This window comes from Virgibacillus carmonensis, from assembly GCF_057836705.1.
In genome coordinates, this window is record NZ_JBYQFJ010000016.1 from 1 (window position 1) to 100,120 (window position 100,120).

General features: G+C 38.0%; 93 protein-coding genes, 1 pseudogene, 2 riboswitches and 2 other annotated features. Of the genes and pseudogenes, 42 read left to right on the forward strand and 52 right to left on the reverse strand.

Annotation, left to right across the window (positions count from 1 at the left end; all coding sequences use genetic code 11):
- Positions 1-59: 59 nt before the first annotated feature.
- The 4 genes from rsgA to AC3G7N_RS13070 all read right to left on the reverse strand — a co-directional run bounded on the left by rsgA (position 60) and on the right by AC3G7N_RS13070 (position 4,421).
- The gene (gene rsgA / locus AC3G7N_RS13055) at positions 60-1,124 is read right to left on the reverse strand and encodes a ribosome small subunit-dependent GTPase A (RefSeq protein ID WP_489422603.1); all 1,065 of its coding nucleotides are present in this window, start codon (positions 1,122-1,124) and stop codon (positions 60-62) included.
- 317 nt (positions 1,125-1,441) lie between these two features.
- A complete protein-coding gene (locus AC3G7N_RS13060) occupies positions 1,442-2,266 on the reverse strand; it encodes an aldo/keto reductase (RefSeq protein ID WP_489422604.1) in 825 nt (274 codons plus the stop codon).
- Between the two features lie 279 nt (positions 2,267-2,545).
- Positions 2,546-4,189 (reverse strand): ribosomal protection-like ABC-F family protein, encoded by a 1,644-nt coding sequence (gene abc-f, locus AC3G7N_RS13065; protein WP_489422605.1) that lies wholly within the window; start codon positions 4,187-4,189, stop codon positions 2,546-2,548.
- Positions 4,190-4,313: 124 nt separating this feature from the next.
- A complete protein-coding gene (locus AC3G7N_RS13070) occupies positions 4,314-4,421 on the reverse strand; it encodes an RAxF-45 family protein (protein WP_489422606.1) in 108 nt (35 codons plus the stop codon).
- Positions 4,422-4,608: 187 nt separating this feature from the next.
- On the opposite strand from AC3G7N_RS13070, the gene AC3G7N_RS13075 reads away from it, so the two are divergent.
- Both AC3G7N_RS13075 and AC3G7N_RS13080 read left to right on the forward strand, forming a co-directional pair.
- Entirely contained in the window at positions 4,609-5,220 is a 612-nt protein-coding gene (locus AC3G7N_RS13075; RefSeq protein ID WP_489422607.1) for a sterol desaturase family protein, read from the forward strand.
- A 190-nt stretch (positions 5,221-5,410) separates the two neighbouring features.
- Positions 5,411-6,850 carry an amidase family protein gene (locus AC3G7N_RS13080; protein WP_489422608.1) on the forward strand — a complete coding sequence of 480 codons (1,440 nt, stop codon included), beginning with the start codon at positions 5,411-5,413 and terminating at the stop codon, positions 6,848-6,850.
- 46 nt (positions 6,851-6,896) lie between these two features.
- Here the strand turns inward: AC3G7N_RS13080 and AC3G7N_RS13085 are convergent, their stop codons facing one another.
- A complete protein-coding gene (locus tag AC3G7N_RS13085) occupies positions 6,897-7,403 on the reverse strand; it encodes a GNAT family protein (protein ID WP_489422609.1) in 507 nt (168 codons plus the stop codon).
- 174 nt (positions 7,404-7,577) lie between these two features.
- Between AC3G7N_RS13085 and AC3G7N_RS13090 the strand changes: the two genes are divergently transcribed.
- Positions 7,578-9,317, forward strand: coding sequence for a methyl-accepting chemotaxis protein (locus AC3G7N_RS13090; RefSeq protein WP_489422610.1), 1,740 nt, complete (start codon positions 7,578-7,580; stop codon positions 9,315-9,317).
- A gap of 119 nt (positions 9,318-9,436) precedes the next feature.
- On the opposite strand, the gene AC3G7N_RS13095 is transcribed toward AC3G7N_RS13090, so the two are convergent.
- Together AC3G7N_RS13095 and AC3G7N_RS13100 are read right to left on the reverse strand one after the other, a co-directional pair.
- Complete coding sequence (locus AC3G7N_RS13095; RefSeq protein WP_489422611.1) at positions 9,437-10,000, reverse strand: DNA-3-methyladenine glycosylase I; 564 nt, start codon at positions 9,998-10,000, stop codon at positions 9,437-9,439.
- 21 nt (positions 10,001-10,021) lie between these two features.
- A complete protein-coding gene (locus tag AC3G7N_RS13100; protein ID WP_489422612.1) occupies positions 10,022-10,864 on the reverse strand; it encodes a sulfurtransferase in 843 nt (280 codons plus the stop codon).
- Between the two features lie 155 nt (positions 10,865-11,019).
- Between AC3G7N_RS13100 and pepT the strand changes: the two genes are divergently transcribed.
- On the forward strand, positions 11,020-12,249 hold the full coding sequence (pepT, locus tag AC3G7N_RS13105; protein WP_489422613.1) for a peptidase T: 1,230 nt from the start codon (positions 11,020-11,022) through the stop codon (positions 12,247-12,249).
- Positions 12,250-12,288: 39 nt separating this feature from the next.
- On the opposite strand, the gene AC3G7N_RS13110 is transcribed toward pepT, so the two are convergent.
- From AC3G7N_RS13110 to AC3G7N_RS13120, 3 genes are all read right to left on the reverse strand, one after another.
- The gene (locus AC3G7N_RS13110; protein ID WP_489422614.1) at positions 12,289-13,479 is read right to left on the reverse strand and encodes an MFS transporter; all 1,191 of its coding nucleotides are present in this window, start codon (positions 13,477-13,479) and stop codon (positions 12,289-12,291) included.
- A 243-nt stretch (positions 13,480-13,722) separates the two neighbouring features.
- Positions 13,723-14,343, reverse strand: a complete 621-nt coding sequence (locus tag AC3G7N_RS13115) for an NAD(P)-dependent oxidoreductase (protein WP_489422615.1) — start codon at positions 14,341-14,343, stop codon at positions 13,723-13,725.
- Between the two features lie 27 nt (positions 14,344-14,370).
- Positions 14,371-14,991 carry an alpha/beta hydrolase gene (locus AC3G7N_RS13120; protein WP_489422616.1) on the reverse strand — a complete coding sequence of 207 codons (621 nt, stop codon included), beginning with the start codon at positions 14,989-14,991 and terminating at the stop codon, positions 14,371-14,373.
- Between the two features lie 169 nt (positions 14,992-15,160).
- On the opposite strand from AC3G7N_RS13120, the gene AC3G7N_RS13125 reads away from it, so the two are divergent.
- Positions 15,161-16,168 (forward strand): D-alanyl-D-alanine carboxypeptidase family protein, encoded by a 1,008-nt coding sequence (locus tag AC3G7N_RS13125; RefSeq protein ID WP_489422617.1) that lies wholly within the window; start codon positions 15,161-15,163, stop codon positions 16,166-16,168.
- Positions 16,169-16,339: 171 nt separating this feature from the next.
- Here AC3G7N_RS13125 and AC3G7N_RS13130 read toward each other — a convergent pair whose 3' ends face one another.
- Positions 16,340-16,876, reverse strand: coding sequence for an HD domain-containing protein (locus AC3G7N_RS13130; protein WP_489422618.1), 537 nt, complete (start codon positions 16,874-16,876; stop codon positions 16,340-16,342).
- A 231-nt stretch (positions 16,877-17,107) separates the two neighbouring features.
- Here AC3G7N_RS13130 and AC3G7N_RS13135 point away from each other — a divergent pair, with 231 nt between their 5' ends.
- From AC3G7N_RS13135 to AC3G7N_RS13145, 3 genes are read left to right on the forward strand one after another with little or no spacing between them, the layout of a single operon-like run.
- Positions 17,108-17,860: a DeoR/GlpR family DNA-binding transcription regulator gene (locus AC3G7N_RS13135; RefSeq protein ID WP_489422619.1), complete on the forward strand. Its 753-nt coding sequence runs from the start codon at positions 17,108-17,110 to the stop codon at positions 17,858-17,860.
- On the forward strand, positions 17,857-18,786 hold the full coding sequence (gene pfkB, locus AC3G7N_RS13140) for a 1-phosphofructokinase (RefSeq protein WP_489422620.1): 930 nt from the start codon (positions 17,857-17,859) through the stop codon (positions 18,784-18,786). The genes AC3G7N_RS13135 and pfkB overlap by 4 nt, the downstream gene beginning before the upstream one ends.
- On the forward strand, positions 18,787-20,688 hold the full coding sequence (locus AC3G7N_RS13145; protein ID WP_489422621.1) for a PTS fructose transporter subunit IIABC: 1,902 nt from the start codon (positions 18,787-18,789) through the stop codon (positions 20,686-20,688).
- Positions 20,689-20,903: 215 nt separating this feature from the next.
- On the opposite strand, the gene AC3G7N_RS13150 is transcribed toward AC3G7N_RS13145, so the two are convergent.
- Both AC3G7N_RS13150 and abc-f (AC3G7N_RS13155) read right to left on the reverse strand, forming a co-directional pair.
- Positions 20,904-21,356 (reverse strand): DUF2269 family protein, encoded by a 453-nt coding sequence (locus AC3G7N_RS13150; protein WP_489422622.1) that lies wholly within the window; start codon positions 21,354-21,356, stop codon positions 20,904-20,906.
- A gap of 101 nt (positions 21,357-21,457) precedes the next feature.
- A complete protein-coding gene (abc-f, locus tag AC3G7N_RS13155; protein ID WP_489422623.1) occupies positions 21,458-23,260 on the reverse strand; it encodes a ribosomal protection-like ABC-F family protein in 1,803 nt (600 codons plus the stop codon).
- Between the two features lie 418 nt (positions 23,261-23,678).
- On the opposite strand from abc-f (AC3G7N_RS13155), the gene AC3G7N_RS13160 reads away from it, so the two are divergent.
- Positions 23,679-25,340: a peptide ABC transporter substrate-binding protein gene (locus AC3G7N_RS13160; RefSeq protein WP_489422624.1), complete on the forward strand. Its 1,662-nt coding sequence runs from the start codon at positions 23,679-23,681 to the stop codon at positions 25,338-25,340.
- 174 nt (positions 25,341-25,514) lie between these two features.
- Here AC3G7N_RS13160 and AC3G7N_RS13165 read toward each other — a convergent pair whose 3' ends face one another.
- Positions 25,515-26,558, reverse strand: coding sequence for a PTS sugar transporter subunit IIC (locus AC3G7N_RS13165; protein ID WP_489422625.1), 1,044 nt, complete (start codon positions 26,556-26,558; stop codon positions 25,515-25,517).
- 304 nt (positions 26,559-26,862) lie between these two features.
- Between AC3G7N_RS13165 and AC3G7N_RS13170 the strand changes: the two genes are divergently transcribed.
- Positions 26,863-27,423 carry a nitroreductase family protein gene (locus AC3G7N_RS13170; protein ID WP_489422626.1) on the forward strand — a complete coding sequence of 187 codons (561 nt, stop codon included), beginning with the start codon at positions 26,863-26,865 and terminating at the stop codon, positions 27,421-27,423.
- A 159-nt stretch (positions 27,424-27,582) separates the two neighbouring features.
- Here AC3G7N_RS13170 and ddlA read toward each other — a convergent pair whose 3' ends face one another.
- Complete coding sequence (ddlA, locus tag AC3G7N_RS13175; RefSeq protein WP_489422627.1) at positions 27,583-28,689, reverse strand: D-alanine--D-alanine ligase; 1,107 nt, start codon at positions 28,687-28,689, stop codon at positions 27,583-27,585.
- A gap of 142 nt (positions 28,690-28,831) precedes the next feature.
- Positions 28,832-29,078, forward strand: a binding site (T-box leader).
- 45 nt (positions 29,079-29,123) lie between these two features.
- Positions 29,124-29,391 (forward strand) — a binding site (T-box leader).
- A 56-nt stretch (positions 29,392-29,447) separates the two neighbouring features.
- On the opposite strand from ddlA, the gene trpE reads away from it, so the two are divergent.
- From trpE to trpA, 7 genes are all read left to right on the forward strand, one after another.
- On the forward strand, positions 29,448-30,851 hold the full coding sequence (gene trpE / locus AC3G7N_RS13180; protein WP_489422628.1) for an anthranilate synthase component I: 1,404 nt from the start codon (positions 29,448-29,450) through the stop codon (positions 30,849-30,851).
- Positions 30,832-31,425: an anthranilate synthase component II gene (locus AC3G7N_RS13185; RefSeq protein ID WP_489422629.1), complete on the forward strand. Its 594-nt coding sequence runs from the start codon at positions 30,832-30,834 to the stop codon at positions 31,423-31,425. The genes trpE and AC3G7N_RS13185 overlap by 20 nt, the downstream gene beginning before the upstream one ends.
- A 233-nt stretch (positions 31,426-31,658) precedes the next feature.
- Positions 31,659-32,684, forward strand: a complete 1,026-nt coding sequence (gene trpD, locus AC3G7N_RS13190) for an anthranilate phosphoribosyltransferase (RefSeq protein WP_489422630.1) — start codon at positions 31,659-31,661, stop codon at positions 32,682-32,684.
- Positions 32,685-33,479: an indole-3-glycerol phosphate synthase TrpC gene (gene trpC / locus AC3G7N_RS13195; RefSeq protein WP_489422631.1), complete on the forward strand. Its 795-nt coding sequence runs from the start codon at positions 32,685-32,687 to the stop codon at positions 33,477-33,479.
- Entirely contained in the window at positions 33,469-34,068 is a 600-nt protein-coding gene (locus AC3G7N_RS13200) for a phosphoribosylanthranilate isomerase (RefSeq protein WP_489422632.1), read from the forward strand. The genes trpC and AC3G7N_RS13200 overlap by 11 nt, the downstream gene beginning before the upstream one ends.
- 6 nt (positions 34,069-34,074) lie before the next feature.
- Complete coding sequence (trpB, locus tag AC3G7N_RS13205) at positions 34,075-35,280, forward strand: tryptophan synthase subunit beta (protein WP_489422633.1); 1,206 nt, start codon at positions 34,075-34,077, stop codon at positions 35,278-35,280.
- Complete coding sequence (gene trpA / locus AC3G7N_RS13210) at positions 35,273-36,046, forward strand: tryptophan synthase subunit alpha (RefSeq protein WP_489422634.1); 774 nt, start codon at positions 35,273-35,275, stop codon at positions 36,044-36,046. Before trpB ends, trpA begins: the two co-directional genes overlap by 8 nt.
- A gap of 225 nt (positions 36,047-36,271) precedes the next feature.
- On the opposite strand, the gene AC3G7N_RS13215 is transcribed toward trpA, so the two are convergent.
- From AC3G7N_RS13215 to AC3G7N_RS13230, 4 genes are all read right to left on the reverse strand, one after another.
- Positions 36,272-37,135: an AraC family transcriptional regulator gene (locus AC3G7N_RS13215; RefSeq protein ID WP_489422635.1), complete on the reverse strand. Its 864-nt coding sequence runs from the start codon at positions 37,133-37,135 to the stop codon at positions 36,272-36,274.
- Between the two features lie 661 nt (positions 37,136-37,796).
- Positions 37,797-38,810 carry a S66 family peptidase gene (locus tag AC3G7N_RS13220; protein WP_489422636.1) on the reverse strand — a complete coding sequence of 338 codons (1,014 nt, stop codon included), beginning with the start codon at positions 38,808-38,810 and terminating at the stop codon, positions 37,797-37,799.
- A gap of 106 nt (positions 38,811-38,916) precedes the next feature.
- Entirely contained in the window at positions 38,917-39,411 is a 495-nt protein-coding gene (locus AC3G7N_RS13225) for a BsuPI-related putative proteinase inhibitor (protein ID WP_489422637.1), read from the reverse strand.
- A 78-nt stretch (positions 39,412-39,489) separates the two neighbouring features.
- Positions 39,490-41,154 (reverse strand): M4 family metallopeptidase, encoded by a 1,665-nt coding sequence (locus AC3G7N_RS13230; RefSeq protein WP_489422692.1) that lies wholly within the window; start codon positions 41,152-41,154, stop codon positions 39,490-39,492.
- Between the two features lie 294 nt (positions 41,155-41,448).
- Positions 41,449-41,554: riboswitch (TPP riboswitch) on the forward strand.
- Positions 41,555-41,706: 152 nt separating this feature from the next.
- On the opposite strand from AC3G7N_RS13230, the gene AC3G7N_RS13235 reads away from it, so the two are divergent.
- Positions 41,707-42,531, forward strand: a complete 825-nt coding sequence (locus AC3G7N_RS13235; protein ID WP_489422638.1) for a lipoate--protein ligase family protein — start codon at positions 41,707-41,709, stop codon at positions 42,529-42,531.
- 3 nt (positions 42,532-42,534) lie between these two features.
- Positions 42,535-43,479: a lipoyl synthase gene (lipA, locus tag AC3G7N_RS13240; RefSeq protein WP_489422639.1), complete on the forward strand. Its 945-nt coding sequence runs from the start codon at positions 42,535-42,537 to the stop codon at positions 43,477-43,479.
- A 175-nt stretch (positions 43,480-43,654) separates the two neighbouring features.
- On the opposite strand, the gene AC3G7N_RS13245 is transcribed toward lipA, so the two are convergent.
- Positions 43,655-44,005 carry a VOC family protein gene (locus tag AC3G7N_RS13245; RefSeq protein ID WP_489422640.1) on the reverse strand — a complete coding sequence of 117 codons (351 nt, stop codon included), beginning with the start codon at positions 44,003-44,005 and terminating at the stop codon, positions 43,655-43,657.
- A 139-nt stretch (positions 44,006-44,144) separates the two neighbouring features.
- Positions 44,145-44,330 (reverse strand): annotated as a pseudogene (locus AC3G7N_RS13250) (ATP-binding domain-containing protein); the annotation flags it as partial.
- A 132-nt stretch (positions 44,331-44,462) separates the two neighbouring features.
- On the opposite strand from AC3G7N_RS13250, the gene AC3G7N_RS13255 reads away from it, so the two are divergent.
- Entirely contained in the window at positions 44,463-45,332 is an 870-nt protein-coding gene (locus tag AC3G7N_RS13255) for a YitT family protein (RefSeq protein ID WP_489422641.1), read from the forward strand.
- 115 nt (positions 45,333-45,447) lie between these two features.
- On the opposite strand, the gene AC3G7N_RS13260 is transcribed toward AC3G7N_RS13255, so the two are convergent.
- Positions 45,448-45,912, reverse strand: coding sequence for an ASCH domain-containing protein (locus tag AC3G7N_RS13260; protein WP_489422693.1), 465 nt, complete (start codon positions 45,910-45,912; stop codon positions 45,448-45,450).
- 34 nt (positions 45,913-45,946) lie between these two features.
- Positions 45,947-46,441, reverse strand: a complete 495-nt coding sequence (locus tag AC3G7N_RS13265) for a GNAT family N-acetyltransferase (RefSeq protein WP_489422642.1) — start codon at positions 46,439-46,441, stop codon at positions 45,947-45,949.
- A 517-nt stretch (positions 46,442-46,958) separates the two neighbouring features.
- Between AC3G7N_RS13265 and AC3G7N_RS13270 the strand changes: the two genes are divergently transcribed.
- A complete protein-coding gene (locus AC3G7N_RS13270; RefSeq protein WP_489422643.1) occupies positions 46,959-47,558 on the forward strand; it encodes a short chain dehydrogenase in 600 nt (199 codons plus the stop codon).
- Positions 47,559-47,656: 98 nt separating this feature from the next.
- Here the strand turns inward: AC3G7N_RS13270 and AC3G7N_RS13275 are convergent, their stop codons facing one another.
- Genes AC3G7N_RS13275 through AC3G7N_RS13290 form a run of 4 tightly spaced genes read right to left on the reverse strand, consistent with a single transcriptional unit; the run spans position 47,657 to position 50,789 of the window.
- Positions 47,657-48,871 (reverse strand): hypothetical protein, encoded by a 1,215-nt coding sequence (locus AC3G7N_RS13275; protein ID WP_489422644.1) that lies wholly within the window; start codon positions 48,869-48,871, stop codon positions 47,657-47,659.
- 14 nt (positions 48,872-48,885) lie between these two features.
- Positions 48,886-49,719 (reverse strand): hypothetical protein, encoded by an 834-nt coding sequence (locus AC3G7N_RS13280; protein ID WP_489422645.1) that lies wholly within the window; start codon positions 49,717-49,719, stop codon positions 48,886-48,888.
- Positions 49,716-50,405 carry an ATP-binding cassette domain-containing protein gene (locus tag AC3G7N_RS13285; RefSeq protein WP_489422646.1) on the reverse strand — a complete coding sequence of 230 codons (690 nt, stop codon included), beginning with the start codon at positions 50,403-50,405 and terminating at the stop codon, positions 49,716-49,718. The genes AC3G7N_RS13280 and AC3G7N_RS13285 overlap by 4 nt, the downstream gene beginning before the upstream one ends.
- A gap of 15 nt (positions 50,406-50,420) precedes the next feature.
- On the reverse strand, positions 50,421-50,789 hold the full coding sequence (locus tag AC3G7N_RS13290; protein WP_489422647.1) for a GntR family transcriptional regulator: 369 nt from the start codon (positions 50,787-50,789) through the stop codon (positions 50,421-50,423).
- Between the two features lie 260 nt (positions 50,790-51,049).
- Here AC3G7N_RS13290 and AC3G7N_RS13295 point away from each other — a divergent pair, with 260 nt between their 5' ends.
- Positions 51,050-51,439, forward strand: a complete 390-nt coding sequence (locus tag AC3G7N_RS13295) for a hypothetical protein (protein WP_489422648.1) — start codon at positions 51,050-51,052, stop codon at positions 51,437-51,439.
- 190 nt (positions 51,440-51,629) lie between these two features.
- On the opposite strand, the gene AC3G7N_RS13300 is transcribed toward AC3G7N_RS13295, so the two are convergent.
- Positions 51,630-53,156, reverse strand: a complete 1,527-nt coding sequence (locus AC3G7N_RS13300; RefSeq protein ID WP_489422649.1) for a UDP-N-acetylmuramoyl-L-alanyl-D-glutamate--2,6-diaminopimelate ligase — start codon at positions 53,154-53,156, stop codon at positions 51,630-51,632.
- A 974-nt stretch (positions 53,157-54,130) separates the two neighbouring features.
- On the reverse strand, positions 54,131-55,621 hold the full coding sequence (locus AC3G7N_RS13305; protein ID WP_489422694.1) for a BCCT family transporter: 1,491 nt from the start codon (positions 55,619-55,621) through the stop codon (positions 54,131-54,133).
- A 151-nt stretch (positions 55,622-55,772) separates the two neighbouring features.
- Between AC3G7N_RS13305 and AC3G7N_RS13310 the strand changes: the two genes are divergently transcribed.
- Positions 55,773-56,168, forward strand: coding sequence for a VOC family protein (locus AC3G7N_RS13310; RefSeq protein ID WP_489422650.1), 396 nt, complete (start codon positions 55,773-55,775; stop codon positions 56,166-56,168).
- 63 nt (positions 56,169-56,231) lie between these two features.
- Here AC3G7N_RS13310 and AC3G7N_RS13315 read toward each other — a convergent pair whose 3' ends face one another.
- Entirely contained in the window at positions 56,232-57,179 is a 948-nt protein-coding gene (locus AC3G7N_RS13315) for an MBL fold metallo-hydrolase (RefSeq protein WP_489422651.1), read from the reverse strand.
- A 170-nt stretch (positions 57,180-57,349) separates the two neighbouring features.
- Here AC3G7N_RS13315 and AC3G7N_RS13320 point away from each other — a divergent pair, with 170 nt between their 5' ends.
- The gene (locus AC3G7N_RS13320; protein WP_489422652.1) at positions 57,350-57,805 is read left to right on the forward strand and encodes a hypothetical protein; all 456 of its coding nucleotides are present in this window, start codon (positions 57,350-57,352) and stop codon (positions 57,803-57,805) included.
- 111 nt (positions 57,806-57,916) lie between these two features.
- Positions 57,917-58,486 carry a spore coat protein gene (locus tag AC3G7N_RS13325; protein ID WP_489422695.1) on the forward strand — a complete coding sequence of 190 codons (570 nt, stop codon included), beginning with the start codon at positions 57,917-57,919 and terminating at the stop codon, positions 58,484-58,486.
- A gap of 117 nt (positions 58,487-58,603) precedes the next feature.
- Here AC3G7N_RS13325 and AC3G7N_RS13330 read toward each other — a convergent pair whose 3' ends face one another.
- On the reverse strand, positions 58,604-58,774 hold the full coding sequence (locus AC3G7N_RS13330) for a hypothetical protein (RefSeq protein ID WP_489422653.1): 171 nt from the start codon (positions 58,772-58,774) through the stop codon (positions 58,604-58,606).
- Between the two features lie 159 nt (positions 58,775-58,933).
- Entirely contained in the window at positions 58,934-60,427 is a 1,494-nt protein-coding gene (locus AC3G7N_RS13335; protein WP_489422654.1) for a peptide MFS transporter, read from the reverse strand.
- Positions 60,428-60,704: 277 nt separating this feature from the next.
- Between AC3G7N_RS13335 and ltaS the strand changes: the two genes are divergently transcribed.
- From ltaS to AC3G7N_RS13350, 3 genes are all read left to right on the forward strand, one after another.
- Complete coding sequence (gene ltaS, locus AC3G7N_RS13340; protein WP_489422655.1) at positions 60,705-62,642, forward strand: lipoteichoic acid synthase; 1,938 nt, start codon at positions 60,705-60,707, stop codon at positions 62,640-62,642.
- Positions 62,643-62,988: 346 nt separating this feature from the next.
- The gene (locus AC3G7N_RS13345; protein ID WP_489422656.1) at positions 62,989-63,165 is read left to right on the forward strand and encodes a YfhD family protein; all 177 of its coding nucleotides are present in this window, start codon (positions 62,989-62,991) and stop codon (positions 63,163-63,165) included.
- A 17-nt stretch (positions 63,166-63,182) separates the two neighbouring features.
- On the forward strand, positions 63,183-63,431 hold the full coding sequence (locus tag AC3G7N_RS13350; protein WP_489422657.1) for a DNA alkylation repair protein: 249 nt from the start codon (positions 63,183-63,185) through the stop codon (positions 63,429-63,431).
- 48 nt (positions 63,432-63,479) lie between these two features.
- On the opposite strand, the gene AC3G7N_RS13355 is transcribed toward AC3G7N_RS13350, so the two are convergent.
- Positions 63,480-64,706: a molybdopterin-dependent oxidoreductase gene (locus tag AC3G7N_RS13355; protein ID WP_489422658.1), complete on the reverse strand. Its 1,227-nt coding sequence runs from the start codon at positions 64,704-64,706 to the stop codon at positions 63,480-63,482.
- A gap of 417 nt (positions 64,707-65,123) precedes the next feature.
- A complete protein-coding gene (locus AC3G7N_RS13360; RefSeq protein WP_489422659.1) occupies positions 65,124-65,702 on the reverse strand; it encodes a cysteine dioxygenase family protein in 579 nt (192 codons plus the stop codon).
- A gap of 147 nt (positions 65,703-65,849) precedes the next feature.
- On the opposite strand from AC3G7N_RS13360, the gene AC3G7N_RS13365 reads away from it, so the two are divergent.
- Positions 65,850-67,838 (forward strand): acetoacetate--CoA ligase, encoded by a 1,989-nt coding sequence (locus tag AC3G7N_RS13365; protein WP_489422660.1) that lies wholly within the window; start codon positions 65,850-65,852, stop codon positions 67,836-67,838.
- Positions 67,839-67,886: 48 nt separating this feature from the next.
- Here the strand turns inward: AC3G7N_RS13365 and AC3G7N_RS13370 are convergent, their stop codons facing one another.
- Positions 67,887-68,789, reverse strand: a complete 903-nt coding sequence (locus AC3G7N_RS13370) for a LysR family transcriptional regulator (protein WP_489422661.1) — start codon at positions 68,787-68,789, stop codon at positions 67,887-67,889.
- A 118-nt stretch (positions 68,790-68,907) separates the two neighbouring features.
- On the opposite strand from AC3G7N_RS13370, the gene AC3G7N_RS13375 reads away from it, so the two are divergent.
- Positions 68,908-69,903 carry a YeiH family protein gene (locus AC3G7N_RS13375; RefSeq protein WP_489422662.1) on the forward strand — a complete coding sequence of 332 codons (996 nt, stop codon included), beginning with the start codon at positions 68,908-68,910 and terminating at the stop codon, positions 69,901-69,903.
- A gap of 126 nt (positions 69,904-70,029) precedes the next feature.
- On the opposite strand, the gene AC3G7N_RS13380 is transcribed toward AC3G7N_RS13375, so the two are convergent.
- The 5 genes from AC3G7N_RS13380 to AC3G7N_RS13400 all read right to left on the reverse strand — a co-directional run bounded on the left by AC3G7N_RS13380 (position 70,030) and on the right by AC3G7N_RS13400 (position 78,173).
- Entirely contained in the window at positions 70,030-70,695 is a 666-nt protein-coding gene (locus AC3G7N_RS13380; protein WP_489422663.1) for a reverse transcriptase-like protein, read from the reverse strand.
- A 61-nt stretch (positions 70,696-70,756) separates the two neighbouring features.
- Positions 70,757-71,986, reverse strand: a complete 1,230-nt coding sequence (locus AC3G7N_RS13385) for an MFS transporter (protein ID WP_489422664.1) — start codon at positions 71,984-71,986, stop codon at positions 70,757-70,759.
- Positions 71,976-73,022: an ArsR/SmtB family transcription factor gene (locus AC3G7N_RS13390; protein ID WP_489422665.1), complete on the reverse strand. Its 1,047-nt coding sequence runs from the start codon at positions 73,020-73,022 to the stop codon at positions 71,976-71,978. The genes AC3G7N_RS13385 and AC3G7N_RS13390 overlap by 11 nt, the downstream gene beginning before the upstream one ends.
- Before the next feature lie 214 nt (positions 73,023-73,236).
- Positions 73,237-76,926, reverse strand: coding sequence for a 5'-nucleotidase C-terminal domain-containing protein (locus AC3G7N_RS13395; RefSeq protein WP_489422666.1), 3,690 nt, complete (start codon positions 76,924-76,926; stop codon positions 73,237-73,239).
- 332 nt (positions 76,927-77,258) lie between these two features.
- Positions 77,259-78,173 carry a phosphotransferase family protein gene (locus AC3G7N_RS13400; protein ID WP_489422667.1) on the reverse strand — a complete coding sequence of 305 codons (915 nt, stop codon included), beginning with the start codon at positions 78,171-78,173 and terminating at the stop codon, positions 77,259-77,261.
- 89 nt (positions 78,174-78,262) lie between these two features.
- Between AC3G7N_RS13400 and AC3G7N_RS13405 the strand changes: the two genes are divergently transcribed.
- The 3 genes from AC3G7N_RS13405 (at position 78,263) to AC3G7N_RS13415 (ending at position 81,127) form a co-directional block, all read left to right on the forward strand.
- The gene (locus AC3G7N_RS13405; protein WP_489422668.1) at positions 78,263-78,616 is read left to right on the forward strand and encodes a DUF1801 domain-containing protein; all 354 of its coding nucleotides are present in this window, start codon (positions 78,263-78,265) and stop codon (positions 78,614-78,616) included.
- 304 nt (positions 78,617-78,920) lie between these two features.
- Positions 78,921-80,588, forward strand: a complete 1,668-nt coding sequence (locus AC3G7N_RS13410; RefSeq protein WP_489422669.1) for a copper resistance CopC/CopD family protein — start codon at positions 78,921-78,923, stop codon at positions 80,586-80,588.
- Between the two features lie 185 nt (positions 80,589-80,773).
- Entirely contained in the window at positions 80,774-81,127 is a 354-nt protein-coding gene (locus AC3G7N_RS13415) for a DUF4383 domain-containing protein (RefSeq protein WP_489422670.1), read from the forward strand.
- 199 nt (positions 81,128-81,326) lie between these two features.
- Here the strand turns inward: AC3G7N_RS13415 and AC3G7N_RS13420 are convergent, their stop codons facing one another.
- The gene (locus AC3G7N_RS13420) at positions 81,327-81,782 is read right to left on the reverse strand and encodes a GNAT family N-acetyltransferase (protein ID WP_489422671.1); all 456 of its coding nucleotides are present in this window, start codon (positions 81,780-81,782) and stop codon (positions 81,327-81,329) included.
- 78 nt (positions 81,783-81,860) lie between these two features.
- Between AC3G7N_RS13420 and AC3G7N_RS13425 the strand changes: the two genes are divergently transcribed.
- Positions 81,861-82,526 carry a haloacid dehalogenase type II gene (locus AC3G7N_RS13425; RefSeq protein ID WP_489422672.1) on the forward strand — a complete coding sequence of 222 codons (666 nt, stop codon included), beginning with the start codon at positions 81,861-81,863 and terminating at the stop codon, positions 82,524-82,526.
- Between the two features lie 37 nt (positions 82,527-82,563).
- Here the strand turns inward: AC3G7N_RS13425 and AC3G7N_RS13430 are convergent, their stop codons facing one another.
- The 3 genes from AC3G7N_RS13430 to AC3G7N_RS13440 form a co-directional block, all read right to left on the reverse strand.
- Positions 82,564-83,301, reverse strand: coding sequence for a MerR family transcriptional regulator (locus AC3G7N_RS13430; RefSeq protein WP_489422673.1), 738 nt, complete (start codon positions 83,299-83,301; stop codon positions 82,564-82,566).
- 99 nt (positions 83,302-83,400) lie between these two features.
- Positions 83,401-84,870: an MDR family MFS transporter gene (locus AC3G7N_RS13435; RefSeq protein ID WP_489422674.1), complete on the reverse strand. Its 1,470-nt coding sequence runs from the start codon at positions 84,868-84,870 to the stop codon at positions 83,401-83,403.
- A 62-nt stretch (positions 84,871-84,932) separates the two neighbouring features.
- The gene (locus AC3G7N_RS13440) at positions 84,933-85,148 is read right to left on the reverse strand and encodes a hypothetical protein (RefSeq protein ID WP_489422675.1); all 216 of its coding nucleotides are present in this window, start codon (positions 85,146-85,148) and stop codon (positions 84,933-84,935) included.
- A 141-nt stretch (positions 85,149-85,289) separates the two neighbouring features.
- On the opposite strand from AC3G7N_RS13440, the gene AC3G7N_RS13445 reads away from it, so the two are divergent.
- Both AC3G7N_RS13445 and AC3G7N_RS13450 read left to right on the forward strand, forming a co-directional pair.
- Positions 85,290-85,694 carry a hypothetical protein gene (locus AC3G7N_RS13445; protein WP_489422676.1) on the forward strand — a complete coding sequence of 135 codons (405 nt, stop codon included), beginning with the start codon at positions 85,290-85,292 and terminating at the stop codon, positions 85,692-85,694.
- Between the two features lie 23 nt (positions 85,695-85,717).
- A complete protein-coding gene (locus tag AC3G7N_RS13450) occupies positions 85,718-85,903 on the forward strand; it encodes a hypothetical protein (protein ID WP_489422677.1) in 186 nt (61 codons plus the stop codon).
- Positions 85,904-86,313: 410 nt separating this feature from the next.
- Here AC3G7N_RS13450 and AC3G7N_RS13455 read toward each other — a convergent pair whose 3' ends face one another.
- From AC3G7N_RS13455 to AC3G7N_RS13465, 3 genes are all read right to left on the reverse strand, one after another.
- Positions 86,314-87,132, reverse strand: coding sequence for a squalene/phytoene synthase family protein (locus tag AC3G7N_RS13455; RefSeq protein ID WP_489422678.1), 819 nt, complete (start codon positions 87,130-87,132; stop codon positions 86,314-86,316).
- An 84-nt stretch (positions 87,133-87,216) separates the two neighbouring features.
- Positions 87,217-88,764: a BCCT family transporter gene (locus tag AC3G7N_RS13460; protein WP_489422679.1), complete on the reverse strand. Its 1,548-nt coding sequence runs from the start codon at positions 88,762-88,764 to the stop codon at positions 87,217-87,219.
- A gap of 308 nt (positions 88,765-89,072) precedes the next feature.
- A complete protein-coding gene (locus tag AC3G7N_RS13465; protein ID WP_489422680.1) occupies positions 89,073-89,906 on the reverse strand; it encodes an STAS domain-containing protein in 834 nt (277 codons plus the stop codon).
- Positions 89,907-90,086: 180 nt separating this feature from the next.
- Here AC3G7N_RS13465 and AC3G7N_RS13470 point away from each other — a divergent pair, with 180 nt between their 5' ends.
- Entirely contained in the window at positions 90,087-90,446 is a 360-nt protein-coding gene (locus tag AC3G7N_RS13470) for an ASCH domain-containing protein (RefSeq protein WP_489422681.1), read from the forward strand.
- A 372-nt stretch (positions 90,447-90,818) separates the two neighbouring features.
- Here the strand turns inward: AC3G7N_RS13470 and AC3G7N_RS13475 are convergent, their stop codons facing one another.
- Genes AC3G7N_RS13475 through AC3G7N_RS13485 form a run of 3 tightly spaced genes read right to left on the reverse strand, consistent with a single transcriptional unit; the run spans position 90,819 to position 92,863 of the window.
- Positions 90,819-91,424, reverse strand: a complete 606-nt coding sequence (locus AC3G7N_RS13475) for a GNAT family N-acetyltransferase (protein WP_489422682.1) — start codon at positions 91,422-91,424, stop codon at positions 90,819-90,821.
- Positions 91,364-92,467: a DUF1648 domain-containing protein gene (locus AC3G7N_RS13480; RefSeq protein WP_489422683.1), complete on the reverse strand. Its 1,104-nt coding sequence runs from the start codon at positions 92,465-92,467 to the stop codon at positions 91,364-91,366. Before AC3G7N_RS13480 ends, AC3G7N_RS13475 begins: the two co-directional genes overlap by 61 nt.
- Complete coding sequence (locus AC3G7N_RS13485) at positions 92,468-92,863, reverse strand: GntR family transcriptional regulator (RefSeq protein ID WP_489422684.1); 396 nt, start codon at positions 92,861-92,863, stop codon at positions 92,468-92,470.
- 168 nt (positions 92,864-93,031) lie between these two features.
- Positions 93,032-93,139: riboswitch (SAM riboswitch) on the forward strand.
- 581 nt (positions 93,140-93,720) lie between these two features.
- Here AC3G7N_RS13485 and AC3G7N_RS13490 point away from each other — a divergent pair.
- The 5 genes from AC3G7N_RS13490 (at position 93,721) to AC3G7N_RS13510 (ending at position 98,133) form a co-directional block, all read left to right on the forward strand.
- Entirely contained in the window at positions 93,721-94,767 is a 1,047-nt protein-coding gene (locus AC3G7N_RS13490) for an LLM class flavin-dependent oxidoreductase (protein WP_489422685.1), read from the forward strand.
- Between the two features lie 11 nt (positions 94,768-94,778).
- Positions 94,779-95,723, forward strand: a complete 945-nt coding sequence (locus AC3G7N_RS13495; RefSeq protein WP_489422686.1) for an ATP-grasp domain-containing protein — start codon at positions 94,779-94,781, stop codon at positions 95,721-95,723.
- 192 nt (positions 95,724-95,915) lie between these two features.
- On the forward strand, positions 95,916-96,965 hold the full coding sequence (mnmH, locus tag AC3G7N_RS13500) for a tRNA 2-selenouridine(34) synthase MnmH (RefSeq protein WP_489422687.1): 1,050 nt from the start codon (positions 95,916-95,918) through the stop codon (positions 96,963-96,965).
- Positions 96,966-96,977: 12 nt separating this feature from the next.
- Positions 96,978-97,424 (forward strand): YaiI/YqxD family protein, encoded by a 447-nt coding sequence (locus tag AC3G7N_RS13505; protein ID WP_489422688.1) that lies wholly within the window; start codon positions 96,978-96,980, stop codon positions 97,422-97,424.
- A gap of 91 nt (positions 97,425-97,515) precedes the next feature.
- Positions 97,516-98,133: a hypothetical protein gene (locus tag AC3G7N_RS13510; protein ID WP_489422689.1), complete on the forward strand. Its 618-nt coding sequence runs from the start codon at positions 97,516-97,518 to the stop codon at positions 98,131-98,133.
- Positions 98,134-98,256: 123 nt separating this feature from the next.
- On the opposite strand, the gene AC3G7N_RS13515 is transcribed toward AC3G7N_RS13510, so the two are convergent.
- Together AC3G7N_RS13515 and AC3G7N_RS13520 are read right to left on the reverse strand one after the other, a co-directional pair.
- Complete coding sequence (locus tag AC3G7N_RS13515) at positions 98,257-98,676, reverse strand: GNAT family N-acetyltransferase (protein ID WP_489422690.1); 420 nt, start codon at positions 98,674-98,676, stop codon at positions 98,257-98,259.
- Between the two features lie 67 nt (positions 98,677-98,743).
- On the reverse strand, positions 98,744-99,790 hold the full coding sequence (locus tag AC3G7N_RS13520) for an ATP synthase beta subunit C-terminal domain-containing protein (protein WP_489422691.1): 1,047 nt from the start codon (positions 99,788-99,790) through the stop codon (positions 98,744-98,746).
- Between the last annotated feature and the right edge of the window lie 330 nt (positions 99,791-100,120).

Here is a 100,120-nt window from a genome sequence, read left to right on the forward strand (position 1 = left end):
ATGATCGGAACCATTTTTAAGTTATTTTTGGCTAGTTATGTCCCAGCCTCTTTTTATTTTCATCGTTTTTTCCTGAATTTTGACTGTGTATGTTGCATCTTTGAAACCTTTTTCCATCTATTCTTTTCCTCTAACTGTGCTTTTTGATCTTGCTTTCTTCTTTCATATGCCAGTTCTCGCTGCAATTTTAAATAGCTTTTGAAACGGTCATTCGATAATTCACCATTTGCTATAGCCTCTTGCACACGACATCCTGGTTCTGTATTATGCTGACAGTCCGTAAACTTGCATTCTTTTTCTAGAACTTCAACGTCCTGGAAGGTTGCATCGATTGCTGAATCTCCTTCCCACAGCTGCAGTTCCCGCATGCCAGGGGTATCAATCAACAATGATCCATTTGGTAATCGAAACATTTCACGGTGTGTTGTTGTGTGACGCCCTCTACTATCGGCCTCACGTATATCCTTCGTTTCCTGTACCTTATTCCCAATTAACGTGTTAACTAACGTTGATTTCCCCACACCAGATGATCCCAGTAATGCGGCAGTTTTTCCTACTGGCAGGTATGTCATCAATTCCTCTATACCTTCTTTAGTTATGTTACTTAAAGGAATGATTGGTACACCAATAGCAACTTCTTCCACTTGGGCAATAATTGCAGCAACCTCATCTTGTGAGCATTCGTCTCTTTTTGTCAAGACAACAACAGGCGTTGCCCCACTTTCATAGGCTGATACAATATACCGCTCCATACGGCGTAAATTCAAATCATGGTTAAGCGAGTTAACGATAAAAACAGTATCCATATTAGCAGCAACAATTTGCGCTTCCGTCCTAGTTCCAGCAGCCTGGCGCACAAATTGACTCTTCCTTGGTAAGATGCGATGAACTACCGCTTTTTGTTCATCTACTAACTTTTGAACTTCCACCCAGTCACCCACGGCAGGATAGTCCAATGAGGAAACTGCCTGATTCAAAAACTTTCCACTCAAGTGTGCAAAGTATTCCATTTCACCATCTAAAATCCGATAACTATTTTTTTGCACCGCAATAACACGCGCAATTTTTTCTGCATCAATATCTTGGATAGACTGATCCCATCCAATAGTTTCAAGTTTATTCAATTATTTTTCCTCCTAAAATGTTGGAGGAATGACCGTGCTTACGCTGACCGTTCCTCCACTTTGATATGTGTTTGTTGGTTGAGTAAAACATTTTTATAAATAGCCATTAACACCACTCCTTTCAAAATGGATGAACAAGATTTCTATTAGTATACTACAAAACCATTATCAGCGCTCTAGTTGTTTTCATTTAATTCCAAATTCATCTAAAAAATCCTCAAAAATGATAAAGTTCGATATTATTTCCCAGGAAATACAACAAAATAAATGAATGTAAAAAACAGACGGGAATCAACTCCACGCCTGTTTTTCTAATTCTATCGATTATTCATTTCACTTGGTTCAGGACCTTTACGCCCATTTCGATCAAGCTCAGCAATCTTTTCCAAGTCTTCTTTGCTTAATTCAAATCTGAACACATCAAAGTTTTCTTCAATACGTGATGGTGTCACAGATTTTGGAATGACGATTCTTCCACTCTGTAAATGCCAACGAATGATAACTTGTGCTGGGGTTTTGCCATATTGCCGAGCAATTTCCTTCATCACATCATTCTCCAACACTTCGCCACCTTGCATTAATGGGCTCCATGCCTCTAAATAAATGTCGTTCTTCTGGCAAAACTCCTGCAATTTAGTTTGTTGTAAATATGGATGGCACTCAACCTGATTAACTACAGGGGTTAAGTCACATTCATCTAATAAACGTTGTAAATGCTCAATATTAAAGTTACAAACCCCAATCGCTTTAACCCGACCATCTTTATATAATTTTTCCATTGCTTTATACGTTTCTACATAATCATCATATTCTGGTGTTGGCCAGTGGATTAAATACAAATCGACATAATCTAAGCCTAACTTTTCCAAACTTTCGTCAAATGCTTTTAACGTATTATCATAGCCTTGATCAGTATTCCAAACCTTTGTTGTAATAAAAAGATCCTCGCGGGGAACTTTACTAGTTGCGATTGCCTCGCCTACCCCTCGTTCATTTTTATATACTTTCGCTGTATCAATCGAACGAAATCCAATTTCAATTGCTGTAGATACTGCTGGTGTTACTTCATCTTCAGGAACCTGCCACACGCCATAACCAAGTTGTGGCATGCGAAGACCATTGTTTAATGTAATAAATTTCATCTTATTCGCATCCTTTCCTGCTTTATTCTAGTAGTTTATCATAATGAAGAATCCGTGGAAAAAAATTGGCTTATATGATTTCTTCTAATAAATTGTATACTAGGTATTGAGAAACCAATCAATAGAATTGCATAATGTAAACACTGTCCCGGTACAAGTGTTGGAAAGCCTTACAATCGACTTGTCTGTTATATTTTCAAAACAAGTAACAACTAAAATAATTATATAGCTTAGAACCAAAAAATTGACCTGAAAGATATCCTTCAGATCAATTTCTTTTTAATTTAACTGTGCATATAACTCCGTCCATTTTTGCCTTGCAAATGTAAAGCTTCCTTCAAACCTTGTTAGCTTACCACCTACAACCAGATAGGTAAGCGGGAAAAGTCGATCTAGGAAATAACGATCATGTGAAACAGCAATAATCGTTCCATCAAATTGGTCTAATGCATCCTCTAAGACCTCTTTCGATTCAATATCCAAGTGATTGGTCGGTTCATCCAAAATCAATAAATTGTGGTCCTGATGAACAAGCTGCGCTAAACGCAACCGCATTTGTTCGCCACCGCTCAGACTGTTCACTTTTTGAAAAACTGTGTTACCGTAGAAAAGAAATTTTGCTAATATCCCTCTAGCATCGCCTTCCGTAACATGAACCTGATCACGGAATTCTTCGATAATTGATCGTTCACCATTTATTTCAAGCATATGCTGTGATAAGAATCCAACTGATAAATTGCTTCCAAGGTGGATAGAACCTTGATCAACTTGCTCCGACTGCAGGATCATTTTTAGCAAAGTCGATTTCCCACAACCATTTTCACCGATGATCGCAATTCGTTCACGGAACCTTACGTGCATATTCACACTTGTAAGCAGTGCTTTTTCATTAAACCTTTTCGAAACATCTTCAACAATAACAACATCTTTACCACTTCGTTTGTTCATTTGAAAATCCAAGTTGATCTTTTTTTGTTCTAGAATTGGCTTTTTCAATGTTTCTATGCGAGCTAGAGCTTTTTCCATACTTTTCGCACGACGATGCAATCCGTCATTTGGTGGATTTGCCTGGTTCGCCCATTCTTTTAATCGCTTAATTGTTTCTCTCATTTTCTTCATTTTCTTCTGTTGGTCCTGATATTGTTGAAACTCTATTAACAGACGTGCTTCACGCTCTTTTACATAATTGGTGTAATTCGTAAAATACCGTATAAGTTCTCCTTGATCCATTTCCAAAATGGATGTAACTGTTTCATCTAAGAAGTAACGGTCATGCGACACAATAACAACGGTGCCAGGGTAGTTTTTGATAAAATCGGTTAGCCATTCTATCGCAAATAAATCTAGATGGTTAGTTGGTTCATCAAGTAATAACAAATCAGGTGCTTTCAATAGAAGCTGGGCCAACCCAACCTTTGTTCGTTCTCCACCACTTAACTGTTTCCACTCTTTTTCAGCTAAATTTGTTATTTGCAGACCGCTCATGATTCGTCTGATCTGTGAATCGATTTCATAACCACCATCTTCTTGAAACTTCTCCTGTAATGCGCCGTACTTTTCTATATGCCGGTTTAGCTTATCAGGATTTCTCTCAGTAGCCATGGCATTTTCCAAATCTGTCATTTTCCGCTTCAATTCTTCTAACGAAGCGAAAACCTCATACAATAATGCTTCTACATTCTTATTATCATCTATATCTGGAGACTGTTGCAAAAGACCAACTGTTAAACTCTTCTTCCAACTAATTGTACCTTCAGCTGGATCTGATTTCCGTGCCATTAAATCCAATAAAGTTGTTTTGCCTTCCCCATTTCTTCCGATAAGCCCAATTCGTTCATTTTCCTTTATCTCGCATGTCATATCATTAAAAATCGTGTTAGCACCAAATATTTGTGTTACATTTTTTAAACTACAAATAATCATTTTCTCTTCCTCCGATTCGAAAGAGACATTAAAAAAACGACAGAGATATACATATCCCCGCCGTTTCACACGTTATTCCGTTTGTGGGTAGATGTCTCTAACTGGTATTTTTCATTCATTTGTTTTAAAAAAGGACAGACGTATCCTGTCCGAAAACAAATGCAGCAAAAAGCGCATAACACATCCAGAGGTATTCTCTGAATTTTGTAATGCCTTTACCAGTTTGAAACATGTAACCCACCTCCTTTTGTTATTTTTAGTTTATTCTAAAATATGTTAGATGTCAATACGAAAAAGTATTGGTAGTGAATTTTCCTGTTAAAATCAGGACCAGCGTTAATTTACAGGAATTTTCAAAAAACATTATGATATAATAGAGGGAACTAAGATTCAATAAAAATAAGAAAGGAATGACACTCATGGGTAAGTACTACAAGGAGTTTGTCACATATCTAGACGTCTACATTATGCTAGTTCTTTTTGTTCCACTCATGGTATACACAGTTTTGCACATGCTGCAATTTAATACGTGGATTGCACTTGTAATTGGAATGATCGCATATGCCATCAGTGAGTATACGGTCCACCGTTTTTTGTTTCATATGAGGACGCCACAGAATGCTTTTTTACTCAAGGTGATTAAGCGCTTGCATTTTGATCATCATGTAGATCCTAAAGATTTAAAGCTATTATTTCTACCACTTTGGTTTAGCCTGCCTAACTTCTTTGCCAGTTCAATAGTCTTCTATCTAATCACAAACAATTTGCAACTTACAATAGCTTTCCTTACTGGATTGATGTCCTACTTTCTTTATTATGAATGGAAACATTATATTGCCCATAAGCCGGTACAACCACGTACAAAAATAGGGCAGAATATCAAAAAGGCTCATCTCTGGCACCATTTCAAAAATGAAAACTATTGGTATGGTGTAACACATACCTCTGTCGATAGAGCATTTGGTACATATAAGGATCAAAAACAAGTAGATAAAAGTGAAACGGCAAGAAACCTGGAAAATCGGGCCTGAGTTATGAAACACAGTTGTATCTCAGTCAAATAAGCGATAAGCATACACCTTAAGTATTTACTACTTTATTCTTTATTCCATTTGCTAACTACCGTACAGTTCAGCACAATATTTTTGCTTTTTCCACAGGAATTCCACTATCATTAATAGAATATATACCTATCAACCATTTCTCACAGGGGGGCACTATATGTCTAAACAATCATTCCAACTCAGCGAAACTACAATAAACACTGTTCAACAAGCCATGGGGTCAGGTGAGTTAACTGCATTAGCGTTAACAAAAATGTACCTCGAGCAAATTGCTAAATACAATTCTCAAGGTCCAACTATCAATGCAATCATCGAAATTAACCCCGATGCTTTACATATTGCCGAAGCACTTGATGTTGAACGTGAAAGATTTGGTGAACGAGGTCCACTTCACGGTATTCCAATCTTAATTAAAGACAATATTGATTCAAAAGATAAAATGCATACTACTGCAGGATCAGTTGCTCTTACAAATCATTATGCGAGTGAGGATGCCTTTGTAACTAAAAAACTTCGCGCGGCTGGTGCTATTATTCTTGGAAAAGCAAACCTAACTGAATGGGCCAATTTCATGACACAAGGTATGCCAAACGGATTTAGTTCACGGGGTGGACAGGTGTTGAATCCATACGGACCTGGTAATTTCGATGTTGGGGGATCTAGTGCAGGATCTGGTGCTGGAGTTGCCGCTAACTTTGCAGCTGGTGCTATCGGTACAGAAACGGATGGTTCCATTCTAAGTCCTGCGAGCAGCAATTCACTCGTCGGTATTAAGCCGACTGTGGGTCTGATTAGCCGAACAGGCATTATTCCGATTGCACACAGTCAAGACACTGCTGGCCCGATGACTCGTACGGTTGAAGACGCCGCTATCCTATTAGCAGCACTTACAGAGGAAGATGCTGATGATCCTGCAACTGCTATGAACGCTGACAGAATAACGGACTATACTCCTTTTTTGACCAAACATGGGTTACAAAATAAAAGAATAGGCGTGCCACAAAACTACTTATCCAAACCTGATGAGAAGGAATTAACACTAATGAATGAAGCACTAAAAGATATGGAAAAACTAGGGGCTACTATCGTAGATCCAATTAATTTGCCGGATGATCTTCCGGATTCGAGTGTGCTTTATCATGAGTTTAAAAATGGTGTGAATGCTTATTTAGGTAAACTCCCAGCAAACTCTGTCCAATCATTACGGGATGTAATCAATTTTAATCAGTCAAATGCTAATGACGCATTGGAATATGGACAAACCACACTAATTAAATCAGAGACGAAAAGCGGTACACTTGTAGAAGAAGAATATATCACAGATCGATTAACTGATTTAAAACTGTCTCAAGAAAAGATAAATGAAGTCATGGAAGAACAGAAACTAGATGCTATATTTTTTCCTAATTTTTATGGTTCTAGTATTGCAGCAAGAGCTGGGTATCCCTCCATTACAGTTCCAGCAGGGTATACGGTATCCGGAAAACCGGTCGGGGTTACGTTTACAGGCTTACCTTTTTCAGAGGCAAAACTAATCGAATTAGCTTATGCTTATGAGCAAGCAACGAATCACCGGAAAGCGCCCGTATTTGAATAAAAACAAGCGATTCCACTCTTTGAGGGATCGCTTGTTTTAGTTTTATCTAGCCTTCATTCCAAACAATTTCACCGTATTGTTCTTCGTGGTCAATTTTCACATCAAAATTGTGCTTGCTGTAAAAATGTTTCAATCGACTGACATGATCAAAGTCACGCTCCACAATGTCACCAGTAATATATTGCACGTTTTCATTATGAGCCATTTCTTTTAAATAATTCATTAAAATGGAGCCATATCCCTTATTCTGCATCCCTTTTATATCTGCAATATGAATGGTATTGTCATTTTTATAGTTGGCTTGAATTGCTGCGTTCCAATCTCCGCGAAATGCTGTATCGCAGTCATGAAGCATAATTTGACAGGACTCCGCGCTCTTATCAGCATAAATAATCACCCAGTTATTGTCTTGTGTCTGATCAATACTTATGATCTCCCACTTTTTCGCAATTTCTTTAATATTATTTTGCATACGGAAAAGTTGGATTTCTAATGTGTCCAATTCTTCTTTTATGTTATTTTTATTTTCTTTTAAAGAAGCCGTGTCTATCATCTAAATCACCTAATTATTATTGAATTGTGTCTAGTTCCACACACAATTTGCTATTTTACAATATATGCGGGATGGAATTCAACTGTTAGATTTTTTCAAATAGTACTTAATACTTAGACAAGAAATGCCGATACATAGGGAAAGCTTTATTTATTAACTTGGGGGAGTTACATAATGAATAAAAAAAAAAATAAGGTGAAAAGAACATCATTCCAGAAATTTGGATGGAAGAACATGAAAATTGCACAAAAATATCTGTCCGTTTACATATTTACAGCTGTTTTATTTTTAATTGCGGGGATATTTGTGTACGTTCAATTGGAAAAAGGACAACAAGATATTGAAGCTATCGAACGTAGAAGTGAACGGGTAAATGCCATGATGGAATTTTCATCCATTATGCAGCTAAAAGACATTCAAATTGCAGATTTTATTATTACGCAAGATCAGAAGTATGTAGAAGAATATGACGCATATCGTCAAGACTTTAGCGATTTAAAAGAAGAATTAAAACCAACAATGCAGACAGAAAAGCAATTAAAAATCTTTGAATCCATTGAACAAAACGATACAAAGATGAATGTAACCTTTTTAAAAGATATTCCATTCGCAGTAGCTAGGGAACCAGAAAGTGTTCCTGCTTTAAGAGAAGAAGTTAGTAGCTTACGTGTTCATAATGTTGAGCTTATGAATCAGTTGATTTCGATTGTAAAAGGGAAACAACAGCAGGCTGTTAGCAATGCCCAACAAAGTATGAATTACAGTATAGTTGTCCTTGGTGTGGCGAACGCTCTCGCAATTATTATTGGTATTGTCTTACTCTTACTTATCAGTCGCAAAATTTCTGCTAACCTTCGTAAGGTGGTTTCGATTACACATGAGGTTGCTAATGGAAACCTCGCAGTGAAATCCATGGATTACGAAGGGAAAGATGAAATCGGTCAATTATCTGGTGCAGTAAATCAAATGAAAAGTAACATCCGTAGTATCGTATCTAAAGTTACAGCCGCTTCTGAATCCGTTTCATCTAGAAGTGATCACCTAACACAATCAGCTAATGAAGTGAAAGAAGGAAACGAACAAATAGCGTCAACAATGGAAGAACTTTCTACGGGATCAGAAACTCAAGCAAACAGTGCTTCAGACTTATCAGAAAATATGAATGATTTCGTTCAAATCGTTCGCCAATCTGAACAAGATGGACAAGATATCGCTGGTAAGTCGGATGGAGTCATGCACTTAACTGCAGAAGGTACAGCATTAATGAAAAAATCAATGGATCAAATGAAACGAATCGATGTTATCGTGTCAGAGGCTGTTGATAAAGTTCAAGGCTTAGACAAGCAATCTGCTGAGATTTCCAAATTGGTAAAAGTTATTAGGGACATTGCTGATCAAACAAATCTACTATCACTGAACGCTGCAATTGAAGCAGCAAGAGCAGGTGAACACGGAAAAGGGTTTGCAGTTGTTGCCGATGAAGTCAGGAAGCTTGCTGAACAGGTAACTTCTTCTGTAACTGAAATAACTGGGATAGTTTCCAATATCCAAAAAGAGACGGGTCATGTAGTTGTATCACTAAATAGTGGATATAGTGAAGTAAAAGAAGGAACAAGTCAAATCGAAGCTACAGGAAAAAGCTTTGAATCAATACATACATCTGTTTCTGAGATGACGACCAAAATCATTGCTATTTCTAACAATCTACAAGGCATCGCAACAAATAGTAACGAGATGAATAACTTAATTGAAGAAATTGCTTCCGTATCAGAAGAGTCAGCAGCAGGTGTCGAACAAGCAGCGGCATCTGCTCAACAAACATCAAGCTCGATGGAGGAAGTTTCACATAGTGCAGTTGAATTGGCTTCACTTGCTGAACAGTTAAATAAAGAGTTAAGGACTTTTAGATTATAAAACCTGACTCACCTACACTTCAATAAGTAGGTGGGTCAGATTTTTTGTATGTTGCACCATAGATTCGTTAATTTCTGGTAGGAGTGTTGAAATCGAGGTCTTTTCCTAATAGATGGCCTTCAACGCTTCACATGATACAAAAAGCATTCCTGGGTATGATCATTGACCATTCCGGTTGATTGCATATAAGCATAGCAAATGGTTGGCCCTACAAATTTAAAACCCCACTTTTTCAAATCTTTACTCATCTCCACAGATTCCTCTGTCGAAGCAGGAACATCAGCATGTTTTTTCCAATTATTTAAATTCGGTTCCCCATCAACAAACTTCCAAATATACGCATCAAAGCTACCAAATTCTTCTTGAACTTTCAAAAATGCCTGTGCGTTTGTCACGACCGAACGAACCTTTAGTTTATTGCGAATGATACCCTCATCCTGTAAGATCTCTTGGATTCTTTCCTCGCCATAACCCTGAATTACCTCCGGATCAAAATTATCGAATGCTTTACGGTAATTATTCCGTCGTTTTAAAATTGTTATCCAACTTAACCCAGCTTGTGCTCCCTCTAAGCAGAGCATTTCAAACAATTCTTGATCATCATGTTTAGGTCGTCCCCATTCATTATCATGATAATCGATATATACCTGATCAGAAGTTGTCCAATCACACCGTTGCTTCACTTTGCTTTCCCCTTTCCATAACTATTCTTCTTTTGTTTCTACTTGATTTTCTTCATATGAGATCCAATCACTATAGCTTCCAGGGTATAGCTTTACATTTTCATATCCAGCCATTTTCAGTGCAATGACGTTCGGGCATGCAGATACACCAGATCCGCATGACACAATAATTTCATCTTCTTTATCCAAGTTTGTGAAATTTGATTGCAAATCTTTATCATTTTTCCAAAGGCCATCTTCTTGTAAAACATCCTTCCAGAAAAAGCTCTTTGCGCCAGGAATATGTCCAGCCTTTGCATACATCGGTTCATTTTTGCCCAAATATCTATCTTTTGAACGCGAATCTATTACTAGTGCCGACTTATTCTTTAACTTATCTTTTACTTCGTTTATATCTACTATTTTTTCTTCTTGCAAAGTAGGCTGGAAACTTTTCATGATTCGAATCGGAATATCCGTTGTAACAACATTTCCCTTTTCCACCCAATGTTTGATGCCACCATCTAATAGATAGACTTTTTCGTGTCCCATATAATCAAGCAACCACCACAATCGTGCAGCAAACATATCATTGCTTTCATCATAAATAACGACAGTAGTTTGTTGGTCAATCCCCATTTCACCAAGCTTTTTAGCGAATATTCCCATGTCTGGAAGTGGGTGATTTCCCCCGTGATTTGATTTCTGACTAGATAAATCCTTATTTAAATCTAAATACATGGCGCTTTGAATATGCCCTTGTTCATAAGCCTTTCTACCTTGATTGGGGTCAGCCAATGAAAAACGAACATCAACAACGACTACCTTGTCAGCTTTACTTTCCAATTTCTTTTTCAACCAATCAATTGAAACTAAATAAGACATTCAAAATCTCCTCCTACCAAAAGTATTTCACAGTACACCTATTCAAGCAATTTTCCAATTTAGTTTTCATCTTCTATAGAATTCGTTATTTTTCTCTAATACCCTTCTATAGAGTATGATAAAATAATCATAATCTAATTAGGAGATGAGCCCTTATGAAACAAGATTTAATTAACCGCCTCACTACATATGTAAAAATAGATACCCAGTCCAATGAAAAGAGCGAAACCACACCTTCCACACCTGGTCAGCTAACGCTTGCTAGATTATTGGTGGGTGAATTAAAGGAAATAGGCATGAGTGATGTGACAATCGACGAAAATGGATACGTGATGGCGACACTTGCTGCAAATACAAATAAAGAAGTGCCAACCATTGGCTTTTTGGCACACGTTGATACAGCGACTGATTTCACTGGAAAAAATGTTAAGCCACAGCTTGTAGAAAATTTTGATGGAAATGATTTAGTACTGAATGAAGCTTTAAATGTGGTTTTAACCGGAAAAGAATTCCCTGAACTCCCTGGTTATAAAGGACATACCTTACTAACAACAGATGGAACTACATTATTAGGGGCTGATAACAAAGCTGGTATTGCAGAAATCATGACCGCAATGGCGTACTTAATTGACCACCAGGATATAAAACATGGAAAAATACGCGTAGCTTTTACACCTGATGAAGAAATTGGACTTGGACCACATAAATTCGACGTTGACGCATTCGACGCCAAGTTTGCTTATACAATGGACGGTGGTCCACTAGGTGAACTACAATTTGAAAGCTTTAACGCTGCCGCAGCAGAAATTACATTTAGCGGGAATAGTGTTCACCCCGGTACATCGAAAAACAAAATGGTTAACGCAGGAACCATGGCAGCTGAATTCATCCGGAAATTCCCAGAACTCGAAACCCCGGAACATACAGAAAAATATGAAGGCTTTTATCATTTAAGTTCTATTCTTGGTGATGTGGAAAAAACGCATGCCTCTTATATTATTCGAGACTTCGATAAAAAGAATTTCGATGCGCGTAAAGCATTCATGGAAAAAGCCGTTGAGGACATCAAAGAAAAATATGGGGAACATCATGTACAATTAAAGATGGAAGATCAATATTACAACATGGGTGAAAAAATCGAACCTGTTAAAGAAATTGTAGATATTGCACAACAAGCAATGGAAAATTTGAATATTAAACCACTTATAAAACCAGTTCGTGGTGGTACTGATGGATCTCAATTATCCTTTATGGGATTACCAACACCAAACATTTTTACTGGTGGTGAAAATTATCATGGTAAATTTGAATACATTTCTATTGATAACATGGAGAAAGCAACGAATGTGATCGTGGAAATTTGTAAGTTGTTTGAGGAAAACTAAAGTGAGAAAAGAGCCGGATTCGAGGAGAATCTGGCTTTCTTACTGTCTTATGAAAAAAGTTGCAAAAAAACCAAGCGACAATAAGCATCCTAATAATCCAAAGGTCCGCGCATAACTACCTGTTTGCATCACAGCAATAGTGATAATTGGTCCCAGCGTAGCACCAATAAATAAAATGAATGTGTAGTATGATGCTGCAATTGCCCGGGCGTGGCCACCTAACTCACCAATTAGTGTCATGATTGCTGGAAAAGTTAATGAAATACCTGCAACATATACGATGCTCATGGACACGATAATAAACAGATTAGAGCTAAAACCTACTATAAATAACCCAACGACAGCAATAGCTAAGCCTATTTTAAGTATCCGTAACAATCCGTATTTTTTCACAAAAATACCTGTAAACGGTGACAAAATCATTCCTATCAATCCTGCAGAACGAACAAATAAAATTTCTTTTTCCGAAAGATTAAATGTAGCACCACTTAAATAATCACCGAATACCGTATACATTCCAATGAAAGTTAACAGGAGCATAAGCGTTATGCTATAACTTAATAGGAAGTTTTTTTGTGTAAAAATAATTTTTGTTTGTCTTAAAAAATAACGTATAGTTACGTTAGTTGCATAATTTTCACTATTGGGTAGTATCAAGATTACAGCGATAATTGTACAAAAGTATAATCCCCCAAACAATAAAAAGATCACATTCCATTCAAAAAGCTGGTTGATAACCCCTGAAAAAACTTGACCGAAGATGCCTGCAGTTAAAAATCCAAAGCTGATAAACCCAATTGTGGTAACTAGCCTCTTTTTCGGATATACATCAAATACATATGCTAAAGCAGCAGGTGCAAACGTAGCAGAAACAAACCCTTGGGCTCCACGCAAAGTAACCAGCCAGTGAAATTGGTTTGTTAACCCAATCAATAGTGTAATAGCGGCAAGGAAGCAAAGGCCCACCACAATAATACGCTTCCGACCATAACGGTCAGATAACGGACCAAAAATTAAAAAACCACTTGCGTAAAATAATGAAAAAATACTAGTCGGCCACGTTGCCATGGTTTGCGTCACGTGGAACTCACTAACGAGTACACCAACTAATGGAGTAGTGATATAAACACTTGAAACAACAACTAACGCACACCAAAAAAGTAGCAACGTAACGTGTGAGTAATTTATTGGTTTGCTATCAGGTGATTCAGCACGCACGTTTTTATCCACGTTCATTTCCTCCCCTACTTTTTATAAGGGTATGAAAGGTACTGGGTTGGTGTGCGTATAGCAAGAAGGCACTATTGAATCTGGTAACGTTTCTTTTAAAATCTCCATACCTTTCTTTCCCTCAACGTTAAAAAAACGGATAAAAAACATTCAAAGGGTACAGTAACAAATCGAAAAACAGTTAGACCAAAAAAGAAGAGCCCATACATGCATAATATGTGCTCTCCTTTATGACTTTCTATATTAATAGGCAATCCCAACACGTGTATTTAAAAACTCTTTATTATCCACCAACGAATAAGCAAAGGCCCCGGTATCACCAACTGAAATTCGCTTCCCATCTTTAGGAAGTACATCTTTTTCAACACGGTAATTCCCTTCCGCTTCTCCATCAGGTAAATAAGTTGGACATACAATTGTCCAACTTATTTCAGATTTCTCAAGATAGTGAAATGCAGCTAAATGGTCCTCAGCCGCTGTCGTCTTTCTTCGTTTCGATTCACTTGATTGAAATCGGTACAAATCAGGCTCTGACCTACTATTTAAAATTCCAGCCGTTCCAATTGTAATAATTCGCGTTATCTTATTTGCACCCATTGCTTCAACTACAATAGGCATACCTCGAGATAATGTATTATTTTGATCTGTATTTAACGCACTGATAATAATATCTACACCATCCATTGCGTGAGTTAGGTCAGTTCCATTTAATACATTACCTTTGAAAACTGTTAAGTTATCATCAGTCAGGTTTAACTTTTCTGGTGTTCGAACAAAAGCAACCACGTCATGATGATCAGTCAATGCATGTTCGACAATTTTCCGACCAACCCTACCGGACGCTCCTAATATGAGTAGTTTCAAAGTATCTTCCTCTCGTTAAAAAAGACCTTATTTTATGCCCCATCCAAAATTCTTTTGATACCATTCAGCAGCTTTTTCGACTTCTGCTCGTGATAGCTGATGACCATTCATTTCCCAATGCAGACCTACCTTAGAGTTCGCCTGTTCGAGAAGCTCTTTTAGTTCTTCCGATTCTTCAGGCTTACAAAGTGGATCATTTTTTCCTGCAGCAATAAACACCGGGTGGTCAGTCAAATTTGGAAGTTCAAGTCCCCGTCTAGGTACCATTGGGTGATGAAGAACTGCACCTTTTAGCGAATTTTCGATATGGAACAACATACTAGCAGCAATGTTTGCGCCATTTGAATAACCGATTGCCACTACATTATTCCGATCAAAACCATGTTCTCGTGCTGCTTGATCAACAAATTCATTCAATTCATTGGTTCGAACAATTAGGTCTTCCTCATCGAAAACCCCTTCTTCCAAACGACGGAAAAAACGAGGCATACCATTTTCATTAACATTTCCTTGCACACCTAAAACAGATGCTGTTGGATCTATTATATCTGCCAATGGCAACAAATCCTCTTCTGTTCCCCCAGTTCCATGAAGCAACAACAATGTCGGTTTGCTTTTATCTGATCCTTCTTTAAACAGATATTTCATCTAACCACCCTTTCATTATTCACCTTGAGTTTAAGACAATTTTATAAGAATCTTATCCATCTAGCAATCAATCACTCTTGAAAAATTGTTTAAAAAATCTCGTGATGTGGTCTATCTACACATGATATACTATTAGTTGCCTTAATTAACTAAAGGGGAGCGTTACACGATGCAAAAAAAATTATTACCTATTACCTTTATACTAATATCAGTTAGCATTCTATTTACAGCATGCACAGAAACTACTACTACCAATCCATCTAATTCAAATGGTACCTCCACAGAAACGGAACAGCATATAGAGGAAAATGAAATAGTATTACCTGAACCCTCCTTGAAAAGTGGCGATCAGGGAGGAAAAGTTAAAGAACTTCAAGCAGCTTTAATAAAAATTGGATATCACCTTTCTACGTCTGGAAACTTTGATAAAGAAACAACAGAAGCATTGAAAGACTTCCAAGCTCAACAAATAAAACTTCCTGCTTCAGGTGAATATAATCAAGCGACAATGGAATGGTTGGAAAGAACATTAAACGGAGAGTTTGCAGTTAAACCCGGGAAAGGAAGTGTCCCTATTTCTAATCCAGAAGAAACAGTTATTGTAAAAGATCCTTCAGATAAAGTCGTACTTGTTAACAAAAGCCATGCCTTACCAAGCGACTATATTCCAGATGATTTAATCGCGCCAAACGTTCGTTTCCCGTTCACACAAGATTTACCGAAGCGATATATGCGTGAGGAAGCGGCCCACGCGTTAGAGGATTTGTTCAAGGCCTCTGACAAAGCAGGTGTTGATTTGTTTGCCCAATCTGGGTATCGTTCCTATAACACACAGGAATCCATTTTTGCATCGTATGTAGCAAAAGATGGTGAAGAAGCAGCAAACAAATATAGCGCTAAACCAGGCGAAAGCGAGCATCAAACTGGTTTAACAATGGATGTAACAAGTCCTGAAATTAACTTTAATCTAAACACAAATTTTGCCAAAACCGAGGAAGGAAAATGGGTAAAAGCCCACGCACATGAATACGGATTTATCATTCGCTATCCGAAAGGAAAGGAAGCTATCACAAAATACCAATATGAGCCATGGCACCTGCGTTATGTTGGAAAAGAGATAGCAACTGTTATTTACGAAAAAGATATTACGCTAGAAAAGTATCTTGGTGCACTTTAATAAAAAGAATGTAAAGATCCGTAGCTTCGGGTCTTTTTTGCACTAATAAGAGTATAAATTTTTAGTGGATATCAGTGTAAGTACAAATAAGGCTTTTCTATCCTCAACAAAAATAAGCTTCATTTATTATTAAATGAAGCTTACTCCTTACATATATAATAGGAATCCCCATTATATAATTTTATTTAATTGTTCACTTTTCTTCATTTTGTTAATCTTTCTGTCCAAACTGCGAATACGTTCGATTGCTTCATTATCATCGATAGTTCGATAGTGGTGTTTTCCTCCCGCTTCTTCATCCGATTCGTCCGCAAGTGAAACAACGTATTGCAGGGGTTTTAAATTCAAGTGGCCTTCAGGTAAATAAGAATCTGTGTGAAGTAAAATTGCCACTGCTATTTCTTTCGCTGCATGGCGATCTTCACCAATTCGAATCAAAAGCTTGTGTGCTCGACTTGCTCCTTTGATTGCATGAATATCATTTTCACGATATAGCTCATAATCCCATTCACCATCGCGGTACCATGTATAATGACCAACATCATGAAGCAATGCAGCCTTTACTGCTAAGTCAGGGTCCACATCGTACCTTTCAGCGAATTCATAAGCATACTCTGCGGCTCTAATCGCATGTGCCATCCCCGACCTTTTCAAATGTTTTTGTGTAATTGGGTGGATAAATATTTCCTCAAGGGTTACTTTTTTCATGTAAGCCTCCTCCTTTCTTATGTAGTTCTGTATCCTATTCCGAAAAAATTATATTGTTAAATACAATAGCACGGTAGTACATGTTTTGCAATATATAATTTCCTCATTCTTGTTTTTTCAAACATGGTAGTACAGCAATGATCATTATTGATTGGTAATGAATGTTTATGATTGATTTATGTAACCGTTTCCTTTATACTAATCTCAGGCAAGGAATGAGGGTGATCAACTATGCTTACAAATGAGCGACATTCTATTATCTTAAAGATCTTGGATGAAAAACAAACGATATCAACACAAGATATTCACGAAGCAACTGCTGCATCAGAATCAACGATACGCCGTGATCTTACGGATCTTGAAAAACAGCATAAATTACAACGCATTCATGGTGGTGCAACACTAACCGAAAAAAAAATGCAAGAATATAGTATTGCAGAGAAATCGACCAGAAACCTCCAAGAAAAACAATTAATTGCAAAACTAGCTGCAGAGTCCATCCAAAATGAAGATTGTATTTTCCTTGATGCAGGTACGACAACATTGCAACTAATTCCTTATTTAAAAAATAAACAAGTTGTGGTTGTCACCAATGGCCTAACACATGTAGATTTACTAATGGAACAAGGCATTACAACCTATTTAACTGGTGGCTATGTTAAACAAAAAACAAGCGCATTGATTGGACAACAAGCTATTCATTCTTTAGAAAATTATCGCTTTGACAGATGCTTTCTTGGTGTAAATGGGTTCCATATAGATTTTGGGTATACTACACCTGACCCAGAAGAGGCGAGTCTTAAACAAACAGCTAGTTCCCTTGCAAAGGAAACGTTTGTTTTAGCTGATCAGACCAAATTAAACCGGGTAAGCTTTGCAAAAATCAATGATCTATCTAAAGCTACATTACTTACGGGGAGTTTACCTAAAAGGGACTTTGAAGCCTTTTCAAACAAAACAACTATTGAGGTGGTAAAACCATGATATATACCTGTACCATCACACCATCGATTGATTATACAGTCTATTTACCGTCGTTTCATCCTGGAAAATTAAATCGTACAGAGGAAGTTTATTATTTTCCAGGTGGTAAAGGAATCAATGTCTCACGCGTGTTAAATCGCCTAAACGTCAAAAGTATAGCATTTGGCTTTGCAGGTGGATTTACTGGCCAATTTATTCGGGAGTTTTTACAGGCTGAAGGTGTCCAAACGAATTTTATTGAAACGAAAGAACCAACACGCATCAATGTGAAAATTAAAGCTGATGACGAATCTGAGCTAAATGGGCCAGGTCCAAATACGACACACGAACAACGCAAAGAATTGCTAGCAAAAATAGAGAAGTTTGAATCTAATGATTGGTTTGTTTTAGCAGGAAGCTTACCAGATACAATTCCAGACGCATTTTATCAAGCTTTAGCAAGAATTTGCCATAAAAAAGGTGTTCAATTTGTGCTCGATACATCGGGAAGTGCTTTAAAACAATTGATAGATACAAAACCGTTTTTAGTCAAACCTAACCAACAGGAACTAGGCGACTTATTTGATACAACAATTGTAACGAAAAAAGAAGCTATTTTTTATGCTAAAAAACTGGTCAGACAAGGTATTAAGCATGTCATTGTATCCATGGGTGGTAATGGAGCTATCTTAGTAACAAGTGAACAAGTTTTAATTGCCGAAGCACCAGAAGGTCAGGTTATAAATACAGTTGGTGCTGGGGATTCCCTTGTCTCAGGATTCATTGCAGCCTATGTTAAGGAAAAAGATGTTACAGAGGCATTTCGTTATGGCGTTGCTAGCGGTAGCGCCACCGCATTTCGCACCGATCTGTGTGAACAAAAGGATGTTGAAACATTACTTTCAAAAATTACACTATACCCTTACGAAGAAGAGGATGTGATCTAAATGAAAATCACCGAATTATTAGGTCAGGATACGATTATTCTTGATTTACAGGCACAATCCAAAAAAGAAGCCTTGAATGAACTAGCAAATCAATTGGATCAGGCAGGAAAACTTAATGATAAGCAATCATTTATAACTGATATTTTTAACCGCGAGGAACAAAGCACAACTGGAATCGGCGAAAGCATTGCTATTCCACATGCGAAATCCTCAGCAGTAAAAGTTCCAGCAATCGCATTTGGTCGTTCAGAATCTGGGATTGATTTTGATTCATTAGACGGGCAGCCTGCACATTTATTCTTTATGATCGCTGCTAGTGATGGAGCCAATAATGCTCATTTGGAAGCATTATCTCGTTTATCTACCTTTTTAATGGATCAGAAATTCCGAGAAAAAATATATCAAGCGGTTTCGATAGAGGAAATTTTAGAGACAGTAAATGCAAAAGAGATTGAGGTTGATACACCTGAAGAAACAGTAGAATCTAAATCATCGAAAATCCTTGCTGTTACAGCATGTCCAACAGGAATTGCCCATACGTATATGGCTGCTGAAAAGCTAAATGAAACTGCAAAAGAAATGGGTATAGCGATTAAGGTAGAAACAAATGGATCTAGCGGTGTGAAAAACCGTTTAACCGCTGAAGAAATTGCCGGGGCAGATGCCATTATTGTCGCCGCCGACACCAATGTTGAAATGGCACGATTCGCCGGAAAACCAGTAATTCAAACAGGTGTTGGAAAAGCCATACACGAGACAAAAGAATTGTTGAATAAAGCCGTTAATCAGGATGCACCACTTTACAAATCTAGCGAATCGGAGTCAGATTCTGGAGAAAAGGAATCGCGGAATGGATTTTATAAACACCTAATGAGTGGCGTTTCAAACATGCTCCCATTCGTTGTCGGTGGTGGAATTTTAATTGCACTATCGTTCTTCTGGGGAATTGAATCAAGTAATCCCGAAAGTGATCAATACAACGCATTTGCTGCCATGCTGAATACAATTGGTGGTGGAAAGGCATTCTTCCTAATGGTTCCAGTTTTAGCAGGATTTATCGCATCTAGTATTGCCGATCGACCTGGATTTGCTCCGGGAATGGTTGGGGGACTGATAGCTGTCACGGTTACAGGAGCTGAAGGAGCTGGCGGTGGTTCAGGTTTCCTTGGTGGTTTAATTGCTGGTTTCTTAGCTGGTTATGTAACCTTACTTGTTAAAAAAGCATTTGCAGGGTTACCGGATTCACTTGAAGGTTTAAGACCAGTTTTATTTTACCCGTTATTCAGTATCGCAATTACTGGTTTGATCATGATGCTGATCAACCCACCATTAACTACAATCTATACAGGACTTTCAACATTTTTAGAAAGTATGGGTGGAACAAACCAAGTATTATTAGGACTGATTTTAGGTGCAATGATGGCATTTGATCTAGGCGGACCTGTTAATAAGGCGGCATATACATTCGGTATTGCTACGCTTGATGCAGGGAACTATACGATTATTGCGACTGTAATGGCCGCAGGTATGGTACCACCGTTAGGTATGGCACTTGCAACATCGCTGTTTAAAAATCGTTTTAATAAGCAAGAACGTGAAGCTGGAAAAACAGCTTACGCGCTCGGTGCATGTTTTATTACGGAGGGCGTTATTCCTTTAGCAGCGGCTGACCCAGCTCGCGTTATTCCATCAGTAATGGCAGGAGCTGCGGTAACAGGCGGTCTAACAATGTTCTTCGATATTGCATTACGAGCACCACATGGAGGAATATTTGTTATCGGACTTGTGGACGGTGGCATTGCGAAAATACTATTGTACATTCTGGCAATTATTGTTGGCACTGTAGTTACTGCGCTACTTGCAGGTATTTTGAAGAAAGATCTTACTAAACAGAATGCTTAATAAATAACGCAAGCTATATTGCTCGAAACGCACGATAACATATTAAATTCGCGCGCCAACCTACAGAATCGCGCAGTTGCACGATTTGAGAGAGTCATCGCACGATTTTGTGTATCTGCTGGAGCAAATTCTTATAGATAGTGCACGATAATTGAGTTTATTGCACAACCTTAATAAAATGAGCTCCCTATTTTTCGGGAAGCTCATTTTTTCTATTAAAACGGTTTGGTTATCATTAATGCGATTATAACTATAAAAATAACATTCTCAATTCGTTCGAAGAAAAATAGCTTTTTTGCCAACTTATCGTATGCTTTTGGAATCTCTTCTCCTGTATGTCCTTCCAATAAAGCTTTAATCGGTCTAGATCTTGGTAACAACACGATTGGTCCAAGAGCTAAAGCAATTAAAAACAGAATTAAACTAGTAACATACCACCCCGCTTGAAATAACATTGGATTCAAGGCCCCCATCAACAGCCCTGTAATAAGTAAAAGTGTTCCGCCTACCATCACAAAAATATGTAGTCGATTACGAATTGAATAAGCATGTCGTAGCTCGCTTATAGTTGCAGCGTTAGATACAACATATATCATCACAAAACCAGGGCCCAACCCTATTACTGCAGAAAAAATATGAATAAATACAAGGAACGAATAAAGCGTCATGGATTACCCTCCATACAACCAAATAGTCTACTCCCATCATACACTATTTGGTTATGGGAAGGGCAGTTATATTCCATGTATTCTTGATCATTTCCCAACAGTTATCTGAGCTTGGATAACCTCATCTTTATTTCACGAATCTCTTCAAGTATCCTACTTTGCTCGTCTTCACTTTTTACATCTTCTGTTACCATTAATTGCGTTAATTTTAGTTCCAATTCCTGAATATCCGTTTCATTCTCTGATTTTTCCTTTGAAAAGTCTTCTATAAAATCCTGATATGATCCTTGATAATCAACCCACTGATTATCTCTCCCTAGCTGAATTAGTCGATTAGCAATTTTCCCCACAAAGAAACGATCATGCGAAACAACGATTAGCGCCCCAGGATATCCCTGTAAGACCTCTTCTATCACTTCTTTTGTTGCTACATCCAGAAAATTAGTCGGTTCGTCAAGCACCAGTAAGTTCGCATTACTATAATATAGGTTCAAAAAAGCAACACGACATTTTTCTCCCATGCTCAGGTTTTTAATTTTTTTAAAAACATCATCACGAGAAAATAAAAAGCATCCCAATATAGTTCGTGCTTCAGTCTGTGTCATGTCAGGTAGTTCTAGCATGCTATCAAGCAAGGTCTTATTCTCATCCAGATTATCAAGTTCCTGGGCGAAGTAACCAATCTTTGTTTGCGGATTTAATCGGATTTCTCCTTTACCTGGGACTAAATTACCTGTTATTAACTTGAGTAAAGTTGACTTACCTGTACCATTCGCTCCAATAACAGCAAGCTTATCACCACGACAAACAGACATTGTTCGATTGATAAATAACGGTTTTTCATCCTTAAAGCCAAAAAAGATCTTTTCAAGGTGAACCAGACGCTTCGCTGAAAATGCGCCACCTTCAAGCTTCACGCTTAGCTCCTTAGTATCTCTAGGCTTATTAACTTGCTGACTTTCCAACCGCTCCAATTCTTTTTCCTTCGCTTTAAAGCGTGACACATTTTTCTTTGCTTTCGAGCGAGCAAAGTCATCTTGTCCTGCAGCATTATGGGCTTGTTGGAACCACTTCTGGTAATTACGAATCGTTTGTTCTAAAGCAGCTCGTTTTTGTTTCTGTTTTTGATAAATGGCCTCTTGCGTTCGTTGTTCTAGCTCCTTTTGTTTTCGGTAATCACTATAACCCCCAACAAAACGTTCCGATGAACCACTCGTTAATTCATACAAGGAATGAGCTGTCTTATCCAGGAAGTATCTGTCATGGGATACATATAAAACAGCACCAGTGTAGGACTGCATCCATGTTTCTAGCCATTCAATCGTTGCCTGGTCCAAGTGGTTCGTTGGCTCATCCATAACGATACACTCTGGCTTTTGCATAAGAATACGTGCTAGCTGAGCACGCGTTTTTTCACCACCACTTAACTGACCAAAATTCGTTTGCCACGTCCGTTCAGCCATGTTTACCTCTTGTAAACATTTCTCTGTATCCTGCTCTAAACTATAGCCATCCACCGCTAAAAAACTTTCATAAACAGCATTATATCGGTCTAATCGGTCTATATTCTTATCATTTATTTGTTGCTGCAGGATTTCTAACCCCTCTTTTAATTGAACCCGTTCCTCAGCACCTGATTGAACAAAATCGAAGGTCGTTAAGCCCGAATCGATTACTGGATCCTGTTCCAACATCCCCCATTTATCCAATGGGATGAAACGCTGTACAGTACCTGTATCAAACGAAACCCTTCCTAATAATCCATTTAAAAGCGTTGTTTTCCCTACTCCATTTCGTCCAAATAACGCTAAATGTTCTCCTTTCTTTAATTCAATATCTATATTTTCAAACAGGGTTTCCCCATTCCAATCTTTTTGTAATCCATTTGCTTTAAATAGAAACATATACATACCCCCGTATTAAAAAAGTCCACTAAAAAATCATAGGTAGCTGCCTATGAATGGGTAAGATATGGATAGACGTACGTTCAAAAAAATTAATTCACGTAAAAGAGCTATCCTAAAAAGCACACACGTATCCCATTCGTTTCATGTAGACAGAAACACTCGTTTGATTTTCTTCAAACATAGATGGATAAACGTGTTTTTACTTCATTGTAGGGTTTGCCCTCCACTTCTTTATTTCTTTTATCATACGCAGGACCATTTAATAAGTCAAATGATTTTTCAGATTATTACTCACCTTATGTGATCAAATTATTGGAAATTAAAAATTCTTTGCAATATTACTAAAGTAAAGTTATAATATTTTATAGGTTTTAGAGTGATTTTTCAGAAAAATAATTTACGGGGGGTCTATTAAGTGCAGCTAAAAAATTGGGCATCATTGTTAGTACTTGGTCTATTACTTAGTGTAATGGTAGCTTGTAGTGGGGAAACAGAAGGAACTGAAGGAACAGAGAAAGAATCAACTACAGAAGGGGAAAAAGTACTAAATTTTACGAATCCGGAAACAATTCCATCGATGGATCCTTCTCTCGCAACAGATGAATCTTCATTTATATATCTAGCCGCTACAACAGAAGGTCTATACCGGTTGGATGAGAGTGCACAACCTGTTGACGGAATTGCAACAGATCATACCGTAAGTGAGGATGGACTTACGTGGACATTTACTTTACAGGAAGATGCTGTTTGGGAAAATGGTGACTCTGTAACTGCTCATGACTTTGTTTATGCATGGCAACGTGCAGTTGATCCAGATACAGGTTCTGAGTACGGTCCATATATGATGAATAACGTTATTAAAAATGCTACTGCTGTAAGTGCAGGAGAAGTTCCAGTTGAAGAACTTGGTGTTACTGCAGAAGATGATTATACGTTAGTTGTGGAGCTTGAGAATCCAACGCCATATTTTGAATCATTAACCACTTTTGGTACATTCTTTCCATTAAATCAAGCATTTGTTGAGGAACAAGGAGATAGCTTTGCTACAAGTTCTGATACGTTACTCTCAAATGGACCATATACGATAGAAAATTGGGAAAGTACTAGTAGCTCATGGGATCTTGTTAAAAATGAAGACTATTGGGATGCAGATACGGTGCAAATGGACAAATTGACCTTTGAAGTTGTAAAAGATGCACAAACCGCAGTCAATTTATATGCATCAGATACTGTTGACCGCGTAGATTTAACTTCGGATCTTGTTGATAAATATAAGTCTCACGATGACTATGTCGTGACACCTGATACATTTGTTTATTTCATAAAATTCAACCAAACAGCTAACGAAGCTCTCGCAAACACAAATATACGTGCCGCAATTAGTAGAGCTTTTGACAAGCAAGCACTAGTTGATGAAATTCTTAACAATGGATCACTTGTTGCAAACGGACTTGTTCCAGCTGATTTCACGCCAATGCCTGAGTCTGGAGAAGATTTCCGGGAAGTGAGTGGAGATCTTGTAACTTACGATATGGATGCAGCTCAAGAATACTGGCAAAAAGGTTTAGAGGAACTTGGAACAGATACAGTGGAACTTGAATTATTAACAGATGATGATGCAACAACTAAAACAATGGTTGAATATATCGCAAACCAACTTACAACAAACCTACCAGGGTTAACAGTTTCATTAAAACAAGTACCGAAAGAACAACGTCTTGATTTAGATACAAACATGGATTATGAATTACAAGTTTCTAGATGGGGACCAGACTTTCTTGATCCATTTACATTTATGAATCTTTGGACAACAGATAGTGGAAACAACGCGATGGGCTATTCAAACCCTGAATATGATGAATTAGTTAATGCAACTGCAACCACACTAGCTCAAGATAATGTGGCGCGCTATCAAAACTTCTTAGAGGCTGAGAAAATTCTTTTTGAAGATGCAGCAATAGCACCTATTTATCAGAGTTCAAGAGCACAATTGGTTTCTCCAAGAATAAAAGGTGTCCATGTGAACCCATTTGGAGCAACTTATGAATATAAATGGGCGAATGTTGCCTCGGAATAACTACAAATGAGCATATAACTGAAATGCATATATTGGATGAAGGCTCTTGATTTTTTCAAGGGCCTTCTTTATATATATTTGTTTGGCTCACATGACTTCTGTTTTGACCCTATAATGAAGGGCTATTTTCTAATAAAAAACAGCTACCCATTGGATAACTGTTTCCCTCTTTATTTATTCATACGAAATCTTTAAATCTCCAGGCTTGATCCAGCCCTTTTTCCGAAAATACGATGCTACTACTAAACTGATAATTGCCGGCGCAATAATATGCAAAATTAACACTGCCCAGAATGCATCTAACGTAAAGCCCATGGTTTCAAAGGTCATAATCTGGCCCACTAATCCACTTGTTCCCATACCTGCTCCAAGTGCATTGTTTTCCATTTCAAGCCATACTGTAGCGAATGGTGCCAAAACAATCCCCGCAATTGTTGGGGGAATAATCAGAATAGGCTTTCTCAAAATATTTGCGACCTGAAGCATGGATGTTCCAATCCCTTGAGCAAAAAATCCACCAAGTCCATTGTCTCGATAACTAATAACTGCAAACCCAATCATTTGAGCTGCACATCCAATCGTGGCTGCACCTGCTGCAAGACCATCAAGAGAAAGCATAATGGCAATGGCAAGACTAGAAATAGGTGCTGTCAGTGCCCACCCCATCAATACAGCTACAAGTATTCCCATAATAAACGGTTGTTGAGCTGTCGACCAATTGATCACTTCACCGAACCAAATCATAAATGTATTGATTGGTGGACCGATGAAAGTTCCAGTCAAAAACCCTGCCAATATCGTAACAAATGGGGTTACGATGATATCGACGCGTGTTTCTTTGTATACTAGTTTACCAAACTCAGTAGCAAATAAAGCTGCTACATAGCTACCTACTGGGCCACCTAGTTCTGCTCCGAATGCCCCACCAAACAACGCAGAAAGTAAAACCAATGGTGGTGCTTTTAGTCCATAAGCAATAGCTACCCCGATGGCACCACCCATTATTTTCGTTTCCATTGCATACGCACCCATACTTATAAGTGCTGTTTCAATATCTTGTGGAAACCATGAGAATTGCCCTAACTGTTCACCCGTCGTTTTTATTATTAAGCCAATAATTAATGATGAAAAAAGTCCTAATGCCATATAGCTTAACGCGGTTATCACATATTCCTTCCACGATAACGTTATCCCTTTACGTTGTAAAAACGCTTTCATATTTACCCCCCTATTTGTGAATACTTTCACATGTTTGACCTACATTTAATAATTATTCTCCCTTTCTATTATTACTTGATTCTTTTTTCATGGCAAGTGTTTTCTTAGAAAAACTAGTCATTCACCTCCTCCTTAATAGCGAATGGTAAAATTCATCTAATGCGGAATCGCTTGAAAATTTTATATTTTTAGTTTAGTATATTTCCATTGCTTTATGGGTTCCGATTCGTTACAATTTAATTGATAATAATTATCAGTTACTTAGCATAATATGTATATAACTAGGATCTAGGGGGATACACAAATGGAAAAGATAAAACAACTTACTGATCTCACGAAGCTAATACGCGCACGCCGTTCTGTAAAAAAAGGATATAATAATAAAACCGTAGAAAAAGAGACCATATTAGAACTATTAAATACCGCTGTGTGGGCACCCACACATGGAATGAGACAACCATGGCGCTTTATATTTGTTGGAGCAGACCAAAAAGAATCATTTGCTAAAAAAGTGGCTGCTACTTACCCGCAGGAAAAACAAGAAAATCGGGAAGCATATCTTAATGAGCCTAGTGCCTTCATTGTTGTAATCATGGATGTACCAGACAGTCAAAAGCAATACGATGAGAATTTTGGTGCAACCGCTTCGATGATTCACAACTTCCAATTACTCGCATGGGAACAACGGCTTGGTGTTGTTTGGAAAACCAACCCCCATATTTATGATCCTGTGGTAAAAGCCATCCTAGACGTCCAAGATGATGAAAAAATTATTGGATTTATCCATATGGGTTATTTTGATGAGGCTCCTATTGCAAAACCTCGGAAATCAGTGGAAGATAAAATTACTAGTTTTGAAGGATAGATGTTACGACACTAGCCAACTATGGGCCGGTGTCTTTCTTATGAGCAAATAACTTATCAAGGATATCAACGCTCCCCTCTAGGTATCAACTAACTGAACAACCATTACAAACAAAAAAGCAAAGTAGCGAATTGCACTACTCCACTTTTATTCTCCTAATTACGCTTCGTCCCAAACAGCGCTTTTTAACATTCCATCAAGTTCATGTCGCTCCATTGCCAATTCAATCAGTCTATTAATTAACTCTGGGTAAGAAACTCCACTTATTTCCCATAATTTAGGGTACATGCTAATGCGTGTAAATCCAGGTAATGTGTTCACCTCATTAACATAAATTTCCCCATTTTCCTTTAAAAAGAAATCGACGCGCGCTAATCCTTCACATTCCAGCGTTTGGAATACATTAACCGCCGCTGCTTGGATTTTCTCTACCATCTCGTCTGACAAGTCTGCAGGTATAGCTAGTTTCGCACCACTTTCATCGATATATTTCGATTCATAAGAATAAAATTCGGTTTGAGGCAAAATTTCACCAGGTACAGATGCTTTTGGATCTTCGTTTCCAAGCACTGCACACTCAATCTCGCGCCCAATTATATTTTCCTCAACTATAACTTTGTGATCATATTGAAATGCAACATGGATTGCTTCGTCAAACTCTTCTTTTGTCGAGACTTTACTTACACCGACTGACGAACCTTGATTTGCTGGTTTAATAAACATTGGAATACTTAATTGAGCTTTTACTTCATCAAAATCAATGTTATTTCTCTTGGCTCGCGTAAATGCCACACCTTTTGCAACATTGATTTCCGCTTCTTTTAATAAGCGCTTCGCAATATCTTTATCCATACATACTGCGGAACCTAGTACACTCGTACCGACAAATGGTAGATTTGCTATCCGAAGCATGCCTTGCATACTACCATCTTCTCCTAATGTGCCATGAACAATCGGAAAAATAACATCTAGCTGATCAATATTCATTTCCTTTGAAGCATGAATAAGCTGATGATTTGTTTCACCTGGAACAATCGCCACGTTTTCATTTGATTTATTTAATTGAATTAACTTTGGATTTTCTTCGTTTAATAAGTATGATGTTTGGTCATTGATATGCCACTTACCTTGTTTATCAATTCCTACTAAAACTACCTCATACTTGGTTTTATCAATTGCATCCACGATATTTTTCGCTGATTGTAAGGACACTTCATGCTCTGCTGATTTCCCACCAAAAATAATACCTACTTTAATTTTTTTCATCATAAAACGCCCTTTCATAAATAACCTTACTACTAAAATACCACAAAACAAGCCGCTAATAACAGTAAAATTTTATCATTTTAAAAATAACCCTTGACATTTAAATAATTCTCCTCTAACATTAATTTTAATAATTAAATCGTGCAAAGTGATGACGGAGAATAGTAATCAAAATGTTTCCTCCAAAGAGAGCTGGTGTTGGTGTGAACCAGTGTGGAACGTTTGATGAATGGTCTTTTGAACTTCCAAACCGAACCATACTTGGTATGCAGTAGGCTTTGGCGAATGTCTTATCGATAAAAAAGACAGCTATTAAGTTTTAATTTGATAGTAAAGTGAGCTGTTTAGGCAGCTAATAAAGGTGGTACCACGGGTTCCTCGTCCTTTTCTGGATGGGGGACCTTTTTGTATACCCAAAATTAAAAACTAAATAATCTAAATCAATGAGTAAGAAGAGTAGGCATACGCTGAAGCGTTACAGAGAGCCGGTTGTGGTGTGATTCCGGTACGTGAATGTATGTTGAATGGCCTTACGAGATGTTTCTTGAAGAAAAGTAAAAGTAGGGAAACACGGTGCTCCGCCGTTACACGGATAGGGTTTAAGATATGCAACCTGCATACCTTGTACCTGAACCAGAGATGAAGAGAAGTTAACAAACTTCCTTTAACTGAGGTGGCACCGCGATCACAATCGTCCTCTATAAACACAATTCACCTGTGTTTATAGAGGACTTTTTTATTTTTAGGAGGAGATCATAATGCAAACCAAAACACTGCCATATAAATTTATCAAACAAAACGCTGATACGCTAACACCTATCAGAATCTATACAAACCTTACAGGAAAGAAGAAATTTCTGTTAGAAAGCTCCTTTCCACATGAGAAAAAAGGGAAATTTTCATTTATTGGTGCAAATCCCTACCAAGAAATTATAGGTGAAAGTAATGGTACAACTATTTTGGATCATGAGAAAGGAACCAAGGAAACCCTGGAATCACCCCCCTTGTCGGTTTTAAAGGAGATGCTTCCTAAATTAGAAATAGACCTTCCACTTCCATTTGTCGGAGGTGCAATTGGGTATATCGGATATGATTCCATCCGGTCTTATGAGTACATTGGTGATGATTTACAGGATAGTATCAACATGCCTGATATTCACCTTATGTTATACAAAAGTGTCATTGCTTTCGATCATCGTAATGAATCTGCTTATTTAATTGCTATGAATCCCGACCAAGAAGCTGAAAGTGTACTGGACGAACGGTTAGCCGATTTACAAAAATCATTAATCTCCACTCCAAATGAGGATACATCCGATGATGAAAATATGATTTTTAAACCTGAAATGGATAAACAGCAATTTATGAAGAACGTAACTATTGCTAAAAAACACATCCAGCAGGGAGATGCATTTCAGATTGTATTGTCACAGCGGATGAAGGCTACCATCAATGGGAACCCCTTTTCTTTTTACCGGAAACTTAGAAAAGCTAACCCATCACCATATATGTTTTATATCAACTTTGAAACATATCAGGTTCTTGGTGCTTCCCCAGAAAGTTTAGTACAAACAACTGGGCGGAATATTGTCACAAACCCGATTGCTGGAACACGTCCACGGGGAAAGACAGATGCGCAAGACGAAGCATTGACAAAAGACCTTCTTGGGGACGTGAAAGAAATAGCTGAACACCGTATGCTAGTGGATTTAAGCAGAAATGACATTGGCCGCGTATCCGAAATTGACAGTATCACGATTCCGACTTATATGAATGTGGAAAAGTACCAGCATGTGATGCACATCGTATCTGAGGTGCATGGTAAGTTACATGCTACCTATTCAAGCATTGATGCATTAATTGCCTGTTTACCTGCAGGAACGGTTTCAGGAGCACCAAAAATACGAGCCATGCAAATTATTAATGACTTAGAAGAAAACAAACGAGGTGTCTATGGCGGCGGAATTGGCTATATAAACTTTAACCATGATGTGAATATGGCATTGGCCATCCGCTCGCTTGTTATTAAAGAAAACAAAGCATACCTGCAAGCCGGTGCCGGTATTGTCTATGATTCGATACCAGAAAACGAATATAAAGAAACACTGCACAAAGCAAGGTCACTAATGGAGGTGAACAAGCATGATTCTTCTAATCGATAATTATGACTCATTTACCTATAACGTTTATCATTATTTTTCAAGTGAAAATGTAGAAGTAAAGGTATATCGAAACGATCAACTAACTAGTAAAAACGTTACGGAATTAAACCCTGAAGCAATTATCATATCCCCAGGCCCCGGGACACCAGAATCAGCAGGAAATTGTATTGAGATTGTAAAGGATTTTTATCAAAAGATACCTATTCTTGGGATATGTTTGGGACACCAAATAATTGCTTCTGCATTAGGGAGTAAGATAAAGCAAGCAACCGTTATCAAACATGGTAAAACGTCCTTAATTAAGCATAATGGTTTAGGAGTATTTAGTTATTTAGCACAACCCTTAGAAGTGATGCGTTATCATTCGCTAGTCATTGATCAAAAAACATTATCAGATGAATTAGAAGTTGTTGCAACATCCATGGACGACAATGAAATTATGGGAATCAAGCATTTCCACTATCCTGTATACGGATTACAATTTCATCCTGAATCGATTGGGACCTTATCAGGTAAAAACGTAGTGCAGAACTTTTTGACGGAAATAGAGAAAGTGGAAACATCTATCTTTTAAAAATGGATATTTTGGGTAAATCGCGCGATAACATAGTGAATTCGCGCTACAAACAGCAGAATCGTGCAAAATAGTTCTGTAATCGCGCAATAGTGACATTACCGCGCGATTACAAGTGGGGAGTGCACGAATTAAATTAGTTATTGCGCGATAATCCGGTTTTGTGCGCGGAATATTGCTTTTGAGAAGGAAGATTCTCAAACTGAACTAGACAATAAGAGAGGAGCTTTACTATGAAACAACATCTTGAAAAATTAATGAATCAAAAAGATTTGACTATAGATGAAATGAAACAGGCAACGGAACATTGCTTCACACCAAATATTACCGATACAGAAATTGCATCCCTATTGACGGCATTACGAACAAAAGGAGAAACGGCGGATGAGGTGGCTGGAATTGTTGATGTTATCCGTTCCGAATCACAATCCGTCCCTACCTCTCTAACGCATGTGATGGATAATTGCGGGACCGGTGGCGATCAATCACAAAGCTTTAACATTAGCACGACAGCGGCTTTTATCATTGCTGGTGCAGGTGTTACGATTGCAAAGCATGGCAACCGGAGCATCTCAAGTAAAACCGGGAGTGCAGATGTATTGGAACATTTAGGAATCTCCCTATCCTTTCAACCGGAGCAAACGGAAGAAATTTTACAAAAAAACGGAATAGCTTTTCTATATGCACCACACGTCCATCCTAATCTGAAGCGTTTTATGAAGGTTCGGAAAGAATTAGGTCTTCCAACTATATTTAATCTGATTGGGCCTCTAACAAATCCAGTTGAACTAGACTCACAGCTACTTGGAATTTATCGGCGTGACATGCTAGAGATGATGGCTAAATCCTTGAAAAAACTTGGACGAAGACGTGCATTAGTGGTAAACGGCGCAGGATATATGGATGAAGCCTCACTCGCTGGCGATAACCATTTGGTATTGCTCGATAATGGGCAAACATCATCTTTCACCATTCACCCGGAAGAACTTGATTTGCCCGTTTGTGCAAATGAGCATATACGTGGTGGAGATGCGAAAGATAATGCAGTAATTCTACAGAATGTTTTACAGGGAAAGCCTGGAGCTTACCTTGATACAGCCGTATTGAATGCGGGACTCGCCCTTTTTGCAAACGGTAAAGCAACTACAATTAAAATAGGTATTAAGATGGCAAACGAAAGCATTAAATCCGGCGCAGCTTTAGAAAAACTTCAACACTTGATGCAATACAGCAAACAAATTCCAAGAGAGGTGATGTAAGTGTCCATATTAGATAAGATTATTGCTCAAAAGGAATTAGAAGTGGAACAGCTTAAAACTAATGGTTATAAACGTTCCGATGGTTCCTTGAAAAAAATTGAACCGGTTTTGCCAAACTCTAATTCGATGCATGTCATCTCCGAAATCAAGCGCTCCTCCCCATCAAAAGGAGCAATTGACATGACTGTCGATCCAGTCACACAGGCTAAACAATACGGAAAATACGGGGCTAGTGTCATTTCCGTATTAACTGATAAGACGTTTTTCAATGGATCAATGGATGATTTACGAGCAGTTCGAGAAGCAGTTGATCTTCCCCTTCTATGTAAGGACTTTATGATCGACACGATTCAAATCGATCAGGCGAAAGATGCTGGAGCGAATATTATTTTGCTTATTGTTGCTGCATTATCAGAAAGTAAGCTTCATGGACTATACCACTATGCAAAACAGCAAGATTTAGAGGTGCTTTGCGAAGTACACAATAAAGCCGAAATGGTAGTCGCAATTAATTTAGGCGCTAATTTGATCGGAGTCAACAATCGTAATTTAAAGACTTTTGAAGTTGATTTAAATGTAACCGAAAAATTGGCACCAATGATCAAAGACTCTTCCACTACACTTATAAGTGAAAGTGGCATCAGATCCCGCGAGGATGTAGAGCGTGCTGCACAAGCTGGGGCAAAGGGCATTCTTGTTGGGGAGACACTAATGAAGTCAGCTGATTTAGCTGCAACATTTCTTGATTTACAAGTACCTCTTCCAACAGAAGGAGTGAATTCTGATGCTCGTTAAAACGTGCGGGATCATGACGAAGGAAGCGGCGGGTACAGCTGTCCAGGCTGGTGCAGATTTTATCGGCTTTGTTTTTGCTCCTAGCAAACGGTACATGACAGCCGAACAGGCCGCGGAAATTGCTGAAACAGTACCCCCATCCGTTAAGAAGGTAGGCGTTTTTGTAAACGAAACGGCTGAAACAATCACATCCACCGCGGAAATAGTTGGACTAGATTACATCCAACTTCATGGAGATGAAGCAGCAGAATTCGCTTTGCAACTGCCCTATCGCATTATCAAGGCTTTTCCAGCAACACCAGATAGTTTTGCCCAAATAAAAGACTATCCGTGTGACTACTTTTTAATTGACAGTCCCTTTGGCAGCAATCGTGGTGGCAATGGTACAATGTTTGATTGGACAGTTTTAAAGGAATTAAATTTGGATACGAATAGATTGATTTTAGCTGGTGGTCTTACACCTGAAAATGTTCAACAAGCAATTGACATGACTGGATCAATCGGTGTCGATGTTTCAAGTGGTGTAGAAACGGACGGTAGTAAAGATTTAAACAAGATTAAAAATTTTATTTTAAATGCGAAAGGATGATTAATAATGGCGACATATTCAATGCCTGATAAAACTGGACGTTACGGTAGCTTTGGAGGAAGATTTGTTCCAGAATTATTAATGCCTGCACTAATTGAACTTGAGAAGGCATATGAGGATGCAATGCAGGATCCTCGTTTTATAGACGAAGTGAACTATTATTTAAAAGACTATGTCGGACGTGAAACTCCTATTTACTACGCTGAAAATTTAACGAAGATGCTCGGCGGACCAAAGGTATATTTGAAAAGAGAGGATTTAAATCATACTGGCGCCCACAAAATAAATAATACGGTTGGGCAAGCCTTGTTGACGCTTCGGATGGGCAAGAAAAAAGTGGTTGCTGAAACAGGTGCAGGTCAGCATGGTGTTGCGACCGCTACGGTTTGCGCGCTTTTAGGACTAGATTGCGTCGTGTTCATGGGCGAAGAGGATATCCGCAGACAGAAGCTGAACGTTTTCCGGATGGAGCTCTTAGGTGCTCGAGTCGAAAGCGTCTCACAAGGTAGCGGGACACTGAAAGATGCGGTAAATGAAGCGCTGCGTTACTGGGTCAGCCATGTTGATGACACGCATTATATTTTAGGATCTGTCGTAGGACCACATCCATTCCCAAAAATTGTTCGGGATTTTCAATCAGTTATTGGTAACGAAACCAAGCATCAAATACTCGGTCAAACTAGCAAACTACCAGACGCTGTTATCGCCTGTGTAGGTGGCGGTAGTAACGCGATGGGTATGTTTTATCCATTTATTCAAGATGAATCGGTTGCATTATATGGTGTGGAAGCTGGTGGTTCAGGTATCGAAACCAACAAACATGCGGCAACCTTAACCGCTGGAAAAGTTGGTGTCTTGCATGGAACCATGTCACATTTACTCCAGGATGATCATGGACAAATCGAGGAAGCTCATTCGATCTCAGCAGGACTTGATTATCCTGGTGTAGGGCCAGAGCACAGTCACTTACACGAAACGTCTCGTGTTATGTACACGTCTATAACGGATCAAGAAGCATTAGAAGCATTTCAGATTTTATCAAAAAAAGAAGGTATTATTCCAGCACTAGAGAGCGCACATGCGATTGCGTTTGCTATGAAGCACGCTAAAACAATGAATGAGGATCAAACACTTGTTATCTGTTTATCCGGACGCGGGGATAAAGATGTAGAACAAGTAAAAGCAGCATTGGAGGGAAATGAAAATGAGTAAATCGTATATCGATCAGACTTTTCAAGAAAAACTTGCTAAGAATGAAAAACTGTTTATTCCTTATATTATGGCTGGTGATGGTGGGCTCGATAACATAAATGATCGAATTGAATTCCTGCAATCCTGCGGTGCTAGTGCTGTCGAACTAGGCATTCCATTTTCAGATCCTGTAGCAGATGGTCCGACTATTCAGAACGCTGGCTTACGTGCGCTTGCTAACGGAACGAATTTAGCGGGAGTTCTTCAAACTCTAGCGAATAACAAAGAAAATAGAGATATTCCTATTATTTTGATGACCTATTTTAATCCGATTTATACTTACGGGGTTGAGCGATTTGCAAATGACTGCGCGGAAGCTGGAGTTGATGGCGTGATAATTCCTGATTTACCACTTGAAGAAGAAGCATTCATTGGCGGATTTTTAACAGAAAAATCTATTGCCTTTGTGAGACTGGCTGCATTAACCAGTGGTGAATCACGACTTTCTGATATCGCTAAACGGACGGAAGGCTTTTTGTATGCAGTATCCGTAACAGGTACAACTGGTGCCAAAGCTACACATAGTGATAGTGTGAAAGGCTTTTTACAGGGTTTAACAAAAATAGCCCAAGTTCCCGTATTAGCAGGATTTGGCGTTTCCAATTCAGACCAGGCAAAAGAACTAGGCGGGAATTGTGATGGAGTTATTGTTGGGAGCAAGATTGTGGAGTTATTCCATGCTGGAAAAACGGATGAAATCAGGGAATTGATAAAAAATAGCTTATAGTAGGATATGCATCTGTTTGTCATGCGGCAAACAGATGTTTTTTTAAGTCAATTATACGTTTAACAGGTTCTCCGTCTAAAGATAATTTTAGAATGCGGCTATCGGTTAACTATTGATGACCCCTTGATATGTTTCATTAGAACCGGTATCTCAATTAACCTCTTTGTTTACAAAAACACACGCTATGAATCTCATCATCACAGCGTGCGCTCTTTTTATTAAGCATTATTTTTTCACAATCGGAATCCAAACCTCACAGCAATAATCTTCTGCTCTTACGTCACCTTTAGTTGAATATACTTCTAACTCAGGTCCACCAGCATGCTCATAACCTGTTGATGGGAACCATTCGGAAAATATACGATCCCATGTTTTTGGAATCGCATCAGGCATTGCTCCAACCGATTCAAACACAGCCCATGTAGATGCCGGAATCTTCTTTTCTTCCCAATCAGAGGGGATATCATGTCTGTTTTTTTCAGCACAAATGAAATAGGTCAGTTTCTCCTGAGTGGCATCAAACTCCATACAAGCACCAATTATGCCAATAGACCCACAATTCTTTTCAAGTTCTTCTGTGAAACCATTGCTGTTAGACTCATCCCAAAAGGCTGGGATTCTACGATGGTTTTCCCCATCTATAGTAGTTGTTCTTATTCCTTTTCCGACCACGTTAAACGCATCTTTTTCGACAATCTTGTAATCCATTTCTACATCACCCTTTAATTGAATTTGAAAGAAGAGTCGTGGATAAGCCTTCAATAATTGACTGCTTTGACGTACGGATGACGGGCTTACTCCGTGTATTTTGCGAAATGCTTTTGAGAAAGATTCTGGTGTTTCATAGCCAAACTTTAGCGCGACATCAATGACCTTACTTTTTGAATGTATTAGTTCTTGTGCAGCCAATGTCAATCTTCTTCTCCGGATATATTCAGCCACTGTTACTCCTGTCAGCATGCTAAACATTCGTTGAAAATGAAATTTAGACATGCATGCTACGTTTGCTACTTCTTCAATTTTGAAATCGTACCCCAGATTTTTTTCAATAAAATCGATACCATCAGCCATTCTTTGAAGACCTTCCACCTCATCCTCTCCTTTCTAATCCAACTTTAGCATTCCAGTAATTTTCTATCCTGTCATTCCGTGCCTTTTGAAGACAGTTTTTTATTTGGCTCTTTTCGTAAGTTTTGTTGCTACTTAATCCTTACGAAATTGTGTCATAACATACCGCTCCGGAAATACACTACGCGCACCTTAGGGCTGCGCTGAGCCTCCTCGCTCTTTCGAAAAGCGGAAGCGACTGCCCAGCGGCGTACAAATAGATAGGCAGGTGAACAGCAGGGTGCCTTTCCCCTACGTTCATCCTGACTAACTATTTGCTAGGCGCTAGGAGCCGCAGCTAGACGTAGCAAAGAACGCTCACTGTGGGGTCTCGTCGTCTTCGCTTTTCCCGCTGGAGTCTTCGTGTATTTCCTTCGCTAGCATGGCGTTTGACTTTCGCTTCGGACAGTCGACTCCTGCTTAGAAAAGCAACAGCTGAAGATCCCGTAAGACAAGGAAAGCTTCACTGAAAAGGCATCGCACGCAGAAAAAGTGTTTTTCTTTTTCAAGGAAGCGGTTTTTGCTTCCGAGGAAGCTGAAGCGTTGCCCGCGGAAAGCGACTACCCGAAGCGGAATCGGGCGTTGCCACAATATCGTAGTTTAGTGATTTTGTGGCACAACAATCTTTTAGAAGACAGCTTCTTTAGTTAAACCACTGTTCTATTTCGCCTTTTCCATTCTGGACTTCGACTTCAGCATAGGCACCATTAATAAGTGTCATTTGTGGTGGAACATGACCACAATCAATGTCATATACAATTGGTAACTTTAAGTCTTGTTCTAAATCATTATATACATCCTCTATATCATAGTTCTCCACTGAATCATTCGCACTACTTCTACCGAACATGATGCCCGAACAATTATCAAACCAGCCCGCTAACTTCATTTGGACAAGTGTTCTCCGTAAGGCAGTTGTCGCTAAATTACAGTTTTCAAAATACCATAGGATTGGCTCATTATGGATAGATTCTTTCTGAAATTCATGAATGTTCCCATAAGGTGTACCTATCAAATGTCTAATTACATCAATACATCCGCCCAGCAATCTACCTTTTAGTCTGGTGTTTTCACCTGATAAAGTTTTCAACGTAGTTTGCTCGGTTAAATGGAATACTTCAGGGGATAGGTGCTCATGATCCCATGATTTTTGAAACTTATCAGATGAATATTGGATGATCGACTCTCCTTCTTTCGTAGCCAATACTTCCTCCCACATGGCCGTTGTCGTATCAGAATATTCGCCACGTAGATCTACAAAATTAGTACCATGCGCTGTCGCCATTCCAGTTTTTAATGTAGTAGCAAGTAGCAAAACACTTGTATCCGAATATCCTAGTACCCATTTTTTCTGAAAGGAATCAAAATCCAACTTGTCGATTACCTCAATTAGAAGTTCCCCGCCCCAAGGAGGGATGATAATATCAATTTTTTCGTCCTGCATCATCCGATTGAATTCTTTTGCTCTTATTTCAGCGGGAGCTGCTTTTGCCTTTTCTTGTGTCCACACGGTTTCTCCGCAGATTACTGGATATCCTTTTTCCTCGCTTCGACTAACTGCCTGTTTAAACATGTCATGCAACTCAGGTTCCACACCCGACGACGGTGCAGTAACTCCTACTGTTCCGCCCTTTTGTAAAATTGGATACGTAATCATTGTAGGCCTCCCCCCAAACTAATATTTCTTTTAGTATAACGCAAAAAAATTTTATGTATCAAAAAAAGAAAAAGCCAGCCTGCAAATAGGTGCAGAAAACTGGCTTTTAATTTTTTTCAATCGCAAATGTCGTTTTCGCCTTCAAAACGGGGTCAGTATGCAATATAGCTGTTAAGGAATACCTACCCTCTTGCAATTTTTTCGGTATATGCAGTTCAAATTCGACCTCTTCCGCTTGTTTTAATGTGATTGGATGTTTCTGCTCGTACTGGGCTTTGCTTTGTGATTTTTGAAAGACTGTTTCCCCGTCTTCATTGATAATGACGTATTCATACGATGTTTTTCCTGCTAAGATTAGTTCCTTTACCTGCCCTGTTTGATTTTTTATCTTAAAAATTGCATGGTCTCCTTCAACCTGGAGTGTCGCCTCTAATTCACCTGCAACAATGCCTCCACTACTGACAGAGGAATCACCGTTCTCGTTTATGTTTCCCTGGTTCTCGTTAGATTTGTCACTTGCTTCGTTAGTCTGCTCCTGTTGGTTGCAAGCAACTAATACCGTTATCAGAATTAAAAATAACGACAGTCGAATAAAGGGCATTAGCACATCTCCTTTAGCTCATTTTAAGCGAAATAATGCCGACCGTTGGTCAGCATTATTTCATATTAAACATTCTTCCTAATATACACCTACATTATTCCAAGCATTCGACACGGCATTGTATTCTGAACCATAGCCGTAGAAGTCAGCTGCAGATTGAAGTAATGCTGCACGTGTGTCGCTGAAGTTACTGTATGGTCCTAAGTAAACAGTGAGTGCACGATAGTAAATGTTCTCGGATTTTGATACACCTATGCTGGTGATCGTGTTGTATCCAGCCTTATTCGGTATTCCACTGTTCGTGTGAACACCGCCATTGTCAGCATTCGTATAAACGTAATCTCTCATATGACCAGGCTGCCCGTAAGCTGGTGGGTTGGAAAGACTTCTTAGTGCATCACCCGATCTTCCAGGTGTATAAACATCTTCTCCTAGTAGATAGTCTTCTCTTTCGACAAACACGGAAAACACATCTGACATCGACTCATTTAGTGCGCCAGGCTGGTCTTGATAAACAAGATCTGCTGAATAGTCGGTGACTGCATGAGTTAACTCATGTGCCACGATATCAAGTGCCCCTGAAAGTGGTGCAAATGTAGATCCGTCGCCGTCACCGTATACCATTTGTTGCCCATTCCAAAATGCGTTGTTGTAGTTGGAACCATAGTGTACTGTTGACCTTATGGTAGACCCGTTTCCATCAAAGCTATTTCGACCGAAAGTATCGTAAAAGTAGTCATATACTTCATCTGCATAAGCATGAGCATCTACGTCTGCTCCTTGTGAATTGCCAGTATAAGCATTATTGCTGTCAGCTGAACGATAGCCAGGTAAACTTGTCCCGTTGTTCGCTGTAAATGTTTCAATGACACCGCTCATTGGATTAGTTACATTATATAGGAAATAAGTTCCGTTTGATAAATAAGTATCTAATTCTTTATAATCACCAAGTACACCATACCCATAACCATCAGCCGCACCAGCATCTGTCACTGCATTGTACGAATCAACTACTGAACCATCTTTTGCATCGATAAAAATCTGCCAATTTCCAGGTTCAGGGTAAATGAATTGAAGTTCCACATGATAAGCTAGTTTATTAGCACCATCTTTCGAATAAACTACTAATTCTGCTTTTTCCGCTGTATTTTTCACGCTTGAATTTGACAGTTTACTAGCTTCTTTTAAAGCTTCCTTGTCTTCCTTCTTTGCTTTGGTTTCTTTTTTAGTCAAATCAATCGATTTCCATGCATGTTCAATCGCAGCATTTTTTGACAGGTCTGCTTTCATGTTAGTGTCCATTTCTTTAGCAACCTCAGGATGAACCTCACCCGTAACAGCAGAAACGATGTCCTTTTCATTCGTATGGACTGTAAACCTTGCACCGTAAACCGGAACGCCATCAACAGATTGCACAAACTCGTAATGCGTCATTCCAAGATCATCTTTCGACTTCTCTACAAATGTAAGGTCAGAGTTGGGGTCTAACTTGTAAAGCTCTTTATTATCTTTTAGATATTGCTTTACTTGGCCGACACCTTTTACAGGTTTTCCAGATAACGTTCCTGAAACAAAAGTTGGCACATTTTTGTCCTTATTCCAAACTACATCGAAATTCGACTTTGTCATCGCCTTCATTTCCTCAAGAGCCTTATCGCCAGTCTCGGCAGCCCCGGCAGTACCTGCAAAACCAGTTAAAGTTAAACTTAACGCTAAGGCTGTTCCAGTCATCGTTTTCTTCAGATTTCCCTTTTTCAAAATACATCACCTTTCCCTATTATACTATTTGATTTGCACGCTTATTACTATACATACGGCCGTATACCTAAACCTTAGCAAATTAATTAATAGTTTCATAGATTTATTTCCAACTTTCATGAAAACGGTTACAAAGCACCACACTCTCACCTTTAACAGGAAAAAAGTAGCAAAATGCGACAAATTTGATAGGTATATATGTTAGGTTTTTTGTATCCTGTAGTCTTTACATTACCTTCTTAACCCGTTAAGATATACATAGAAAAACTACATATTAATCAATAGCACTAGGGGAGCATTTTAACAGCTGAGAAGAACGACAGTGGTTCTGACCCTTTTACTCGAACTAGATAATACTAGCGTGGGGAAGTGAAGTCGAGGTGTATACTTTTCACAAAAGCAACTACATCAAACGAACTGCACCCCACACCAAGGATGCAGTTTTTTTATTTGGGCAAGTTAACCAAAGTAACGCGTTATTTTCTATAATATTTGGGCGGTGCCAGCCACTGCTCTCAACATTTGGAGGTGTAACATGTGAATGAGACTTGGGGGTTTATTGATACGGGCTTTAGTAGTGCTTCGGTTAATATGGCGCTTGATGAGGCATTGCTTAACTGGCATAGTGAAGGAAAAATCCCCCCTACATTACGGTTTTATGGTTGGTCAAAGCCTAGCCTTTCTGTTGGCCATTTTCAAAAAGCAGAGAGGGCTATTGATTTCGAGAACATACAAAAACACAGCTGTGAATTCGTACGTCGCCTAACCGGGGGTAGTGCTGTATTACACGACGACGAGTTAACCTATAGTATTGTAGTTTCGGAAAAGAAGGAATATATTCCATCCTCTATTCGCGCTGCTTACTTTGTTTTATCAAAAGGTATATTAGAAGGTTATAAACATTTAGGTATTCAGGCAGATTACGCAATTCCAGAGAAAAGACAGGAAAGAACAGATGTCTGTTTTGAAAAACCTGCCTTTTATGAAATGGTTGTAGCTGGCAAAAAAATCTCAGGAAATGCACAAACACGAAAACAAGGCGTTCTTCTGCAGCATGGTTCCATTCCAATGAGCATGAATAGAGAAATGTTATTTGATTTGTTCAAGTTTCCAACTGAAAAAATAAGGGAAACAAAACGTAATGCCTTTTCTGAAAAAGCAATTACCATAAATGAGATCACCAAGAAGCAACATACATACGATGATTTGAAAGAAGCATTTCGGAAAGGATTTCAATCCGAACTGAACATGGATTTTATACCACTTCAGCTTTCCGATAGTCAATGGAAAGAAGTTCATGATTTAGCAAAAACGAAATATGCCGGGGAAGAATGGAACTTATATCATCAGAGGAGTGTGTGACAGGTGGCAAAACAAGAAGAATACATACGTAAACCGGAATGGCTTAAAACAAAAATTAATACGAACAAGTCTTATAATAAATTGAAAAAGCTGATGCGAGAAAAGAATTTAAATACCGTTTGTGAAGAGGCACGTTGTCCAAACATTCATGAATGCTGGAGTGAGCGAAAAACCGCTACATTTATGATTTTAGGTGACACTTGTACCAGAGGCTGCCGGTTCTGTGCAGTGAAAACCGGTTTACCAAATGAGCTTGATTGGGGAGAGCCAGAACGCGTAGCAGAATCAGTAGCTATTATGGGCTTAAAGCATTCAGTCGTAACCGCTGTTGCTCGGGATGACTTAGAGGATGGTGGTGCTGCAGTTTTCGCGGAGACAGTACGTGCTATTCGCCGTGCAAATCCTGCTTGTACGATTGAGATCTTGCCTTCCGATATGAAAGGAGATTACGAAAGTCTTCATACATTAATGGACAGTGAACCAGATATTTTTAATCATAATATCGAAACAGTAAGACGATTGACTAAGAAAGTACGTGCCCGTGCGATGTATGATCGATCCCTGCAACTATTGAAACGGGTAAAAGAAATCGCACCAAAGACACCAACTAAATCAAGTATCATGTTAGGACTGGGTGAAACAAAAGAAGAAATTGTACAAGCAATGGATGATCTTTTAGCACATAACGTTGACATCATGACAATTGGCCAATATTTACAGCCAACAAAAAAGCATCTAAATGTTGAAAAATACTATCATCCAGACGAGTTTGCTGATCTCAGGGAAATTGCACTGAAAAAAGGATTCCAGCATTGTGAATCTGGACCGCTTGTACGTTCTTCTTACCATGCAGATGAACAAGTTAGTCAAACATCCGCACAACGCAGAATTAAGTATATGAAAGAATACGAAGAGAACGAAAAGAAACCAGTTGATTTTACGTTTTAAAAAAGCAGTATAAAAAATACGTGTTCAAAAAGTCGCCGAATTAGAAATTAGGTTTAGTAGAAGTTCCTCTTTTAACGAAGAGATTTGCCATTTATCATTTGGCGATTTTTTGAACATTCTCCATAGGATGAATCACAACATCAAAAGCTCCCAAATTAGTTGGGAGCTTCTTTTTTCAGCATTCACAAATCATCAAAATATTGCCATCCAAATCCTTAATATTGAACCATTGATTATGTTCAATTTCCGTCACCATCTTTACTCCCTTATCCTTCATAAAGTCATACGCCTCTTCAATGTCGGATGTATTGAAATGGAATGGGGGACTTTGGTAGATTCGTTCACGATGATATATTTTACTGTCTAGAACAACTCCGGTTCCTTGCATTGGCAAAACATATAAGTGATCAAATAAAATTTCCTCTGTCACAGGTAGCCCTAAAATATCACAATACCAATCTCTCGCCTTTTCAATGTCCTTTACTGGTATAAACACTGTTCCTATTTGATTAATAATTGGATTCATTTCGACGTCCCCTTTAACTTAACATCTATTAGTTTATTTCGATATCACAAATAATAAATCCTTCTTTTCTAATAAAAATAAGAATGGAAACACCATTTAAGGAATCCCCATATCTATGTTCTCATAACCCTATACTTATCTATTGAAGCTTCCTTAATAAACCCACATGGTCCCTTATCGTCAACATGATAAGTTCGTGCATCGCTCTTGTACTAGCCGTATAAAATAGATTTCTCGTAGATTCAGCTGCATATTGTTGGCGTGATGCATCAGGTATGATTACTGCGTTAAATTCAATCCCGTTTGCCCAATAAACCGGTAGGATTAAAATTCCTTCATCTGATTAAGACTAGATGAAGGAATTTTTGTACGTTTCATTAAATTGACAGCTTCCCCAAACAAATTTACACTAAATAGATATGTGTGAACGCTCGGAAAAGAAAGGAACAACACAGTAATGAAAAATCAACCAAAAATAAATCGGATTTTAAAAGAGTACCTACTAATAATTGTAGGGGCTACGCTTGTAGCGCTATCCTATAATATGTTCTTATTGCCATCCAAGCTTGCCGCAGGTGGAATATCAGGAATTAGTACCATCCTTTTTGAATTATATGAACTGAATCCTGCATACACGCAATTTTTAATCAATATCCCTGTCTTTATTATCGGTTGGCTGATTCTTGGTAATGACTTTGGCGGTAAAACGCTATTAGGGACATTTTGGGTACCCTTTATTATATGGTTAAGCGCTGATATACCGTATACCATAACAAATCCTTTGTTAGGTGCAATATATGGGGGGATAGTACTTGGCATAGGTCTTGGAACGGTATATAAAGGGAACGGTTCAACAGGTGGAACAGCAGCAATCGCTCAAATCGTTAAAAAGTTCACGGGGTTATCTAGTGGTTACTCCCAGCTTGTTGTGGATGGAGCAGTGGTTATCTCCTCCATCATCGTATTTAGTTTGGAACTAACTTTATTTGCACTAATGTGTATTTATGTAACAAGTAAAGTAATCGATAGAGTTCAGTTGCGTACATCATCAACAAAACTTATCCTCATCATTACCGAAAAGGAAGAACAAATTCAATCACTTATTAATAATGAAATTGACCGAAGCTTAACGAAAATCCGTACAGTTGGCGGATATTCAAAAGAAAATAAAACCATGCTGTTATGCGTCACGGAACAATCTGAAGCAGTACACTTAAAAAAACTTCTTCAAAAAGAAGAACCCACCTCATTTGTCGTTTTTATAAATGCATCAGAGATACTCGGAAGAGGGTTTTCATTGGATAAGTATTACGGGCAAAAACTATAATAAAAAGCCTTCATCTTCAGAGATGAGGCTTTAGTTTTAAAATAAAATATAAATTAAACACCTGGAATATTTCAAGTGTTTTTCACTATTTTAACCCTGTTTTTCGTTGTATTTGTTATTTTTTATATATCACTTTAAACTCTTCACAAACCACTAACATGTTTTCATCAAACTCTTTTTCATATTCCTTTAGTTCGTTTGAAAAGAATTCGACATGTACACGATACCAGTATGCATAGGATTTATCTCCTTCGCCTTCTTTTCTAGCAAATTCAGCACTGACTTCATTAAACGGAAGAACCTGCACATCAATTGTTTCTGTAATTGCTTCTGCTTCACCATCCCAATCCGTAATAATGTTTATTTCTCCTACGAACGGTAAAACTTCCTGGTCTTTTTCATACAACATGTGTAAAGAACATGTAGCTGTTTTCTCGCCAGTTTTCACTAGCTTTGCTAGCTTACTTGCCATATCGGCATCACTTCCAAATGCCCAGGAAGTATATGTTTTCTCTTCACGTTCTGATTCTGGAAGCAATTTCATATATTTTTCCCACATGTCCTCTACTGACTGTTTCACCAATTTACATCCTCCTTTTTTCCAGTTTATACTGTTACCGGTAGCACGCATACATATAAATGTCCTTCTCCCACCTATGAATTGTATCTTCACGTTCCATTCCAATTCGTTCAGCAACCTTACTAGATGCTTGGTTCTTCAAATCAATTAAAGAGATCAATTTCGAATACCCCTTTTCCTCAAAACCGTATTTTTTGCATGCTAAAGCAGCTTCGGTTGCATACCCATTTCCCCACACGCTCCGTTTGAAAAGGTAACCAATTTCCATTATTACGGTGTCTCCAAACTTTTGTGGCACAATCCCACATTGCCCTAAAAACTCAGCCGTCAGCTTATCCTCCACAATCCATAAACCAACACCATAGTCCCGATAATTTTCAAGCGTCCATTCAATCCATCTTATTGTTTCATCTTTATTTTTTGTTGATGGATAATGTGTCATTGCTATTGGATCCGTAAAAATTTCCATGAGGTATTTTGCATCGCTGACATTCATTTCCCTTAATATCAGTCGTTCTGAAGTAATCATTCGGTATACCTCCTTTTAAACATAAATTTCATTTAATAACATAGATTTATTTACAGGGATAAAAATTATAATGTATTAGGGTTGTTCAAAAGTCCGGTAAAAATGACACATCATATTTTTTCGTTAGCCTGCTTTTCCTGCGTGCTAGATCGTCTCCTCACGTATTAAGGGAGTAGAGGAACTTCTACTAAAACCGTCCACGTCCTGTGGACAACGTAGAAGTCAGCACACCCTGTGTAAGTCCGATACGATGAGATTACGTTGCCTCGAACTTTCGATGCACAGGACGTGCTAGTGTCAGCGTTGCAACAGGATAAGGAAAGCTTCCTGAAAAGGCATCGCACGAAGAAAATTGCCTTTTATTTTCGAGGACGTTGCGACTTTAGCCGACTCGGTCCTTTTTATCCTCCTTTTTGAACACGCACTATTAGAAAAAATTGATCTATCCTATTGCTAATATATACGCTGATTATGAGATAAATCAAGATAAGATTATGTAGAAAAGAGGTTGTTTAGTATGAGAATACTTGTCATCGGTGCTAGTGGCACTATTGGAAAAGAAGTTACAAAAGAATTAGAACATGATCATGATATCATTCTCGCTGGTAGAAACGGTGCAGATATATCAGTTGATATTACATCACCAGATAGTATTAAAAACATGTACGAACAAATTGGCAAAGTTGACGCAGTCGTTAATGCAGCTGGTGGTGCTGCATTCAGTCCTATAACAGAGTTGACCCCAGAGAAAAATGAGAAGGGAATCCTAAGTAAACTTAAAGGCCAAATAAATTTAGTACTGTTGGGATTAGACCATGTGAACGACAATGGCTGCTTTACATTGACTACTGGTATTATGATGGATGACCCGATACTACAAGGATCATCTGCTGCAATGGCAAACGGCGGGGTTAAAGCTTTTGTTAAGTCAGCTGCAATTGAAATGCCAAGAGGAATCCGCATAAACAGTGTTAGTCCTAATGCCGTCCAGGAATCTTGGGAAAGACTCCGTGACTATTTCCCTGGATTTCAAGCTGTACCCGCTAATCGTGTTGCACTAGCTTTTAAGAAAAGTGTTTATGGTGCTCAAACCGGTCAGAATTTCGAAGTATATTAATTAAGAAAAAATGGAAGCGACTGCTTCTAGGAGCCGTCGCTAGACAAAGGGGAATGAGCTTGTTTCTGCAAACTAGCAGAAGCAAGCTCCTTTTATATTTATTCTATCTCTATTTCGTGAAAGAAAAGTTCATAATCATTCGTACGTGTAGAAGGATTCCTTCTTGTTATTTCACCTTCAAAAAGCGTCTCACCAGAATTTAAGTCTGCCACAATTAAGCGCGACTTCGTTTTTTCATTCGTAACACGTGTTATAGCATATACCTTTTCATTATCTATTGTTAGAATTGGCCCTTCAGGAAACTTAGTTGATTTGATCAGATTTAAAGTGATTTCATCTATAATCTTTTTACCCTCAATATTATAAGATGTTATTTCCGCACCCTCTTCATTTGTTTCCGTAAAATAAATCGTTGATCCTTCGAAAGTTACGATTTCCTTATTTATCAGTTCTTCTGGTAATTTAATATTGTCCTTTTCCTTCGTTTTCAAATTATATATGATAAGCTCCTGGGCTATCTCTTCTGTCACATACGAGTTGTGTTCCCGCTCTACTTCTTTACTTGTTGTCTTTGAAAATACGATAGTATCATGTGCTTGTTTCGGATTTGTTTCCTGAATCTGGCTTACACCAAAATGGGAAGCTCCTTGTTTCTCTGGTACAGAAAAGATTATTTCGTGATCCATTATTTCTTCTTTTTGCATATGGAATGTGTAAATGTGTTGCTCATTATGATATCCATCATTGTTTCGTACAATGTTTTGGGTGATTAGCTTAAGCTTGTTATCAATTATTTGTACATCTTCAACTAACATATTATCTAGATCTGAACTATTTGGAACTTCTATTTCAAACGAAGTTGTTTGGTCACTTTCCTTTTCTAGTATGGAAATATCAAACTTAAAATCCTTTAGTGATAGTGCACCCGCTTGATAATCCACATTCGCATAGACTAGAAATTGCTGATTCTCGTAAAATGCATGGATTCCGCTTTTCCCTCTCATGAAGTTTCGATGCTCCTGTTGCAGTTGTTCAATCATAGGGGGGGTGTACCACTTAATTTGATCAAAAAATGAAGCTTCACTATCATATCTTGATCCATTAGTTGTAACTTGCAAACTCTCACTGCGAATCGTATTTCCGTTATAATGCCCATCAATAACAATCGATTGTATTTCCCCTTCATCACCAGTTTGTTTTTTTATTACAAACTCCGGGTTTTGCGAAGCTGATATAGCAGAATCAATATAATATACTCCAATTCCAAACACGATAAATGCACCAACAACGATAATTTTCCAATACTTTTTCATCTAATGATCCCTCCTTACACCGTTATCTTTTTCTTTAATAGAAATCCACTCATCCATATTGAACCTGCAATCACAATTAATCCCAAAACACCTTCAAGTATGAACAGTTCATTTGGATACAGAAAATAAACCTGTAAAAGTTCTTGCAGTATGATAGGCGAAATAAAAATAACTATGGCTACTGCACTATATAGCACACCAATAACAATTCCTTTCCAACGAAAGCTTCTTTCAAATAAAATAGCGGTAAATAAAATGGAGACAGCCATGAATCCAGCTCCATAATACACGATAAATTCAATGAAACTATTCGGTACAATGATTAATAATTGGTGCATACTGCTAATAATATCTTGGGCACTCATATCGACCCGAAATCCCCTTGGTACCATCCATTTTAAGATTGTCGTTTCAATTGGAAGCAAAATGAGTTGGAATGCTACGAACCCAAGCACCGTTAATAGAATGGTTGTGATTTTAGCAAAAAACACATTCAATCTAGAAGTTGGTAACATTAATAATCGGTAAATAAATGTATTTTTCCCAAACCAGTCACGATACCAGATGAAGAATATATAGAATGCAACGGCCGCAATGCATAACCCTATTGGTCCAACGAACCACAGACTGCCAACAATTTTATTGAAACTCATTGGTCCGACTTGAGATAAAAATTCTGCTCTCGGTACCAAATCTTCATAAATTCTTTCATTTGCCATGCCAAGGTACTTTTTAGACAACACAATAACCCCTGTTATCTGTGCAACGAGTGTTATAGCTAATAATACTGCAAATAGTTTCGCAAACCGATTGAATTCAAAATTGACCAGCTTCAAATAGCTTTTCATGCCTGATACACCTCTCTCATTACATCCACAACAGACTTCCCTTCGCTTTCTCTTGCTTCCTCCGCATTAAACTCCTTTATAACGACCCCTTCATCTATTAGAACGACTTTATCAATTAAATGTTCAATATCATTTATTTCATGTGTCGTAATTATAACTCCTCGATCTTCAATTAAATGACTAGTGAACACATTAGCTATTTGTTCCCGACTAAACATATCAATACCAGAGAACGGTTCATCCATTAATATGTAATCAACATCCATTGCTAAACCAAGTAATAGATTAACTTTTGCTGTGTTCCCTTTCGATAAAGAAGAAATTTTGTCGCTTTCGCTTAATTTAAAAAAACCAAGTAACTCTGTTGCACGCTTTTGATTCCAGCATGTATAAAAGTCGTCCATGAACTCCATCGCTTCAGAAATCCTCATATTTGGTAACATCGTGATTGCATCCGGTATGAAGGTGATTTTTTCGAAAGACTTTTCGGTAATTGCTTCACCATTCAATAAAATTTGTCCTTTATTAATCGGTGTAAGTGCCATAATTGCATTTAAAATCGTTGTTTTTCCTACTCCATTAATTCCAATTAAACAAGTGATTTCACCCTTGTTGGCCGTAAAGGAAACACCTTTCAGTACCTTTTTTCGCCCAAATTTTTTGGAAAGTTCTTTTACCTCAATCATCCATAATCCCCCTCATTAGTTGCTTTTTGTGTAACTTTTTTCTACTAACCGAAGTAATTCCTCGATTGGAACATTAATTGAACGTACTGATCCCACAAAATCGTCAACTGCCTTCATCAATAATTCATCTCTCACCTTTCCTAGGACAGTTTGATCACTGGTAATTCTACTCGGAAAGTTCCGTTCGGTATGAATCAAACCCTGTTCCTCCATTTCTTTATACGCTCGCTGTGCCGTGTTTGGGTTTATTTTGATACTGTTTGCGAGTTCCCGTCTAGAAGGTATTTCCTCACCAGGCGCTAGTTCACCGATTGCAATTTGTTCCTTAAAATACCGAACAACCTGTAAATAAACTGGATCACGGTTATTAAAATTAACATTCATCGAAACAACTCCTATACTTTCTTAGATGTGTACACCCGTTTATTTTCAGTGTGTGTATTAATCGGTTCATACATATGATAGGTGTATTATACGATTAATACACAAGGCTGTCAATATTAATTTTAAATTACCCATTTTAACGTGAATTAAGATTTAACAGCAATTTATTACCTTCTGTTCATACTCCGTTCACAAAAATAGTTTATTATATTGCTATAATGGTTAAATAAAATGTTTTCGATATAAAGGGAGAGAGGACTTTGAATAAAAATAGTAAAGTTTTATTAAGGGTATCAGCTACATTCGCCCTCGTCGGGGCATTTCTCGGGTCCCACATGGCTGGGTCGGGTGGTTATGAATTCAAAACTGTACACGCGCATATCCTGGTCGTCGGCTGGCTCAGCTTATTTGCATGGTCTGTTTTTTATAAGATATACACACCAGCAAATAAAGTTTTATCAACATTTCATGTGTGGTCGGCAATAATCGGTGCTGTGGGATTAACATCAGGTATGTGGTTGTACTACGTAAGACCGTTCGATTTAAATGAAACGGTTACCAATGTATTTTTCATTGTCGGTGGGTCAATTATGCTACTGAGTTTTGTCTTTTTCTTTATCCTTACGTTTATGAAAACTGAAGAAGATTAGAAAAGCTCAGGGCGCCTTGAAAGACACGACAATCATAAGCAGAGCGGTGCAGTGTGGATGGTTTCCTCGCGCGGAAGCGAATAGCGAAGTTTATCTTATACTGATTTCCTTGGAATGTTTTATAATTTCCTTCTGTGTAAACAAAAAAAAGCCAGAAGCCAATTTAAATTAATCGGTTTCTGGCTTTTATTTAGATTCCCTCTTTTAGTTCATGACCCGCGATAAACTGAGCGCCACGAAAGTATTCCTCTATAATCGCTCCATCAGAATGTGGAACTTTTTCTCCTTGTATGATCTGAGCTCCGTTAATGCATCCACTAGTTAATACAATAATATCTCCATCACGACCTAGAGATAGTGCTTTCTTCACACCATCCTCCCGCGTTAACGTCGGATAGATATTTTCAGCTAGTCGATTGGCAAAACCATCAAGAACTCGGTCAACAACTTTACTTGGATCATTGTATCCTGGATGGTCAACCGTTACGACAATAGAATCAGCTTCACCGTCCACAACACTTGCCATCTTCGGCATCTTATCAAAATCACGAATTCCTATTCCAGCGATCATCACAATTAGGCGATTGTATTCCAGTTTGCGTACTTCAGATAGTAAACTTCGAAGCGCTACAGGGGTATGAGCATAATCAAGAATAATTTTTCTTCCAACAGTACCACTCTGGATGAGCTCAAATCTTCCTTCAGGATTTTCAATGTGAGATAAGGCATGTACGATTTTTTCTACTGAAAAGTCTGCTTCAAGCGCTACACATACAGCTGCCAAAAGGTTTGCCACATTGTAGTCACCAAAGACAGGTGTGCGAACCTTAAATGTTTCACCCCTTATTTCCAAATCAAATAGTGAACCATTGTCATTTACCTTTATATTTGTTGCTACTACATCGGCATTCGAATCATTCGATAGGCTATATGTGAAAATGTTCCCTTTAAATGTTTCGAGAATTTCAGTAGCCATTTCAAGGTCGTCTACATTTACTACTGCAGTTTTCACTTGATTAAACAACTTCAGCTTTGCTCTTTTGTAATTTTCAAAGTTTCTATGGTACTCGATATGTTCTGGAGACAAATTTGTATGTATGCCTACATCAAATAGGATACCCTCGACGCGCTTTTGTTCCATGGCAATCGATGATACTTCCATCGCAACTGCCTTATCACCGGATGCATACAAATGGTCAAAAATATCATGAATGTCTGATGACTCAGGAGTGGTTGGCGTACTTTGCATAAAATCCATTTTACTTTTTGAAGTCCAAATACCGGTCGTACCAATGGATCCGGTTGGTAACCCTAAGTTATTTAGTAATGACTTAACATAAGCTGCAACTGTCGTTTTTCCATTTGTACCTGTAACACCTACTGTGAATAGATTCTTGTACCTGTGATCATGAAAAGTAACAACCAATTTAGCAACAGAAACCCGTACATGATCAACATATAAAAATGTGCAATCTGGGTATCGCTGACTGATATCTCTTAATGCTTTTTCATTATCGCCAAGGAAAACCGTTGCGCCTTGTTTGACTGCATCCTCCATGAAATAATGCCCATCATCATTTTCACCTGCAATACAAACAAAGGCAGACCCCTCGACAACTTTTCGTGAATCATACGTAATCGATGAAATACAGTTTTGTTTCCTACCATATATTTTCAAAATACCTATTCCATTGTCTTTTCCGAAGTTAATATTCATAGTTGCACCTCGCTACTGTTTTCATCATAGATATTAGAAAAGCTCAGGGCGCCTTGAAAGATACGAGAATCATAAGCAGAGCGGATGGGTTTCCCACACGGAAGCGAACTGCTTATGTCTCGAGTGTCTAGGCGCTGGAGCTGGACGTGACTGATGATGTATCCTTGCTTATCCACAGTGTTCCAAATTTATTATTTCCTAAGCAACAAGAAAGACCTAACAGTTTATTTATATTTAACTCAACTTTCGCAGACTGAAATAAGTAGATGATCCCTGAGATAGTTGAATAAGCCCGCAATCCATTGTTATAGTTGACACAAAACCTATAAACTGCGACGTAAGTGCTGGGTTGTTTTCCGCTGCGGACCGTTGCTTTCCTCGGGCACGGCTTCAGCCTCCTTGCCCCGGCAAGGGGTATGCCGACGTTGTCCGCAAAGGACGGTTTTAGTCGGCCCTCATCATTAATCACTCCCTGCGGGGTCTTCAGACTCGTGCTGGTCCCGCAGGAGTCAACGGTCCTCCGCTCCAAACAACTTCCATAAATTGCTGGCTGCCTGTGTGATATAAACAATCAAATAAATTGAAATTGTTAAGCTCAACCCTAGTGAAGGAAATCCACGTAGACTCCTGCGGGAACAGCGAAGACGATGAGACCCCGCAGTGAGCGGTCTTTGCGATCGAGGAGGCTCATCGCGAGCCCTAAGGTGCGCGAAGTGGATTTCCGGAACGGTTGTCCAACCACCAAACATAGCAGTTACGTCGCATTTTATATCAGTTACGACAAGGTAAATAGCAACAAGTTTTATGAAAAGACATATTTGTAATTCGTGTCAAGTACCATATTTCAAGTGCTATAAGTATTACAGTTTATTGAATTCACCATGATGATCTTTGTGCGAAAGTTGAGTTTTTAAGTATAACTTATTTTTCCCCACAGAAAAACATGCTATACGCATCAAGATTTATATACTGTTCTATTTGGATCTCTCCCGATCCTCTTGTTTTACAGCCTTATAAAAAGAGGCGCCCATCAGCATTATAACTATTGAAAAAGGTAAAGCAGCAATGATTAGGACGTTTTGCAGCCCCTGTGTACCACCAAAATAAACTACAATTGCTGCCATTGCGGATTGTGCTAACCCCCAAACAACTTTCACTGAATTTGAAGGGTTTATATGTCCAGCTGTACTTAGCATCCCAAGTACAAACGTTGCTGAGTCAGCCGATGTTATGAAAAATATCGCTACTACAAGAATAGTTATGATCGACATCAACGTTCCTAACGGATAGTTTTGTAAAACACCAAATGTGGATGTTTCTAGTGATAAGTTAGATATAGTTGCAATACCATTTTGTTCCAGATTTAGTGCTGAAACTCCAAATACTGCAAAGAAGATAAAGCATACCAATGAAGGTACAATTAATACACCAAGCATAAATTCTTTCACGGTTCGACCCTTTGAAATTCTTGCGATGAAGATACCAACAAATGGTGCCCATGAAATCCACCATGCCCAGTAAAATACCGTCCAGCTGTTTATCCAGGAACGGTTATCCCCATCTAATGGAGCTAAATGAAAACTCATATCAAAAAAGTTGGAAATATAACCACCAAGTGTGCTGGTAAACATATTCAAAATATATAACGTTGGTCCGACAATAAACAAGATAAGTAGTAATACAAATGCTAACCCCATATTAATATTACTCAAGTACTTGATACCGCGACCAATTCCTGACCAGGCAGAGGCAATAAATAATGCAGTTGCAACCGCAAGAATAATTAATAGAACCCCAAAGGAATCAGGAATTCCAAATAAATACGATAAACCACCATTTATTTGTGCCGATCCAAACCCAAGTGTAGCCGCCACTCCTACCACAGTTGCTACAACAGCCAGTGTATCAATCAGTTTACCTGCAATTCCCCGCATTGCTTTTTCACCAAATAGCGGTTCAAGAGTAGCACTTATTAGGCCAGGTGCTCCCCGGTGAAACTTAAAGTATGCCAATACCAGCGCAACAATTCCATATACAGCCCATGCATGGACACCCCAATGAAAAAATGAATATTGAAGTGCTTCTTTAATTGCCGCGTCTGACCCAAGTTCTGCGCCAGGTGTACTCTTAAACGCATGAGAAATAGGTTCCGCTGTTGTCCAGAAAACCAATCCCATCCCCATTCCTGCGCTAAACAACATAGCAAACCATGAGATCAAGCTAAATTCAGGTTTATCTCCATCCTTACCTAGCTTCACCTTACCGAACTTGGAAAAAATTAAATAAACACAAAAAACAAGCATGATCATAATTATAATTAAATAATACCACCCAAAATGCACTGAAATAAATGTAGTTGCCGCTGCAGTAGTATCCTGCAAGTTACTTGGCGCAACCGAACCCCAAATAACTACCGCTGCGCAAACAATAAGTGCATACCAAAAAACAATTGTTACGTTTTTCACCATTTCACCTCAAATTTAGATAATTATATGTATAAAGTTTACCTTATTGATAAAACTTATTCCCTTAATCGAGCAGTACAAAACAATTTGCACTATCGTTGTCAATATGGTCAGAGCTTCTGTACAATATAAAAAACAGGAGGTAATCGTGATGAAAAAGTTAGTACCACATATCAGAATTGAAAATTGCAAGAAAGAAGTGGAATATTATCAAAAGGCATTTGGAGGGGAAATTAAAAACACACAGCTTTCAGATGGCATCGAAATGTTTAAAGGCCATGAAGGCAAATACATTCATGCTGAGCTACATATAAACGAAAATTGCATTATTTATTTTGCAGATATTTTTGGTGATCAATTAGTTAACGGAAGTAATATGCTACTTGGACCAGACCTTGACAGTGAAGAAGAAATTACGCAGATCTATAACTTCTTAGCTGAGAGCGGAGAAATAAAAATGGAATTACAAGATACATTTTGGGGGGCAAAACACGCCATTGTGAAAGATAAGAACGGTATTTCCTGGGAGCTAAATTATACCAAGTAGATAGAAACTTAGGCAATGGTACATCTGTCACTTGGCGAAGCGTTATTGCCAAGTGACAGATTTTCACATCTTTACTTTTTGAAAATAATCAATCAACCCTAATGCGCTTACTTGCATATCTAAATTAATTAAGAAGTAAACATCATGATCCTGTGGGACATTTAGACCTTGCAAATGTTCCTTCACACGATATAACAACCTTGTCGCAAGTTCAGCATAGCCTCCACCTGCAGAGAAAACTCTTTCTCCCTCTTCCATAAAAACATCCAACCAGTTGGATACCTGATCTAAAGCTTGATCAATCTCATTTGTCATTCCAAAATGACCATAATAAATCCGATCCACATTTATATCTCTAATACGGTTTATAGACTTTTGCATAGCTACAGGATCAAAATGATTGGGTGATGTAGATGGTAAGAAAAAGGCAATTCCATCCCGAATTAACTGATCGTAGCGGATTCCAATCGTATCTCCAGTAAAAATTCCATTGCTAACCGGATCATAAATACTAAAGTGATGTTTGGCATGACCAGGCGTGTCTAAAAATTCAAGCGTACATTCGGGACCAATTTTCAGTTCATCCCCTTCGCCTTTTATTACTAATTTATCTTCAGGTACAGGCACGATTGGATCAAACAATTCTGCGAAACTTTCCCCGTATACAGCACGGGCACCTGCTGCAAGCTTTTTAGGATTGATTAAATGGCGTTCCCCTTTAGGATGAACAATCACCTTGGCATTGGGACAATCCTTCATTAATAAACCAGCACCACCAGCGTGATCCAAATGAATATGTGTAACGATAATATACTTTATATCTGTCAAAGAAAATCCCAGCGAGTCTAACCCATCCTTTACATATTTAATAGATGGGCTTGGTCCTGTCTCGACTAAAGTAAGCTCTTCCTCGTCAATCACGTATGTACCAGTTCGTTCTGGTTTTCCGAGGTCAAATCCGTCAATCAAATAGATCCGATTGTCTAATCGGATAGGTTTTTTATTCTCCATCACTGTACCTCCCAAAAACTTAATTGTTTCTTATAATTATAACATCTCACCGTTAATTTGTGTGTTTGTGTGATGTTGTTAATGGCTTGTTTACTTGCCCAAAATAATTCGGTATAATACATCAAAAATTTAACATACTAAGAAATATTAACCATTAGGAGGTTTTTAGTATGAAAAGTTTTTTTTACTTCGTATTAACAATTATAGTGTTGGTTGCAGTAACCATGAACACGGATGAAGGACAAGAAGATGCGAGTCAAGTCGAACCTGGTCACAAGGAAAACTCAGTCCATGTGACGAATAGTATGTCTTCTACACTATCTAACGGACTTGATAAAGTCCTTGTTTCCTTAGATAAATTACAAACAGTAGTTGAAAACTCTTCAAAAGACACAAAACAAATAGAAAATGCAGCGGAAAAGCTAGGTGAAAATTGGGACCAAATTGAAAAACAAGTAGAAGAAAATTACCCTGAGGATTATAAAAACATAGAAAAAAGCTTATATCCATTGCTTGCAGAGGCAAAAAAGGAACATCCTGATTTGGCAAATCTTAGACAGTTAATTGAAGCTACAACTAAAAAGGTAGAAGCTTTTAAGAAAAGTATAGGTGAAACTGCCTCCTAAGCAAGATGAATAAGAAGTTCAATTCAGTACAAAATAACTTCGACTAATTTTAAGGAGGCTTTTATAGTGCAATTTCAAAATGAACAACAAAACCAACAAGGAACATCTCAAATGCCACCACAGGTAAGCCATGGCGGACATGAACTTTTCGACGCACATGAAGCATTATCAACATTGACAGGTGGATTGGAACAATATTTACTGTATGAACAGCATATCAAAAGTCCTGAATTAAAAACGATGCAACAGCGCCATCGCACATTTTTGACTCAGCTTTATAATACAATCGTTGAAACCATGAAAACAGGCCAAGAGCCGACTGTCAAAACTCAAACGTATAATATGGAACAAAGCAATGATGTCATTTATGGAATGCAACCAACAGCACCAAAGTCTCCAAGTCAAAATGTTAGTCAAATAAATGATGAATGTGTATCAGGTTATATGCTAGGAGTAATGAAATCAACCGCTTCAGCATTCACCATGACTTCACTCGAGGTTACTAACCCTGTTCTCAGACGTGTATTCGCTGACAGCGTTCCGAATATCGTCGAAATGGCGTATGAAGTATTTTTATTTCAAAATAAAAATCAATATTATCAGGTTCCACAATTACCACCACAGGATATGCAAACAATCATGAACAGCTTTGCACCTGTCCAAGGAACCATGCCACACTAAAAAGAAAAAACGAAGCTTCTAGGAGCCGTAGACACAACAAACAAAAACTACCTATTCGAAATTACGTGAGTAGGTAGTTTTTGTTCAATAAATACTGGTTAGTGCCGAGTACTGAAATTAATCCAACAATCGATTAGTGGCGTCTACTTCAAGTATTCTAGTTGGTTCTGAACTGCCATCACGTACGCCTTCTCCACCGCAAACACTACATTTGTACTGCCAGCCTTCATCGTCTGCGAGCATACCAGTTCCTTCGCACGCTTTACATGTATTATTTCTCTCGACCATCTCATTCATCCCTTTCCAGGTTGATTTAAACAGGCACTAGTTAGTTTCCAACTTACATGTGAAAATATACATAATAAAAACCGCCTAGTTGCAAAATACAACTAGACGGTACTGTTTTTCAATAAAGTGAACATTATAGTGAGTGATACCAGACTCCGTCTACAATACTCCACGCATGTATGTTTGGATTTTTTTGGTAAAGGCGAATAAGACGAAACCAAGAATAACGGCAATTCCACCAATTACACCAAAGTAAATGATCTCTGTCGATGGATCATATAATTTAACAACTTGAGCATTTACTGCCTGTCCAGCTGCATTAGACATGAACCAAAGACTCATGGTTTGTGCTGAAAACGCAGAAGGCGCGAGTTTCGTTGTAGCTGATAATCCTACAGGAGATATACAAAGTTCCCCGAGTACAACTAGGAAGAAACTAAGAACGAGCCACCATGGACTAACAAGCGTATCGGTACCATTTATTACGGCAGGGAAAATTAATACCATAAATGATATTCCCCCAAGGATAATACCTAAAGAGAACTTCGTCGGTGTTGATGGTTGACGATCCCCAAGCTTAATCCACAAACCAGCAAATACTGGTGCTAGGAAAATAATGAATAGTGGATTCAATGACTGAAACCATGATGCATATAGATCTATACCTGCGAAACTTAGTTCTGTTCTTTCTTTAGCATATAATGCTAAGATGATTGAACCCTGCTCTTGAATTGCCCAGAATACCATAGATGCAATAAACAACGGGATATAAGCAAGGATACGGGATCTCTCGTCCTCATTCGTTTTCGGACTGCGGTACATCACAATAAAGTATGCAGTAGGAATTGCTATTCCCAAAAAGCTAACTAGGTAGGTGAATGTTGTAATCGTTAAAATATTAGTTGGAATAGTAATAGCAAGTAAAATAGCTATAATGACTGCACCTATTCCAAACTTTTTAATAACCTTTTTCTTCTCTCCGTCCTCTAGCGGGTTTGGTACATACGTTCCAGCAAGACCGAGGTATTTCTTTCGGGTTACTAGGAAGACAACTAGACCAAGGAACATTCCGAATGCTGCAATACTAAACCCGTAATGATAGCTGTATTTCTGGCCGACTGTACCAACGATAAGTGGTGCGATTAATGCACCCATGTTAATTCCCATATAAAAAATACTAAAGCCAGAGTCCCGGCGGTTATCTTTTGGACTATACATGTCACCAACGACGCTTGAAACGTTAGGCTTCAACAATCCTGTACCAATAATAATGAAAAACATCGATAGGAATAATCCTGAAACTCCCATTGGCAATGAAAGAACGATATGACCAATCATGATCAATACCCCACCATAGAAAACGGTTTGCTGGGTACCTAACAATCGGTCGGCAATCCATCCGCCAATAACCCCTGTCATATATACAAGTGCACCATAGATAGCCATGATGGAAGTAGCAATTTCCATACTAATTCCGAGTCCACCATCAACAACTTCTGTGTACATATAAAATAGTAAGATAGCGCGCATTCCATAATAAGAAAAGCGCTCCCAAAACTCAGTAAAAAATAGTGTGAATAAACCTTTTGGCTGTCCAAAAAATCCACGTTGCGGGACACTCTGGACAATCTTCTGTCGATCAAATTTCGTCATGATGTTTATAAGCTCCTTTTAATATGTAATAAAGAAAAATTTTCTGTTAATTAAATCGATACTTCTACAGTAAAAATTGCAATAGAACCATGATATTCCGCCTTTTTTCAATTGTCAATTGACGCAAATTTTTAAACTATCTTAATAAAATTTCTTTTTACATTTACATTACATATATGTACAATCTATGAATAAGCTTGAATCATTGACGATTTTCAGTTAAACTAAAATATCTTAGTTCATGATTATAAAAAAATGGAAGTTTGAGGTGAAAACAATGAAGAATAAACCTACTACAAAGATGGGATTCTTTTTTGTTGCGGTACTTTTACTATGGATTAAATCTTATTTAATATATGTCTATGAATTTAACCTTGATATTCAAAATGGGATACAAGAATTTCTTTTATTCTTTAATCCTCTTAGCTCTGCCCTTCTATTTCTTGGTTTGGCCTTGTTTGCAAAAGGAAAACGGGCTGGTATCTGGATTATTATAATAGACTCTCTGATGAGTTTTATGTTATATGCTAATGTTGTATACTACCGTTCCGCTGCCGATTATATTACGTTACCAACACTTACACAAACTAGTAATTTCGGAAGTCTTGGTGGCAGTATTGGTAGCTTAGTAGCTTGGCATGATTTGTTTTATGCTGTAGACATCATTATTCTTATTGCACTCTTTATGTGGAGTAAAAATAATTGGTCAATTAGTCGTATGCAAAAGAAAAAGCCTTTGCTAGTTCTTGCTGCGGGAGTTATGGCATTTTCTATTAATCTAGGATTAGCTGAAGCAGATCGTCCACAACTTTTAACAAGAACCTTTGACCGTAATTACATTGTGAAGTATTTAGGATCCTATAATTTTGCCATTTATGATGCGTTTCAAACCTTACGCTCATCAACGCAACGTGTACTTGCGGATAGTAGTGATATTACAGAAGTAGAAAATTATACAAAAAACAAATTTGCTGAACCAAATCCAGAGCTTTTCGGAGCTGCTGAAGGCAAAAATATTATCAAAATTCATCTAGAATCATTTCAAACATTTTTAATTGATTACAAATTGCACGGTGAAGAAGTCACACCATTTTTAAATTCATTAGTGCATGACCAAAGCAAGAACTTTACGTATTTTGATAACGTCTTCCATCAAACAGCACAAGGAAAAACAGCTGATGCCGAGTTGATGTTGGATACATCCTTATATCCATTACCTCAAGGTGCAGCGTTTGTAACAAAGGGTAATAATGATTATCAGGCACTGCCTGCGATATTAAAACAAAGACAAGGTTATACATCAGCTGTATTTCATGGTGATAATAAAAGTTTTTGGAATCGTGATGAGGTTTATAAACAGTTTGGGGTCGATAAATTCTTTGATTCCAGCTATTATGATATGAATCAAGAGAATGTGATCGGATATGGCCTAAAAGATAAGCCATTTTTCAAGGAATCAATACCATTGCTTGAATCGTTGGAAGAGCCTTTTTATGCTCACATGATGACATTAACGAATCATCATCCATATTTAATCAGTCCAGAGGAAGCTTCTATTAAACCCGCTGAAACTGGTGATCCATCCGTCGATCGATATTTCCAAACTGCACGATACTTGGATGAAGCGTTAAAGCAATTCATTGGTGACTTAAAAGAATCAGGGCTGTACGAGGATTCTGTTATTATGATTTATGGAGACCATTATGGTATTTCGGAAAATCATAATGCTGCTATGGAAAAAATCACTGGTGAAGAAATTACAGAATTTAAAAATACACAATTACAACGTGTTCCAGTTATGATTAAAGTTCCTGGAGTAGATGGTAAGGGAACCAATCATGAATACTCTGGCCTGATCGATATTATGCCGACATTGTTACATTTAGTTGGTATTAATGCACAAGACTACATTCAATTTGGTACGGATATGTTTTCAAAAGGACACAAAGAATATGTATCCTTCCGTGATGGAGATTTTGTCACACCAGAATACAGCGTAGTTTCAGGGGAATTTTATGACAATGAGACTGAAGAAAAAATTGAACCAACAAAAGAAATGAAGGAATTGCAAAAAACAGTACGTCATGAGCTTGGTCTTTCTGACAAAGTACTATACGGTGATCTATTGCGGTTCTACACACCAACTACAAATTGGGAACCTGTGGATACATCGGAATATTCATACGGTAAAAACGCTACACAAGAAAAAGAATAGTAAGTAACAAATTATAAAAAGTAATCAAGTGAGAGGTCATTCTCATTTGATTACTTCTTTTTTGTTTAAAGCTCTTTTCGTAAGGTTTATTGCTATTTAATCCTTGCGAAAAATTGTGTCATAACATACCGCTCCGGAAATACACCACGCTGGCATGGCGTTTGACTTTCGCTTCGGGCGTTGCCGCACTATCGTAGTTTACCCGATTTTGTGGCAAAAACAACAATCTTTTGAAAACAGCCTTGTTTAAGGATGTAACTTTTGCGCATACTAAGCAAAACTTTTTGCACTGAAACAAGCATAAAAGGTTTTAAAGAAATCAATAGTAGAAAAAGAGGTGAATCACATGGGAAGAGATGAACATAATCATTCAAAAGGTAGAAATCATTTAGCGCAGACTCCAAAGAGTAATATTAAACCAGATGGAAGAGATGTTGAATTTATCGAAGAGTTTGCCGACCACGCTGATAAGGAAGCGCAGGAAAGAAGTCAGGCTGCAGACACGCGTGCGAAAAAGAAATAATGGTGGGAGGTCAAGTAATGCAACAATACCTGTGCCCAAATTGTAAAACGAATCGTTCCAGGTTTAATTTAATAGAACAAGTAGCGAAACCTGTAAAATTAGACCCTCAAACTGGCGAAGTTGTGAATGATTACTCGAGCGACAGTGTGGAAGTATTCCATACACAGTACAATGGGCCCAAATACAAGATTCAATGTGGATCATGTGGGCTTGTTGAGGATGAGCGGGCTTTCGTGAAGTATGCTGAATATAACCGCAATTCATAAGAAGAACAGTATCTCTCCATTCGGGAGATGCTGTTCTACATTAAGCTACTAGTTTTCCACCCAGGCATCTTTTGAATACCCACGCTGTTCCCAAAAACCAACATGTTCATTTTCAATAAGTTCAATTCGATTCAACCACTTAACTGATTTATATGCATACATTTTAGGAACAATAAGACGGACCGGGCCACCATTTCTTTTACTGATAAGTTCACCGTCAATCAACATCGCGATCATAACATCATCAAGCATCGCCTGTTCAATCGTAAGTGTGTCTGTATAAACCTCATCGGCAGAATAAAACTTTATATATTTTGCATCCTTTTTTACTCCCGCTTCTTGTAAAAACCGCTTTAATGGAATACCTTCCCATGTAACATCATAAACGCTCCAACCTGTAACACAATGGAAATCACTTACCTGTACATCCCGTCCTACCTTCAAGAATTCCTTCCAGGCGTACGTTTTCTGTTGATCAACGAGTCCATCGATTGTGAAACTCCAATTTTCATTTGTTAATGTTGGCATTTCTGTAATCGTATAATAACGAAATTGACCATTCCGCCCCCCACCAATAGGAGGTTTTGATTTCGGTTTAGGTGTTGGTAGCGGTTCAAAATGGTTTGCTTTTACCTTTGTTGAGAAATCACCAACTGTCGGAAAATAAGTTTTAAACCAACTTCCAATGAAAGGTAAGGTAATAACCGCTATAAGTCCACCTGTGAGTTTTCTTAAAAATGTGCGTCGCTTCAATATGGGATTATGTTCTTCGACAGGTATTGGACGCGTAGTCTCACTTTGACTTTGATTTTTTTCAAGTCTTTTAAACCATTTGCTGCGCGTAACACTATGGTAAACAATATACGGTACACCAACCCATGTTGCCAAATCGTGAATAAACAACATGAACGAACTAATAAACGGTGGAAATGCACGATGAAAAGTTAAGAATAAGCCGGAAACAATCAATGCCACCAGTACCATAAGGACAAAGAAAAGGTTATTGCGGTGGTTCAAACGCTGCCGTAGCCTTTTCAAATGTCTTTTAATCTTGGGGAAATAAAAGAAAAGTGGTAACATGCTCACAAGCCCTATCCAGATATGGACATTTTTAACATCCACACGGATACCTGGAAAGGCAGAACGAAAATCAATAGAAAATAGGACAAAGCCAGTTAGTGTTAATAACAGAAATAAAACTGCATTTGCGTGATGAATTCGAATAAGTTTTTTTCCGAAATTTAAGTTTCGTTTAAAAAATAATTTCCAATTCATGCTTCTCTCCCCTTTTAATTACAATCAGACTATAAAACAAGTATAAACCCTATATGACACACAAGTACATAAGAAAAGCTCAGTGCGCCTTGAGAGACACAAAAGCATAAGTGGAGCAGTGCAGTGTGGATGCATTGCCCACACGGAAGCGAACTGCCTTTGTCTCGAGTGTTTAGGTGGGCTGGAGATAGACAGATAATCGGCAAAATTTTATCCTTTCTTTGCTCATAAAAAAACCGGGCTTTTAAAGACCCAGCTAGAGAAACAACTTATATTATTATCAAAATACACCAGCTGATTATCCGCCGATTGAAGCCCAATCCTATCCTGGCAGATTAAAACTTATGCTTCGTTTTTCCCTGATAGAAAAACGAAGCATCACCTTGTCTTTAATAGCTGAGATTAAGGAAGAAATCCCTATGATGTATAACTAACGTCCTTCTTTCGGATTGCGTATGTATCTTTTTCATCAAGTGAATCAAAGATCAAAAATTGCCTGAGTTTTTTGCCATAAACATGAATTGTAATTGCAGTTTGATCGCCATCAGCTTCAAGAATGTGGCAATCGGCTGGTGGTAAAAGTTGAGCAGTACTTTGTTCACTAACAGTTAACGAACCCGTGTGATAAAGCTTTCTAATTTTATTGGAAACTTTCTCTACCTGTAAATAATTATCAACCTTGATACGTCCAGCATAAACGCCCTCCACGCCCCAAGTACCGTCATGGTCATGTAATGGTGTGCATTGACCAGGCTTCCAAACAAGTGCGATCACCTCGAAACGATCTTTTGGGTCATGATACAACGAATATCGTGCATAGTGATTTTCATCAGACTGTAATTCATCCATTTGTAACCATGATTTTGTACGAACCAGTTTACCAACAAGTATTTCGGCCTCTGTCACCCTTTTAGCATCTTCATCATTATTATTAACGACCTCTGTCATTTCCTTTACAAAATCAGAAAGGTCATATGGGTTTTTAATCTTTTCCAAGGGAAAGCCTCCTCTATTTCGTACTCTACTTTTATAGTAGCATAGGAATTAAGTGAATTAAAGTCCGCATATGCTACCGTTTACTTTACACACGGTAAGCGGTTTCATATAATAGGAGTAATGATTGCATATTTCAGGAGGGGTAAAATGACTCAAACGGAAGAAGGAACCCTACTTTGGGAACCAAGTGAAAAGAGAAAAAAAGATTCTGCTATTTATCAATATATGAACTGGCTACAAAAAAATAAAAATCTACACTTTGAGGATTACCATTCACTATGGAAATGGTCAGTCGATGAGCTGGAGATTTTCTGGGAGTCATTATGGGAGTATTTTAATATCCAATCAAAAAAAGATTACAACAACGTGTTAACGTCACATAAAATGCCTGGTGCGAAGTGGTTCATGGGCTCAGAAGTCAATTATGCAGAACATATTTTCAGGAATCGTGATCGCCATAAACCAGCTATTATACATACATCTGAAGTTAGGGATCAGAAAGAGGTTTCCTGGGATCAGCTTTATCAAGATACCGCAGCATTGCAATTAACATTAAAATATTTGGGTGTGGTAAAAGGCGATCGTGTTGTTGCCTATGTAGCGAATATCTATGAATCTGTCGTCGCATTCCTAGCAACGGCCAGTCTTGGCGCAATATGGTCTAGTGCGTCACCAGACTTTGGTACACAAAGTGTCATCGATCGCTTTAAACAGATAGAGCCTAAAGTGATGATAACGGTGGATGGGTATCGATATAGTGGGAAAGACTTTGATCGCACAGATGTCGTAAAAAGCATTCAATCAGAACTTCCTACATTAGAAGCAACCATTGCGATACCATATCTGAATGACAATGCAAGCTTTGATGGATTTAAAAATGTAACTAATTGGAAACATGCTGTCAACTCGGGAAGAGAACTTACACTTAACTTTGAACATGTCCCGTTTAACGACCCGCTTTGGGTGTTGTTTTCATCTGGCACGACAGGAAAACCTAAACCCATTGTTCAGAGTCAAGGCGGTATTTTAATGGAACACATGAAAGCTTTGACCTTCCACGCTGACCTGAATGAAGATGACCGTTTCTTTTGGTTTACGACGACTGGTTGGATGATGTGGAACTACCTTGTAAGTGGATTACTTACTGGCAGTACTATTATTCTATACGATGGCAATCCAGGTTTTCCAGATAAGAAGATGCTTTGGAAGTTGGCGGAACAGACAAATATGACTGTCTTCGGAACCAGTGCAAGCTTTATAACCGCCTGCATGAAAGATAACTTTGCTCCAAAAGATGAGTTTAATTTACGTAGTTTAAAAAATATCAGCTCGACTGGTTCACCATTACCACCAGAAGGATTTCAGTGGTGTTATGACAATGTGAAAGAAGATTTATGGATTGCTTCAGCGAGTGGCGGAACCGATGTATGCACTGCATTTATATTAGGCGTGCCTATCTTGCCCGTATATGCTGGAGAATTACAATGCCGTGGTCTTGGAGCTAAGATTGAAAGCTTTAATGATGATGGAAAAGCTGCGATAAACGAGGTTGGTGAGCTTGTTTTAACAGAACCGTTTCCATCTATGCCAATCTATTTTTGGAACGATGACGATGGCAGTCGTTTACATGAAAGCTATTTTGATGTGTTTCCAGGAATTTGGCGCCACGGCGATTATCTTAAAGTGACTGATCGACATACATGTGTTATTTATGGAAGATCAGACGCCACTATAAATCGCGGTGGAATTCGAATTGGAACAAGTGAGATCTACCGGGCAGTTGATCAAGTCCCAGAAGTGGCTGATAGCTTAATCGTTGATATTCCTGTTGGAAATGGTGATTCTTACGTTCCGTTGTTTGTTTTGATGAAGGAAGGTAAGGAACTGACAGAAGACATAAAGCAGGGCATTAAAAAGCAGATTAGAACACAGTGTTCACCAAGGCACACGCCTACCGGTATTTACAGTGTTCCTGATTTACCAACAACATTAAACGGTAAAAAGTTGGAGATACCTGTTAAGAAAATCTTAATGGGGAAGTCAGTAGATCAAGTTGTTAATCAAGGCTCTTTGATTAATCCGAAAGCATTAGATTACTTTGTGAATTTTGCAAAGGAGCAAGAGAAAGTAAATTAATACAAATCTAAAAAGCCACGGTTTTGACCGTGGCTTTTTAGTGTTATTTCACATTTTTTTCAATTTAGCCAATAGCCTATTATCGCGCAATAAGGTAATAAATACTTCCAATGCTTTTGTTTGGAAAGGTGACTTCGTGACAATAGAGAATTGCCTAAAAAAAGGAAGACCCTTACTGTTCAATATCCTTAATTCACCATTTCTCAATTCCTTTTGGACAGCCCATTTGGATAACAAACTGATGCCTAGACCGGCCTCTACTGATTCTTTAATCGGTTGGGTGCTTCCAAAGCTCATCAGCTTAGTTGGTGTTAGTGCAAGTTGCCCAAACATTTTTTCTGTTGCCTCACGAGTACCAGAACCCTTCTCACGCACAATCCATGTTTCTTTATTCAAGTCATTACTATCTACAGAACCTTTTTTATTCCCCAGAACATGTCTAGAGGCTGCCACAACAACCATTTGATCCTCAGCAAACTCTTCTACTGTTAATTGCTGGTCTTTAAAATGTCCTTCAACAATTCCCACATCCAATTGATAGCTATTAACTAAAGAGCCAATTTCAGTTGTATTACCAATTGTAACGGTGGGTTGGATGTCCGGATAAGTCTTTTGCAAATTAGCAATAATATGAGGAAGTACATATTCACCAAACGTGTAACTTGCGCCAATCGAAATTGGGCCGCTTGCTACATTCGTGACATCATCAACAAGGGTTTGCATTTTTGTATAAAGTCCTAAAATTTCTTTTGCATGATGATAGACAATTTCCCCAACTTTATTTAATCGAACGTACTTGTTACTTCGTTCTAATAATCTCGAACCAATATTAGTTTCAAATGTACGAATATATTGACTGACTGCAGGCTGTGTCATGTGTAATTCTTCTGCTGCCCGCGTGAAGTTCTGTGTTTCTACCACCGTCACAAATACTTGTAAATGTAGATCCATCTCATCCCTACTTTATTTATTTTATTTCCATCATAACACTTTACTTATTATAACTATTATAATAATTTATTTTTCTTATAGATAAAAGTCATTTATTCTTAATTAGGGAGGTGTTTCAATGACTTCAGAAAGATTTAGATGGATAGGCGGAGTAGCATTCACTTTTTTCATAGCATTATTAGGTTATTTGTTAGCAATTGTACCTGGATTCAATCAAATCGGACAATTAGCTTGCGCGATAATAATTGCTGTTGTCTATCGCCAATTATTTGGATATCCGGAGGTAATCAGGTCAGGTATTGCATTTTCTTCAAAGCGGTTACTGCGGGCAGCAATCATTTTATATGGTCTTAAATTGAATATTGATACCGTTTTCCAGGATGGCTTAGGGTTACTTATCCGAGATGCGTTGGTCATTACTTTTGCTATTCTTTTAACAATCTGGTTAGCTAAGGTATTAAAAGCAGACAAAACAATTTCCCTATTATTAGGGGTTGGAACAGGGATTTGTGGAGCTGCAGCAATAGCCGCTGTTGCACCACTAGTAAAAGCAAAAGATGAGGACACAGCTATTGGTGTTGGTATAATTGCACTAATGGGAACAGTATTTGCTATTGGTTATACCATAATCGGACCGCTTTTACCTATTTCTTCCATTGATTATGGCATCTGGACAGGATCCAGTATTCATGAAGTAGCCCAAGTGGCACTTGCGGCGGCACCAGCCGGCGATGATGCCCTAGCAATTGCTCTACTTGCAAAATTAGGTCGGGTATTTTTACTTATTCCAGTTTGTTTTATCTTTATTTATATCATGAAGCGAAAAAATAGAAGTTCTGAACAACCAGATGCAAAAATTGAATTTCCATGGTTCCTGCTTGGTTTTATCGCACTAAGCGTTTTAGGCAGCTATGTATTCGGTAATTCTATCCCGGTGTCTGAGAATGTCATGAATATCGTCTTTTCGATAACAAATTGGTTATTGACTGCCGCTATGGTGGGACTTGGTCTTAACGTTAGCCTTCGTGACTTGCGTACAAAGGCATTAAAACCACTAATTGCGATGACAATAACATCTTTGTTTCTGTCAATTTTATCGTATTTAACGATCTAACCTTTTCAATCTCTGAGTTACATAATAACCGAGATTGAATAATTAACTACAAGTGTGTTTCAAAAAGTCGGCAAATAAGAAACAAGAAAATCGCAGTTTATTATTTGGTGACTTTTTGAACATCCTTTACAAGTTGCTATCTACTTTCTTTTCACTGTGAATATCTATACCATTTAAAGCCTGAGTTGCCAGACGGTCGGCTTCCTTATTTTCTTTCCTACCAATTACCTCATAATTCGGATTGATTCCTAGTTCCTCTAATTTTAGTTCGATTCGGTCAAGCCAAGCATTTAGTTTTTCTTCATAACACGGCCATTCACCTAATAATTGTCTTAATACACCCTGTCCATCTCCCTTAAAAGTACACGGGAGGTGATGTACACCCACTTCCTCCAATTGCAATACCGCGAAATGGAGCGCTGTATATTCTGCTTCATTATTTGTTTCCATTGAATCAATAAATTGATTTGTTCTTAATCGATAGCTTGTATGGTTTTTTTGATAATAAATAACAACACCAAGTCCAGCTGTTCGTGTAGAACGGTCAAATCCACCATCAAAATAAACAATAACATTGTGAGCTTCTTGTTCGATAGTTTCCTTCAACTTACTAAATTCCTTTTGTGTCCATTCATTCCCCATTTCATCGATAATAACTGTTTCTTTCACGCGGCCTGTTTTCTCAATGTCAATTAGTATCTGCTCCATGGATTCTTGACTCGTCCATGCTGACTCAAACGCCAACTCTTCCGTCTTCTTCCCTTTATATAACCACTTTAATTTAACGTTCATTGTATTCCCAACCCTTCTGAATCCTTAATCTAGCCTACGTGTCTTAGAAATATACGTGAACTTATCTGTAATTGAGGGATGGATGCAAATAAATGAATGAAGCTACTGTCGAAACAGTCCCTCCAATTAAAATAGTAGTGTCCGTACCAATCTGATTAGCCAGCAAACCTGCTAATAGTGCAGCTACTGGCATAAGAATCCATGTCATAAAACGGCTGGTAGCTTGTACCCGGCCTAATAAGTAATCAGGAGTTAGCGTTTGCCTGATTGTGACAATGCAAGGATTCATCATCGAAACAGCTACCGTCCCCATCAGATTAAATAAAACCAAAGGGACATATGTATTAGAGAAACCAAATAAAATGATGGATACACCACCAGCAAAGGATGCAAGAAATAATATTCTTCGATAAGAAAATTTTTTTCTAAGGAAATTCGTTGCTAATGAACCAAAAATGGCACCTATCCCACCAATTGATAATAACCAACCAATCTGAGTAGTCGTCAGCTGAATAGTATCTTTCAAATAAAAAATCATCAAGGTAAGAAAAAGCGTTGTACCAAAAATGGATGCTAGCATTGCCAAGTTCGTAAATAATATTGGTTTTGTCCTAATGACAAAGTCAAATCCTTCTCTTATATCCTCTATAAATGTACGCTTCCCACGATTTTTAGTTTCAGCAAACCTTATATTAATACTTAAGACAGCAAAAAACGCAATGAAGAAACTGATGCTATTGACTAGCAATGCATACCCGGGGTTGTATAGACTTATCAATAATCCACCCAACCCTGGGGCAACCAAAATTGCCGTATTAAAAATTCCAGTGTTGATCGAGTTAACAGCATGGAGATCGTTTCGCCTTACCATATTTGGTACAGATGCAAATTGCGAAGTATTATAAATCTGGCTCAAGAAACCGATTACTAGGGCTCCACTATACAAGTGCCACATCTCTAACTGATCCAGTATAAAAAGAATGCCAATAAGACCTACAATCAAACCCCTTCCAAGGTCACATATAAGTAACAACATTTTCCTATTTAATCGATCGGAAAGAATTCCGGTGATAGGTTGCAATAGGATAGGCAGACGTTCTAAGGCTGCAACTGCTCCCATACTAAAAGGTGAACCAGTAATTGCAAGTACAATTAAAGGGATAGCAATCAGGTAAATTTGATCACCAAAAAATGAAATTAAGTTTCCTCCCATAAAGCGAAACACTGGATAGTTTTTTGATAGCTTCGGGAAATCGTCTTCCTCTATTACCTTAGCATGACTAATTTCCATACACATATTGCTGCAATTCCTTGGCCAAAGCGTCCAATGTATTCTGTTTCAATCTATATTTTGAGCCGTTAATATCAACTAACTTTGCTGACCGGAGGATTTTTAAATGATGATGAATGGTTGACTTTCCCATAGCCAACTTGCTCGTTATCGTTTGAAGGGTGCAATCGCCTTCAGCCAAATACTTCACAATTTTAAGCCTGACTTCATCACCAAGCGCTTTATGCTTATGCACTAAAAAGTTATCTGGCTGATAGACATCACCAGGGTGGATACTTTCATTCGAAACGGGATAGTAAAATACTTTTATTCCCTCGACATCCGCTACTATATTCCACGGACGATACACATATTGCGGAATAAGTAACACATGATACACACTTGGTTCTGGATGGTACGTGCTCCCACCTGTCGCCCATTCGACTAATTCTTCTGGTGACATTCTTTCTTGCATCTTCTTTTTTGCCCTAATGTCCCGTTCTAAAACAGCTTCAACCATATCCGCTTCGGGCTCAATAGCGGCCATATACCACCCTTCCATGATTAAACAAAGGTGTGTTATGAAAGCTTCCGTATCAACTGTACAAATGAATTCAATATAGGTAGGGAAAAACAAGTTATCTTTGGAAGCATCCTTTAATTTATTGATAGCTGCTCTATCTCCATATGCGGCTTTATTCCTGATGTCTTGATATTGTATCCCCAAATAAGGAATGCAATTATATTTCACCTGCTCGGGGGTTAGATTTCTTATGTAAGTTTTAAATTCAGCTAAATCCGTGAATTCTCTTTGATGAAGAAGTTGCAACAGCGATTTCCATGTATTATTTTCTTCAACATAGTTAAGATGTTCTAACATTTCATCTGACAAGGATTGTTTAATGCCCTTCCAGTAATCATCCTGTTTCTCCAATGTATCAATTAGTCTTGCATTTGTAACTGCCGCAATCCCTAGTGCACACTCCCATAATAATGAATGTTCTAATTTAATTTGATAGGTTTCTCTATTTCTACTTATCATACTTACTACATCCATATCGTCACCTCAATTAGTTGATTTAATTTTATTCTATACTTATAGAATTAATAATTCAATATTAATTGAATTTTATTTTAAAAAGATCACTTCGATCAATTCTTTAAAACTAGTTTACAGTCCGTTGTGCACCAAATACTGTTCCAACACAAAAAAACGCCACATAAAAAGGATCCAGCATCGGCGGCTGAATCCCCTTGTATACGCTACTATTCTATTTTTCTAAACTAACCTTCAACACACCGCTTGGTGTATCCGCCATAATAAATGTCTTGGAGGTTATCTCATTCTCCACAACCAACGTAACTTCTTTGTCTTTCAAAATATCGACTTGCTTTTTATTCAGTAACAATTTGCGTGGCTTCTTATCATTTTGAATATTAATTATGACACGTACACTTGAATCAAGTGCTTCTAAATCTTTTGTATGCACGGTTGCAGTACCATTATTTTTCTTTGGTGTAACAACAACTGTTGGTTGCTCTTCTTCACCAGGTAGCTCAGTTGTAGTAATAATACGTCCTTCTGGTCCATATTCAAATGGATTAGCTTCCGAACTATTCAAGCTTTCAATAAAGTCTACTGTAGCATCCAAATCGGTTGGTCCCATTTCAGGATTAACACCCAGTTCACTTATTGGACCAGTTGATGTTCCCATATAGTTATTCACTGTTAATGTATACGTTTTGTCCATATCAACAGGGGTTCCATCAGGTAATGTGATATCAACGACCTCATTTATTTCAGAATTCCATGTGTAATGGAATCCACTAATGCTGTAGTCCGGTCCATACTTTGCAGATAATTGTTCCTGAATAATAGGATAAAGGTCTGCACCTTTGATTTCAAACATCATTAATGTATTACCAAATGGTTGGATGTTATACAAATCACCCCACGTAACTTCACCTGCAAGTAAATCTGCTCGAATTCCGCCACCATTCATCATGGCAAAATCACTACCCATTGCTGCATTCATACCATCAGCAATTAAATTTCCTAATCCGTGATCTCCATCATTCGAATAATCACCTGTTAGATCTGTTGCATTGTATCCTATAACTTCACTCATAATTGGTCCAATTTGCTCAAGATATTTTTCTAAAATTGCCGTTACTTCTGGATTAGGTGTTACTTGACTTTGATCAACAAAAACAACTTCGGCTTCTTTTTTCACAATGTCGCCTGTAGTACGGTCAATCTCCAAATCAACATCCGCAAAAGCTTTTCCATATTCTGAAGCCTGTACGACTAATTTATTATCAACAACACCATCGACAACTTGATGATTATGTGCTGCAAAAATAACGTCTACTTCATCATCTACTTCATTTGCAAGATCAGCAGCTTGTCCAGTTGCACTAGCACCTGATTGCTCAGCAGGAATATGCGCTAACAAGACAATTGATTCAACGCCTTGTGTTTTCAGTTCTGCTACCGCTTCATTCACAGCTTCTGTATCATCAGTAAATGAAATATCTTGAATTCCTGCAGGCATTACCATACCTGCCGCTTCTTGTGTAATAACACCTACAAATCCAATCTTTTCCCCATCAATTTCTTCAACATAATATGGAGGCAAGAATGTTTCATTGGTATCTTTGTACACACAGTTGGAACATAATACTGGAAAGTTCATCCCATCATAGTTTTCTGTTCCAACACCTTCCGGATGCTCGCCACCATTAACCATGCGCAATAATTCTTCTGTACCTTCATCAAATTCATGGTTGCCAACTGTTCCAACGTCAAATCCGATTTCTTCCATAATCTCTACTGTTGGTTCATCTTGCAGTAGACCAGAAACTGGTGAGCTCCCACCAATCATGTCCCCAGCATGGACAACTAGCGTATTTGGATTGGTTTCTTCGCGCTCCTCAATAGCCCCTGCAACATAATCCATTTTTCCGTACATACCAAACGTTCCATCACTATCAGGGTCTAACTCATATTCTTGATCAATTTTTCCATGTAAATCATTCATACTTAGTAATTGTACCTTAAGATTATCAGGATTTTCTTCTCCGTCACCAACAAAGCTATATCCATAATCTAGTGCATTTTGCTCTTCCCAGAAAAATACTCGATTTTCTACTGGAACATCTGCCCAATCGGTTGGTAATACATATTTCATTGTGTCAGAGTTTCCGACGTATTTCGAAAATCCTTTTTGATCATCATTTGCTCGGAACTCAAACGGTAATTCAAGTAGTGGGTCTTCTGAATTCCAAATTCCAAGGCCAGCGTCTTTTGCTTCCTTGACAGCATTTTGATAAGTTGGATAAACTTCTTCGTCAAATGGTGCAATAAAGTATGTTACTGCATATCCTTGACGTACCATTTCGACGTTAATGTTTAAACCATCTTCTTTACGAATAATTTCCGCTAGCAATCTCCCATATTGATCAGTTGGCTCTTCTCCAATTTTGACCAATACTTCATCACCAGGTTGAAGCAGTTCATTCATATATGTTTTCGCTTCTTCTCCTAATGCTTTTTGGTTTTGATTAATCGCATCACGGGCAGGGTCGTCATTATGTGCTGTATATGTTTCTGGAGTATCCATGTTTAAGAAACGTACCTTTGTTCCTCCAAGAACAGGAGTCTCTATATGAATCGTGTCCCCATCTGTCACTCTTTCAACAGTAGATTCATAGACTCCAGCTGCAGATGGCGGTTCTGGTTGTTCTTCTGCCAACTCAATATCAGCTTGCTCAGTTGGAATAAGCTGGTACGCATTATATTGGCTGACAATTGCTGTAATTTCATACCACTTGTCCGCTTCAATTAATGAAGGATCAAGTGAACCTTCCATAACTCTTAACGTAGTTCCATTAAAGTCAGCGTCTACTACAGAAATATTGTATCCACCACCAGCAGGGGTTGAAGGAATATCATTGATGAAACCTGTCAATTGGACGAGTTCCCCTTCATACGCTTCTGCTACTGCTGGATCTTGAAGGTCCGCTAGAGAGATACTTTGCGCTTCAGGTAAGGCATGACCTTGCTCCAATACTTCAACCGAACTTGGGACAACTTCTTTCAAACCATTATACGACGCTAGCTCGCCTGTTACTTTAACTCTATCTCCTTCCTCTACATCAGGGATAGTGCCTTGCTCAAATGCGAACACATTAATGCCGCCTGTCTCGTCTTGTATGTAAGTAGTAAACTGGGCGCCATTACTAATTGAAGTATTATCAACTGTTACGATACCTTCCACTATTACAGCAGTTCCGTCACTTAAGTTTCGTGCATCTTTAATAGAATAGACCTCACCATCTGGATCTGGGTCAACAGGAGGATCTTCTGGATCAACTCCATTCATCGTATGTGAACCAAGATATGCAAATGTATTTGATGCATATTCTGCCCATTCTGCATTGTCATATGTTAAATTTGGTTTACTAATTGATGGGTTTCTCACTTGTGTCATATTTTCGGCAAAATCGTTGCCCGTTCCTATTTCACCGAAAACATCTAGTACTGTTCCACCTTTTTTTAATACTACTACATCATCCCCATTAAAATTAACAACAGATGAGTCCTGTAGGTCTGTTTGATTTAGAATGCTTGGGTCAGCACTTTTATGTGCAATAACAAAAACATCACCATGCTGCAATGTCCCTGACAATGTCACAGATTGACTTGCCTCTGTGGCACCATTACTATATAACTCTACTTGATAGTTCGATAGGTCTACTTCAGCACCGGTTCCATTATAGACCTCAATGGCTTTGTTATACGAACTTCCCTCGATGTACTCTGAAATAAATAACTCCTCTGCAACGGCTTCATTACTTTCAGCTGATACAGTTGTAGCTAAAATAGTAGAAAAATTCATAAAAACGAGCGTGAAAATAAGAAACAGATTTAACATCCTCTTAACAGTAGAATTCTTCATTGGTACCCTCCAATTATGATATATTTACATCACATTCCAATTGTAATAGGACATAATTAGAATCTGACACACTATTAATATGGCATAATTACTAGCTGGATACAATTCAATTTTTGTAAATTTATAGTTAATTCTTACTAGATTGGGGGTTTTTTTCAAAAAACAGTTACAATGACCTATATGATAGGATTGTGGAGTTGTTTGGGGTTTTCAATTTCACTCATTATATAACACAGATTTTAGAAAACTCGCCATTCTCCTCGTCCTTAATAGCGAAGTTTATCTTATACTCAACTCCTTGAAAATTTCTTTTAGTGTGAAAAATACTAGTCTCAAATTTTATCAATCAAACTTTTTATATATGTATCTAAGCGCTCTTCCATCATCTCATCCGTTAGACCTTTAACTCCAAATGCTTCCCAACCTGGATATACCTCTGCACCGCCTCCATCCAATAAGGATAAAATATCCCAATACACATTATACGTATAGGTTTCAGCTAGCGATAAATAGGAGGACAAGAATTGATCCGCAACTTGAACACCGTACAATTCAGCTAGATTCAATCGACAATGACCGACGTCAATTCCTGCTGGCCCATAACAGGCATTAACCCAATCCACTACTCCACTGACTTTATTATTTTTCCATAACACATTTGTAGGATGGTAGTCACGATGGATAAATTGTTTACTAGATGCTGGCTTTGGACCTTCCAAAATATCAATTGCTCTTTGCCATAGCTTAGGAACTTTTGACCAGCTAGGCACTTCATATGTTGGTACATCATTATAAGTATAATAAGTCCACTGGAAATCCGTTGCCTCTACAGCATGAATCTTTGTGAGCGTGTGGGCTAATTCATATACCCAATGATCCATATCCCTTGGCACGATATCAACATCTCCGTCAAGCTTTGTCATAAGGACGAGCGGGTTCCCACACACATAACCCTTCCCATCAAAGGCAATAATACTAGGTGTTGCCACCCCAACTCCCTCCGCTAAACGAAGACTTTCTGCTTCATGTATCGCTAAATCGGGTTCTTCTTGTAACCATTCCTTATTATCAAACTGACGTAACACAACATGATAATTAGAATAGTTATCCTCAAGTGAAATGCTATGCAGTGTGGACGAAGTACTCCCTTTCAACTGCTCAACCGAATTAATAATAGCAGAAGGACTCACAGCATCCGTAATCCACGCTATAACTTTGTTTGAAAGCTTTTCTTCACTTTGTTTCATAAAAATTCAACCTTTCCATCAGTTCCAATTGTTGATAGTAGCATTATATCACTTCTAGCTTATATAATTGAATCAAAGGGGGAATCACCATGACAATAAAGCCAAGTAAAGAAGTCGAACAATTCATCAATAATTTATCATCACCAATCAAGGAAATTACTGTCCGATTAAGAGAAATTGTTTTTGAAACATCACCTGATATTCAGGAAGAAATCAAATGGGGAAAACCGTGCTATATCGAAAATGGCATGATCTGCTATATTCAGACTGCCAAAAGCCATGTGAACTTTGGTTTTTATTTTGGAGCTACGCTTACTGATAAAGACAGCCTTCTTGAGGGTACTGGTAAAAAGATGCGCCATATTAAAATTAAAAAGATTGAGGATATTCAACAGGATCAATATAGCGCACTAATCCAAGAAGCCATCGAACTGGAGACATGAATAAATTCGTTCCAGTTTCTTGCTTTTCCGATTAACTATTCATTTCTCATCCTAAATACCTTCATCCATAACCTCTACAAGAATCACCTTTCTTCACTTCGATATTTACACGTGTACTAAACCATAATACCAACAATCATACTATTAGAACCACTTCATTATAAATGACCTCAACTGTTTATTCCCCTTTCTTTTAGGTAATTAGTAGGAATACATAAGTCGGTATTTATTAAATTATATTTTACTTTCAGTGATCTGAATTCGCTTTTCACTCGTTTACTTAATGAAAAGGAGGTGGCACGCATTGAAAAACGTTCAAAAAATTATTCGTATCGCTATCTTAATCTTATTCTCACTTACAATCACTATCCCATCAACAGTAGAGGCACATACCTCCTTAGTTGAAACAACACCTGCAGCGGATAGTCATTTGGAAGAAACCCCTGAAACGGTTACATTGACATTCAGTTCAACAATAGCACCTAACCTTTCTTCCGTAACCATTTCGGACCAGAACGATGAGCAAGTAGAGGGTACAACAGAAACAATAAGTGACGATCAAAAAAGCATTTTGCTGCAGTTACCCGAACTGGCGTCTGGTAATTATAAAGTAAACTACAAAGTTGTTTCTACAGACGGCCACCCCGTAGAAGGAACATACAACTTCACATTAAATCTTCCAGAACCTGTGAAAAGTAAAGACGATTCCAAAAATGAAATGGAACAACAAGAAATAGATCCATATACGATTACAGTTGAGGATAAACAATTAACAAAAGCACCAACACAAGTATCTAACGCGGAGCCGCAACATGATCACGAAACGTCAACCTACCTCATTCGCTTACTATATTACTTTTCTATTCTAGCTCTTGCTGGTTGGGTGTTTTGGGGAACCGCATCATCTATTCTTTCTACATCTGCAAAGACTTCTTATCTAAAAGGATCTATGGTATTACGTTTTTTTCTTTTAGTCATGTTACTTGGATATGGTTACCTAGAGTTTAATAGCTTGATAACCAGGATGGATGATCTACAATCACTTCTTTTCCAAACAGTATTCGGATTTGCATGGTTGCTCATGTTTGCAGTAAGCATACTAGGGTTTTTCATCTTACATCATTCACGAATCATTGATAGTTTTTGGATTATTTTACTACTCATCGGTGAAGTCTTATCAGGCCATGCCATTACGTATGAACCTTTATTCATCACTACAATTCTAGATATGATTCACCTGATTGCTGCTGCAATTTGGATCGGGGGATTACTACTAATCGTTACTTTTTGGAAAAATCATGTTGAATTTGTTAAAGAATTTTTGCCAGTATTTTCAAAGTACGCATTGATTAGTATCATCACACTCACTATTACAGGCAGTTTGATGACGATAATTTTTTTACCTGATTTATCATTACTATGGGAAACGCTTTGGGGCAAAGTATTATTATTAAAAATAGCCGCAGTATTGTCAGTAATCATACTTGGAACTTTCGTGCGTAAAGCATTGAAAAGTAAAGAACATACAAAACTGAAGCACCTTGTAGAATGGGATTTTTCATTAATGATAGGGATTGTTCTATTAGTAAGTATTTTAACCTTTATCAGCCCTAAACCAGAAACTAGTCCAGCAAGTACTGAAGCAGTGACAACCACTGCTGTAGTTAATGCAGATGTTGAACCAGGTAGTCCAAGTATTCTAAAAAACTTACGTGTAACACTTGATATGAACGGACAGGAGTTAGATCCAGGTAATATCTCATTAACGGTAAGCCCAGTTGATAAAGCAGATAAAACCGTTAAAATACCGTTGACGATGAATGAAAAGAAAGACGATAAAATTACTTTCCAGGCAAAAAGTAAAATTGAGCTAGAGACAGGGAGATGGGAGTCTACAATAACCATTGAAGATCAAAAAGAATCAGAAAAACTATTCACCGATACATTTACCATTAAGTCAATTAAAAACTAATTATAGAAGGATTAGGAATCCACAATTTGGGTAATATCCAATTAATAAGAAAGTAAAATTAAAGAAATCATTAAAATCTGAAGGGAGTGATAAAAAACTAATTTTCATTGGTGTCATTAAAAAAATATCCGTATCTTGGAATTCAACAGAACTATTAAAAAACAAAATTAAAAGGAGGAATTACAGTGGCTTCAAAATTCGCAAAAATACTCGGTATTATTTTTATCATCTTAGGAATCGTAGGATTTTTCTTACCTATGGAAAACATCTTTGACTTAACAGTTGCACATAACATTGTTCACTTGCTTTCAGGTGTTATCGCGTTAGCAGTTAGCAGTAGTGAAGCGAAAAGTGCTATATATGCAAAAGTCTTTGGTATTGTCTATCTTTTAGTAGCAGTAATTGGATTATTCGTAACAGAAATCGCTGGACTTGTACTTTTGCCAGCAGATAACGTACTTCACTTTATCATTGCATTTGCATCTATTTATGTAGGTTTTGCTTCACCAGCTGGAAAAGCACAAAGAAAAGCAGCATAAAAACAATAAGAAAAGCGCAAGGGCCTTGAAAGACACGGCAAGCATAAGCAGAGCGGTGCAGTGTGAGTGCTTTGCTCGCGGGAAAGCGAACTGGCTTATGTCTCGAGTGTCTAGGCGCTGGAGATAGACAGATAAACAACAAAACTCTATTACTTTCCTTGCTTTATATAAAGGCCCAAGCAGCTTTTTGCTAGGGCCTTTATTCGTTTTTCCTTTCAAGCAAGGTAATATATATACTAGGAGCAATTAACATTTCTTGATAGGATTCAAAGCCAAACTGTTTATAAAACGTTATTGCTGGAATGTTTTTTGAACCAGTGCTCACTGTGAAGCGGTTCATTTCGTCATTTTCGCTCAATACAAATCCCAACAAACTGCTCGCAATTCCTTTTCGGAAATAATTGGGGTGAACAACTAACCTACAAATGTCTATTTCATTATCCTTTGCTTCATAGGAAAGAAACCCTACCAACGATCCTTCCCATCTGTAACCAAGAAAGGTTTCCGTGCATGCTCTAATTGATTCAGGTGTATCCTTCAGCTGAGGAATCCCATCAAATTCAATTAACTCCGCTTCCACTTGGTATGCTAGTAGTTGAATTTCTAAAATACTTTTTATTTCCGTTTCATCATGTAAATCCAGATTACTAATCATATCTTTGTTTCTCCTTGTTTTATAAGTTGATATTAGGTTATATGATATATATAGAAAATAAAAGAGGAGTTTTACCTTATGCACCCAAACATTAAAGCATTTGTATTCGATGTATATGGAACATTATTTGATGTTCATTCTGTAATGGAGAAATGTAATCATTTTTTTCCAGGAAAAGGCGATAAAATCAGTCAAACTTGGAGAAAGAAGCAACTGGAGTATGCCAACTTGCGTGAAATTATGGGGAACTATGAAACGTTTTTCTCAATCACGAAAGATTCACTCCGATATGCTGTTGCGAACCAAGGTGAAAAACTGGATGCAAATACAGAAGATGCTCTACTAAAAGAATACCTTCAGCTATCTGTCTATGAAGAAGCGGAATCTGTGTTACAAAAGCTTACGGACAAACAGCTGGCAGTTTTTTCAAATGGTTCACATGATATGCTGGATCCATTAATTGAAGGATCAAAGCTTCAAAATTACCTAAACCATATTATCAGCATCGACGAAATAAAGTCCTTTAAACCTTCACCAAAATCTTACGAGTATGCAAGCAACAAATTGAAGGTTAAACCAGAAGAAGTACTATTCATGTCTTCCAACGGCTGGGATATTTCGGGCGCTAAGAACTTTGGCTTTTATACGGCATGGATTAACCGGCAGGAATCACCAGTAGAAGGTCTAAATCTGGAACCGGATAAAATATACAGTGACTTAACCGGAATTTTAGAATGGAAATAGGAAAGTGGCAGTGATTACGCTGCCACTTTCCTTCATTTTACTTTCTGTTATCCGCATAAATGGCCATCGCGTCACGCATAAATACTGCCAATCCATCCCCATATTCATCAATATTTTTTGTGAAACGATCATCCTCCACATACATTTGGCCAAGACCCTTGAAAGCGTCCAGCGAATAGACTCCGACCTTATTCAAATAAATATACCACTCGGCAATACCTCCCTGGGCCGCGTTGGACTCAGGCTGTTGATGACGTAACGTAGCTAGCCTTTTATAAATAGCATCAAATTCTTCGCCTAGTTCTTTTTGTTGAACTTTTGACATTTTTCCCAGCTTTTCATTTGAATCATCTACTGCCTCATCACCCCAACGCTCACGTGCTTCCTGCTCATAAGGGTTGTGGCTGAAATCAAAGCCCTCAAATTTTTCTTTTTCACTCATGGTTATTTCTCCTTTCGTGTTTTGAATTGTTTTGTCAATCATCGAAATCATACTATCCATTCTCCGTCTTTTTTCCAGAAGCATATTTCGTTGCACCTCTAATGCTTCGTTTTGGTCAAAGCTGGGACTAGCCATGATTTCCTTAATCTTTTTCAAAGGGAAGCCGAGCTCTTTAAAAAATAAAATTTGCTGTAGGGTTGCGAGTTCATTTTTTGAGTATATTCGATAGCCTGATTCCGTTGTATCATTCGGTATCAATAACCCTATTTCATCATAATGATGTAGGGTGCGCACACTAATCCCGACTAAATCCGCAACTTCTTTGACTTTCATAGGTAACAACCTCCCTTTAATTACTACTTTAAGGTATCACGTAACGTTAGAGTCAAGAACAAAAATAAAACCCATTATAAAAATGAGTTTTATTTCTTCTTATTCCTTTACTTCTTCTTTTGGCTCGGCACGGTACACAAAAAAGGAAACAATTAAAGCAACAATTGTAAATCCTAATGCAATTAGATACACTAATTCAACACCTGATACCATCGCTTTGTTTACTGTAAACGGATCATTCGGGGTAGCCGCTTTATCTAGCACACTGCTTTTCTTTGCATTCATAATACTTATAAAAGCTGAAACTCCGATCGCACCTGCCACAGGTTGTAATGTTGTCATAACTGCTGTCCCATGTGGGTATAACTGTTTCGGTAATTGGTTTAGGCCGTTTGTTTCTGCTGGCATCATAATCGCTGAAACGGAGACCATCAACAAAATATAACTTACAACTATAACCCAAATGGGCGTATTGATATCCAATCTAGTCATGACAAACATGGTTCCACAAAGAAGAATACTGGCTGGGATCATTAAAACCCTAGGGCCGACTTTATCAAATAGTCTCCCCATAACTGGTGACAAAAGCCCATTCAATAAACTACCTGGCAACAAAACTAACCCCGCTGTTGCTGCTGTCAATGCTAATGGGCCTTGCATGTATATTGGTAAAATAATCTCTGAAGCAAACATCGCCATTATAATAATAAAAAACATCACTACACCAAGCGTATACATTGGGAATTTAAACACCCTTAGATCGAGCAAAGGTTCTTCCAGTTTAAATTGCCTGAATGAAAAGAATAGTAACGCAATAATTCCGATTGAAATAGGCATATAAGCAACAGGGCTTAAAAAGCCATCCTCACTACCTCCAGCGGAACTAAACCCAAAAACTACTCCACCAAATCCAGCCGTTGAAAATATAATTGATAGAACATCTACCTTTGGTTTTGTAACTTCTGAAACATTAATTAGGTATTTATAAGCAAAAACTATTGAAAATAAAGCAAATGGAATTACCGTTATAAAAAGGTAGCGCCATCCTAAATGTTCCACAATAACCCCTGATAAAGTTGGTCCAATTGCCGGAGCAAACATGATGACAAGGCCTACTATTCCCATCACCGCTCCACGCCTGCGTGGTGGATAAATTAACAAAAACGTATTAAAAATAATTGGAATCAATAATCCTGTTCCTACAGCTTGCAACAGTCGACCGGCAAGTAATATAGAAAAGGTTGGTGCAACTGAACAAATTGCTGTTCCAATTGTAAAGACTGTCATCGTACCCAAAAACATTTGTCTGGTTGTAAACCATTGTAATAATACGGCGGACATTGGTATAACAATACCCATTACAAGCATAAATCCAGTCGCAATCCACTGCACCGTTGTAACCGAAATGCTAAATTCCTCCATCAAAGTTGTTAAGGCAATATTTAAAAGTGTCTCATTTAATATTGCAAAAAAGGCGCCGATGATTAACGACAGCATAATTGGCATCACTTTGCCATTCGGATCTTCAGCTAAATATTCATATTTCTTTTCTCCCGTATCACTATCCATGAAGTTAAGTCTCCTTTAGTTATCTTATACCATATTATATGATGCCTGGGACTGTTGAAAACTTACTTTTTTATCGCTTCAACAGTAATGGATTGGTTTACATTCGTCGGGTATTGTCCGTAATTACAGTTTGATGAAATCACTAGATTAGCGAACCCAATTCCTTTATCGATTAATGTTAACTCTTCTTCTCCAAAATTCGATTCACTAAAGGATCGACCGATTGGCTTACCTAGCTCATATACTTCTGCCGATAAACTTCCATAGAAATTCAACATTTCATTTTCCCCACACTTCTAACCGTTTTATTATTATACCATTTTTTTCACATAACGGTCTTTCAGAAAATATGAAATATCATTCCCACTCTAGATAAATAACCATATAGTGTAAGGAAGACTTTTCAGGAGGAATGAATAATGAATTATAAAAAAAACCCAACCGATCACGAAAGGCAGTTCAACTTACCAGACTTTATATCTGACTTCCTTCCAGGTATTCCTGGCGGAGGACAGCCTGGAATACCTGGAGGGGGGCAACCTGGCTTTCCATTCCAAGGCGGAGGACAATCAGTTGGTGCTCCCAGCACCCCGCCACCATCTTTCACTCCAACACAGCAACAATTTCAAATTTATGCTGTAGATCCAGGTGCCATCCAAGGTTGCCTTTATCGTTTCACCTACGTTTGGTTAAATTGGGACTCTTTTTGGTTTTTCCCAGTGTTTGTTGGTAGGCAGTCCATTTCGGGATTCAGATGGAGCGGCTACAGATGGGTATATTATGGAGTTGATTTAGACAGAGTCCAATCGTTCCAGTGCTACTAACATTAAGAATGGAGGGGTAGAAGATGCAACATTTCGTTTTACTTTATTTAGCTTGTATTCTTGCCGGATTTGCACTAGCTAATCTTCCAACTTCAGCTTTCGTTACAGCTGGAATAGCAGGATTTTTTGAGATAGTTGGTGGAATAGCCATAATCGTATTCGGATTAGTGCTATTATATCTTGGAATAAGAGCATTGCTTGGAAAATAAATTTATCAAAAAATTCAGATCAATTTAGCGGGTTCTGTTTCCTATCACAAACTTAAAATGTAATGTAAAATGATCATCAACCTGTATGCTAATTGATGGTCATTTTTTGTTGATGAAATGGTGTTTTCGATTAAATATCTATTAAGATTATAAGTTAATTTATGCCCGAAATTGTTGGCTAACAATAGATTTACAAGATATTCTGAATATTTATGTTAAAATAATGTTTTAGGTTTGGGTATGTTTAAAAATCAGCACGGGTCTCTGAGCAGAATGATTCCGTGCTGATTCCCCGTACTTTTAGTTTACCAATTATTAGGGTTTGTTTATTTTATCATTTTCTAAATCATATACCTCTGCTTGTAACAATCAAAAGCACAGCTCCCTAAGAACTGCGCTTTGATTATTATCTATTCATTTGTTATTTCATCCACAATCGTTTCCACTTCATTGCGGGAAATTTTTTCACGACCACCCTTTAAAGCCTTGAGTGTACGTTTTGCAAGTGCTAATGGAATTCTACAGAACAGCAGAATATTACGGGTTTTGATATCTTTCATGTACTCATCTGCAAGCTGTAAGTTTTGTTCGGTATACCGAAACAAATCATTCGTATCCCAGTCATCTGGAATAAAACTAACGCCACGTTCTTTATCCTCTTGTTGATTGCGCAAAATGTTTACAATTTGTAATCCCCGTCCATATGCAATGGCAAGGTCGCGGTCTGTCTCTGTTCCATCATACCATTCCCATATATCAGAAAGCATGATTCCGACTAATCCTGCAACATAATACGTATAGTCGTCTAAATCTTCCTTGCTTTTTATTTGCCAATCTTTTTCAACCCACTTAGCCATTCCAGCCGCCATAATACTTGTTGAATCCGTTATTTTACCAACTATTTCTTTAGGGCAAAACGCAATCCAGTCACCAAGCCGTACTGTCACTTCTGGTAATAGATTTTTATATGGTTCAATAAGTTCAAGATACGCATTATTATCAAATTCATTCTTTAAAAGATTACTGGTTGTTCGCAACAATTGCTGTTTCGTTTCAGGTTTCAACATTTCGTGATCTTCTATTTCATCAATTGCCCGCATACACAAATACGCAGAACCTACCGTTTCTTTTAAAGTAGGTTTTAAAAGACTAATCGGTATGTAAAATGTTCTACTTGTAAGCTTTAAAATGTGCATTGCTTCTTTTTGCAATTTTGTTCCGTTTCTCAACTTTTTTATCCTCCTTCGTAAACTACGAGGTATAAATAAGTATAACAAAAAATGCAATTAATTTATATCTCCAAATTAAAATCTCTACTTTTTAACTTTCGGTTTTACTTGTTCCCTTTCCCACACAATACCTTGTTCAAGTGCCATTTTTTTTGCTATTTTCGATGCTGACCAAAGAGGTGCCAGTAATAGCAGGGAAACTGGAACCGCTGTGATAACGATAGAATTTTGGATTGAAGTAATACTATCCTCACCGATCGTAAGTATCATTATTGTAGTTAAGCCAAATATCAATGCCCAGAAAACCCGTAACCATCGTTGTGGATGGTCATTCCCTGTTAAACTAGCCGCAACTGTATATGACATTGTATCTGTTGTTGTTGCAACAAAAATGACAGATACGAATAAAAATGCTACTGCTAAGGCAACACCAAATGGAAGTTGATCCATAATCGCCATTACTGCGGCTGGCATTCCCGCTTCACTTAATGCAGTGGAAATAGAACCAGGATTTTCAATTTCAAAAAACACACCTGTACCACCAACGATAGCGAACCAGAAGTTACTAACTAATGGAGCTACAATTGATACGGCAATAATTAATTCTTTAATCGTTCTCCCGCGAGATATTCGACTTATAAAGATGATTAGCATTGGAGCATAGCCGATAAACCATCCCCAGAAAAATATAGTCCATGATCCAAGCCATGCACCATCCCCACGGTATAAAGTCATCGTAAAGAAGTTTTGCAAACGGAAACCTGTACCACCAAGAAACGCATCAAAAATAAATAGTGTTGGCCCTATAATAAGTATGATGGCTGCTAGTAGCATAGTGAATCCGATATTTATCCGGCTTAAGAAAAGAATCCCTCTGTCTACCCCTGTGGCAGCAGAAATTGCAGCAATAGTTACAAGTACAAGGATAACAATAATACTTACTGTTATTGTGTTAGGAATTCCAAATAAATAATTAAGCCCATAGGATATTTGTAATCCGAGAAATCCAAGCGGCCCTAATGTACCAGCCACAGTTGCTACAATAGAAACAATGTCAGCTGTTGACCCTAGCACACTTTTTTTAAATATTTTTTTACCAAAAATCGGATATAGTAATGCCCTTGGTCGTAAAGGATACCCTTTACTATAATGAACATACATCATCACGATTGTAGCAAGGGTTCCTAAAATCGCCCATGCTAGAAAGCCCCAGTGCAAAAATGCTTGTGCAAATGCCGCTGGAACATTACCTGACTTACCACCAAACAATGGAGGAGTGGCCATGTAATGGTACATTGGTTCAGCTGCTGCCCAAAAAACACCACCACTTGCTAGCAATGTACAAAGTATCATAGCAACCCATTTATAATAACTGTATTTAGGTTCTTCTTGATTACCTAAACGAACCTTACCATATTTTGAAAATGCTAAGCCTAGCCCAATTACAAAGTTTCCAAGTAATAATAATTGCCAATACGCTCCAAATAAATCAGCTGATAAACCAAATAGTTTTGTAATCGCATCATCAACCATAGCGCTATTAATATATGACAAGATAATAAACAAAATTAAAAATCCACCGCTTACTATAAATACTGTCCAATCCAATTTATATTTCTTTTTATCTGGCACCTTTTTCCTCCTAATTGTTTAGGAACAAGTGTTCAATGGAAATATTTGGTACGAGTTGCACTAACTTTAACCAAAAATCCATCAGCTTGCTCGTTTGAATTACATAACTTTTTATTATAGAGATGATCAATTGCTACGTCAATTATTTACCCAACCACAATACGATTCTGAAGGAAAACAATTAATTAAGCTTCTACTGTATTTATATTTTCCACACATAGCTTGATGTATGCGATAAATCTGTTCATATGTAAATAAGCTATCCGACTAAGTTGCTACTTAACTTAGTCAGATAGCTAACCATAAATTTATTTAATTAAATTTTCCGAAGTCATGTATTTAGATAGTGCTTGCTGCATCGTACTATACGTTTTCACTTCTGAAAAATTAATACCTAACGTTACCATCGTTTGTGCAACCTCTGGACGGATACCAACTAGAACTGCCTTTACCCCTACTAATTCAAGTGATTGAATAATTTTAAATATATAATTTGCTACCATCGTGTCCACAACTGCTACACCAGAGAGGTCAATAAATAAATGAGTTAAATCCTGTTTAGCTGATTCTCGTAATGCGGTTTGCAATAAGACATCAGCACGGTCTGTATCAATTCCGCCGATAATTGGTAACACAGCAATACCTTCAAGTATTGGAACTACAGGAGCAGATAAGGTTAAGAAGTTTTCCTGTGCCTGGTCTAATACTTCCTTGTATGACTTAACATACGCTGTACTGTAGGCATAAACGGCTTGGTCAAGAAGTGGGTCAATTTTTCGAGCTACTTCAAAAACAGTTTCTATCGACACCTTATTTGCAACTACAATCGTTTCTATATTTCCCCATAATATTTGACGGATATTTGAAGTGCTTTTTAGTGAGTCATCCAGGGCAACGCCATAATTTATGGCTTGTTCACCGGTCATTATCCCCCATTTAGTAATCCGATCTGTGACAGTTTCAGTACTTTGGCTAAATGAATCAGCTATTATTTGAATAATCTCCGCACGAATTTCAAGTGCTTTTTCTGTATCATTGTCCCGATTTTCAGCCATTTCACGTGAAATATCATACTTCCGTTCTTCAATTTTATTCCCTAACAATTTCGTTTCTTCAATTAAAGATTGACCATTTAACGACATAACTACGCCACCTTATAATTCCTATTACGTATATTATACTACATATAAAAATTTTTTGACTACTAACTTCTTGATGCCCAGCATTGTGTTATTATTTTCAAATCCTTACAAAGGAGTTATTTTCATATATACTACCATTAAGAAGGAAATAAGTTTAAATTATTGAAAGGTGGTATTTACGTGACAGAACAATATAAAAAAAATGAGGAATTACCTCCAAAAACATGTTCTATTGAGCGACTAGTTACTGTTTCGCAAGATATAGAAAAGGTCATTAAAGGTCAAAAAACAGCTACCCGCAGAAATGGGAGATATGCGGATATCGGTGAAATTATGGAATTAGAAGATCATCAATTTGTAGTCAGAAACGTCTATACACAAACACTTGGTGAGTTAACTGATGGAGATGCTAAGCAAGAAGGATATAAAAATGTGAAAGAATATAAACAATCCATTTTGTCATCACATCCTGGTATGCCATGGTCATCCGAAATGAAAGTATGGGTTCATGAATTTGTTCCAATTAAAGAACAAAAATAAAAATAAAATTTTTTTATTTTTGATGCTATCTTGTTCGCTTGTGACAATCTTCATACAGTATAGTCACTGGAAAACCTTATCCATTCTTGGAAATATGGTGATAAGGTTTTCTTAACAACAATAAGAAAAGCTCAGGGTGCCTTGAAAGACACGACAAGCATAAGCAGAGCGGTGCAGTGTGGGTGCTTTGCCCGCGCGTAAGCGAACTGCTTATGCTTGTCGTGTCTAGGCACTGAAGCTAGACAGTTATTCGGCAAAATTTTATACTTTCTTGGCCGTTAAGAAAATTGGCATTTTTTTAGTGAAGATACTCAATAAATTCAATCAGCGGCGGGAAATGCAAATGATTTTATTAAGCAAAGCGAGCCACGTTTAAACCCCAACAATTATACTCCGCCGCTCCATCTGTACAACATCCCGCCAGATACCATCCATCTGACCAACACGTTCTTGCGTTCCCAGTACCCGGAAATCAAACTTTTCATGTAACGCAATACTTGCTTTATTTTCAGGGAAAATACCTGATTTCAACATCCAAAAACCTTCATATTCACTGGTTTCTATTATTGAAGATAGAAGTTTACTACCCAGTCCTCTTCCCGCACTAGCAAGTCGCAAATAGATGCTTACTTCCGCCACGCCAACATAAGCTCGTCGCGCGGAAGTAGGAGTTAGCGCCGCCCAACCAATCACCTGATCTCCTACGCGAGCTACCAGCCTGCATGATGAAATATGATCACGATTCCAAGCTTCCCATGTGGGAGCCTTTGTTTCAAATGTAGCATTTTTTGTTTCAATTCCTTCTTGGAAAATATCCAAGACTTGCGCTGAATCTTTATCATGCATCGTATCTATCAAAATTGTGTCCATCATAATCTCCTTATAAAAACTCGGTATAGAATCTTTTATAATTTCTTTCATTGTAACAATATCGGTATTCCAACTGCACCTGTAATGATTACTAGCATTATAATCCATGATAATGGGTGCGCCCAGTTATTTGTCCAGCCAACTCCAAACCGTTTTTCTAAAAATATAGAGGGGTCATTTTTATTGAAGTAAAACATCCCTAATTTCCAGTAGAGATCATCATCGCGATCAATTACTTTTCCATTTTGCCCCGTACTTGTTTTGATGCGACTGCCACCTTGCCCTGTCGTAATCGAAAGAACGATAGCCCCGACCGTTACACCAATCCCTAAGACAAGTGGAGCAATTACTAATAGCTGTTGGTTAATCGTAAAGATAAAAGAAAGTTGTGTAAAGGAAAACAAGAGTGTTAACGCAATCCCTGTAATAATAATATATGCAGACCACCTACGTCTAAAAATAACGTTTCTGCGCATAGACTCTTTTGGATTTTCAGCATTTACCTGTTGTTTTGATTTGCCAATTACTGTATTTATAAAGATGAAAAGCAATGTTAGATAAACCTGCATAATCGGCATAATCATTAACGTGCGATATGATTTTTCTGACCAGTTCGTCACATTTCCATCGAAGTCATATTGCATCGGAATTTGATCAGGTATTCGATTATAGAACCGAAACGTAATAAACATAGATGCGAAAGCAATAATAAACGAAATAATAAACCATAGATTGGAGTGAATAAGTTTTTCATCACGAAAACGTGTATTCACTACGACCAACTGCGACTTTTCTTCTGACCAATTTTTTTGATCCTTTAAGCGCTTCATAGCACGATGGAATTTAAGATAAATTAAAAAGCTTCCTATAATAAATAATGCAATTACAACAGAGAACAAGATACTCATCATTTCCTCGTTTTCAAAAAAAGATCCCATTATAAGAAAAACAACCGTAACTAGAAGACCTAATACCCCTGTTAATTTTGCGTACTGTTCACGCATTGATTTTAACCCTTCGCTATAATAAACCTCTTCAGGTATCGAAACACCAAAACTTTCTGTCCTTCTCGTCCAATATGGAATAAACATGAGTGAAATAAACACTGGAAGCATAGTCACCAAAAGTAAAATAATCATCATTGCATTCATTTAATTGCCCCTTTCTCCGTCTTTAAATTCATTAAACAATCGCTTACATAACTGTAAAAATTCTTCTTCGCTTACGTTTCTGCAAACAGATTCTGCAACCAAAGGATGTAATGTGTTTTTAAGCTCATCCATGTATGCTTCGTCTGCTTTTGTTACCCCATCAGGATTAACCACAACACCCTTTTGTCGATGGATTAAAATAAATCCTTCTTGCTTTAGTTGTTGATAGGCCTTATTTACTGTATGAAGATTTATTCCGATATCTGCTGCGAGTGACCTTACTGATGGCAGTCCTTCTCCTGGTATTATTTCTTTTTTCGCTATTCCAGCTATTATTTGGTATTTTAACTGCGTGTAAATGGGTTGTGTTGATTCTAAATCAAGATTGATATACACATTGAATCACCTTCTACTTTAATTTGTATGCCTGTTATATACATTGTATAACAGTTATTACAAACAATCAAGTGCCAACATAAAAAAATAACAGAAAATTGTAAAGAGAAGAAAACAAAGCAATTGATTTAATTCATAGTTTTCTGGTATGATTACTTTAATTGAATATTCTTATGAAGAGAGGTGGAGGGAATGGCCCGATGAAACCCAGCAACCCTTTGAAGCTTTTTCAAAAAGGTGCTAATTCCAGCAGACAGTAATTCTGACAGATAAGATGAGGCTTTATTCTAACTTCTTCTTACTTGAAGAAGTTTTTTTACTTTAAGACTATTTTCTTATAGTTTGTTGCTCATACCACCGAAGTTGATAAAAACTACGACATAACATACCGTTCCGGAAATACATTACGATGTAACTGCAGATTGTTTTCCGCTGCGGACCGTTGCTTTCCGCGGGCACGGCTTCAGCCTCCTCGGAAGAAAACCACTTCCTGCGGGGTCTTCAGACTCGTGCTGGTCCCGCAGGAGTCAACGGTCCTCCGCTCCAAACAACTTCCATAAATTGCTGGCTGCCTGTGTGATATAAACAATCAAATAAATTGAAATTGTTAAGCTCAACCCTAGTGAAGGAAATCCACGTAGACTCCTGCGGGAACAGCGAAGACGATGAGACCCCGCAGTGAGCGGTCTTTGCGATCGAGGAGGCTCATCGCGAGCCCGCGGAAAGCGTAGTGTTTTTCCGCAGCGGTTGCAGGGCACCAAACATGATTTTTAGTTACGTCGTAGTTTATAGGCTTTGTGTTAAAAACAGCAATCTCTTAGAAAACAGCCTACTTTGAAAACAGGGGGAAAATATAGATGAAATATGGATTTTGGTTACCTATTTTTGGTGGATGGTTACGAAATGTGGAGGATGAAAATATGCCTCCAACTTTTGATTATGCTAAACAGGTAGTTCAATCATCAGAGAAATGGGGATATGACACGACTTTAATCGCAGAATTGTATTTAAATGATATAAAAGGGATTGAACATGATTCCATAGAGGCATGGTCTACAGCGGCAGCACTTGCAGCTGTTACGGAAAAAATTGAAATTATGGCTGCTGTAAGACCAGTGTTCCATAATCCAGCTGTCACCGCAAAAATGGCAGCCAACATTGATCACATTTCAGGTGGTCGTTTCACGTTAAATGTTGTTTCCGGTTGGTGGGAGGAAGAAGCACGCCAATACGAGGGTGACTTCACGGAACACGATGAACGGTATCAACGAACAGAAGAATTTTTAGACGTATTAAAAGGTATGTGGACGGAAAAAACATTTAACTATAAAGGAAAGTTCTATGAAGTTACGAATGCTCACTTGGAACCAAAACCAGTTCAACGCCCGAATCCTATTTTATATGCAGGTGGAGAAAGTGAACGTGGGAAACAAGTTATCGTCAATTCGTGCGATGCATTTGTTATGCACGGTGGAACAGTTGAAGAGATCAAGACTAAGGTTGAAAATATGAAAAAACTCCGCGCCGAAACTGGAAAACCACCATTACAATCATTTGGGTTGGCTGCTTATATTATCTGTCGTGATACTGAAGAAGAGGTAGTTGAAGAATGGAAGCGAATTACAGATGTAAAAGACACGAGCGGATACGCGGGATATGAAGACTTTGTTGGTAAATCACAACTTGAGCAACAAGTAAAACTGAATGATTATTCCGTCTCAAACAGAGGATTGCGCCCAAACTTAATGGGTACACCGGAACAAATCGCTGATCGCATTATCGATTTTGAAAATGTTGGTGTAGATCTTTTACTCCTTCAGTTTTCTCCACAATTAGAAGAAATGGAACGATTCTCGAGAAAAGTAATGCCATTAGTAGAAGAAAAGCGTAAAGCTATAAAATAGGAGGTACTATTATGACCGAAAAAATTTATGTTATTCATGAAAATAATGAATGGACAGCACATTTAATTAATAGATTGGAAGAATTAAATCTACCTTATGAGGAATGGCATTTAGATGAGGGTACTGTTGATTTGTCTAAGGTTCCACCCGAGGGTGTTTTTTACAGCAGAATGAGTGCGTCATCTCATACACGTGGTAATAGATTTGCGCCAGAATTAACGGAAGCCGTGTTAGCATGGCTTGAACGTCATGGTCGTAAAGTAGTGAACGGTAGTCGTGCACTACGACTGGAAGTAAGCAAGGTAAACCAATATATGGCATTGGATATTGCTGGTGTTCGCACACCGAAAACGATTGCTGCTGTCGGGAAAGATCAAATTATCCAGGCAGCTAAAGAGTTAAATTTAACTTCCTATATTACAAAACATAATCGTGCGGGAAAAGGACTGGGTGTACAATTATTTCATTCAATTGAGGCATTACAGGAATACCTTGATGGCCCATCATTTGATCCTTCAATCGACGGTATCACGCTTATTCAGGAATATATTCAAGCACCCGAACCATATATAACACGCTGTGAGTTTGTTGGCGGAAAGTTTGTTTATGCTGTACGTGTTGATACATCGGAAGGCTTTGAACTTTGCCCGGCTGATGCATGCAAAATTGATGATTTATATTGTCCAGTTGGAGAAGAAGTACCTGAGAAGCCAAAGTTTCAGGTAGTAGAAGGATTTCGGGATCCAATTATTGAAAAATATGAGGAGTTTCTAAAAAATAATGATATCCAAGTAGCTGGTATTGAATTCATCTACGACCAAGATGGTGAGATTTTCACCTATGATGTCAACACAAACACAAATTACAACTCCGACGCGGAAGCACAAGCTGATAAATATGGAATGCTTGAACTGGCTAAATATTTGGGTAATCAGTTGAGCATAGTAAATCAATAATAGCTAACCCCCTACTTCTCTTGTTAAGATGTAGGGGGTTTTTTCTATCCAATTTTCTATCCTATGATAAACTTGATGAAAGACTTTTAAAAACAGGGTAATAAATAACAGATTATAGGCACGGTAACGAATGGGAATACTGGACATATTGTCATGCACAAATTAGTTCGTTTCATAAAAGGGGTAATAATGATGGTTAAAGATATTTCATTAACAAAACTATTCGAATTACAAAATAAAGAAAACCATACAGTGATTGATGTGCGTTCACCAAAAGAATTTGAAGAAGCTACGATTCCTGGTAGCATTAACATTCCGATTTTTGATAATGATGAACGCGCTGAAGTAGGAACCATTTATAAACAGGTGGGACCTGAAGCTGCTAAAGAACGCGGATTAGAAATATTTTCAGCAAAACTTCCAGCGTTTATTAAAGCTTTTACTAGTATACAAACATCCAAAACTGTATTTTGTTGGCGTGGTGGCATGCGAAGTAAAACGGCTGCAACGGTCCTTGAATTAATGGGGTCTCACACCTTTCGCTTAAGCGGCGGCATACGGTCATACCGTCAATGGGTTGTTCAAACGTTGGCTACTTATAAAGTAACATCGAAAGCCTATGTTCTGAACGGATACACTGGATCTGGAAAGACTATCCTCTTAGAAATGCTACAGCAAAGTGGCCATCCTGTACTAGATTTAGAGGGAATGGCGAGCCATCGTGGTTCCATTTTTGGTCAAATCGGGCTAAAACAAAGCAACCAGAAGCAGTTTGAGTCCAATTTAGTCGAAAATTTACTGATCCATCAGAAAGCACCCTTCATTTTTATGGAAGGCGAAAGCAAACGGATCGGCAAAGTTACCATTCCTGAATTTTTATACAATCATAAAGAACATGGTACTCAGATTTTTATTAACTTACCTATAGAGGAACGAGTCAAAAATATTTTAGATGACTATCAGCCTTGGAACTTTCCCGAAAAATTTATGGAAGCTTTTCTATTAATTAAAAAACGGATCCATACACCAATTGCTAAAGAAATTCATAAATATTTGACAAATGAGGAATATAGTTCTGCAGTTCAATTATTACTGGAATATTACTATGACCCCAAATATGAATACGCTGCTGACGCTTTCCCGGATGATCAAAAAATTTCAGTGCATGCGCAAACTGTTGAGGAAGCATTTCATAAGATCCAGAACTTGATAAAAGAAGCTGAATTGAACTATATAGAATGAGGTGAACCAGGGATGAAAATATATGTAGACGCGGATGCCTGTCCAGTAAAGGATACCATCATCTCAATAGCTGCTGATGCAACTATTCCTGTGACACTTGTGAAAAGCTTCGCCCATTTTTCTCACGGAGACGATGTTCCCGATGTTGAAACAATCTATGTAGATACAGGTGCAGACTCTGCAGACTTTCGAATCATGCAATTAGCTGAGGAAAGCGACATCGTCATTACACAGGATTATGGATTAGCGTCACTAGCATTAGGAAAAGGATGTATTGTCCTTCATCATAAAGGGTTTGAATATACGCAAGAAAATATTGATAAGCTACTACACACCCGTTATACAAGTGCGATGGCAAGAAAAAGTGGCAAACGCACAAAGGGGCCTAAAGCATTCACAGAAGAAGATCAGCAGAAGTTTAGGGATCTTCTCCTGTGGAAGCTTGAAGAAACACATTAACGTAGAAATAAACCCGTCTATTAACTTTTCATTCACAATCTAAAGATATTTACTTATACTATTGAAAAGTTGCTAAAGTGGTGAATGCTGAATGAAGAAACGAAATCGTTTTATTGTGGCAGTGAGTACTGCGCTTGCGTTAGTTATAATAGGGTTTGGCGTTAAGACGAATACTGATCAAGCAGTGGATCATAATTTAAAAGAAATGTTTAAACCGGAAAAAGAAATCAGTATAGAAATTGAGGGGAAGACAGAAAAAACAGATGTAATACTTGAAGCAAATGAAGAACATCGTTATATCATCTATGTGGATGATTCCAGGTACAAAATGGATAAATCAGAAGAAAGTGATAAAATTGTACTACAAAACAAATTAGAGGATAAATACCCAGAAGTTTCAATGGAAATTATTCAAACTACAAACACAACAATTGAAGAAGAAATGGCTAAAACAGAAAAAGTACTGAAAGAATACGGATTAACCGTTAAAAGAACAGAAGATGTGACGGTTCCAATGGAAGGAAAAGTAGTGAAATACATGACAGAAGGCCCGCAAAATTGGGATAGTCTTGTATATAAATTCTATTTCTTTAAAGCAGATGCGAATGTATTTCTAGTCAAACAAAAATATTTCTTTGCAGCTTCCGAGGGACACGGCGTCCGGTTTGATTCCATGCTTGAAAGTTTCAAAGTTGTAGATCCAATCTAGGCATATGTTCGATAGCGAAAAATTAACCGGTATTAGGTTCAATTATCCTAATACCGGTTAATTTTTATTTAACTGCGCGTTTAATGTGAAACAAAAACCGAGCCTCTTATACCATTCCTGAAACTATGTCAGACGTTTCTGCAAAAAGTACAGGTCATACCCTTTTGGATGGTCATCTAACTTTCCGAAAACTTTATATCCATTTCTCTGATAAAAGCAAGGGGCCTGGAAGCTGAATGAATCTAAATAGATTAATCTACACGCTTTTTCTCTCGCAAAATCTTCTAGCTCTTTTAGTAAGATACTCCCATAACCTTCTTTTCGAAAACGTTTGTCTACCCACAAAAATTCAATATGGATATGATGCCAAAACATATTGGCAGTGATTCCACCAACTATTTCACCATTGTCATCTCGCAAAACAAAGCCAATATCATCATTTGGCGTCTTGATATGTTCTGGGAGTTCTTCCATATTATGCTCAATAACTTTTTTCCTGATGTAGCTAACATCATTCTGATTGAACTGATCTGTTATTTCCATAAGCGGACCCTCTTTCACTGTAGTGGCACTGTCACCACCTGATATTATCCTAATTCATCCATGCATATTAGGAAAGTTTCCCGATATAGGTTAATGCTTCCACGTCTTTTGAGTCTGTACTTCCATCCAATATCTTACGGACATCATTAATGGCGTCCTTCAGACTAACCGCCTCACCCTTTTGACCAGTGAATTCTTCTGCTACGTAAAATGGTTGTGTTAGATAGGCTTCTAATCGCTCACCTCGTTTGAAAGTTGTATTTTCAGACTTCGGAATGCTATCCAGGCCCTTAACATTTACTAATGACCGCAACTCATGGTACCGACGCAACAATTTCTTAGCTCGTTGCTGGGTAGTAAAATGATTCTGATCAATATGAGCGCCTTCTAACACGGATGATGTAGAATAAACTGGATTTACAGCTGGGTATTTATACCTTACGGAAAGATCAGCATCAAATCTCCATAGTGTTTCCAACGGACCATAAGGAAGGTCTTCATCAACAGCTTCTCCTTTGAGGTCAACTAAAAGTGTGGTGACGTTCTGAACACCGATATTTTCTAAACGTTCTTGAACTTCATAAACCTTCCCTGTTAAAACATGACTTCGATCAGCCGCAAAGGCTATTTCCTTATCTTTTCCAGCTGCAGCCATTTTTTCATAGGCATCTTCAATTGATGTTGCAACAATATCCACGTAGTCCAGAATATCGCTGATCTCCGGATAGTCCCCTTCAGGCTTCAATAAAACGGTTATAAAACCATCCTTACGCAAGCGGTAAAATAATTCCGTAACGACTACAAGCTGACCCATACCAGGTCGTGACACCAATCCTACTGTTCCACCTTTAGCCAGTGGTGCAAACAAATCAAGCGCCTTAATTTTGGTTTCAATCATCTCAACCGTCTCCCCTCTAATAATCAATTCATCCAAACTACATTCAGCAAGCGATGCAAGGGCAACTATGGTTCGGACTTCAGATCTACCGACAGGAATTTTACCAGTGCATAAATTTGATACGGTTGCCGGTCGCAAACCAACAGACTTTGCGGCAGTAGTTAAGTTAGGAACACGTCTTCGCAACAAAGATACGTTTAATCTAAGATTCTCCATATCATCCCTCCTTACTTTATATAGTAATATATATTACTCTTAAAGGCAATATTTTGTTACTCTTAAGCGTAAATATAATTACAAAATTATTGTTGGAAGACTACCCTATCACCTTCGATAAAAATAATATTCTGGAAACCGGCATATTATTGTTTACCATAATAAATTGTTACACTGGTTTTCTGATAGAAAAACTAGTGAGGAGAAAACCTTATACCAAATGTCTATTCTGATGAAAAATAAATAAGAAAAACCGGGCATAGACCGCCCGGTCTTTTGCTGTGTTAGAGAACATCCGTTAGCCTGTATTCCTGGCCGTGTATCCCCTTG

Coding starts and splice junctions, on each gene's coding strand:
- AC3G7N_RS13060 (WP_489422604.1), bottom strand. CDS start 2,266: ATGAAATTTATTACATTAAACAATGGTCTTCGCATGCCACAACTTGGT.
- abc-f (WP_489422605.1), bottom strand. CDS start 4,189: ATGATTATTTGTAGTTTAAAAAATGTAACACAAATATTTGGTGCTAAC.
- AC3G7N_RS13070 (WP_489422606.1), bottom strand. CDS start 4,421: ATGTTTCAAACTGGTAAAGGCATTACAAAATTCAGAGAATACCTCTGG.
- AC3G7N_RS13075 (WP_489422607.1), top strand. CDS start 4,609: ATGGGTAAGTACTACAAGGAGTTTGTCACATATCTAGACGTCTACATT.
- AC3G7N_RS13080 (WP_489422608.1), top strand. CDS start 5,411: ATGTCTAAACAATCATTCCAACTCAGCGAAACTACAATAAACACTGTT.
- AC3G7N_RS13085 (WP_489422609.1), bottom strand. CDS start 7,403: ATGATAGACACGGCTTCTTTAAAAGAAAATAAAAATAACATAAAAGAA.
- AC3G7N_RS13090 (WP_489422610.1), top strand. CDS start 7,578: ATGAATAAAAAAAAAAATAAGGTGAAAAGAACATCATTCCAGAAATTT.
- AC3G7N_RS13100 (WP_489422612.1), bottom strand. CDS start 10,864: ATGTCTTATTTAGTTTCAATTGATTGGTTGAAAAAGAAATTGGAAAGT.
- pepT (WP_489422613.1), top strand. CDS start 11,020: ATGAAACAAGATTTAATTAACCGCCTCACTACATATGTAAAAATAGAT.
- AC3G7N_RS13120 (WP_489422616.1), bottom strand. CDS start 14,991: ATGAAATATCTGTTTAAAGAAGGATCAGATAAAAGCAAACCGACATTG.
- AC3G7N_RS13125 (WP_489422617.1), top strand. CDS start 15,161: ATGCAAAAAAAATTATTACCTATTACCTTTATACTAATATCAGTTAGC.
- AC3G7N_RS13130 (WP_489422618.1), bottom strand. CDS start 16,876: ATGAAAAAAGTAACCCTTGAGGAAATATTTATCCACCCAATTACACAA.
- AC3G7N_RS13135 (WP_489422619.1), top strand. CDS start 17,108: ATGCTTACAAATGAGCGACATTCTATTATCTTAAAGATCTTGGATGAA.
- pfkB (WP_489422620.1), top strand. CDS start 17,857: ATGATATATACCTGTACCATCACACCATCGATTGATTATACAGTCTAT.
- AC3G7N_RS13145 (WP_489422621.1), top strand. CDS start 18,787: ATGAAAATCACCGAATTATTAGGTCAGGATACGATTATTCTTGATTTA.
- AC3G7N_RS13150 (WP_489422622.1), bottom strand. CDS start 21,356: ATGACGCTTTATTCGTTCCTTGTATTTATTCATATTTTTTCTGCAGTA.
- abc-f (WP_489422623.1), bottom strand. CDS start 23,260: ATGTTTCTATTTAAAGCAAATGGATTACAAAAAGATTGGAATGGGGAA.
- AC3G7N_RS13165 (WP_489422625.1), bottom strand. CDS start 26,558: ATGAAAGCGTTTTTACAACGTAAAGGGATAACGTTATCGTGGAAGGAA.
- AC3G7N_RS13170 (WP_489422626.1), top strand. CDS start 26,863: ATGGAAAAGATAAAACAACTTACTGATCTCACGAAGCTAATACGCGCA.
- ddlA (WP_489422627.1), bottom strand. CDS start 28,689: ATGAAAAAAATTAAAGTAGGTATTATTTTTGGTGGGAAATCAGCAGAG.
- trpE (WP_489422628.1), top strand. CDS start 29,448: ATGCAAACCAAAACACTGCCATATAAATTTATCAAACAAAACGCTGAT.
- AC3G7N_RS13185 (WP_489422629.1), top strand. CDS start 30,832: ATGATTCTTCTAATCGATAATTATGACTCATTTACCTATAACGTTTAT.
- trpD (WP_489422630.1), top strand. CDS start 31,659: ATGAAACAACATCTTGAAAAATTAATGAATCAAAAAGATTTGACTATA.
- AC3G7N_RS13200 (WP_489422632.1), top strand. CDS start 33,469: ATGCTCGTTAAAACGTGCGGGATCATGACGAAGGAAGCGGCGGGTACA.
- trpB (WP_489422633.1), top strand. CDS start 34,075: ATGGCGACATATTCAATGCCTGATAAAACTGGACGTTACGGTAGCTTT.
- trpA (WP_489422634.1), top strand. CDS start 35,273: ATGAGTAAATCGTATATCGATCAGACTTTTCAAGAAAAACTTGCTAAG.
- AC3G7N_RS13220 (WP_489422636.1), bottom strand. CDS start 38,810: ATGATTACGTATCCAATTTTACAAAAGGGCGGAACAGTAGGAGTTACT.
- AC3G7N_RS13225 (WP_489422637.1), bottom strand. CDS start 39,411: ATGCCCTTTATTCGACTGTCGTTATTTTTAATTCTGATAACGGTATTA.
- AC3G7N_RS13245 (WP_489422640.1), bottom strand. CDS start 44,005: ATGAATCCAATTATTAATCAAATAGGAACAGTGTTTATACCAGTAAAG.
- AC3G7N_RS13255 (WP_489422641.1), top strand. CDS start 44,463: ATGAAAAATCAACCAAAAATAAATCGGATTTTAAAAGAGTACCTACTA.
- AC3G7N_RS13265 (WP_489422642.1), bottom strand. CDS start 46,441: ATGATTACTTCAGAACGACTGATATTAAGGGAAATGAATGTCAGCGAT.
- AC3G7N_RS13270 (WP_489422643.1), top strand. CDS start 46,959: ATGAGAATACTTGTCATCGGTGCTAGTGGCACTATTGGAAAAGAAGTT.
- AC3G7N_RS13275 (WP_489422644.1), bottom strand. CDS start 48,871: ATGAAAAAGTATTGGAAAATTATCGTTGTTGGTGCATTTATCGTGTTT.
- AC3G7N_RS13280 (WP_489422645.1), bottom strand. CDS start 49,719: ATGAAAAGCTATTTGAAGCTGGTCAATTTTGAATTCAATCGGTTTGCG.
- AC3G7N_RS13285 (WP_489422646.1), bottom strand. CDS start 50,405: ATGATTGAGGTAAAAGAACTTTCCAAAAAATTTGGGCGAAAAAAGGTA.
- AC3G7N_RS13290 (WP_489422647.1), bottom strand. CDS start 50,789: ATGAATGTTAATTTTAATAACCGTGATCCAGTTTATTTACAGGTTGTT.
- AC3G7N_RS13300 (WP_489422649.1), bottom strand. CDS start 53,156: ATGAATATTAACTTCGGAAAAGACAATGGAATAGGTATTTTGAAAATA.
- AC3G7N_RS13310 (WP_489422650.1), top strand. CDS start 55,773: ATGAAAAAGTTAGTACCACATATCAGAATTGAAAATTGCAAGAAAGAA.
- AC3G7N_RS13315 (WP_489422651.1), bottom strand. CDS start 57,179: ATGGAGAATAAAAAACCTATCCGATTAGACAATCGGATCTATTTGATT.
- AC3G7N_RS13320 (WP_489422652.1), top strand. CDS start 57,350: ATGAAAAGTTTTTTTTACTTCGTATTAACAATTATAGTGTTGGTTGCA.
- AC3G7N_RS13325 (WP_489422695.1), top strand. CDS start 57,917: ATGCCACCACAGGTAAGCCATGGCGGACATGAACTTTTCGACGCACAT.
- AC3G7N_RS13330 (WP_489422653.1), bottom strand. CDS start 58,774: ATGGTCGAGAGAAATAATACATGTAAAGCGTGCGAAGGAACTGGTATG.
- AC3G7N_RS13335 (WP_489422654.1), bottom strand. CDS start 60,427: ATGACGAAATTTGATCGACAGAAGATTGTCCAGAGTGTCCCGCAACGT.
- ltaS (WP_489422655.1), top strand. CDS start 60,705: ATGAAGAATAAACCTACTACAAAGATGGGATTCTTTTTTGTTGCGGTA.
- AC3G7N_RS13345 (WP_489422656.1), top strand. CDS start 62,989: ATGGGAAGAGATGAACATAATCATTCAAAAGGTAGAAATCATTTAGCG.
- AC3G7N_RS13350 (WP_489422657.1), top strand. CDS start 63,183: ATGCAACAATACCTGTGCCCAAATTGTAAAACGAATCGTTCCAGGTTT.
- AC3G7N_RS13355 (WP_489422658.1), bottom strand. CDS start 64,706: ATGAATTGGAAATTATTTTTTAAACGAAACTTAAATTTCGGAAAAAAA.
- AC3G7N_RS13365 (WP_489422660.1), top strand. CDS start 65,850: ATGACTCAAACGGAAGAAGGAACCCTACTTTGGGAACCAAGTGAAAAG.
- AC3G7N_RS13370 (WP_489422661.1), bottom strand. CDS start 68,789: ATGGATCTACATTTACAAGTATTTGTGACGGTGGTAGAAACACAGAAC.
- AC3G7N_RS13375 (WP_489422662.1), top strand. CDS start 68,908: ATGACTTCAGAAAGATTTAGATGGATAGGCGGAGTAGCATTCACTTTT.
- AC3G7N_RS13380 (WP_489422663.1), bottom strand. CDS start 70,695: ATGAACGTTAAATTAAAGTGGTTATATAAAGGGAAGAAGACGGAAGAG.
- AC3G7N_RS13385 (WP_489422664.1), bottom strand. CDS start 71,986: ATGGAAATTAGTCATGCTAAGGTAATAGAGGAAGACGATTTCCCGAAG.
- AC3G7N_RS13390 (WP_489422665.1), bottom strand. CDS start 73,022: ATGGATGTAGTAAGTATGATAAGTAGAAATAGAGAAACCTATCAAATT.
- AC3G7N_RS13395 (WP_489422666.1), bottom strand. CDS start 76,926: ATGAAGAATTCTACTGTTAAGAGGATGTTAAATCTGTTTCTTATTTTC.
- AC3G7N_RS13400 (WP_489422667.1), bottom strand. CDS start 78,173: ATGAAACAAAGTGAAGAAAAGCTTTCAAACAAAGTTATAGCGTGGATT.
- AC3G7N_RS13405 (WP_489422668.1), top strand. CDS start 78,263: ATGACAATAAAGCCAAGTAAAGAAGTCGAACAATTCATCAATAATTTA.
- AC3G7N_RS13420 (WP_489422671.1), bottom strand. CDS start 81,782: ATGATTAGTAATCTGGATTTACATGATGAAACGGAAATAAAAAGTATT.
- AC3G7N_RS13425 (WP_489422672.1), top strand. CDS start 81,861: ATGCACCCAAACATTAAAGCATTTGTATTCGATGTATATGGAACATTA.
- AC3G7N_RS13430 (WP_489422673.1), bottom strand. CDS start 83,301: ATGAAAGTCAAAGAAGTTGCGGATTTAGTCGGGATTAGTGTGCGCACC.
- AC3G7N_RS13435 (WP_489422674.1), bottom strand. CDS start 84,870: ATGGATAGTGATACGGGAGAAAAGAAATATGAATATTTAGCTGAAGAT.
- AC3G7N_RS13440 (WP_489422675.1), bottom strand. CDS start 85,148: ATGTTGAATTTCTATGGAAGTTTATCGGCAGAAGTATATGAGCTAGGT.
- AC3G7N_RS13445 (WP_489422676.1), top strand. CDS start 85,290: ATGAATTATAAAAAAAACCCAACCGATCACGAAAGGCAGTTCAACTTA.
- AC3G7N_RS13450 (WP_489422677.1), top strand. CDS start 85,718: ATGCAACATTTCGTTTTACTTTATTTAGCTTGTATTCTTGCCGGATTT.
- AC3G7N_RS13465 (WP_489422680.1), bottom strand. CDS start 89,906: ATGTCGTTAAATGGTCAATCTTTAATTGAAGAAACGAAATTGTTAGGG.
- AC3G7N_RS13475 (WP_489422682.1), bottom strand. CDS start 91,424: ATGGATTATAATGCTAGTAATCATTACAGGTGCAGTTGGAATACCGAT.
- AC3G7N_RS13480 (WP_489422683.1), bottom strand. CDS start 92,467: ATGAATGCAATGATGATTATTTTACTTTTGGTGACTATGCTTCCAGTG.
- AC3G7N_RS13490 (WP_489422685.1), top strand. CDS start 93,721: ATGAAATATGGATTTTGGTTACCTATTTTTGGTGGATGGTTACGAAAT.
- AC3G7N_RS13495 (WP_489422686.1), top strand. CDS start 94,779: ATGACCGAAAAAATTTATGTTATTCATGAAAATAATGAATGGACAGCA.
- mnmH (WP_489422687.1), top strand. CDS start 95,916: ATGGTTAAAGATATTTCATTAACAAAACTATTCGAATTACAAAATAAA.
- AC3G7N_RS13505 (WP_489422688.1), top strand. CDS start 96,978: ATGAAAATATATGTAGACGCGGATGCCTGTCCAGTAAAGGATACCATC.
- AC3G7N_RS13510 (WP_489422689.1), top strand. CDS start 97,516: ATGAAGAAACGAAATCGTTTTATTGTGGCAGTGAGTACTGCGCTTGCG.
- AC3G7N_RS13515 (WP_489422690.1), bottom strand. CDS start 98,676: ATGGAAATAACAGATCAGTTCAATCAGAATGATGTTAGCTACATCAGG.
- AC3G7N_RS13520 (WP_489422691.1), bottom strand. CDS start 99,790: ATGGAGAATCTTAGATTAAACGTATCTTTGTTGCGAAGACGTGTTCCT.